Here is a 115,343-nt window from a genome sequence, read left to right as displayed (position 1 = left end):
CACGGCGCGTCATCGCAATGCAGGCAGGATTTGGGGAAATGCACGATCTGCGCTGGTGCCCCCTCGGGGGTGACTTCGAAAGTGTGGATCCGGTTCAGCCAGGCGCCGGACACATCAGCGCCATAGGCGTCGACATCGGACAGCGGCGAGGCTCCGGCGCTGGTGTTCCATTCCTTGCAACTGACCGCGCAGGCGTGACAGCCGACGCAGGTGTCGAGATCGATGACAAGGCCGAGCCGCTTTTCGGTGGTCGCGGGAAGACGGGTCATTCAGCGGCCTCCGGTCCGAAACTGACATTCCTCGGCGCCGGCCCGACCGGGCTTGCCTGGGAGGCGGCATGCGGCAGGCTGATACCCGTGGTTTGATCGGCATCCTTGCGGATCGCCACCCGCAGATCGAACCACGCCGCCTGACCGGTGATCGGATCGGAATTGGCCCAGCGTCGGCCATCGCCTTTCGGCGGCAGCAATTCATCGATCAGATGGTTGAGCAGGAACCCGCGGGTTGCTTCCGGTGCGTCGGCATCAAGCGCCCAGGCGCCGGAGCGCTTGCCGATGGCGTTCCAGGTCCACAGCGTCGCGCCGTTGACCGCGTCCATGCGCGCAATCCTGACCCGGATCTCGCCCGATTGCGAGGACACCAGCGCCCAGTCGCCGGTCTCCAGTCCGTGGCTGTCGCAGACATCACCCGGCACATAGAGCGCGTTTTCGCCGTGGATCTGCCGCAGCCAGGCATTCTGCGAGCCCCAGGAATGATACATCGCCGCCGGCCGCTGGGTGATGGCGTGCAGCGGATAGGCCTCCTCGCTCAGCCCGTCATCGGCAAACGGCGGATACCAGGTTGGCAGCGGATCGAAACAGGATCTGATCCGCTCCCGATGATGTTCCGGCGGCACCGGCTTGATCTTGCCTTCGGCGGCGAGCTGGAACTTGCGCAAGGGTTCGAGATAGAGCTGGAAGATGTTTTCCACCGGGCCGTCCTGCAGGCCTTTTTCGATCGCCCAGTCGCTCCAGGCCCGGTTGGCGTGTTTGAAGTAATGCGCTTCCATGGGCACATGCACCTGTGAAAATCCGCCATTCTCGATATAGCGCTCGAGCTGGTTCGGATTGGGCTTGCCGCGCCCGGTCTTGTCGCCGTCCTCGCCGCGCCAGCCTGACAGCGGCCCGATGCCGGGTTTGCGCTGGTGATTGACGATGTAGTCGGCATAGTCTTTGTAGGCCGGTGATCCATCCTCAGTGACCATGCCCGGAAGCTTCAGCCGCGCGCCGAGATCAAGCAGCACGCTCTGGAAGCCGCGTACGTCGCGATCGGGTTCGACCACCGGCCAGCGGATCGAATCGCACAGCGCTTCGGGTTCGCTGATCGGCCGGTCGAGAAGCGAAATGCAGTCGTGCCGTTCGAGATAGGTGGTGTCGGGCAGGATCAGATCGGCAAACGCCACCATTTCTGACGAATAGGCGTCGGAATAGATGATCTTCGGGATCACATAATCGCCCTTCTCATCCTTGTCGGTGAGCATATCCATCACCGACGAGGAGTTCATCGACGAATTCCATGCCATGTTGGCCATGTACATGAACAAGACATCAATGCCATAGGGATCGCGCGCATGGGCATTGGAAATCACCATATGCATCATGCCGTGCGCCGACAGCGGCGCATCCCACGAGAACGCCTTGTCGATGCGCTGCGCCGTCGCGCCGTCGGCTTCGAGCAATAAATCTTCCGGCCCGCGCGGATAGCCCAGATGCGGGCCCGCCAGCGCGGTGTCGGCGCAGGCGCCGCCATGCGGCCGTGGCTGGCCGGCAACGGGGCGCGGATAGGGTGGCTTGAACCGGAAACCGCCGGGGCAATCAATGGAGCCGACCAGGATCTGCAGCAGATGCAGCGCCCGGCAGGTCTGAAATCCGTTGGAATGGGCCGAGATGCCGCGCATGGCGTGAAACGCCACCGGCCTGCCGATCATCCGCTCGTGGCGTTCGCCTTTCATGTCGGTCCAGGGCTGCTCGATGATGAGTTCGCGCTCGAACGCCGCCTCGGCAATCTCGCCGGCAATGCGGATGATGGTGTCAGCCGCAATTCCGGTGCGTTCGGCAACCTCGGCAGGGGCATATTGCGGATCAAGATATTTTTGCGCCAGCAGTTCGAACACCGGAATGGCGAAGCGACCGTCGGGCAAGTCGAACCGGCCTTTCAGGGCGGGCTTGATCCCTGGGGTGGACGACGGCAGTGCCTTGCCGCTTGTCCGCTCGGCCACCAGCGGCGTACCCTCTTCGTCACGCACAAACAGGCCGTGGTCAGCGCTGTCGGGGTCGTCAATCACCAGCCAGGGCGCATTGGTGTAACGGATCAGGTAATCGACATCGATCTTGCCGGCGCGCATCAGTTCGTGCACCAGCGCCAGGATCAGCAGCCCGTCGGTGCCCGGCGTGATGCCGAGCCATTCGTCGGCAATGGCATTGTAGCCGGTGCGCACCGGGTTGACGCCGATCACCTTGACGCCGCGTTCTTTCAGTTTGCCCAGCCCCATCTTGATCGGGTTGGAATCATGATCCTCGGCGACGCCGAAAATCATGAACAGCTCGGTCTTTTCCCAGTCCGGCGCGCCGAATTCCCAGAAGGCGCCGCCCATCGTGTAGATGCCGGCAGCGGCCATGTTGACCGAGCAGAAACCGCCATGGGCGGCATAATTCGGCGTGCCGAATGCTTGCGCCCACCAGCCGGTCATGGACTGGCTCTGGTCGCGGCCGGTGAAAAACGCCAGCTTGCGCGGATCGCTGCGCCGCACGTCGCCGAGCCAGTCGGTGGCCAGCGCCAAAGCCTCGTCCCATTCGATTTCCTTGAATTGCCCCGCGCCGCGTTCACCGGTTCTGAGCAGCGGCTTCTTCAGCCGGGCCGGCGAATAATGCTGCATGATCCCGGCCGATCCCTTGGCGCACAGCACGCCCTTGTTGATCGGATGGTCGCGATTGCCTTCGATATAGCGGACCTTGCCGTCGGCGATGTGAACATCAATGCCACAGCGGCAGGCGCACATGTAACAGGTGGTCTTGCGAATCTCGGTTGTGCCGTCAGCCGTGCTGGGAGCCCTGCTGGTCTGGTTCATTCGCCCTCCCGAAGACGCGCTGCCCCAGGGTGCTGCGCGTTCCATTGTTGCCGTACGGCAATCCGATGCGGGCGCCCTCCGCGACCGCAGCGCAAACGGACCGTGCAGCCGTGGAAATGTCAAGGGCGGCGGGTAAAGCCAGGTTGACTTCCTTTAAGGCCAGATTGGCGTGCACGGGCGGGGTGATTGTCCAAGGGCAACAGGGTGGGGCATCGCAAATGGCCGGGCTAGCCGCTGACCTCCGCGGGCTCCGCGCAGTAGAGCCGGTGCAGAACTTCCAGCACAGCCGCCACTTCCTTGCCTTTCAGCGAATAGTAAATCGTCTGGGCATCACGCTTGGTCTCGACCAGATCCGCGTCGCGCAGCTTGCGCAAATGGTGCGACATGGCGGGCTGCGACAGGCCGACCATCGCCGCCAGCCTGAGCACACTGTGTTCTCCGTCCAGCAGGATGCAAAGAATGCGCAGGCGCACCGGCTGCGACAGCATTTCCATCAGCTTCGCCGCCTCACCAATCCGCGGTTCCATTTCAAGCATGTCGTGTGCGTCAAGCATGGTCGGCGTTCCGATATTTAAACATTCAAGATCATTTATATAAGAAATTTCTCTCGAATATTCAACCGGCAAGTTGCCGTGTGCTGTCCCGCACGATCAGTTCGACTTCCAGTATCGTCGTTTCTATCGCCGGGCTGGTGTTGGTCTGGACATGGTCAATCAGCATTTTGGCTGCGTACAGCCCCAGCTTCTTGCGGGGCTGGCAAACGGTGGTCAGCGCCGGAATGAAGCGGCGGGCGATATCGATGTCGTCAAACCCGACCACTGACACATCGCCGGGAACCGCGACATCGTTGCGCGCCAGTTCCGAGATGAAGCCGAAAGCCATCTGGTCGGATTGGCAAAAGACAGCGCTGGGGCGATGATCGAGTCGAAGCCATGCCTGAGCCGCGCGCGCGCCGGATTCGAGGCTGAAGTCGCCGAAAAAGAGGTGTGACGGGTCCAGAGCCAGGCCGCTGTTCACCATCTCCGTTTCCGCGCCCGCACTTCGGCTGCGGGTCAGCACGTTTTCCGGCGGCCCCGCCAGCATTCCGATCTGGCGATGCCCCAGCCCGACAAGATGTGCAATCGCCAACCCGGCGCCGGCGCTGTTGTTGGCGCGAACCGAGAAAAATGCGTCCTTCGGGGGCCACTCACAGGCAAAGATAATGGGTGGGGCGCCGGTTCCCGCACTCGCCACCGAAAGGATTTCGTCAGGCAAGGAGCCATCCAGCGCAATGATTCCGTCGGCCCGGGATGCGTGCAGATACTCCAGCACCAGCTGCGGCTTTGTATGGGCCTGCCTTGTGTCGACAACCAGCATGTTGATGTCGGCGTCCGACAGGGCCACCTCGATGCCGGCGAGTATCTCCGAGAAAAACGGATTGCCCAGATTCGGGACCAGCACGACGATGGCGCCGGTGCGCTGACGCCGCAGATTGCGGGCCGAAAGATTGACCCGGTAGCCGCTTTTCTCCGCGGCGGCAAGCACCGCATTACGTGTTGATTCCGCTACTGTTTCCGGTTTGCTCAGCGCCCGGCTGACGGTCGCCGTCGAGACCCCGGCAAGCCGTGCAACATCGGTAATTCTCGGCGCTTTGGTTTCCATGATGAGTCGTATTCCCGGTTCTGCGAGACGGACTTGAGGTACGTAACGCAAATATCACTTGACTCCAAAAGTCATCACGGTCAACCTTTATGTAATCGATTGCAGCGCATCAGAGTACAGATCGATGTAATCGATTGAAAGCGGTGTGAGGACACCGGTGGGCCCGGGCAGTTGCTGGGAGCGACGAGACCGGGAGGAGGAACAATCCTGGGAGGGAACTCGATGAACACATTCAAGCTTTTTTTGACTGGCGCGTCCGCGCTGGCACTGTCGACATCCGTTAATGCAACAGATCTGGAAGTCACCCATTGGTGGACATCCGGTGGCGAGGCCGCGGCTGTGGCCGAATTTGCCAAGGCGTTTGACGCCACCGGCAACAAATGGGTCGACGGCGCCATCGCCGGCGGTGGCGGCACGGCCCGCCCGGTCATGATTTCCCGCATCACCGGTGGTGATCCGATGGCGGCGACCCAGTTCAACCACGGTCGCCAGGCCGAAGAGCTGATTGAAGCCGGCCTGATGCTCGACCTGACCGAGCTCGCCGAAAAGGAAGGCTGGAAAGACATCGTCAATCCGTCAAACCTGCTCGACAGCTGCACCCTGGATGGCCGCATCTATTGCGTTCCCGTCAATATCCATTCACCGCAGTGGCTGTGGCTGTCGCATGCCGCCTTCGAAAAGGCCGGCGTGGATGTTCCCAGCAACTGGGACGAATATGTTGCTGCAGCCCCGAAGCTGCGCGAAGCCGGCATTCAGCCGCTCGCCCTTGGTCAGCAGCCCTGGCAGTCGAACCTGCTCTTCGGCGCCGTTCAGATCGGTGTCGGCGGTCTGGACCTGTGGAAGCAGGTCAATATCGGCAAGGATGTCGATGCAGCCGGCGGTCCGGACATGGCCAAGGTCTTCGAGGCCATGGGCGATGCTCGCGATATGGCTGACGGCTCCAATGTTCAGGACTGGAACCAGGCCACCAACATGGTCATCACCGGCACCGCCGGCGGCCAGATCATGGGTGACTGGGCGCAGGGTGAATTCCAGGTTGCCGAGCAGACAGCCGGCAAGGACTACACCTGTCTTCCGGGTCTCGGGGTTCACGAATATCTCTCGACCGGTGGCGACGCCTTCTATTTCCCCAAGCTCGATGATGCGGAAAAGACCGCAGCCCAGCTCGAACTGGCGTCTGTGATGATTTCCAAGCAAACCCAGGTCGCCTTCAACCTGAAGAAAGGTTCGCTGCCAATCCGCGGTGACATCGATCTTTCGGCGGCCAATGACTGCATGAAGAAGGGTCTGGAAATCCTCGCAACCGGCAACCTGCTGCCATCCGGCGACATGGTTTTCTCGGCTGACACCCAGACCCAGTTCAACGATCTCATGGTCGAGTTCATGAACGACAAGTCGATCACGCCGGAAGACGCCCACAAGCGCTACGTCGCCATCGTGGAAGACGCTGACTGATCAAGTCCTTGATCGCACCGCCGGCCCGTTCCTGAGTTAGGGCCGGCGGTCATCAGTCACCTGGAGAGCGTCGATGATCACGACCAGCACGCCCGCGGCCACGCAGCGTCCGATACGCCTGTTTCGCAACAAGGCAGCCAAGATTGCCGCCATTCCGATGATTCTGACAGCCGTCGTGGTGTTCATGGGCGGGACCATCTGGACGATCGTCTTCTCGTTCACCAAGTCGAAATTGCTGCCCAAGGCCAACTTCATCGGTCTTGATCAGTACGACCGTCTCTGGTCGAGCTCCAAGTGGGGGATCGCGATCGAAAACCTGCTGATCTACGGAATATGCTCGCTGATATTCTCGCTGGTGATCGGCTTCGTTCTCGCAGCCCTGCTCGATCAGAAGATCCGCTTCGAAAACACATTCCGATCCATCATGCTCTATCCCTTCGCCCTGTCATTCATTGTCACGGGCCTGGTCTGGCAGTGGATCCTCAACCCCGATTTCGGCATCCAGAAAGTGGTCCGCTCGATGGGATGGGAGAGCTTTTCCTTCGATCCGCTCAACAACCAGGAAATTGTCATCTACGGCATTCTCATCGCCGGCCTCTGGCAGGGCACTGGCCTGATCATGTGCCTGATGCTGGCGGGCCTGCGCGGCATCGACGAGGATATCTGGAAGGCCGCCCGCGTCGACGGCATTCCGGCCTGGAAAACCTATATCTTCATTGTCATTCCGATGATGCGAGCGGTCTTCGTCACCACCCTGGTGATCATCGCCTCGGGCATCGTCAAGCTTTACGATCTCGTCGTCGCACAGACCTCCGGCGGACCCGGCATCGCCTCGGAAGTTCCGGCCAAATATGTCTATGACGCGATGTTCCTGTCGCAGAACCTCGGTCAGGGCTTTGCCGGCTCGACGATGATGTTGCTGGCGGTTCTCATCGTGCTCATCCCCTGGGCCTACATGGAATTCGGAGGACGCCAGCGTGACTGACGCAACCACTCTCGCCACACGGCCCGTTGCATCCACGGGTCTGGTGGACGGCCCGCGCGGCGGCAAGCCCAAACGCGCCATCTCGCCGCGCAATGTCTTCATCTACGGCACCTTGCTGCTGGTCTCGATCTACTACCTGCTGCCGCTTTATGTGATGATTGTCACATCGCTCAAGGGCATGCCGGAAATCCGCCTCGGCAATATCTTTGCCCCGCCGGTGGAAATCACCTTCGAGCCCTGGGTCAAGGCCTGGGCGACCGCTTGTACCGGCCTCAATTGCGAGGGCCTGTCGCGCGGGTTCTGGAATTCGGTGCGGATCACTATCCCGTCGGTGGTGCTGTCGATCGCCATCGCCTCGGTGAATGGTTACGCGCTGGCCAACTGGCGCTTCAAGGGGGCCGACGTCTTCTTCACCATCCTGATCTTCGGCGCCTTCATCCCCTACCAGGTGATGCTCTACCCGATCGTCATCCTGCTGCGGGAGCTTGGAATCTACGGCACCCTCTGGGGCCTCAGTCTGGTCCACACCATCTTCGGCATGCCGATCCTGACGCTGCTGTTCCGCAATTATTTCACGACAGTACCCGAGGAGTTGTTCAAGGCCGCGCGCGTTGACGGCGCCGGTTTCTGGGGCATCTATTTCAAGATCATGTTGCCGATGAGCCTGCCGATCTTCGTCGTCGCCATCATCATCCAGATCACCGGCATCTGGAACGACTTCCTGTTCGGCGTGGTCTACACCAAGCCCGATGTCTACCCGATGACCGTGCAGCTCAACAACATCGTCAACTCGGTTCAGGGCGTCAAAGAGTACAATGTGAACATGGCCGCAACCATCATCACCGGGCTTGTTCCCTTGTTCATCTATTTCGTTTCCGGGAAACTTTTCGTGCGCGGCATCGCCGCCGGTGCGGTGAAAGGGTAACAATCGTGACCAGTGTATCGATCCGTGATCTGACTTTGAAATTCGGATCTCTTGAAGTCCTCAAATCGCTCAATATCGATATTGACGAAGGCGAGTTCCTGGTTCTTCTCGGACCCTCTGGCTGCGGCAAGTCGACCTTGCTCAACTGCATTGCAGGTTTGCTGGACATCTCCGATGGCCAGATCTTCATCGGTGGCAACAATGTCACCTGGACCGAACCGAGTGAACGCGGCATCGGCATGGTGTTCCAGTCCTATGCGCTTTATCCGCAGATGTCGGTCGAGGGAAATCTGGCATTCGGCCTGAAAAACGCCCGCATGCCGAAGCACGAAATTGCCAGCCGGATCGCCCGCGCAGCCGAAGTGTTGCAGATCGAGCCGCTTCTGCAGCGCAAGCCGGCGCAGCTGTCGGGCGGCCAGCGCCAGCGTGTCGCCATCGGCCGGGCGCTGGTGCGCGATGTCGATGTGTTCCTGTTTGATGAGCCGCTGTCCAATCTCGACGCCAAGCTGCGCGCCGAGCTGCGGGTTGAAATCAAGCGCCTGCATCACCGGCTCAAGAACACCATGGTGTATGTTACCCACGACCAGATCGAGGCACTGACACTGGCTGACCGGATCGCCATCATGCGCAACGGCATCATCCAGCAGCTCGACACCCCCCACGAAATCTACAACCGGCCGGTCAACCTTTATGTTGCCGGCTTCATGGGCTCGCCGGGCATGAATTTCATCGAGGGTGAAATCTCCGGAGCCGGTGATTCGGATTTCAATTTCGCGTCGACGCAGATCCCGCTGGCGCGCTATCCTTTTGCGCAGGCCGACAGGCCAAACCACGCCATATTCGGGATCAGGCCGGAACACGTCAGCTGCGGCACTGCTGCATCGGATGAACCCTTCAGCACCGACGTCGAAATCGAGGTTGTCGAGCCGATGGGCGCTGATACGCTGGTCTGGGCGGTGCTGGACGGCAAGGAATTCCGCTTCCGGGTCGATGGCCAAAGCCCGCTGCATGCCGGTCAGTCCATTCGCATCGGTTTCGATCCGGCCAAGGCCTCCATTTTCGATGCGCGGAGCGAGCTGCGGCTCTGAGGCCGCTTAACCTCTACTCTCCACGCTTTTCTCATTCGCATGCCCATCCTCACCGCCGCATAAGACCAAACAAAGCCACTGCAAAAACAGGAAAGTTCAAACCGATGAATTTCTCATTCCAGCTTTACAGCGCCCGGAATTTTCAGCCCTGGTCCGATGTTCTGGCGATGCTCGCCAGCGCGGGCTACAGGAATGTCGAAGGATTTGGCGGTGTCTATGAAGACGCCTCCGGCTTTCGCAAGCTGATGGACCAGAATGGCCTGGCCATGCCGTCGGGGCATTTCTCGCTTGATGCACTGGAGGGTGACATCAAGGCGGTTTTCGAAACCGCCTCGGCCCTCGGCATCCAGCGCATCTACTGTCCGAACATTGCAGCCGATCTGCGCCCGGCCGACAAGACCGGGTGGCAGGCATTTGCCGCACGGCTGAGTGCCGTCGGCGAGAAAGTTCGGGCAGCCGGCTTCGGGTTCGGCTGGCACAACCACGATTTCGAATTCGTGCCGCTCGGCGATGGGTCCGTGCCGATGCAGATCCTGCTTGAAACGGCTCCCGAACTCGAATGGGAAGCCGACATTGCCTGGGTTATCCGCGGTGGCGCCGATGCGGCGGACTGGATCGACCGCTTCGGCAGCAGGATCACCGCGGTGCACGTCAAGGATATCGCCCCTGCAGGGGAAGCCGCTGACGAGGACGGATGGGCCGATGTCAGTTATGGCACCGTTGACTGGGCAGCCATGTTTGCCCAGCTCAAGGCCGGCACGCCGGCGACACTTTTCATCATGGAACATGACAATCCCTCGGACGTCGGCCGGTTCGCCTCGCGATCACTGGACTGGTGCCGCGGCGGCACGGAGTAATGGATATGACGAAGGTTCTGGGCGTCGGCATCATCGGCTGTGGCAACATTTCCACCACCTATCTCGGGCTGGCGCCTCTGTTCAGGGGCATCGAGATTCGCGCCTGCGCTGACATCAATGCCGACGCCGCCAAGGCCCGCGCCGCCGAATACGGCATCCGCGCGCAAAGCGTGGAAGAGTTGCTGGCTGCCGCCGATATCGACCTGGTCGTCAACCTCACGGTACCTGCCGTGCATTATGCCGTTTCGGCTGCGGTGCTCGACGCGGGCAAGCATGTCTTTTCGGAAAAGCCCTTCGTGCTCTCGGTTGAAGAGGGCCGCGATCTTGCCGAACGGGCCGCGCGCAAGGGGCTCCGCATCGGATCTGCCCCCGATACCTTCCTCGGGGGGGCGCATCAGCTGGCGCGGCATCTGGTTGCAAGTGGCGCTGCCGGGCGCATCACCGGCGGCACCTGCCATGTGCTGAGCCCCGGCATGGAGCACTGGCATCCCAATCCGGATTTCTTCTTCAAGCCGGGCGGCGGGCCGATCCTCGATCTCGGGCCCTATTACATTTCCAATCTGGTGCAACTGATCGGACCGGTGACCCGCGTTGCCGCCATGTGCTCGATCCCCAGCCCGGAGCGGATGATCACCTCCCAGCCGCGCCATGGCGAGATGATCACGGTCGAGACCCCGACCACCGTGCAGGCCATCCTTGAATTTGCCAATGGCGCGGTCGCCACCCTTGGCGCCAGTTGGGATGTGAAAGCCCACGGCCACCGCCCGATGGAGCTTTACGGCACCGAGGCCAGCCTGGTGGTGCCGGATCCGAATTTCTTTGGCGGCGCGGTTGAACTGATCGGTTCAGATGGAGAGAAGGCAGATTTGCCTGCATGGGATCACCCGCTCGGGGTGCCCAATCAACAGCACAATCAGGGCATGATGGCCAACTACCGGACCGCCGGTCTGGCCGACATGGCCAATGCCATTCTTGACGGGCGGCAGCACCGCTGTTCACTCGAATTTGCCCTGCACGTGGTGGACGTCATGACCGCCATCCTTCATTCTGGGCAAACCGGCGAATTCGTTCGGCCCACCACCAGTTGCGAGCAGCCAGCCCCGCTTGGAATCGAGCAAGCGGCGGCACTCCTGAAATAGAAGGTAAGCGAACATGTGGACACCTGCACCAGACCGTTATGACACCATGAGCTATCGCCGCACCGGCCGCTCAGGGCTCAAGCTGCCGGCCATCTCGCTCGGCCTGTGGCACAATTTTGGCGGCGACACGCCGCACGAGCTCAAGCGTGAACTGTGCCGAACCGCGTTTGATCTGGGCATCACCCATTTCGATCTGGCCAACAATTACGGCCCGCCTCCCGGCTCGGCCGAAACCGCCTTCGGCGAAATCCTCAAGACCGATTTCCACGGTCTGCGCGACGAGATGATCATTTCGTCCAAGGCCGGTTACGGCATGTGGCCCGGGCCTTACGGCGAATGGGGCAGCCGCAAATATCTGGTTTCAAGCTGTGACCAGAGCCTCAAGCGCATGGGTCTCGACTACGTCGATATCTTCTATTCGCACCGTTATGATCCCGATACGCCGCTGGAAGAAACCATGATGGCGCTCGATCACATCGTCCGGTCGGGCCGGGCGCTTTATGCCGGGATTTCCAGCTACAATTCCAAGCGCACCAAGGAGGCCGCAGCGATTCTCAAGCAGCTCGGCACCCCGTGCCTGATCCATCAGCCAAGCTATTCGATGATCAACCGCTGGGTCGAGGATGACGGCCTGCTCGACACGCTTGAACAGGAGGGCATCGGTTCGATCGTGTTCTCGCCGCTGGCGCAGGGCATGCTGACCACCAAGTATCTCAATGGTATCCCCGAAGACAGCCGCGCGGCGCAGGAAAAGTCGCTCAATGCTGGCTTCCTCAATGAGCGCAACCTCGACAACATCCGCGCGCTCAACGAGATTGCCAAGCGCCGCGGCCAGACGCTGGCGCAGATGGCGTTGGCCTGGGTGCTGCGCGGTGGCCGGGTGACGACAGCCCTGATCGGCGCCAGCAAGCCGCAGCAGATCATCGATTGCGTCGGCGCGCTCGACAATCAGGACTTCACCGAGGCCGAACTGGCTGAGATCGACACCTATGCCCGTGACGCCGACATCAACCTGTGGGCGGCATCCGCCGAGAGGAAGGGGCCCTCGAGAAAATGAAAGCCGCCGCAATGCGCATAACGGGCGGTTGCCTGTGCGGACAAACCCGCTATGAGGCGAGTGGCCCGGTGCTGTTCAGTCTGTTGTGCTATTGCGTGGATTGCCAGAAGGCCTCCGGGACCGGCCACGTTCCGATCATGGGCGTGGCCAGGTCGGGCTTCACGGTGGATGGCCCGACGGTCATGTCGACAGTCACCGGCGGCAGCGGCTTGAGGGCGATCCGGAACTTCTGCGCCAATTGCCACAGCCTGCTGTTCGGAACGCCGGAGGCCGCGCCGGATTTTGTCACGATCTATGCCGGCAGCCTCGATGACCGGCATTTGTTCACGCCCCAAAAGGCCCAGTTCACGCGGACACGCCAGGCCTGGGACTCAGTGCCTGCCGGGCTGCCCGCCTATCAGGAGGCTGCGCCATGAGCCAGATCATCAATCCGATTCTGCCCGGTTTCAATCCGGACCCTTCGATCTGCCGGGCAGGCCCGGACTATTACATCGCCACCTCGACCTTCGAGTGGTATCCCGGCGTCCAGATCCATCACTCGACGGATCTGGTCAACTGGCGGCTGGTGAGCCGCCCGCTTACCCGCGCCAGCCAGCTCGACATGCGCGGCAACCCCGATTCCTGCGGCATCTGGGCGCCGTGCCTGTCTCATGCCGACGGATTGTTCTGGCTGGTCTACACCGACGTCAAGCGGCTCGACGGCAACTTCAAGGACGCCCACAACTACATCGTCACCGCGCCCGACATCACGGGCCCCTGGTCCGATCCGGTCTATGTCAATTCTTCCGGCTTCGACCCGTCGCTGTTTCATGATGATGACGGCCGCAAATGGTTCCTCAACATGGTCTGGAACCACCGCACGGATTCTGTCGGCGGAAGCCCGAAGCATCCGGCCTTCGCAGGCATTCTGGCGCAGGAATATGATGCTGCGGCCGGCAAGCTGGTGGGCGAACCGGTCAACATCTTTGCCGGCAGTTCTCACGGCCTGGTCGAAGGCGCACACCTGTTCCGGCGCGACGGCTGGTACTACATCACCGTGGCCGAAGGCGGCACCGGTTACGATCATGCCGTCACCATGGCCCGTTCGCGCGATTTGACCGGGCCCTATGAATTGCACCCCGACACCTTCCTGATGACCTCGAAGGACGCGCCTGACGCCGTGTTGCAACGCGCCGGCCATGGCCAGATGGTCGAGACCCCGGAGGGCGAAGTCTATCACACCCATCTGTGCTCGCGGCCCCTGCCGGGCGTTCGCCGCTCGCCGCTCGGGCGCGAAACGTCAATTCAGAAATGCGTCTGGGGCGAGGATGGCTGGCTGCGGTTGGCGCAGGGTGGCCGGGTCCCCGATGTCGCGGTGCCTGCACCCGATCCGGCGAGCCGCAAGCTGCCGGACGAGGCCATCCACCGCGATTTCACCGGCGACACCTTGCCCGAGGAATTCCAGTGGCTCCGCACGCCGCAACCGGAACGGATTTTCTCGCTGACCGGGTCGGCGCTCAGGCTGCATGCGCGCGAATCCATCGGCAGCTGGTTCGAGCAGGCGCTGGTGGCGCGGCGGCAGGAGCATCTGGGATTCCGCGCCGAGACAAGCGTCAGCTTTGCGCCGTGCAATTTCCAGCAGGCCGCCGGGCTGGTGCATTATTACAACCGTTACAAATTCCACTATCTGGCGCTGACCTGGCATGAAGACATGGGACGGGTGCTGACCATCCTGAGCTGCCCCGGTGACTGGCCGGATGGCAAGCTTCAGTTCCCGCTCGAACAGCCTGTTGCCTTGCCAGAAGACGGCGCGGTCGAGCTGGCAATGAATATCGATGGCGCGGCGCTGCAGTTCTTCCACAGACTGCCGGCCCAGGAGTGGCGACCCGTCGGTCCGGTGCTCGATGCCAGCGTCATTTCCGATGAGGGAGGCCGAAGCGAGCACGCCTCCTTCACCGGCGCGTTCACCGGAATGGCCGCCTTCGACACCTCGGGCGGCGCGATAGAGGCGGATTTTGACCGCTTCGCCTACATCCCGATCGAGGCCTGATGCGCAGTCAGCTTTGTACCTATGCGCTTGCCACCGGCGCGGTGCAGGAGGTTTTGGCCACCCCGCGCCTCATCGAAGCACCAAACTGGACGCCGGACAACGCATCGCTGATCGTCAATGGCGATGGCCGCATGTTCCGGGTTCCGCTTGATGCGCCGGAGCTGGCACCGATCGACACCGGCCATGCAGTTGACTGCAACAATGATCATGGCATTTCGCCCGATGGCAGCCGGCTGGTGATCAGTGGTTCCACTGACACCGGGGCCTCTTGCATCTGGGTTCTGCCGGTCACCGGCGGTACGCCGCGCCAAGTCACCCGGCAGGTTCCTTCCTGGTGGCATGGCTGGTCGCCTGACGGCAAGACGCTCGCCTATGTCGGCCGCCGCGACGGTGGGTTCGGCATCTACACGATCGGTGTCGATGCTGGCGACGAACAGCATCTGATCAGCAGGGGCGGCCACTATGACGGACCCGACTATTCACCAGATGGCGCCTGGATCTGGTTCAATTCGGACCGCGGCGGCAGCATGGAACTGTGGCGAATACCGGCAGGCGGCGGCGCGCCGGAGCAGATGACCGATGACCACCGGGTCAACTGGTTTCCCCACCCGGGTCCCGACGGCCATTCGGTGCTTTACCTCAGCTACGACCCCGGAACCGAAGGTCATCCGCGCGACCGTAATGTCGAATTGCGGCTCCTGGATCTGGCTGACGGCTCGGTTCGCACATTGCTGGCGTTGTTTGGCGGCCAGGGCACCATCAACGTGCCCTGCTGGTCACCCGATGGCAGCCGGTTTGCTTTCGTCCGGTATCACCAAGGCAACCGCTGAGCGCGCGCCGGACGCGGCTTGCCGTCAGCCTACCAGTGCGGCGGCGGCTGGTTGGCCGGCGGGCTCTCGGCGGTGTCTTCCATGTCCTGAAACCGGTCACTGAGCCGTGCGAGTTCGGCGCGCAGCTTCTCGGATTGCTTCCAGCTCTCGGTCAGCTGCCGGGACAATTCCTCGATCGCCGCCTGCTGGTGCGCCACCAGTTCCTCAAGCCGCACCATGCGGGCCTCGGTTTCCATGCGCGTCTCGTCATTCAGGTTCATTGCGTGATCTTCCCGAGTGTCGCCCGCCATTGCTCCGGCAGCGTTACCGGCCGCCGGGTGGCGCGATTGATATAGACATGGACAAACCGGCCATCGGCAAAGGCCGTCTCCTCACCATTGCGAAACAGTCCGATTGCGTAGGTCACTGACGATCCGCCGAGCCGGACCACCGAAATCCCGGCGGTGATGCGGTCGGGAAAGCCGGCTTCGGCGTGGTAGCGGCATCCCGTCTCCACAACCAGTCCGATCACGGCGCCGGTCAGCGGGTCCAGCAGGCCTGTCTCGATCAGCCACTGATTGATGGCGGTATCGAACAGCTGATAGTGCACCACATTGTTCATGTGGCCATAGACATCGTTGTCGGCCCAGCGGGTTTGAAGCTCGCGGAAAATCTTGAAGTCGGTGCGGATTGGCGGTGGTGTGCGTGTCATTGCAGTGCTTTCACCATGCCCGGCGGCGGTTCGCAAGACTTTGTCAACTGCTTTGCCGTTTATGAATGCGGAGGCTCGGAGGGAGTGAGTGCAAATTGCCATACGCGTGTTTGGCCAAATGATTCTGGACTTTGCAGAAAGAACTGTCGAAACTAAGCCAAAGGTCGCGGCCGCAAGAAGGGCGGTAATGACGAACCTGGGGAAAAAACGAGGGGCCATGAACGACATTGCCATTGAGCTGAAGGGGATCGACAAGAAGTTCGGCCTCATTCATGCCAACAAGAATATAAATCTGACCGTCCGCAAGGGCACGATTCACGGGATTGTCGGCGAAAACGGCGCCGGCAAGTCCACCATGATGTCGATTCTCTATGGCTTCTACCAGGCCGACGATGGCGACATTTTTGTGGATGGCAAAAAAACCGAGATCAGGGACCCCAATGCGGCGATTGCCGTCGGAATTGGCATGGTGCATCAGCACTTCATGCTGGTTGAGAATTTTACCGTGCTTGAAAACATCATGCTCGGCGCGGAGGAAAGCCAGATCCTCAATGCCGGCATCACCAAGGCGCGTCAGGAACTCAAGCGGCTTGAGGATGAGTACGAGCTCGAGGTGGATCCCGATGCGGTCATCGAAGAGCTTCCGGTTGGCATCCAGCAGCGTGTCGAAATCCTCAAGGCGCTCTATCGCGGCGCCGAAATCCTGATTCTCGACGAGCCGACCGGGGTGCTCACCCCGGCTGAGGCCGATCACCTGTTCCGCATTCTTGAGCAGCTCAAATCGCAGGGCAAGACCATCCTGCTGATCACCCACAAGCTGCGCGAGATCATGGCGGTGACCGACGAGGTGTCGGTTATGCGGCGGGGCGAGATGGTGGCAACGCGCGCAACTGCGGAAACCTCGGTCGAAGAACTGGCCGAACTGATGGTGGGACGCCGTGTGCTGCTACAGGTCGACAAGGGCCCGGCATCGCCCGGCAAAGTGCTCATGTCCGTGGAAAACCTGACGGTGCGCGACAGCCGCGGCGTCGATATGGTCAAGGATGTCTCCTTTACCGTTCGCGCCGGTGAGATTGTCGGGATTGCCGGGATTGCGGGCAACGGCCAGTCCGAATTGCTGCAGGCGATTTCCGGCATTCGCCGCGCCGTCAGGGGCAAGGTTGAGCTGCAAGGTCAGCCGGTTCACGTGACTGGAAAGACCGATGCCGCCGAATTGCGACGTCGGGGCCTGGCCCATGTCCCCGAAGACCGTCAGCACATGGGCCTGGTGCTGAAATTCGATCAGAGCGAGAACACCATCCTCGGCTATCACGACGATCCGAAATATCTCAACGGAGTTTTTCTCAACATCGACGCAATCCGCAAGGATGCGGCCGACAAGATCGAGAAATATGACATTCGACCGCCCAACCCACTGCTGAAAACGGCAAATTTTTCCGGCGGCAATCAGCAGAAAATTGTGCTGGCGCGTGAAATGGAGCGGGATCCGGCGGTTCTCGTGATTGGTCAGCCAACCCGCGGAGTCGATGTCGGCGCCATCGAATTTATTCACAAGCGCATTATTGAAATGCGCGATGCCGGCAAGGCAGTTCTGCTGGTTTCGGTCGAGCTCGACGAGATTCGTGCGTTGTCGGACCGGATTCTGGTCATGTTCGACGGTCGCATCGTCGGCGAACGCGCGCCGGACGCCGGGGAGGCGGAACTCGGACTGCTGATGGCGGGCGTCGAAGATACCAGGGAGGCAGCGGAATGAGCGTGCCCTATGCAAAGCTGCCCGCCTGGGTGGATTATGGACTGATCCCGCTGGTCAATCTGGCGGTTGCCTTTCTGGTGGCGGGTCTGGTCGTTCTGGCGGTTGGTCAGAGCCCGCTGCGCGCTGCCACTCTGCTGATCGAAGGCGCGTTCGGCTATGGCGAGGGAATCGGGTATACGCTCTATTATGCGACAAACTTCATCTTCACCGGGCTGGCTGTCGCTGTCGCTTTTCATTGCGGATTGTTCAATATCGGCGGCGAAGGCCAGGCCTATGTCGCCGGCCTCGGTGTGGCGCTGCCCTGCCTCTGGCTCGACCAGTTTGCGCCCTGGTATGTCGTCTTTCCGGTCGCAATCCTGGGCGCCGCACTGGTCGGTGCCTTCTGGGCGATGATACCGGGCTGGCTGCAGGCCAAACGCGGCAGCCATGTGGTGATCACCACCATCATGTTCAATTTCATCGCGTCGAGTTTGATGGTCTATGTGCTGGTCGATGTGCTCAAGCCGACCGGCTCCATGGCGCCGCAAACCCGCACCTTTGCCGACGGCGGGCAACTGCCCCGTCTCGACTGGTTGCTGGCGTCCGTCGGGCTGGATATTGGCGGCGCGCCGTTCAATTTGTCCTTCCTGCTGGCACTGGTCGCTGCGATTGTGGTCTGGATTGTGATCTGGCGCACAAAACTGGGCTACGAGATCCGCACCATGGGCCACAGCCCCTCGGCGGCAAGCTATGCCGGTATTCGCCAAAGCCGCATCATCATCATCACCATGATGATGTCGGGCGCCTTGGCCGGCATGATGGCGCTGAACCCGATCATGGGCGATCAGCACTCGATGCAGCTCGATTTCGTGGCAGGCGCCGGCTTTGTCGGCATTGCCGTGGCGCTGATGGGCCGGTCCCATCCGGTCGGCATCGTCCCGGCGGCGATCCTGTTCGGTGTGCTGTATCAGGGCGGCGCGGAGATTTCCTTTGAAATGCCGGAGATCTCGCGCGACATGATCACCATTATCCAGGGCCTCGTCATCCTGTTTGCCGGTGCATTGGAAAACATGTTCCGGCCGGCAATCACCACGTTCTTTGCCACACTGGGTTCCGCCCGCGCCGACAAACCCCTGCCAGCGGCGGAGTGAGATCATGGAATATTTCGACACCCTCATCGTTATTCTGCAATCCACCATCCGGGTTTCGGTGCCGTTGATCCTGGCGGCGCTTGCAGGTCTCTACTCCGAGCGCGCCGGTATTTTCGACATCGGGCTTGAAGGCAAAATGCTCGCCGCGGCCTTCGCCGGCGGTGCCGCAGCGTCGGTGTTCGGTTCGGCATTCATCGGACTTTGCGCTGCGGTGTTTGTCTCGGTCTGCCTGGCGATTGTGCATGGCTTTGCGTCCATCACCCAGCGAGGAAATCAGATCGTTTCCGGCGTTGCGATCAATTTCATTGCGCTCGGAGCCACAGTCATTCTCGGCCAGGCCTGGTTCCGGCAGGGCGGGCGGACCCCGCAATTGCGCGACGGCGAACGGTTTACCACCGTCGAACTGCCCTTTGCCGCCGAACTCGCCGACATACCGGTGCTTGGGTCGATCTATTCAAACCTGCTGTCAGGCCATTTCCTGCTGACTTATCTGGCGTTCGCGCTGGTTCCGTTTACCTGGTGGGTGCTTTACCGGACCCGGTTCGGGCTGCGTCTGCGCGCGGTCGGCGAAAATCCCGGTGCGGTTGATACGGCCGGAATCTCCGTGACCTGGATGCGCTACCGGGCGGTGATCTGCTGCGGGATTCTCTGCGGTGTCGCCGGCGCCTATCTGTCGATGGCCATGACGGCCGGCTTCGTCAAGGGCATGACCGCGGGCAAGGGCTTCATCGCGCTGGCGGCATTGATCTTTGCCAAATGGAAGCCGGTCAACGTCATGTTCGCCTGTTTGTTGTTCGGCTTTCTCGACGCCATGTCGATCCGCATGCAGGGCAATCCGCTTCCCTTCATCGGCATGGTGCCGGTTCAGTTCATGCAGGCGCTGCCTTATCTGCTGACCGTCATCCTGCTGGCAGGTTTTATCGGCAAGGCCATTCCGCCGCGTGCCGGCGGCGTGCCCTATGTCAAGGAACGATGACATGTCCCGTGATCTGTTTGAGGCCGCCCGGACCGCCATGGCCAGATGCCATGCGCCCTATTCCAAGTTTCCCGTTGGCGCCGCCATCCGCGATGCGGACGGCCGGATCCATGCCGGCGCCAATATCGAGGTGATCTCTTTTCCCGAAGGCTGGTGTGCCGAGACCACGGCAATCAGTCACATGATTATGGCTGGCGGACACCGCATCCGCGAAGTTGCGGTGGTGGCCGAAAAGCTGGAACTGTGTCCGCCCTGCGGCGGTTGCCGGCAAAGATTGGCCGAGTTTGCCGATGCAGATACGCTGGTGCATCTGTGTGATGCTGAAGGCGTCAGACAGACAATGCGGATGGATGAATTGCTGCCCTTTGCATTTGAAACCGAGGTGATCGGATGAACGCGGCGATCGATGTCCTCACCGACAGGCTGCATGGTCTGGAACCGCGCCATGCCATTGTCCTGGGCTCGGGCCTCGGCTCCCTGGTCGAAACGGTCGCCGACCCGGTGCGCATCCCCTACAGCGATCTGCCGGGCTTTCCTGAAAGTGGTGTTTCCGGCCATGCGGGAGAACTTGTCGCCGGCCATATCGGCAAAACCCCGGTGATCATGCTGTCGGGCCGGTCGCATTATTACGAACACGGCAGAGCTGACGCGATGCGCGCATCGCTGGTGGCGTTGCAGGGCTTTGGCGTCACCAATCTGATCCTGACCAATTCTGCCGGATCCTTGCGTCAGGAGATGCCGCCGGGCTCGGTGATGCGGATTTCCGATCACATCAATTTTTCAGGCACCAATCCGCTGTTTGGCGAACCCAGCGACCGGCGTTTTGTCGGCATGACAAATGCCTATGATGCAGACCTCGCTGCACGCATGAAAGCGGCGGCTCAAGCCACGGGCACCGAGTTGCACGAAGGCGTCTACATGTGGCTCTCGGGTCCGAGTTTCGAAACCCCGGCGGAAATCCGCATGGCGCGCATCTTGGGCGCGGATGCTGTCGGAATGTCGACGGTCCCTGAAGTCATTCTTGCCCGGTTTCTCGGAATGAAAGTTACTGCCGCCTCGGTCATTACCAATTATGCTGCCGGAATGACGGGCGGCGAACTCAGCCATCAGGAAACCAAGGACATGGCTCCGGTTGGCGGCAAACGATTGTCCGCCATCCTCACGCACCTCATCGGAGATTTGGCATGAGTCCAGGAAATGCCCCAACACCGGGTGTTGCGCGCGAGACAACGGGCTCGCAGCTCGTCTCGCTTGCGCCGGTCCACAAACGCAATACCGGCACCGCTTTCCTTCCGGCAATGTTCGAGAACATGTCGGTCAATCTGTCCGCGACCGAGCGCCGCGTTGCGACGCTTGCGACCCGGCGGACCGTCAAGAAGGCCTGGCAGGCAGCCTGGCTCATTCGGGCAATCGAATGCATCGACCTGACGACACTGGCAGGAGACGACACGCCCGGAAAGGTCGAACGGCTCTGCGCCAAGGCCCGCAATCCGCTGCGGGCGGATCTGCGCAAGGCTTTGGGGCTGGAAGATTACGATCTGAAGACCGGCGCCGTCTGTGTCTATCCGATGATGGTCGCAACCGCGGTCAAGGCGCTTGAAGGCTCGGGCGTTCCGGTGGCGTCGGTCGCGACCGGTTTTCCTGCCGGATTGACGCCGCTGAAAGACCGGCTGGCGGAAATCCGCTATGCCGTCGGGGAAGGCGCTGCCGAGATCGATATTGTCATTTCCCGCCGTCACGTGCTGACTGGCAACTGGTCGGACCTTTATGACGAAGTGCGCGCGATGCGTGAAGCCTGCGGTGAGGCTCACATGAAGGCAATTCTGGCCACTGGCGAGCTCAAGACCCTTTCAAATGTCTACAAGGCGTCGATGGTCTCGATGATGGCCGGCGCCGATTTCGTCAAGACCTCGACCGGCATGGAAGCGGTCAATGCGACGCTGCCGGTAAGTCTGACAATGGTGAGGTCGGTTCGCGACTATCTGGAATTGACCGGACAGATCTGCGGTTTCAAGCCCGCCGGCGGCATCCGCAGCACCAAGGAAGCCATCTCCTGGCTGATCCTGATGAAGGAAGAGCTTGGAAACGACTGGTTGAAACCGGATCTCTTCCGGTTCGGCGCAAGTTCGCTGTTGGGCGATATCGAGCGGCAGATCGAACATAATGTGAGCGGCCGCTATTCCTCGGCCCATCGTCACGGACTGGCGTGAGGAGCGCTCCATGAACAAGATCAGAGATATTTTGAACACCATGGAATATGGCCCGGCTCCCGAAGACGACAAGGATGTCCGCGCATGGCTTGAAAGCCACAAGGCAGGATTTGGACACTTTGTCGGCGGCAGGTTCACGCAAGCCAAAGGCAAGACATTTGCCGTTACCAATCCGGCGAACGGTGAAAAACTGGCCGATGTCGCGATAGCCGATTCCGCCGATGTCGACAGCGCGGTCCATGAAGCCGCCAAGGCGCTCAAAAAATGGCAGGCGCTATCGGGCAATCAGCGTGCGCGTCATCTCTATGCCGTGGCCCGCCATGTTCAGAAACACGCCCGTTTTCTCGCGGTGCTGGAAACGCTGGACAACGGCAAGACCATTCGTGAAACCCGCGATATCGACATTCCGCTGGTGGTCCGGCATTTCTACCACCACGCCGGCTGGGCCGAGCTTTGCGACACCGCCTTTCCCGGATACGAGGCTGCAGGTGTCTGCGGGCAGATCATCCCGTGGAATTTCCCGCTGCTGATGCTGTCCTGGAAAGTGGCGCCGGCGCTTGCCGCGGGCTGCACGGTTGTTCTCAAATCAGCTGAACACACCCCGCTGACTGCCCTCGCTTTTGCCGAAATCTGCGCGGAAGCCGGCCTTCCGGACGGGGTGTTCAATCTCGTCAACGGCGCCGGCGAGACCGGCGCCCTGCTTGCCGGCCATGACGGCATCGCCAAGCTCGCCTTCACCGGGTCGACCGAAGTCGGACGGCTGCTGCGGCGTCAGACCGCCGGATCGGGCAAGAAGCTGTCGCTGGAGCTTGGCGGCAAATCCCCCTTCATCGTCTTCGACAATGCCGATCTGGATGCCGCGGTTGAAGGTGTGGTCGACGCAATCTGGTTCAACCAGGGCGAAGTCTGCTGCGCCGGATCGCGTGCCATTGTCCAGGAAGGCATCGCAGACCGCTTCCATGACAAGCTGCGCGCCCGCATGGAGAAACTGCGCGTCGGCAATCCGCTCGACAAGTCCATGGATATGGGCGCCGTCGTTGCGCCGGTCCAGATCCGGGAAATCACCGCCCGGGTGGAGGCGGGACTCGCTGACGGCGCGCAGATGTGGCAGCCGAGCTGGGCGCAGGCGGTCACAAGTGCCGACGGCTGCTACTTCCCGCCGACCCTGTTTACAAATGTTGCCCCGTCCTCGGCCCTGGCGCAGGAAGAGATTTTCGGCCCGGTGCTTGCTTCGATGAGTTTCCGCACACCTGCCGAAGCCGTGCAACTGGCCAACAATTCCCGCTATGGCCTGGCTGCCTCGGTCTGGTCGCAGAACCTCGATGAGGCATTTGACGCGGCGCGGACGCTGAAATCAGGCATTGTCTGGATCAACTCGACCAACCTGTTTGACGCCTCTGCCGGCTTTGGCGGCTACAAGGAGAGCGGCTTTGGACGCGAGGGAGGCCGCGAAGGCATGCTCGAGTATCTGGTGCCGTCCTGGCAGAAAAAGGCGAAAGCGCTTGCCGAAAGCGAGCCGCTTCCCGCGCCGGTGCCGACTCCCGGTGGTGACACCGCTGGGCTGGACCGCACGGTGAAAATGTACATCGGCGGCAAGCAGGCCCGCCCGGATTCGGGCTACTCCTACCCGGTCACCGGCAAGAACGGCAAACACCTGGCGGAAGTCGGGCTCGGCAACCGCAAGGACATACGCAACGCGGTCGAGGCGGCACACAAGGCAAGCGGCTGGAGCGGGATGACCGGTCATGCCCGGGCGCAGGTGCTCTATTTCCTGGCGGAAAACCTCGAACTGCGGGCGGCCGAATTCGCCGGGCGGCTGGCTGACGCGGGTGCGTCTTCCTCTGTGGCAAGGCGCGAGGTCGAGGCCTCGGTTGCAAGGATCATGCATTACGCAGCATGGGCCGACAAATATGACGGCGCGGTGCGCGCACCCGACAAGCGGCTGTTGACGCTCGCGCTCAACGAACCTTGGGATGTGATGGGCATTTCCTGCCCCGATGAAGCGCCGTTGCTGGGCTTCGTCTCGTTGGTCATGCCGGCAATTGCCATGGGCAACCGGGTGGTGGTGACGCCGTCGCAGCGGCAGCCGCTTGCCGCCTGCGACCTCTACCAGGTCTTTGACACGTCCGATCTGCCGGGGGGAGTTGTGAACATCGTTACCGGTGACCGGGACAGTCTTGCCGACACGATCGCCAAACATGACGATGTCGCCGCGCACTGGTATTTCGGCAGTGCGGGGGGGACCGAACTCGTCGAGCGGGAATCGGCGGGAAACCTGAAAGCCGTCTGGGCCAACAATGGCAAGGCGCGTGATTGGTTTGACTCCTCACAGGGCCAGGGCGAAGAGTTTCTTTTCCGCGCGGTCCGCATCAAGACGGTTTGGACGCCATTTGGCGTGTAAGGGGTAGACCATGCTGACCCAGGAGATCATCCGCACCAAGCGCGATGGCGGCGAGCTCGATCCCGCCGACATTGCCAGATTTGTCCAGGGGCTGACTGATTCAAGCGTGACCGAGGGCCAGGTCGCGGCATTGGCGATGGCGGTGTATTTTCAGGGCATGAACCGCGCTGAAGCCGTGGCGCTGACACTGGCGATGCGCGATTCCGGCGAGGTTTTGTCCTGGCCGGAGCTTGACCGGCCGGTTGTCGACAAACACTCGACCGGCGGTGTTGGCGACAATGTGTCGTTGATGCTGGCCCCGATCGCGGCGGCTTGCGGCCTGGCGGTTCCGATGATTTCCGGCCGTGGTCTTGGCCATACCGGCGGGACGCTCGACAAGATGGAATCGATTCCCGGTTACAATGCGGTGCCCGACAATGCCCTGTTTCGCAAGGTGATTGCCTCCGCCGGGTGTGCGATCATCGGTCAGACCGGCAATCTCGCACCCGCCGACAAACGGTTCTATGGAATACGCGACGTCACGGCCACTGTCGAATCGGTACCGCTGATCACCGCGTCGATTCTGTCCAAGAAGCTCGCCGAAGGCCTCGGCGCCCTGGTGCTGGACGTCAAGTGTGGCAATGGTGCCTTCATGGACAATCCCGACAGGGCCAATGAGCTGGCTGGCTCGCTGGTGGAAGTTGCGACTGGCGCCGGGATGCCGACCACCGCGCTGATTACCGACATGAACCAGCCGCTGGCAAGTGCCGCCGGCAATGCGGTTGAAGTGGCTAATGCCGCCGACTTTCTCACCGGAAAGGCGCGTGATGGTCGCTTGCTCGACGTCACCCTCGCCCTGGTAGCGGAAATGCTGGTGTCAGGCGGACTGGCAACCGATGCGGACGAGGGCAGGACCCGCGCACTTGCAGCGCTTGAAGACGGCAAAGCCGCCGAACAGTTCAACCGCATGATTGCCGAGCTCGGTGGGCCATCGGACTTCCTCCGCGATCCCGGTCGCCATCTGGTGAGAGCGCCGCTGATATCAGCCTTGAGCGCAGGGCGGGAAGGCTATGTTTCGGGCTACGACGCGCGCGGCATCGGCATGAGCGTCGTTGCGCTCGGCGGTGGCCGCACCCGGCCCGGTGATCCCGTCGATCATGCTGTCGGTCTGACCGGCTTGCTCCCTGTCGGCGCGCGGGTGGAGAAAGACACGCCGCTCGCCCTTGTTCACGCAAGGAACGAGGATCAGGTGGCGATGGTGCAACGCCAATTGCGTGCTGCCGTGCAGGTAAGCGAAACCCCACCCGACCGCTCGCCGGTAATTCTTGGCCGAAAAGGGTGAAGGATGGTGCGCGGGATGGATGGCTTGAAACTGCAACGGCCAGCAAGACCGGTGCCGCCGCCACACCGGCTGAAGCGGTCTAATTGATCAGTTCGAGATTGTTGTTCTTGACCCGGTAGGACTGGAGCCGCGACATGAAACTCATGCCGATCAGGGTTGCGGTGAGCGCTTTGTCATCAAGCACAAAAGCTTCGACATTGCTGACCGAAATGGAACCGACGTTCATGCGATCCAGCACGACCAGGGCCGACCTGGCCAGGCCATTGGCGGTCTGAACCTGGTGTTTGAAGTCGGCATTGGTCAATCCCAGCCCAAGCCGGCGGGCGGTTGAGGTGTTGATCGCCACATACGTTGCGCCGGTATCGATCATTCCCAGCACATAGCGTCCATTTATCTGGAAATCCGCCGAGAAATGACCCATCTTGTTTTGCGGGATAAACGCCGAGCGGACACCGGTCGCATAATGCGCCAATGCCTGTTGCGGGGCTTTTGCCACCGCGGCGGAAATCTGCTTGTCATCGGCTGTTTCCAGGCCGACATCCTGGGAAATGAACCCCGAGATATCCTGCGCATAATAGGGCAGGCCGGAAACTGCGAGCACGGCACAGCAGACAAGAAACAGATTTTTGAACATGCCGGTACTCCCGATAATACCAGCCCATTGAACAGGTTTGAGACTAACGGTCGATGAAACGCCGCGCCAATGGCTGGAAAATCCGAAAGTTTGGTTAAAAGGGTCCAAACGCGGCGGCCGGGTCCTACTTTGTCCCATACATGCGGTCACCGGCGTCACCGAGGCCGGGAATGATGTAGCCCTGTTCATTCAAATGGCTGTCGATGGAAGCCGTGTAGATCGGCACATCGGGATGCGCAGTCTGGAACGTGCGGATGCCTTCCGGTGCGGCCAGCAGGCAAAGAAAGCGGATATTGCGGGCGCCGCGCTCCTTGAGCTTTTCAACTGCGGCGATGGAGGAATTGCCTGTCGCAAGCATTGGATCAACCACAATGATCAGACGGCTGCTCACATCTTCCGGCGCCTTGAAGTAATACTCGATCGCTTCCAGCGTATCGTGATCCCGGTACAGGCCTATATGGGCGACGCGCGCCGAGGGGACGAGATCGAGCATGCCTTCCAGCAGACCGTTGCCGGCGCGCAGGATGGAGGCAAAAACCAGCTTCTTGCCTTCAAGAACCGGTGCCTCGATCTCCATCATCGGAGTTTCGATGTGCTCCATGGTCAGTTCGAGGTCGCGGGTGACCTCATAGCAAAGCAATGTGGAGATTTCTCGGAGCAAGCGGCGGAAGCCGGCCGTGGAAGTTCCCTTCTTACGCATGATGGTGAGCTTGTGTTGCACCAGAGGATGGTTGATGACTGTAACGCCGTCCATGTTTTTCTGCCTTGAATCTGTGTCAGATGCCCCGCTGCTTGTCGAACTTGATGCGGAAAACGCCTGCGCGGTAGAATGTCTGCGCCGGCTCCACCGTGGGAAACCTCCGGGAGCGCGGCATGAACCATGCCTGATTTAGACACTTATTCCCGGGTTCCAGCAACCGCCAGATTGGATTTCAGTCAAGCTGTCCCAAGAGATTTGACCGCGTTTGCTCGTCGACGAATGCGGCCTTGATTGCAGTTCGGGTGATGCTGGTAAGATCAGCGGTATCATAGCCCCATGCATCCGCCGCCATCTGGTATTCCCGGCCCACCGACGATCGGAAATGTGGCGGATCATCCGAACTCAGCGTCACCTTGACGCCCGCGCGGCGCAACTGGTCGAACGGATGTTTGCCAATGTCCGGATACAGGCCAAGCGCCAGGTTGGATCCCGGGCACACTTCCAGAACCACGCCGGCCTCGGCAATCCGTCTGGTCAGCGCACCATCTTCGGAAGCCCGCACGCCATGGCCGATCCGGGCCGGGCGAACATGGTCCAGCGCGTCACGCACGCTCTCGGGTCCGGCGAGTTCCCCGGCATGAATGGTGATACCAAGTCCGGCATCGCGGGCAATGTCGAAAGCACGTGCGAAATCGGCAACCTTGCCGAAACGTTCTTCTCCGGCCATGCCGAACCCGGTGATCAGGGGGTGAGGCCGCGTACTGGCGAGCCTGGCTGCCGCCTCCACCTTTTCCGGCCCCAGATGCCTGATGCCGACGATGATCATCCGGCATTCGATCCCGGAAGATGCCTTGGCCTGGGCAATGCCCTCGGCCAGGCCTTCGAAATAGGCTTCAGACGACAGGCCGGCAGCGGCCGCGTGATCGGGGGAAACAAAGATTTCCGCATAAATGGCGTTTTCAGCCGCAATCGATTGAAGATAGGTCCGCGCCAGCAGCGCGTAGTCTTCGGCACTCCGAAACAGGGCGGCGGCGCCATCATAGGCTGCGAGAAATTCGGTGAAACTGGACCAGACATATTGCTGCTCCGAGATGAAACCGGAAATGTCGCTGTTGTATTTTTCCGCCTGAGCCAGCACCAGCGCCGCAGATGCGGCGCCTTCGATATGGCAATGCAGTTCGGCTTTCTTGACGGCGTGTGTCACAAAAAGCTCTTTCCATTGTCGCCGCGTGGCAGCCCCAGATGCCCCGCCAGTGTTGCGCCGACATCGGAGAATGATGTGCGCACGCCGATGTCGCGGCTTGCGACTCCAGGTCCGAAACCCAGAATCGGCACACATTCGCGGGTGTGCTGCGTACCGCGCCAGGTTGGGTCGCATCCGTGATCCGCCGTCATGATCACCAGATCTCCCGGTTTCAACATCTTGGCAAAACGCGGCAGCATGGCGTCAAACTGTTCCAGTGCCGCGGCATAGCCTGCGACATCGCGGCGATGTCCGTACAGCATGTCGAAATCGACGAAATTGGTGAACACCAGATCGCCGTCCCCGGCATCCTGTGTTGCCTTCAGTGTGGCGTCAAAAAGCGCGGCATTGCCGCTGGCCTTGCGCAGATCGGTCACACCCTGGTGTGCGAAAATATCGCTGATCTTGCCGACGGCAAACACCCGGTGGCCGCTCTCGCTGACCGCGTCAAGCAAGGTCGGCCCCGGTGGCGGCACCGAAAAATCGCGGCGGTTGCCGGTCCGGTCAAAACCCGCTTCAGCCGAGCCGACGAAAGGCCGGGCAATGACACGGCCAATGTTGAGTGGATCGACAAGCTTGCGCACGATCTGGCACAGATCGATCAGGTTCTGCAGCCCGAAGCTCTGTTCGTGTGCGGCAATCTGGAATACGGAATCGGCCGAGGTATAGCAGATCGGCTTGCCGGATTTCATGTGCTCGACACCAAGCCGGGCGATGATTTCCGTACCCGAGGCGTGGCAGTTTCCCAAAATGCCCGGCAGCTCCGCCTCCGACACGATCTTGGCCACCAGCTCGTCGCTGAAAGCGGGGCCGACATCGGGGAAATAGCCCCAGTCGAACATCACCGGCTGGCCGGCGATCTCCCAGTGCCCCGATGGTGTGTCCTTGCCCTTCGATGTTTCGGCCGCAGCGCCATGCAGGCCGCGGGGGCGGGCGGCGCGCACCCAGCCGGCCGGAAGGTTGCCCGATGCCGCGATCGCTGCTTCAGCCAGGCCGAGCGATTGCATATGCGGCAGCGACAGACGGCCCTTGCGCACGCCGGGACGGTCGGCAAGCCCGGCGGCGCATTGTTCGGCAATGTGACCCAGCGTGTCGGCGCCCAGATCGCCATAGGCTTCCGCGTCAGGGGCTCCGCCAATGCCAAAAGAATCCAGAACAAACAGAAATGCGCGCGCCATGCGAAATGTCTCCAACTGACCGGCAAGTTAGCCGGTTTGTGTCGTGATCGAAAGACCGGATCTCTCTGTCCTGGTAACCTTGTTGTAACCATGAAAGTGCATTTATCCGTCAGAGTGGTATAGATCGGTCATGACAGAGACCAGGCCCAGTGTCAGAATTGCCGGACTTGCCAGATCGCGCGCCAAGGCTGGCGGCTGGATGCTTGGTGGATCAATGGTGGCGCTGGCGATGATGATGACGAGCGTGGCGCGCGCAGATTACCGGGAATCTCTCTCTGTGCTTCGCCTGGGTGTGGTTGAAAGCTATGTTGCCGCTGCCAATCCGCTCAAGCTTGAAGCGGTGCAGTCTGCCTTCGCCACCGCTCTTGGCATACCGGTCGAGATCATCAAGCTGGGCAGCTATGCGGCGTTGATTGACGCGCACGCCAGTGGCCGCGTCGGTTATGCTATCCATTCGGCAAGATCATATGCGGCTGCGGATGCTGCCTGCGGATGCGTCCGGGCTTTCCGGTCTCCAGTCGCTGCAGATGGATCCACTGGTTTCCGGGCGGTGCTTGTGGTCCGCGACAGCGTCAACGCACCGGTTTCCGCTTTGACAGTGGGGTATTCGCACGAAGGCTCTGTCTCCGGCTGGCAGTTACCCGATCAGGCAATCAAGGCGGGCAGTCTGGAACGGCCACAGATGGTCCGAGCTGGCAGCGTTGCCTCGGTGGTTGAGCTCTATCAGACCGGTGAAATTGACGGCTTCTTTGCCTGGCTGCCCGATATCCCCGGCAACGCAGGATCGGACCTGGGGCAATTGTTTGGCGGCTGGAACCAGACGTCGATCAGCGCTGCCGACCCGCTCCGGGTGGTCTGGTCTTCCCAGAAAATCCCCTACGGACCGCATGCGGTTCACCGCTCCCTGCCTGACGATCTGGTTGCGGTGCTCGGAACATTTCTCGATGACATGGCGTCGTCCGCTCCGGGATTGCTGGATGCGTTCGAGCCTGTTTATGGCGGTGGTTACGTCACGCCCGGTCCTGAAGACTACCGCAATGTCCGCGGGCTTGTGGAAGCATTGCCCGACGAAACCTCCGCAGGCAGCCTTCGCTGACATTTCCGCAGCGGTCTTGCGTCCTGGTATACTCGGCTATCTGGCTTTTTCCGGGCGGCGCTAACAGTTGGAACAGGTCACCTTTTCGCCCACCCGTTGGCGCAGATGGTAGGTCTTTTTCATTTCGAGCGTCTTGAAATCGACGTCCTGGATGCCCGACAGGACCAGCAGCAGTTCGTAATCCAGTTCGACTTCGGTCCGAACCAGAAAGGTATTCGGAACGGCCAGTTCTTTGGGAAGGGATTGGATTGATCCGACGGAGTAAGGCCGTGTCTCGTCTTGCTGCCACGACCAATTGGCTTTGCCCACACCGGTGCTGTCCACGGCTATGCCGGTGATCTTGACCTTCATCCCGTCTGTACGGAATGGCATCATCACGCTTTCCGCCACGTTCACCATGGACTTCAGGGTGGCCTTGTTGACGTCCTCTTCCTGGGTCACGAGGTCTGCCACGGTGCTGGACGCACGTGCCAGCTTCTTGTTGACGGACATGGCGACCGAAATTTCCAGCGCGCCCATGTAGAGCACGATCAGAACCGGCGCGATCAAGGCAAATTCGACGGCTCCGACCCCGGAGCTGTCGCCGCGAAGTTTCCGAGCGCTTTGGTTCAGTCTTGCCAGCATGCCCGTCATGATCGTGGTTCCTTTTGGTTTCCGCCTTTGAAGCTCACCGCAATGCCGCTCATGGATAATTCTCGTTGCGGAAAGCCGCGGTTGCGACCATCAGATAATCGCGCGGCATTTCGCCTTCCTTGCGGATATTGGTGATGAACGGGCGCACCAGGTCGGTCATCACTTCCCAGCGGTAATAGGCCCGGACGATATTGATGCTCTGCGGTCCGCCGGGATTATACTCAAAATCGCTGGGGTCCAGCTCCGAGTAGAGCGTGTTGTCAACCTTGGGAATGTAGTTGGGAATGGCGGCGAAAGACGCGAATTGCCGGACATCGAGATAGAGCTTCCTGTCCTTCGGGTCTTCCTTTTCAGCGCAGGTGATCATCAGGCTGACTTCAGCGCAGAATTTGGTGCGGAACTGCTCGGCGGACAGATTCTTGATTTGCCCGGTACGGACTTGCCGCGCCATGGTATCAACGGCGTTTGACAGCACTTGCTCCCCGGCAAAGGCGATAAACGCTTCGATCGTGGCGAAGATCAGCAGGAAAAACGGAAACGCGAGCAGGGCAAATTCAATCGCAGCGGTACCATCCTGCGACTTGCGGAAGCGGGAATATATCCGGCGTTTCTGCTGTGGCGGCTTTCCAGTTTGAACTGCTAGTTCTGTGACATCCATCATCGGACTCCCGGACAGTCGTTTCCTGGATCGATGCTAGGACATACTGGTTGAATATTCGTAACCCACACTTCGGGAGATTGCGGGGCTGGTTAAGCAAATCTTAAGATCGGCGCCGGTCGTGGCTCAGGGCTGCGCACCGGAGGTGGGCGTATGTTCTTCACACGCCGGTGAACAGGAATAGACAGACCGGGAGGTTTGTTTGAAGACGCGAAGCGTATTGGCTTCGTCAACTGACACCAGAATGCGCTCGTCGACGATAGCCTCGCCGTTCTGGTCGAGAATGACCAGATTGGTGGTGCCATAGGATTTTCCGGTCAGCACGATTGTTTGCGGATCGGAAACGGTCACGTCCGCGACATTGGCGTTGCCGATGATGACCTTGCTGACGTTGCGGTCGAGTTTGAGGATGCGGGCATGATCCATGAAGACGCGTATCACATCCTCGACGGCCTGGGCCGGGAAGGAAGACATCGCGACAAGGGCCAGACTGCTGATGGCAACGGCAAGTCTGCGATGTAGCGGGAAGGGATGGGTCATGCCGTTTCCTCGGGTTAGCGTCTGCTCCATAAAATCGCGCGGATTGGTGAATGAACACTTAAGGCGGAGCCAACAGGGACAAATCTTCCAGATTGAGATGGTTTATGGCTGGCGCCGGAGCTCATCTGGCGGACCGGGCTTGCTTCGACACACTCTATAATGGGAAGTAGACATCGGACTGTGAGACGCTGGGCAGGCCGGCGCGTCCGTCTCTAGGCGGATGTGGGCGCTCGGTTCTTAGCGGGCTGTTTACCATGCAGACCTTATTGCGAGTGAAAGAATCCGCTAACCTTGTTCGTTAAGCGGTTTGAAAACCCCCTCTCCTATGATCGTCAAATCCGACCAGCCAAAGCAGCTGGCGGAGTGCTGAAAAACATCTAGTGGATGAAGGAACAGACCCATGAAGAACCTTTTTAATCGTTTTGTTGAAGACGAATCCGGTGCAACAGCAATCGAATACGGCCTGATCGCCGCTTTGATCTCGGTCGCTCTGATCACCGGCGCCACCACACTCGGCGACACGCTGAGCAACCAGTTCAATTCTCTGTCGACCCATATGAACACTGCCAGCGGCAAGCACTAAGCTCAGATCCAGAGCCAGGCGAACAGACCAAAGCCGCCTTTCGGGGCGGCTTTTTGTGTCCGTGTTGCTGTTTCTTAATGTCTTCCATTTACGATCGGGCTTTACCTGGGAGTAAGCAGATGCTTGAGGCCGCCATTTTCGTCATCCTGCCGCTGTGCCTGGCGATGGCCGCCTTTTTCGACATCCTGACCATGAAAATTCCCAACCGGGTTTCGGTTGTCCTGGCGCTGTCGTTCTTTGCTGTGGCGCCGTTCAGCGGCATGGATCTGGCCACTTTCGGATGGTCGATCCTCGCCGGAGCTGCCGTGTTTACAGGTTGCTTCGCGCTGTTCGCTCTGAATGTGATGGGCGGTGGCGATGCCAAGATCTTGAGTGCAACGGCACTTTGGTACGGCCTGAACGCCGATCTGGTCGCGTTCCTGGTCTACACCGGCATTTTTGGCGGTGGGTTGGCGCTTATCGTTCTTGTCGTGCGCGCCAACCAGAATATCCTGCTGGTTTCGCCAATCCCCATTCCGATGCACTTTTTCAAGGACCGTGCGGGGATTCCCTATGGCGTCGCTATAGGCGCCGCGGCGCTTGTCACCTATCCAGAAACCTCGATTTTTCTCAACGCGCTCAGCCGTCCTTATTAAGAGCTGCTGCGACTGATCCATAGCCTGGGCCTTGGAATCCATAGCCCAGACTGGGCTCTGATTTCCGCATCCCTTTGCCAGGTCCCGATCCACCGGTGCTGCCGTTGCACGATCCAGTACCGGCCGCTCACGCCGGCTTCTTACCCCATGCCGCGCGCAAGTTTTATCGGCGGCAATGTTGCGTTAACCGTGTTTGGTATCGCCGTATTAACCATAATTACACGATTACAACTGCATGCTGTTTCGAGCGTACCCAACATTCGTTTGAGGAAACAGCATGAAAACCGCCCGCGTCGTCATCATGTCAGTGGCAGTCCTGGCCGCAGGATTGGCAGGGTACTTGGCCATGAACCTGTCTTCCCCGACCGTTCACATCAACGAAATCTCCTCAACCCCGGTAATCGAGAAGATGCCGACCATCGACGTTCTGGTCACGTCCTCCAACCTTCCCGTCGGGAGTCGGCTGAATGAGGACAGTCTGGAGTGGAAAGGCTGGCCGGAAGACGGGGTGGTCGAAGGGCTGATTCGCCGCGATGCCCGGCCCGACGCGATCACCGAACTCACCGGTGTTGTCGTCAGGCTGCCATTGTTTGCGGGCGAGCCGCTTCGATCCGAGAAAATTGTCGATTCATCTTCCCGCATCATGTCTTCGCTGTTGCCCGCCGGAAAGCGCGCTGTCGCGACAGAGATCTCGGTGGCGACCAGCGCCGGCGGCTTCATCCTGCCCAATGATCGGGTGGATGTCATCATGGTGCGCCGGAAAACATCGGAAGAAGGGTTTCTCACAGAGGTAATCCTGTCCAACATCCGGATTCTGGCTATCGATCAGCGGATCGAAGAGGACGCCGAAGGAAATCGTACCGCCGTTGGGACCACGGCAACCCTCGAGCTGACGCCAGACCAGACAAAAATAATTACCGTTGCCCAACAGATGGCCGACCGGCTGACCCTTGCCTTGCGCAGCGTCGCTGATGTTCGGGAACCAGACAGCGACGGCGCAAAATATCTACTGAGCGGCGGAGACGGCGTTCCGGCCATCCAGCTGATCCGCTCCGGCACTATTTCCAAAATCGGTGCCACCAACCAAAGCGGGGAATGAACGTGCGTCATACAGCAAGAAAGCTTCTGTCCTCCATCGCCAGTATTGCACTGGTGGGCACGACCATGATCGCCGGTGTCAGCATCGATGTGTCCAGCGGGCATTTCCTGTCTGCCGCAGCTGCGGCCGAAAGCGTCATCAAGATCAAACGAACCGGACCCGGCGTCAACAAGCGGGTCAAATTGGGTTTGAACAAGGCCTTGGTGATTGATCTTCCGACCGATGCGCACGACATCCTCGTTGCCGATCCGAGCCTTGCCGACGCGGTCACTCGCACCTCCCGCAGGCTGTATCTTTTCGGCAAGACGGTTGGCCAGACCAACATCTTCATCTTCGGTCCGAATGGCGAAGAAATCGTCGCCATCGATTTGGAAATCGAGCGCGATGTATCGGGGCTTCAAGCCCACCTGGCGCGCTTTCTTCCCGATTCCGACATCCATGTGGAAATCATCTCCGACAACATTGTGCTGACCGGCTCGGTGCGCACGCCGCAAGACGCCGCCCAGGCCGCCAGGCTGGCGGAAATCTTCCTGACCGGTGGTGAGGCCACGACCCGCGTGACAACAGCAACCAGTGAAGGTGGCGACGCCGCGATCAATGCCGAAGACCGGCAGAAATCCAAGATCGTCAATCTTCTCAAGATCGACGGCGAGGACCAGGTGACCCTCAAGGTCACCATCGCCGAGGTCAGCCGGCAGGTGCTCAAGCAGCTTGGTTTCAACTCGTCGATCAGCGGCGGTTCGGGAACCTTCGTCAATTCCAACCCCGCCAATCTGGGAACATTGTCGACGGGCCTCAACTTTGCCCAGATCGCCAGTGGTTCCCTTAACGGCCGTTCCATTTCAAGTTATGTCAATGCCATGGAACAGGCGGGTGTCATGCGCACCCTGGCTGAGCCGAGTCTCACAGCGATTTCAGGTGAAAGCGCCAGATTCTATGTCGGCGGCGAATTTCAACTCCGCGACGGGGTCAGCTACGATGAAGCGACCGGTGCCGCCACCTATACCGACCGTGAAGTCGAATATGGCATTCGCCTCAACTTCACGCCGGTGGTGCTGTCACCTGGACGGATCTCGTTAAAGGTTCATACCGAAGTATCAGAGCCGACGTTCGAAGGCTCCACCTCGCTTCAGGGGTCCACGGGCCGGCCCGGGATGACCAGGCTCTCGATCAAGCGGCGTGAGGCGGAAACCGCTGTCGAACTGCCCTCCGGCGGATCCATTGTGCTTGCAGGTCTCGTCAAGGACGATATTCGCCAGGCAATGTCGGGCTATCCCGGACTGTCCAAGTTGCCGGTACTCGGAACGCTCTTCCGCAGCCGTGATTTTGTCCGCAACGAGACCGAACTCGTCATCATCGCCACGCCCTATATCGTCAAGCCGGTGGCCCGCAACGAACTTGCCCGTCCGGACGACAACTTCAATGCCGCCGGCGACGGCGCCGGGTTTTTCCTTGGCCGCGTCAACCGGGTTTACGGTCGCATGGAAACCAAATTGCCGCCAGGCCGCTACCACGGCGTCGTCGGCTTTATCTACAAGTGATCAGGAACCTCACCATGTCGAGCAAGATTTCAGTTCCCGCAAATCCTGATCTACACAAGGTCCGGTTCGCAGTCATCCCGATGCTGTTTGCTGCATCGCTATTGAGCGGCTGTGCCGGTTGGGGCGGCAAGAGCATTACCGTCGGCGCGGTTCCCGATGATTACCGCACCAACCATCCCATCATCGTCTCCGAGCAGGAGCGCACGGTGGATCTTGCTGTCGCCTCGGGCGATCGCAAACTGACTGTCTCAATGCGCGAAACCGTGCGCGGGGCGGCGCAGAATTACAAGTCAAGTGCGACCGGCGCAGTCCGCATCATGGTTCCTGTCGGTTCTGCCAATGCCGATGCCGCCTCAGTGCTGTCGGAGCAGGTCGCCTCAGTCCTGCGCAGCGAAGGCGTGCCGGGGGACCGCATCGTCTCCTCGCCCTACCACGTTTCGTCTCCCGATGATGCGGCGCCTATTCGCATCGCCTTTCTGGCCATCACCGCGTCGACCGGCGAGTGCGGACGCTGGCCCGAAGACATGCTTGCCAATTCCACGGAGAACAAGACCTGGGCCAATTTCGGTTGTGCATCTCAAAACAATCTCGCAGCCCAGATCGCCAACCCGGGAGATCTGATCGCGCCGCGTGGCATGACACCGATTGACGCTGAGCGTCGATCGAAAGTGATCGAAACCTATCGAACAGGCGGCGCCGGACTGGTTACCGAATGAGCAGGCTCAACCGCAACGCGCTCTTTGAAGCAGGACAAAGTTCATGACCAACCTTGATTATGCGCTCGTGCAGGAGTCCGGGCCGGAGCTCGACGACACGACATCCTGGCGCAGCGATTTCGAACGGGTAAGACCGTTGCCGCGGATCTCTGTGCACGCCTTCTTTGAAACGGAAGGCGTGGCCAACACTATGGAGCGGTGTTCTCAGGACCGCCGCATGGCCAAGGTTAACCTTCGCATCAATTCCGGCGGCGTCTCCGCTGCAGCCAACATGTTTGCAGGCTCTCCCACACCCAATCTCCTGATTCTGGAGACCCGGGCCGACGGGCAGACTTTGATCGAAGAACTCGGCGAGCTTGCTGCAGTCTGCGATCCCGATACGCGAGTGGTGATCGTTGGACATGTCAATGATGTGGCTCTGTACCGTGAACTGATGCGCAACGGCGTGTCCGAGTACATCGTAGCGCCGGTTTCGATGGCTGACGTGATCGGCGTCATGTCCGCGATTTTTGTCGATCCGGACGCCGCACCACTCGGCCGGTCCATCGCCTTCGTCGGCGCCAAGGGCGGCATTGGTTCTTCCACCATCGCCCACAATTGCGCCTGGAGCATTTCCAACCTGTTTTCCAGCGAGGTCATACTGGCCGACCTGGATCTGGCATTTGGCACCGCAAATCTCAATTTCGACACCGATCCCACCCAGGGCATTGCCGAGGCAATCAACTCGCCGGATCGGCTTGATGAGGTGTTTCTGGACCGGTTGCTCGCCAAATGCTCGGAACATTTGTCAATGCTGGCAGCACCTTCCATGCTGGACCGGACCTATGACTTTTCTGCAGAAGCCTTTCTTCCCATCCTCGACATCATGCAGCGCAATGCCCCGGTTTCCGTGCTTGATGTTCCGCATGTTTGGAACGAATGGACAAAGAAGGTGCTTTGCGCGGCGGACGAGATTGTCATCACCGCCACCCCTGATCTGGCCAATTTGCGCAACACCAAGAACCTGTTTGATACCCTGCGGAAATTGCGTCCCAACGATCATGCGCCGTTTCTGATCCTCAACCAGGTCGGTATGGCCAAGCGGCCCGAAATCGCCCCCGATGTGTTCTGCGATCCGCTGCAAGTTGAGCCTCTGGCGATTATCCCCTTCGATGCGGCGCTGTTCGGTGAAGCAGCCAATTCGGGTCTGATGATTGCTGAATCCTCTGCCAAATCGCCGACCGCGGAAGCGATTTCGCAAATAGCTCACGTGGTCACAGGGCGGGCTGAAGTGAAGAAGCGCAGGAAACAGGGATTGTCGTCTCTGATCGGTCTTTTGAGCCGCAAGTAACTGTAAGTCTGGAGTGAACTGAATATGTTCGGCAAACGCAGCAATGTTGGCCCGGCCAAGCCGCCGCAGGCCCCGGCGCCCAAGCCGTTGGTTCAAGCCGATATCCCGGCGACGCCGGCGCCTGAAGCCGTGGCCACAGCTCAGCCCGAGACCCCGGCCGCACCAACGCCTGCGCCGCAGCCTGTTGTGCCGCGCCGGGAGGAGCCGGTTGCCAAGCGCAAACCGGCCCGCAATGAAGCCTATTATGATACCAAGAGTCAGGTGTTTTCCGCTCTGATCGATACGATTGACCTGTCGCAACTGGCCAAGCTCGATGCGGAAAGCGCGCGTGAGGAAATTCGTGATATTGTCAATGATATCATCACGATCAAGAACTTCGCGCTGTCTATCGCGGAGCAGGAAGAGCTGCTCGACGACATCTGCAATGATATTCTGGGCTACGGCCCGCTGGAACCGCTGCTCGCACGTGACGATATCGCCGACATCATGGTCAATGGGGCCGGCATCACCTATATCGAAGTCGCCGGCAAGGTTCTGGAAACAGATGTCCGTTTTCGCGACAACAGCCAGCTCCTGTCGATTTGCCAGCGCATCGTCAGCCAGGTGGGCCGCCGGGTCGACGAATCAAGCCCGATTTGCGACGCCCGTCTGCCTGACGGTTCCCGCGTCAACGTGATCGCGCCGCCGCTGGCGATTGACGGAACGGCGCTGACCATCCGCAAGTTCAAGAAAGACAAGCTGACCCTGGATCAACTGGTCAAGTTCGGCGCGATCACGCCGGAAGGTGCAGCGGTTCTGCAGATTATCGGCCGGGTTCGCTGCAATGTGGTGATTTCCGGCGGTACCGGTTCCGGCAAGACGACGCTGCTCAACTGTCTGACAGCTTATATTGATGCCGACGAACGTATCATCACCTGCGAAGATTCGGCGGAACTCCAGCTCCAGCAGCCGCACGTGGTTCGGCTTGAAACCCGCCCGCCCAACATTGAGGGCGAGGGCGAAATCACCATGCGTGATCTGGTCAAGAACTGCCTACGCATGCGGCCCGAGCGGATCATTGTCGGCGAAGTGCGTGGCCCGGAGGTATTTGACCTTCTGCAGGCCATGAACACAGGCCACGACGGGTCGATGGGAACGATCCACGCCAACAGTCCGCGCGAATGTCTGAGCCGTATGGAATCGATGATCGCCATGGGCGGTTTTACCCTGCCCGCCAAAACCGTCCGCGAAATCATTGCCGGATCTGTCGATGTGGTGATTCAGGCCACCCGTCTGCGTGACGGCTCGCGCCGCATCACCCACATCACCGAGGTCATCGGCATGGAAGGCGATGTGATCATCACCCAGGATCTGATGAAATACGAGATGCTGGGCGAGGACGCCAACGGCAAGATCATCGGTCAGCACCGGTCCACAGGGATAGGTCGTCCCAACTTCTGGGATCGCGCCCGGTACTATGGTGAAGACAAACGCCTCGCCGCGTCTCTCGACGCCATGGAAAAGATGACATCTTAAGGAGACGCGCGCGTGTTTGGTCTGGATACAATCGTGGTCGCCATCATTGGCCTGGCAGCGCTGTCCGCGGCGGCCTTGGGCTACGGCGTGCTCTACAGCCGGATCGAAGGCGAACGCAGGGCGGAGAGCCGCGTCAAGCGTGTCAAGGCTGCTGAGACCGACAGAACCAAGGCCACCGCAGCGCGCGACCGGCTCAATGAAGCCAACAAGCGGCGCAAATCGGTTCAGGATTCGCTCAAGTCTCTGGAAGAGAAGAACAAGGAAAATGACCGGCGCACTTCGCCCGCGCTGAAGGATCGAATTACTCAGGCGGGCCTGACCATCTCGATCCGAAAGTTCTATGCCCTGTCTGTCGCTCTCGGCTTGCTTGCTGGCTTCATGGCCTTTGTGTTCCAGGGCAATCTCTTTGTTGCTCTCGGCGTAATGCTCATTTTCGGTGCGGGCATGCCGCGCTGGATCGTTGGCTTTCTGCGCAACCGCCGGATGAAGGCTTTTCTTGCTGAGTTCCCCAACGCTCTTGACGTCATGGTGCGCTCGATCAAGTCCGGCCTTCCACTCAACGATGCCATCCGCATGATCTCGGCAGAGGGCCAGGAGCCGGTTCGCACGGAATTCAAGCGAATTGTCGAGGCACAGCAGATGGGTATGAACATACCTGAAGCGTGTGCGCGCCTTTATGCCCGCATGCCTTTGTCGGAAGCAAATTTTTTCGCAATCGTGATTGCCATTCAGGCCCAGGCGGGCGGCAATCTGTCCGAGGCTCTGGGCAACCTCTCGCGCGTGCTGCGTGACCGCAAGAAGATGAAAGCCAAGATCAACGCAATGTCGATGGAAGCCAAGGCTTCGGCCGCAATCATCGGCGCCTTGCCGTTCATTGTGGCCACATTGGTTTATCTCACATCGCCGGAATACATCATGATTCTATTCACGGACACCCGTGGGCACGTCATTCTGGGCGCCTCCGCCGTCTGGATGTCGATCGGCATAATGGTGATGCGCAACATGATCAATTTTGACATCTAGGGGCCAAGAACCATGATAGCAGATTTCGCTCTGTCCCTGACTGACCCGGCAGTGTTGTTTCCAGTCATGATATCCATTGCGGTCCTGGCCACTCTGTACAGTGTCCTGGCGCCCTATTTTGAGCGCGGCGATCTCGAAGCACGCATGAAGTCGGCGGCCCTCGAACGGGACGAAATACGAGCCAGGGAACGTGCCCGCCTCAATGCCGAACAGGCGCGTGGCGGTGCAAAAAGTGCCGGTCTGCGGTCCCGCGACAACGCCAATGTGCGCGGAATTGTTGAACAGTTGAATCTGAAGAGCGCGCTGGCCGATGATGCGACCGTGGCCAAGCTCCGTGCCGCCGGTTATCGCACCCAGAACGCTCTCAACATGTTCCTGTTGGCGCGCTTCGTGCTGCCGTTCATTTTTCTGGTTGGGACAATCGTCTATGTCTTTGTGCTCGAGAATTTGGTCGACAAGCCAACGACTGTTCGAATTCTGGCTTGTATCGTCGGGGCTTATGTCGGTTTCTACACGCCGAACATGTTCGTCTCCAATCAGGCCAAGAAACGCCAGAGTTCCATCAAGCTTGCCTGGCCGGATGCGCTTGACCTGATGCTCATCTGTGTCGAATCAGGTGTATCCATCGAGGCCGCGATGAAGCGGGTGGCGGAGGAGATCGCCGTTCAGTCGACAGCTCTTGCTGAGGAGTTCGTGCTTACGACGGCCGAATTGTCCTATCTTCAGGAACGGCGGGTGGCTTTTGAGAATCTCGGCAATCGGACAGGTCTCGACACCGTAAAGTCCGTGACCCAGGCGCTGATCCAGTCCGAGCGATACGGAACACCGATGGCCCAGGCCCTGCGGGTTCTGGCTCAGGAAAGCCGGGACCAGCGCATGAACGAGGCGGAGAAGAAGGCTGCAGCCCTGCCGCCCAAGCTGACGGTGCCGATGATCCTGTTCTTCCTGCCGGTGCTGATCGGCGTGATTCTCGGACCTGCGGCGATCCAGGTGATGGACAATTTCGGCGGCGGGTGAAACCGCACTCGGCCCGCATTGGCCGGCTGAAGTGAAAAAGCAATCATGCCCCAACCAATCAAGCGGGTGGCGGCCCCGTCCGCTGCACCTGGCCCAGGATGTCTCCCGAGCATTGATTCAATCCGATTACCGCCCGAAAAACTGTCATGGTAGAATGGGTTGCCAAGTCATGAGAGTGGCTCATGGGTTGGATGGAGGCAATTCTGCTTTCTCGGTTGAGGGGACGATCCGCGCCGAAAGTGGCCGGAGCCGAGGTCGTGCATTCATTTCCCAAGCCGCATGACAAAGGCGGCTCAAGTGGAAGCCCAAAGAGCGGGGTTCAGTTGGTGTTGTTCTTGTCCGAATCCTTGAGCTTGTTCCAGGCATTTTGCTGGGACAGCATGGCCCGCAGATAGGTCACATTTGCGCTTGCCTGCTCGGCGGAAAGTTCTGAACTGGCGATGGCTTCCGCTTCCTTGAACCGGCCCTGAAGCCCGACAACGAGCGCCAGGTTCTGGCGAACGCGGCTGTCGGCGCCTGGCTGCCGAACTGCGGACGCAAGATAGGTTTCGGCCGTTCTGAGGTCTCCCTGCAGCACATAGGACATGCCAAGGTTTGACAGCACCGAGGGTTCGTTGGGCTTTATGTCGAGCGCCTTGCGGTAGCGTGCGCGCGCAGTAGCCGGGTCTCCGAGCTGGTCGTGGATGGCGCCTTCCGCGGACAGCAATTGCCAGTCCGGTCGGTCCGGTGTCTGCGCGCGCTGGATGGCATCGAGCGCCTTGTCCAGATGACCGGCGCCGGCCAACGCCTTGCCATAGGCGGCAAGCACAGTCCGGTCGGTGGGATTATGAATCGCCACCTGTTGCATGACCGCCAACGCCTGTTCGGCACGACCACCCATTGTCAGCACCGAGGCATATCTCATCCCCACCGCTGCATCCTTCGGATTGCGGTCATAGGTCCTGCCGATGCCTTCGGCGGCCGAATGCAGTTCGGTCGCATTCATGGTTTCGAGCGGCTTGTTCAATGACGGAATCGATCCGGTCGTCAGTCGTCCCTTTGACGCGCATCCCGCCAGCGCGACGCTGAGCGTCACGATACAGACCGCGCTGAAAAGCCGGTGTGGGAGGTTGGAGCGTATATGGGTCGCTGACATTGGCCTGATCCCGGAAATCGAGTGTCGCGGCGGTCCTTGGTCAAGGTGCCACAGTCTTCGCTCCAGCAATAATCTGTTAACCCTAATCAAGAGTTAACGACTGATTCTCTGCACAGAGCGTCTGGAGAGCACGAGGAGCAACCATGCCGCCCTTCACCCACATAGATCGCCCTTCACCTTTTGCACCGACGTCCGGGGAAACCTTGCCTGTCTGGGCTGTATCGCGCGCCGATATTGAACGGGGCCATTTCGACAAGACGGCGCTGGCCTGGGCGCAAGCTGCGGGATTTACGGCAAGTGAGGGGTCTGTGCTTCTGGCGCCGACCAGGCATGGCAAGCTTGCCGGTGCCCTTTTCGGCCTGGGCGATGAGGCAGAATGTCATCCGTTCATTGGCGGCAAACTGGCCCGCTCGCTGCCCAAGGGAGACTGGCATATCGAGACGTCGCCGATCTCGGGTGCGACCATGGCGCTGGCCTTCGGCTTGGGTGCCTACCGTTTCGAACCCTACCGCAAACCGGCCGCAGACGGCCCCCGGCTGGTCATTCCGGCTGATGCCGATGCAAAAAAGATTCGGCGAACCGTTGCGGCTGTCGGTCTTGCCCGCGATCTGGTCAACACCCCCGCCAATGACATGGGGCCGGACGCGCTGGAAGCTGCGTTTCGCCGCTTGGCCAAACACTACAGCGCCGATGTCACTGTCGTGGCCGGAGATGATCTTGTCACCAAGGGCTTTCCGATGATCCATGCGGTCGGCCGCGCCGCGGATCAGGCGCCGCGGCTGCTCGAATTGCGCTGGGGACAGCCCGGTGCCCGCAAGGTGACGCTGGTCGGCAAGGGTGTCTGCTTTGATACCGGAGGCCTCGACATCAAGCCTGCCGCTTCGATGCTCAACATGAAGAAGGACATGGGCGGGGCCGCCAACGTCATGGCGCTGGCCATGATGATCATGGACGCCGGGTTGCCGGTCGACCTTCGGGTGCTCATTCCAGCGGTCGAAAATTCGATCTCGGCAGCGGCGTTCCGGCCAGGCGATGTTTTGATGAGCCGCAAGGGACTGACGGTTCAGATCGACAACACCGACGCCGAAGGACGGCTGGTGCTTGCCGATGCGCTGACCTTTGCCTGCGAGGAGACGCCGTCCCTGCTCATTGACATGGCGACCCTGACAGGTGCCGCGCGTGTGGCGCTGGGGCCGGATCTGCCGCCTTTCTATACCGATGACGAAGTCCTGGCAGGCGAGATCGCGACCGCGTCCGCCGCGACAGTCGATCCGCTCTGGCGCCTGCCGCTGTTCAAGCCCTACGAGGCCGACGTCAAAGCCAAGATCGCCGACCTGACCAATGCGCCCGCAGGTGGGTTTGCCGGCTCGATCACCGCCGCCCTGTTCCTCAAGCGGTTTGTTGCGCCGGATGTAAGCTGGGCCCATTTCGACATCTTCGCCTGGTCACCGAAAGACAAGCCGCATGCGCCGACGGGTGGTGAAGCCCAAGGTATCCGGGCTTTGTTTGAGGTGATCGGTCAGCACCATTCCGCTTGACCCGCATCGGCTGACTTGCGTGTCTTCCTCGTTTCGGCCAATGTAAACCGGTACCGAAATGATGCAGGCTCGTCTCCATGCCACTTGACCTCCGGGCTTCCGATGCACTCGGCCTTTGGCACGCGGCCACACTTGAACATGTGCGCCTCATCGGGCCGGATCTGACGATCAGGCAACTGGCCATTCTGTTGCACATCTACCTGGCGCCGCCGCCGCACACGGTGCGCGGTCTGGCTGCCATGCTGGGCGTGACCAAACCGGTGATTACCCGTGCACTTGACACCATGGGGCACATGGGTCTGGTTCGACGGGTGCGTGATGACCGCGACAGGCGCAATGTGATCATCAAGCGAACGGTGGAAGGCGCGCTTTTTGTCGAGAAGCTGGGCGACATCATCATCGCCGAAGGGCGCAGACTGTCTTTGGCCGAGGGATCAAACACATGAACGAAAATCTTGACCGCCGGTTGAACGCCTATCGGGCGGATCTGGCCGACATTCGTCTTGAGGGTCAGGTCAAGGCTGAGCGCTACACCGGCGGGGTTCCGGCTCAGGTTGCTGTGCCGATTGCCGATCTGCGTCCCAGACCCGACCAGGATTGCGGCATCGACACCCAGGCGCTGTATGGCGAGGCATTGACGGTCTTCGACCGGGCCGGCGGCTGGGCCTGGGTCCAACTGGCCGCCGACGGCTATGTCGGTTATGTGCGCGAAGACAGTATCCGTGACGGCGAGGCTCAGGCCACACACGTGGTGTCGGTTCCGCGCAGCTTTGTCTATCCGGGTCCGGATCTGCGCTTTCCCCATCGCCACTGTCTGTCCATGGGCAGCCGTGTCAGGGTGACAGGCGCTGCGGAAACCAGGGCCACACCCTACGCGCTGCTCGATGATGGTTCGGCCATGATTGCCACGCATTTGCGGCCGGTCGGTGACATCGCGCCAGACGATGCGGTGTCGATCGCAGCCCGGTTTCTGGAGACGCCATATCTCTGGGGCGGGCGCTCCGGGTTTGGTATTGACTGCTCTGGACTGGTGCAGATGGCGCTGGCCATGACCGGCAAGCCGGCGCCACGCGATTCCGATCAGCAGGCAACACAGTTGGGCGTTGCCATCGATCCGGAGCGCGACCGCCTGCAACGCGGCGATCTGGTGTTCTGGAAAGGCCATGTCGGGTTTCTCGAAGACGCGCAGACGCTGCTCCACGCCTCCGGAGGGACCATGTCCGTCACCCGTGAACCCTTGCAGCAAGCAATCGACCGTATTGGCAAACTCTATGCGCTGCCGACAGGCTATCGCAGGCCTTGAGCCGGCTCAGTATCCAGCCTTGCGGTCGACGAGGTGCATCAGCGCTTCGCCCCGCTCGAGCGCGTCCATCTGCTTCACAATCGGCGCGATCAGTGAAGAGGGAACCGAGGCGGCGGCGGCATGCGGCGTAAGCGTGACTTTCGGATGGCTCCAGAGCCGGCTTTCGGCAGCAAGCGGTTCCTGCTCGAAAACATCAAGCGTGACCGCTGAAAGCAGCCCCTCATCCAGGGCCGAGAGGATATCGGCTTCGCTTTGCAGCCCGCCGCGTCCGGCATTGATCAACACCGGTGCGCCCAGCGGTCCGCGCCTGGTCATCCGCTTGAACAGGTCGTGGTTGAGAATGCCCCGCGTGTCCGGCGTCAGCGGCAGCAGCACCACCACGATATCGGCCGATGCCAGGAAGGGACCGAGTCCCGTCTCGCCGGCATGACAGGCAACACCGTCAACCTGTTTTTCAGTCCGTGACCAGCCGCTCAGCTGAAATCCGAGGACCCGCAGCTTGGCGGCAGCGTCGCGACCCAGTTCGCCCAGACCCATGATGCCGACCGTCAGCGCGCTGGCTGCCGTCTGCTCCCGGTGCTCATACCAGACCCGGTCTGCCTGCTGGGCCCGGTAAAGCGGTCCGCGACGATGATGGTCGAGCACCTGCCAGACCACATATTCGCTCATCCGTGTGGTCAGGTCCGGTGACACGACGCGCACGATCGGCACATCAGGCAGGCTGGTGTCGGCGAAGATGTGGTCCACTCCGGCGCCAAGCGAAAAAATGGCCTTGAGATTGGGCAGGTTCGAAAGCAACCCCGGACGCTGCTTCCAGACCACCGCGTAATCGATGGTCGGATCCGCCTCGCCCTCCGGCTCAAGAGTGACCGCGCGGTCGGGCGCGGCCTTGCCGAGCTCGTCAATCCAGATCTCCGATTGCCATCCTGTCAGCGCAAGCAGAATGCGCCCGTTGGTGTGTCTGTCTGCCATGAGTGAACCTATTCGCTGACGACGCCGCCGGCCGCGGCCTCGAGATTGAACGCTGCCGCCATCAGCGCTTTGGTGTAGGCGGTTTCGGGTTGATCGAAGATCTGGTCGGCGGTGCCCTGCTCGACGACCTTGCCTGAGCGCATGACGATCACGTCATTGGCCAGCGCCCGAACCACCTTCAGATCATGGCTGATGAACAGATAGGCGAGATCGTGCCGTCGCTGCAGATCCCGCAGCAGATCCACGACTTGCGCCTGGACGCTCATGTCGAGCGCCGAGGTGGGCTCATCGAGCATGATGAAACGGGGCTTGAGCACCAGGGCCCGGGCGATCGCGATGCGCTGGCGCTGACCGCCGGAGAATTCATGCGGATAGCGCCACCGGGTGGAGGCGTCGAGCCCGACCTCTTCCAGGGCTTCCGCAACCAGCCTGTCGCGGCCGCCTGCGGAAAGATCACGGGAATGGATGGCGAGGCCTTCGCCGACAATATTGGCAATCGACATGCGCGGGCTCAGCGAGCCGAATGGATCCTGAAACACCACCTGCATGGCGCTTCTGAGCGGCTTCATCTGCTTGAACGATCGGGCGTGCAGCGGCTCGCCTTCAAAGAAAATCTCGCCTTCGCTGCGGATCAACCGCATCAGCGCCAGCCCCAGCGTCGTCTTTCCTGATCCGGATTCGCCGACGACGCCAAGCGTCTGGCCGGACTTGAGCGACAGCGACAGCCCGTCCACGGCCTTGATATGATCGACCGTGCGGCGCAGGAACCCCTGCTTCACGGGGAACCAGACCTTGATATTGTCTGCCTGCATCACAGCGTGGGCGGCAGGATTGCGCCGGGGTGGCTCGCCGCTTGGTTCCGCGGCAAGCAGATGCTTGGTGTAGGGATGCTGTGGATTGCCGAAAATCTCGGCGGTCGGGCCGGTTTCGACAATCTTGCCATTGGTCATGACACAGACCCGGTCGGCAAATTTGCGCACGATGCCCAGATCATGGGTGATGAACAGCATCGACATGCCGTGCTGGGTCTTGAGGTCGCGCAGCAGTTCGAGAATCTGCGCCTGCACGGTGACGTCCAGCGCGGTGGTCGGTTCATCGGCGATCAGCAATTCCGGCCGGTTGGCGAGTGCCATGGCAATCATCACCCGCTGGCGCTGGCCGCCCGAAAGCTGATGCGGGTAGGACGCCAACCGCTTTTCCGGCTCACGAATGCCAACCTGATCGAGCAGGGCGAGCACCTGCCGGCGCGCCTCTTCGGGGCGGACCTGCCGGTGCAGATGCAGAATTTCCGAAATCTGCAATTCCACGGTCTGCAGCGGGTTGAGCGAGGTCATCGGCTCCTGGAAGATCATGGTGATGTCGTTGCCGCGAACGGCCCTGATCTCCGGTTCCGAAGCCGTAAGCAGATCCTTGCCCTTGAACCGGATCTCGCCGGAAGGGTGGCTCGCGCCCGGATAGGGCAGCAGCCGCAACACCGACAATGCCGAGACGGATTTGCCCGAACCCGATTCGCCCACCAGCGCCACTGTCTCGCCCCGGTGAATGTCAAACGAGACATGATCCACGGCTGTCTGGCTTTCACCGCCCTGATGGAAGGCCACCGACAGATCGCGAACCGACAGCAGGGCTTCGCCCTGGCCGTCTGCTTTGGCGTCACGCACGGGGCCACTCATCGGAATGTCTTTCTCGGATCGAAGGCGTCACGCGTGGCTTCGCCGATGAAGATCAGCAGTGACAGCATGATCGAGATGGAGAAAAACGCCGTCAAACCCAGCCATGGCGCCTGCAGATTGCGCTTGCCCTGCGCGATCAGCTCGCCCAGCGAGGCCGACCCCGGCGGAAGCCCGAAGCCGAGGAAATCAAGCGAAGTCAATGTGGTAATTGAACCCGAAAGGATGAACGGCAGGAAGGTCAGTGTGGCCACCATGGCGTTGGGCAGGAGATGACGAAACATGATGGTGCCATTGCCGACGCCGAGCGCGCGGGCGGCGTTGACGTATTCGAAATTGCGGGCGCGCAGGAATTCGGCTCGCACGATGCCGACGAATGCGACCCAGGAAAACAGCAGCATGATCCCGAGCAGGATCCAGAAACCCGGCGGAAGCACCGCGGCGATGATGAGCAGGATGTAAAGCACCGGCATGGAAGACCAGATCTCGATGAAGCGCTGCATCAAGAGGTCGGTCCAGCCGCCGAAATAGCCTTGAACGGCGCCCGCGGCGATGCCGATCACGGCCGAGAAAATGGTCAGGGTCAGCCCGAACAGCACCGAGATCCGGAAACCGTAGATCATCCGGGCGGTCACGTCGCGGGTCTGGTCGTCGGTGCCCAGCCAGTTCATGTTGCCAAGGGTGCACCCGGGATCCTCTGCCTTGAGCGGATAGGCCTGGCAGCGGGTCTCCTTGTCCATCATCCAGAATGGCGGGGTTGGCGCCGAGTGCGGGATGTAGGAGTTGGCGGTGGTGTAGGAATAGCGGATCGGCGGCCATATCATCCAGCCGTTCGCCTCGATTTCATCCTGAATGAACGGGTCGCGGTAATCGGTCCGTGCCAGGAAGCCGCCAAACTTCTCCTCCGGATAGTCGATCAGCACCGGATAGAGGATTTCGCCCTTGTAGGACGCCAGGATCGGCCGGTCGTTGGCGATGAGTTCCCCCAGAAGACTGGCGATGAACAGAATCAGAAAAATCCACAGCGACCAGTACCCGCGGCGGTTGGCCTTGAAATTGGCCCAGCGCCGCTTGTTTGTCGGCGACAGCCAGCCTTTGGGCCGTCCGTCCGCTTTAAACAGCTGCGCGTTCGTCGAGGCGGGCGCGCTCATCCGACGTCCCTCTTTTCAAAGTCGATGCGCGGATCGACCCATGTGTAGACCAGATCCGAAATCAGCCCCACCACCAGTCCCATCAGCGAAAAGATGAACAGCGTTGCAAACACCACCGGATAGTCGCGCTTGATGATGGATTCGAAGCCAAGCCGGCCGAGGCCGTCGAGCGAAAAGATGGTCTCGATCAGCAGCGAGCCGGAAAAGAAGGCCGAGATGAAGGCGCCGGGGAAGCCGGCAATGATGATCAGCATGGCATTGCGAAACACATGCCGGTACAAGACCTGGCTTTCGGTCAGTCCCTTGGCCCGGGCCGTGGTGACATATTGCTTGCGGATTTCATCGATGAACGAGTTCTTGGTCAAGAGCGTCGTGGTGGCAAAGGCCGCCAGCGACAAAGCGATCAGCGGCAGCGCCAGATGCCAGAAATAGTCGATGATCTTGCCCGGCAGGCTCAGTTCGGCGAAATTGTCCGAGGTCAGGCCGCGCAAGGGAAACCAGTCGAAAAACGACCCCCCGGCAAACATCACGATCAGCAGGATGCCAACCAGAAACCCCGGCACCGCATAGGCGATGATGATCAGCCCGGACGTCCAGACATCGAACCGCGATCCGTCAGTGACCGCCTTCTTGATTCCCAGCGGAATCGAGATGACGTAGGACAGCAGCAGGATCCACACCCCCAGCGAGATCGATACCGGCAGTTTTTCGGCAATCAGATCGATCACATCGATACTGCGGAAATAGCTCTCGCCGAAATCGAAGCGGATGTAATCCCACATCATCAGGCCGAACCGCTCAAGTGGCGGTTTGTCGAAACCGAACTGGGCTTCCAGCTTGGCGATGAACTCCGGATCAAGCCCCTGGGCGCCACGGTATTGCGACGAGACCGAATCGCCGAAATCCTGCTGGGCGCTGCCAACGGTATCGCCGCCGCCGGCAATCCGGTCGATGGCCGAATCGCCCTGTCCGGTGAGTTCGGCGATCACCTGCTCAACCGGACCGCCGGGAGCGAACTGGATCACCGCGAAGGAAATCGCCATGATGCCGACAACCGTTGGAATCATCAAAAGCAGACGGCGGAGAATATAGCTACCCATCAGGCGCCGCTCTCCGGTGTCGTGGCGATTTCATCGCTCCTGTCCGCTTGAGGTCTGATCAATCTCGCATCCTTCCAGCCACGACCTGTCGTCCTTGGCTGATTCGTGGTGTGTTCATACAGAATCGAATGTCGATTGAGGCGCAAGGCTGAATGCATCTCAGTTTGCCTCGCTGCTCCACCAAACTTCCGGGAAGCCGAGCCCGTAATAGGGCAGTTCTTCCGGATGGACCAGTGTCTTGCGGTAGGCCACCTTGACCGCATTGCTGTAAAACAGCGGCACCACGAAATGGTGGGCGAGAAGCACCCGGTCGAGAGCATGCACAGCGGCGATCTGCTCGTCGCGGTTTGGCGCGAAAATGACCATCTTGATCAGCGCGTCGATGGCAGGGTCGGAAATGCCGGCGTAGTTTCGCGAACCTTCGCGTTCAAGCGAATCCGATCCCCAGTAACCGGACTGCTCGTTGCCCGGATTGAGCGACTGCGCCCACAGGCCCCAGATCATGTCATAGTCGAAGCTTCTGACCCGGTTGGTGTATTGCGAGGCATCGACCGTGCGAATCCGGGCGTTGACCCCGATCTTCTTCAGATTGCTGACATAGGGCAGGACTGAACGCTCGAAGGAAGGGCTGGACAGCAGGATCTCGATCTCGAACGGGGCTCCCGTCCGGGCGTCAACGAGTTGCTGGTTCTCGAGCTTGTAGCCGGCGTCGCGGAACAGGGTCAGAGCCTGGCGCAGATTGGCGCGGGACTTTGCCGGGTCGCCGCTGACCGGGTTGGTGTAGACCGTTGTGAACACCTCTGGTGGCACCTTGTCGCCCAGGCTTTCGAGGATTTGTTTTTCCCGGCCTTCGGGCAGGCCGGAGGAGGCCAGTTCCGTGCCCCAGAAATAACTGTCGATCCGCTCGAAGGCGTCAAACGCCAGGTTTCGGTTCAGGTCCTCGAAATCGAAGGCAAAATTGAGCGCCTTGCGAACCCGGATATCCTTGAATTTGTCGCGGCGCATGTTCGGCACCATGGCCTGCATGATGCCGACGGCCCGAAGCGGATTTTCGATCTCCTCAAGGACGACATCGCCGGTGTCGATTGCGGGAAAATCATAGGCTGTGGCCCAGCGGCTGGCCGAATTCTCCTGCCGGAAATCGATGGCGCCGCCGCGGAACGCCTCGAACTCGACGTTGCGGTCGGTGAAGTAACCATACTCGATCGTCCCGAAATTGTGGTGCCCGACATTGACGTTGAGATCCCTGGCCCAGTAATCGTCGCGCAGCTCGTAGCGGATTGTCGACCCGGCGGTAAAGCCGGCGATCCGGTAGGGACCCGAGCCCATCACCGGCTCGAGCGTTGTGCGGCCGATGTCACGCTGGTTTCCGTCCTTGTCCTTTCCCTGCCACCAATGTTGCGGCAGAATCAGAAGCTGACCCAGAATTTGCGGCAGTTCGCTGTTGTTGATCTCATCGAACCGGAAGGTGACATCGCGGGCGCCGGATTTTTCGGCGGAGACGACATGGCCATAATAATTGGCTTGCAGCGGGTTGTGTTCCTTGGCCTTGGTGAAGCTGAAGATGACATCTTCCGGTGTGATCGGCTCGCCGTCTGGCCATCTGGCTTCGGCGCGAATCCGGAAGGTGGCCTCGGAAATGTCGTCGGGAAACGAAATGCTCTCGGCGATCAGGCCGTAGGAGGCTGAAATCTCGTCGTCAGCCGATCTCATCAGCGGATCGAACACCAGCGCCAGGCCTGCTGCCTGTTCACCCTTGGCCAGAACGGGATTGAAACTGTCGAATGTGCCTTCTTCCGAAAGCCGCAGCATCCCACCCTTTGGCGCATCCGGATTGGCGTAGTCAAAGCGCGGAAAATTCTCTGGATATTTCGGCTCGCCAAGCATCGCCGTGGCATGATGCCAGGTTTGTTCCTGAGCCGGTGCGACCGATGCAAACAGAAGCGATGCGGCGAGCGCCAGGGTGATGGAGGCAATAGGATTGGTCATTCTGGCCGGGTCTCCGATGACGACAGGTCTTCAGCGAGAGAATAGGCGACTTTTGCTGCGCTTGCAGATCTTGTTTGAAAAAATTGTGTGATTTCATCAAAAAGCCGGGCATCGCGCGCCCGGCTTTTACAAATTCGATCAGACGATCAGCCTATTCCGCCGGCAGCGGTGCCGGCGAATCGCCCAGGGTGCGCAGATAGGCGATCAGGTCGGCACGCTCATCGATTTTCTTGATGCCGGCGAAGCCCATTGCGGTGCCCTTGATGTACTTCTTGGGAGCAGCCAGAAAACCGCTGAGGTGCTCGTAATCCCAGACGACAGATCCGCCTTCGGAAAATTCGGTCATGGCCGAGGAATATTTGAAGTCGGCGTGGCCTGCGATTGGACGGTTGACGATATTCCACAGCCCCGGACCAATCTTGTTGCCATTGCCGGCATCATTGGTGTGGCAGGCAGCACATTTCTTGAACACGGCTTCACCCTTGGCCGGATCGGCGCTTGCCAGCAGCGGCGCGATCAATTCCGGCGCAGCCTCTTCAGCCGGTGCGCTTGCGTCACCGCCGCCCTCGGCCACTTCGATCAGGAAGCCTTCGGTTTCCGGTTTCGGTGAATCATAAATCCCTTCCGAAACAATGGAAAGGGTCATGACGACAAACATGATGCCCAGAAAAGCACCCGCCGCCGTGTTGAAATATGAGGAGTTCATGTTCCGTCGCTCCGTTTCGATTCGGTTTCCCGCCCAGTTTCCCGCAATATCCGAACCAGCCTTGAAATCGCGCGGAACCTATGTCTTTTGCAAGATCGTTGCAACACCGTTTGTAACACCGGCAGTGAGACTTTTTGACACTTGCGCGGCATAACAGGGGAATTGGTCCGCTATGGCAAAAGATTCAGGGCACACGCTCGTCATTATTCCGGCCAGAATGGCGTCTGCACGGCTGCCCAACAAACCGCTTGCCGATATAGGCGGAGAGCCGATGGTGGTCCGCGTTGCGCGCCAGGCCATGCTGGCCGATATCGGCCGGGTGGCGGTGGCGACTGATTCGCGCGACATCGCCGATGTTGTCGAAGCCGCCGGCTTCGAGGCGGTCATGACGAGGAATGATCACCAGTCCGGATCAGACCGTGTGTTCGAGGCGGCCATGATCATGGACCCCCAGGCGCAGGCCCAGATAATTCTGAATGTCCAGGGTGACATTCCTGCCATCGAGCCGGAAACCATTCGCCGTTCTGTCCTGCCGCTGACCGGATCGGCGGCCGACCTTGCCACGCTCGCGGTGGAAATTTCCGATGAAACGGAAAAAACCAATCCGAGCATCGTCAAGGTGATCGGCACGCCCATTGGCGAGCGTCTATTGCGCGCGCTTTATTTCACCCGCGCCACTGCACCCTATGGCGACGGTCCGCTCTACCATCACATCGGGCTTTATGCCTGGCGGCGCGCGGCACTCGAACGCTTTGTTTCGCTGAAGCCTTCGACCCTCGAAACGCGTGAATCGCTCGAACAATTGCGGGCTCTGGAGAACGGCATGCGCATTGATGTGGCCATCGTTGACTCGGTGCCTCTCGGTGTCGATACTCCCGCCGATCTTGAACGGGCCCGCCAAATTCTGGCGCCGCAAGAGGCGCGTTTTCCTCGCAACGGACAGACATCATGACCGCTTCCACCAACCGCATCGCCTTTCAGGGCGAGTTTGGCGCAAATTCCGACATGGCTTGCCGCGACATGTTTCCCGGTATGGAGCCCTTGCCGAGCGCCACGTTCGAGGATGCCTTCAATGCACTGGCGCAGGGCGACGCCGATCTGGCCATGATCCCGATTGAAAACACCATCGCCGGCCGGGTCGCCGACATCCATCATCTGCTGCCCGAATCGCAGATGCACATCGTCGGTGAATACTTCATGCCGATTCACTTCCAGCTGATGGCCCTGCCTGGGGTCGAGCGATCGGAAATCCGCACCGTGCACAGTCATGTCCACGCGGTTGGCCAGTGCCGCAAGGTGGTGCGGGACAATGGCTGGAAAGCAGTTGTTGCCGGCGATACCGCCGGAGCCGCCCGGATGGTTTCGCAGAGCAATGACCGGACGATGGCGGCGTTGGCGCCGCGTCTGGCCGCCGACCTGTACGGGCTCGATATCCTCGAGGAAAATGTTGAGGACACCGACACCAATGTCACCCGCTTTGTGGTGCTCTCGCGCGAGGCCAGGCTCCCACCGCCTCCGGTGGCCGACGAGGTGGTTGTCACCACCTTCGTTTTCCGTGTGCGCAACATTCCGGCCGCGCTCTACAAGGCCATGGGCGGCTTTGCCACCAACGGCGTCAACATGACCAAGCTGGAAAGCTATCAGATTGGCGGCAAGTTTTTCGCCACCCAGTTCTACGCCGATATCCAGGGCCACCCGGACGAAGCGCCGGTGGCGCGCGCCATGGAGGAGCTGGCTTACTTTTCCAGGGAACTGCGGATTCTGGGTGTCTATCCGGCCCATCCGTTCCGGCTGGCGCAGAATGGAACGCTTGCGCAAGAGGAAGAGGGCTGACGCGGGTCTCTACCGCGACCAGTCCAGCCAGTCACGCATCAGCCGGTGAGCGATGGCGCCGGGCGGCGGTGCCGAGGCATCCGCCTGACCCAGGGCCGTCGAGAGCATGGCCTCGGTCTCGGTCCGGCTGAACCAGCGGCAATCTTCAAGTTCGACGGTGTCACGGGCAATGTCGAGGCTTTTGGCTTCGGCGTAGACGCCGATCATCAACGTATGCGGCATCGGCCATGGCTGGCTGGCATGGTAGCGCACCCGGTCAATCCTGATGCCGGATTCTTCTCGTGTTTCCCGCCGCACCGCGTCCTCGATGGTCTCGCCAGGCTCGATGAATCCGGCCAGGCAGGAATACATTCCCGGGGCAAAATGTGGGCTGCGGCCCAGCAGGCATCGGTCGTTGGCCTCATCCACGATGAGCATGATCGCAACCGGGTCGGTGCGCGGAAACACATTGTGCCCACAGGCCTGGCAGCTCCGCCGGTAGCCACCCGCTTTCGGCGTCATGGCGCAGCCGCAGGTGCCGCAAAACCGGTTGGTCAGCGCCCAGCTCACAAGGCTCGTGCCTTGTGCGTAGGCGCCGAGTTTTTCCTCGGTCAGCAGCGCCTGTCGGTAGACCGACCGCGTGTCGATGGCCTTGTACATCTCCGGCAGGTCGTCGGCCTCAATCGCCACCGGCATGGCAATGAAGGCGACGTTGTCCCGGTCCCAGCCGATCAGCACGGCGTCGGCGTTTTGCGGCTGCATGGCGGCGAGGTCGGGCGCAGCAAGCAAGCCTTCCGGAGCCACACCATCCACGCGCATCACCAGCTTGCCCTGGGCAATGGCAAAATACCGCGTTGTCGGCTCCTTGAGCGCGTCATCAAGTTCGGTTTCGGTCCGGTATTCAGAGCGGCTGTCAAGAATATTGCTGGAAAAAGCGACCATACGGCTTGCCTCGCCATGAGGTGCGTTATGGTCGAACAGGGAAAATGTCATGAATCAGAGGGCCTCGAGAAGTCTTTCGGTAAATGCAGTCCGGGCGCTACGGGACCAGGGGACCGGCGCGCCATGACCCCAGACAGGTCCGGGCCAGGCATCATCGCCCTCATTGCGCGCGATGATGTGCAGATGGAACTGGCGGACCTGATTGCCAAGTGCGCCGACATTGATCTTGCGACAGCCGGTTGCTTGCTTGACCGCCTTGGCGGCGATTGCGGTTTCGAACGTCAGCATGGTCTGGTCGAGCGGGGTCATTTCGAAGATTTCGCAGATGCCCGGGCGCTGCGGGACCAGCAGTACCCAGGGCCAGCGTGAATCGTCCATCAACCTGAGTTGACACAAGCCCAGTCTCATCACCGGTGTGCTGTCGCGCTCTAGGCGAGGATCAAGAACGAAATTGGTCATGAATAAGTCCGTCAGACAGGGCCGCGGTACAACTCTATCAGTTTTTTTGGGCTCTGGCTTGCATTTGCTTGTTCGATTGACGATATGTGGCCTTGGGAGGTTGGTGGTGGACGAGCCACTCGCCAACCGGGTCAGGTCCGGAAGGAAGCAGCCCTAACGAGCCCGGCACGGGTCACCGTGCCAGCCTCCCACCCTTTCGCCCGCGCAGGCCGAGGCAGACCGTCATTGACGCGACCCGGCCGGGGTGCAAACATTCATCTTGAATGGCCATCGAGCCAGCGCGAGGGCGGCACTGCAATCATGGATGAAGCAACCGGTACCAATACAGCGTCACACGCGGTTGCCGCTGAAGGGCAGGTGCCCTACCGGGTTCTTGCCCGCAAATACCGTCCCAAGGATTTCACCGACCTGATCGGCCAGGCGCCGATGGTCCGCACCCTGACCAACGCGTTTTCCACCGGACGGATTGCCCAGGCCTGGATGCTGACTGGCGTCCGCGGCGTCGGCAAGACCACGACCGCCCGAATTCTGGCACGGGCGCTCAATTACCAGACTGCCGAGATCGATCGGCCGACGATCGATCTGACCGTTTCAGGGGAGCATTGTCAGGCGATCATGGAAGGCCGCCATGTCGATGTCATCGAGATGGACGCGGCGTCCCATACCGGCATTGACGACATTCGCGAGATCATTGAGCAGGTGCGTTACCGGCCGGTGGCGGCGCGCTACAAGGTCTACATCATCGACGAAGTGCACATGCTCTCCAATCAGGCCTTCAACGGCCTGTTGAAGACGCTGGAAGAGCCGCCAGCGCATGTGAAGTTCATTTTCGCCACAACCGAAATCCGCAAGGTTCCCATCACGGTGCTGTCGCGATGCCAGCGGTTTGATCTGCGCCGCATCGATTCCGCTCTGCTGGTGGCCCATTTCAAGAGCATTGCCGATCAGGAAGGCATTGTCATCGACGAGGAGTCGCTGGCCATGATCGCCCGCGCCGCCGAAGGCTCGGTGCGCGATGGCCTGTCGCTGCTCGACCAGGCGATTGCCCATGGTGGCGGCGGCGTCGACGCCGGGGCCGTGCGCTCGATGCTGGGTTTGGCTGACCGGTCCCGCATCGTCGAACTGTTCGGCGCGCTGATGACCGGCGATGTCGCTGCGGCTCTGGCAAATTTTCGCGACCAGTATGATTCGGGCGCCAGCCCATCTGTGGTCCTGACTGATCTGGCCGATTTCACCCATCTGGTGACGCGGCTCAAATTCGTGCCCGAGGCCGGCGAAGATCCGTCCCTGACCCAGACCGAACGCGAAAGTGGCGCCGATTATGCGGCGAAACTGTCGACCGTTGTTCTGTCGCGGGTCTGGCAGATGCTGCTCAAGGGCATTACCGAGACCGACACCTCGAGCCGTCAGGCGGCGGCCGCGGAAATGACCTTGATCCGGATTGCCCATGCCGCAAATCTCCCGTCGCCAGAGGATGCGGTGAAAGCGCTCCAGACTTCCGGCGGCGCATCGGCGGGCGCCGGTGGGCAGCCGGCCGGCAACGGACCGTCCGGCGGCGGTGCCATGGCCCGGGCCGTGGGGGACCGCAGCATGCCGCAAGGCGGCGGCGGACAGCCTTCGATGCGGCTGGCCCATTCCGCCGAACCCTCGGTTGTCAGCCCCGCGGTTGCCGAGCCGGTCGAGGAAATCGTCATCGGCTCGCTCGAGGACATGGTGGCGCTGGCCGAGAAGTTTCGCGATATCGCCATGAAGGTGCAGATCCGCACCGGTGTCCGGCTGGTCCGGATCGAACCCGGTCGCCTCGAGATCAATCTTGCGCCGGATGCCAGCCCCAGCCTTCCCGGCGAGTTGATCAAGAAGCTGGGTGACTGGACCGGCGCCAAATGGACTGTGGCGCTCAGCCGGGAAGAAGGTGCGCCGACGCTGGCCGAACGCGAGACCGCCAAGCGCGAGGCGCTTGTCAGTGACGCGCGCCAGGACCCAGACATTGCGGCAATTCTTGCCCGCTTTCCCGGTGCCCGCATCACCGATGTGCGCATTGCAGCCACCGAGGAGATCCTGGCTGGCGATGTTCTGTCGCCGTCCGATGAAGGCGATATTCTACCAGACGATATCGAACCCGGCGACGAGACCGACTAGAGCAGCCGTCCCGGGCCCGGATCCGGCCTTTGGCCGGCATAGTGCACTCGAAAAGGAGATCCAGATGAAAGACATCATGGGTATGATGGGCAAGATCAAGGACATGCAGGCCAAGATGGAGCGCATGCAGGAAGAACTTGCCGAGCTTGAATGTGAAGGCGTTGCCGGTGGCGGAATGGTCAGCGTGCGGCTCACCGGCAAGGGGCTGATGAAAGGCCTTTCCATCGATCCGTCCATGTTCAAGGAAGACGATGTCGAGATTCTCGAGGATCTGATTGTCGCCGCCCACAATGATGCCAAGGGCAAGGTTGAGGCGATGATGGCCGAACGGACCAAGGAGCTGACCGCCGGCCTGCCGATTCCTCCCGGCATGAAGCTGCCTTTCTAAGCCACGCCCATGTTTGGTCATGACGGGAGTATGAAATGCAGAAGCGTGTAACCGGGCCGGAGATCGAGCGGCTGATCCAGTTGCTCGCCCGCGTCCCCGGGCTCGGGCCGCGGTCGGCGCGCCGCGCCGCGCTTCATTTGATCAAGAAAAAAGATCAGTTGATGGGCCCGCTGGCATCGGCGATGAACGAGGCTTTTGACAAGGTCCGCATCTGTTCGACCTGCGGCAATGCCGACACGTCTGACCCCTGCACGGTGTGCACCGACCCGACCCGCGACCAGAGTGTCATCATTGTGGTCGAGGACGTCGCGGATCTCTGGGCGCTCGAGCGCGCCGCGGCGATGAATGCCGGCTATCATGTGCTTGGCGGTACCCTGTCGCCGCTTGATGGCGTCGGCCCTGATGATCTGTCGATCGCAGGTCTCGTCGATCGCGTTGCCAGGGGCGACGTCCGGGAAATTCTGATTGCCGTCAACGCCACGGTCGAAGGCCAGACCACGGCCCATTACATTACCGAGCAATTGTCCGGCTTCGAGATCAAGATCACCCGGCTGGCGCACGGCGTGCCGGTGGGGGGTGAGCTGGATTATCTTGATGAGGGCACATTGGCAGCCGCCATCCGCGCCCGCACTGCATTTTAGAAGGTCCGTACTGCTTTTTTTGAGGAATGACAGATGCCGCGTTTCTTCAACCCCGACAGCATGGCAAAGCCGGCTTCCAATTATGTCCAGGCCGTTGAGATGGTTTCTCCCGGCCGCCGTCTGCTCATCTCGGGCCAGATCGGGGTCACGCCGGACGGGCAGATGCGGGACGGCTACCGCGCCCAGGCCGAGCAGGCCTGGCGCAACGGGCTTGCCGCGGTGGCTGCCTGCAACATGAAACCCAGCGATATCGTTGCGATCAGAGTCTATGATGTGGCGCCGGGTGATGTCACCGCCTACCGGGAAATCCGCGATCAAGTCCTCGAAGGCCATGCGCCGGCGTCAACTTATGTGATTGTCGCCGGCCTTGCCCATCCCGATCTGCTGACCGAAATCGAGATCGAGGCGTTTTCGCAGTCCTGAGATTCGGCAATCAAAACGCGCCATTTTCCTGACAGGCTGCTCAGGCTAAGCTGGCGCGATGATTCGCACACTGCTTCTGTCCGCCCTGTTCACTCTCATCGCCGCCGTTGCGGTGACGTCGGCGTCGCTTGCTGCCACCAGAGCCGGTGTGGACAAGCAATTTAGCCAGTGGCTGGAGACGGATCTATGGCCCGAGGCCAAACGTGGCGGCGTTTCCAGGCAGGTCTTCGATCGCGCCTTTTCTGGCGTCACGCTTGACTGGGATCTGCCGGATCTGGCGCCTCCCGGCTTCCCCAAGCCCAGGCAACGTGCCCAGAGCCAGGCCGAATTTCGCAGCCCCGGCGCCTATTTCAACGAGAAAAGCCTTCAGGGACTGGCGGCATCAGGCCGCGCGTTGATGAAACAACACGCCCATGTCCTGGGCAAGCTGGAGACGCGGTATGGTGTGCCGGCTTCCATCATTGTGGCGATCTGGGGCCGTGAGTCTGGGTTTGGCCGGGCAAAAATTCCCCATTCTGCGGTGCGGGTGCTTGCCACCAAGGCCTTCATGTCGACCCGGCCCGCGCTGTTCCGCCGGGAAATTCTGGCGGCGCTCGAGATCCTGCAGCGCGGCGATGTATCAAGCGCTGAAATGAAAGGCTCCTGGGCAGGCGCCATGGGCCAGCCGCAATTCCTGCCGTCGAGCTATCTCGACCATGCGGTGGATTTTGATGGCGACGGCAAGCGCGATATCTGGAATTCAACCGCCGATTCGCTGGCCTCGATTGCCAATTATCTGGCTCGGTCGGGCTGGGTGCGGGGACGCGACTGGGGTTTTGAAGCCGTCATCCCTGAAAGCGTCACCTGCGCGCTTGAAGGCCCCGACCGGGCCCGGCCGATCAGCGCGCTGGCCGATATGGGCATCATCCGGATTTCAGGCCGTGCCTTTCCCGATCACGAACGCCGCGCGCCCGGCATGGTTCTGGTCCCGGCAGGAACCTACGGGCCGGAATTTGTCGTCACGCCGAATTTCTATGTGATCAAGGAATACAACAATTCCGATCTGTATGCGCTGTTCATCGGCAATCTTGCCGACCGCATCGCCCAAGGCGGCAGCGCATTCGTGACGCCGTGGGGCAGCACCGGAAAAATGTTGCGATCCGACATCGCCAGGCTGCAATCCTCTCTGGAAAAACAGGGCTACGATGTTGGCGGCGCCGACGGACTGCCCGGCTACAAGACACGGCGGTCGATCGGCGAATGGCAGGCGCGCAACAGACAAAAGCCCACCTGTTTCCCGTCTGCCGCGCTCCTCAAGTCTGTGCGCTGATCCAGGCCGGGTGGCTATGTTGGAAAACCGCAAGGGTACCGGGCGCAAGCCCCTGTCATCGGTGTGACAGGGTCAGAAAATATCTCAACAAGCAGAAACAGGCACTTCCGCTGGCTCGGCATGCGATGAAGCGCCGAATCGAGGTTGCCTTTGACTGCCTTCCACCCCTAGAGATTTGACCTGAGACGCTTTCGTCCCCATCTGCACGAATGAGACAAGTTTGGAGAATGACATGATTGAGAAGCGCGAATTTTACATCAACGGGGAGTGGGTTTCGCCGAGCAAGGCCCGAGATTGCGAAGTTATCGATCCTTCGACCGAAGAAGCCTGCGCGGTGATCTCGCTGGGCTCGACCAAGGACACCGACAAGGCCGTTGCCGCAGCCAAGGCAGCTTTCGAGTCATGGTCGCAAACCGACCCGGAAACCCGGCTCGACTACGTCAAGAAGATCCGCGATATCTATATCGACCGCGCCGAAGACATGGCCCAGGCGATCAGCCTCGAAATGGGCGCTCCGATCACGATGTCGCGCTCAAGCCAGGTCACCTCCGGCACATGGCACATCGACAATTTCATCACCGCCTTCAAGGAAGTCGAATTCCTCCGCCCCCTCGGTCCGCATGCGCCCAATGATCGTATCGCCATGGAGCCGATCGGCGTCGTCGGACTGATCACGCCGTGGAACTGGCCGATGAACCAGGTGACGCTCAAGGTGATTCCGGCACTTTTGGCTGGCTGCACCATGGTGCTCAAGCCGTCCGAAATTGCACCGCTTTCCTCCATCGTGTTTGCGGAAATCGTTCATGCTGCCGGTGTCCCGGCGGGTGTGTTCAACCTGGTCAATGGCGATGGCGTTGGTGTCGGCACCGACCTGTCGACCCATGCCGATGTCGACATGATCAGCTTCACCGGCTCAGCGCGCGCAGGGACCGCCATTTCCAAGGCCGCTGCCGACACCTTCAAGCGGGTCTGTCTGGAGCTCGGCGGCAAGGGCGCCAATGTCATTTTTGCTGATGCCGATGCCAAGGCGGTCGAGCGCGGCGTGCGCCATTGCTTCAACAACACCGGCCAGAGCTGCAATGCGCCGACCCGGATGCTGGTCGAACGCCCGGCCTATGATCAGGCGGTCGAGAAGGCCATCGAAGTTGCCGCGACGGTCAAGGTCGGGTCGTCCCATGACGAAGGCAAGCATATCGGCCCTGTGGTTTCGGCTGCCCAGTACGACAAGATCCAGGGTCTGATCCAGAAGGGCATCGACGAAGGCGCACGGCTGGTAGCCGGCGGTGTTGGCCGCCCCGAAGGCTTCAATCGCGGCTATTTCGTTCGTCCGACCGTGTTTGCCGACGTGACCAATGACATGACCATTGCCCGCGAGGAAATCTTCGGGCCGGTTTTGTCGATCATCCCGTTCGACAACGAAGAACATGCCGTCGAGATCGCCAACGACACCATCTATGGCCTGACCAACTATGTGCAGAGTGAGGATGGCGCCAAACGCAACCGCATGGCCCGCAGGCTTCGCTCTGGCATGGTGGAAATGAACGGCAAGTCGCGCGGCGCCGGGGCACCGTTTGGCGGCGTCAAGGCATCGGGCCGGGCCCGCGAAGGCGGCGTCTGGGGCATCGAGGAGTTCCTTGAGGCCAAGGCGATCTCCGGCTGGGACAGCGACGTCGCCTAGCCGCCGACAATGATCAACCGGCACAAGATGTGCCGGTTGATCACGGCCTGACAGCGGCCGGAACAGTGTGATTCTTTGCTGGTCTCAGTGAATGCCGTTGGCACGCTGCAGCTCACGAACATACAGGACAATCAGATCAAGTTCGGGATCGGTGATGCCCTCGACCGGCGGCATGTGTCCAAACTGCCAATGGTGAGCCCTGACGCCATTTTTGGCGGCCAGGTGGAACGCGGCGTCGCCATGATGGCTGGGCTCGTAGATCTTGTGAACCAGTGGTGGCGCGATCCCGTCCTGTCCGGCAGCATCGATGCCGTGGCAGGAGGCGCAGGACCGGTTGAACAGGATTTCACCGTCCCGGGCCTGAGCCGACAAGTCCGGCACCACAACATTCGCCAGCGCGGCGCCGGACGGCGCGGTTTCGGGCGTTTGAAGGCTGCGGAAGATGAAGACGGCGCCACCAAGCAGAATAAGGCCGATCAGCAGGTTGCGCCGGATCATGCGAGCACCCCCTTGGCAATCTCGTCGATGATCGGGCAGTCGGGCCGATCATCGCCGTGGCAGTGGTCAGCCAGCGTCTTCAGTGTGGTGCGCAGGGATTTCAGTTCCTTCAGCTTGCGGTCGATCTCGGTGATCTTTTCCAGCGCCAGCGCCTTCACATCCGCACTGGCGCGATCCTTGTCTTCATACAGCGACAAGAGCGATCTGCACTCTTCGATGGTGAACCCGAGTCCTCTCGACCGCTGAATGAAGGCCAGCCGATGAACGTCCTTGCCGTCATAGTCGCGATAGCTGTTTGCAGCGCGCGCCGGTTTGATCAGACCGATATCCTCATAGTAGCGGATCGTCTTGGCCGGCAGGCCGGTTGCGTCAGATGCCTGGCCGATATTCATCGTCTGCCTCCTTGGATTCCAGACCGCTTGCTGCGGCGCTCTTGCTTAAGCCGGCAATCCCGCGGGCTGGGGCTATTCATATCGAACGAAACCGTAGAGCTTCCACCGGCCGGAAGGTCAAGCGTCGAGCTTGACCGACCGGAGGCGCAGCGCATTGGTGATCACCGACACCGATGACAGGCTCATCGCTGCCGCCGCAATCATTGGCGACAGCAGGGTTCCGGTCATCGGATAGAGCACCCCGGCAGCGATCGGAACACCGATGGTGTTGTAGGCGAAGGCAAAGAACAGATTCTGCTTGATGTTGCGCAGCGTCGCTTCCGAGAGCCTGCGCGCCCGCACGATACCGCCCAGATCACCCCTCAACAGGGTAATGCCCGCGCTTTCGACCGCCACATCGGCGCCGGTGCCCATGGCGACACCGACCTCGGCTGCAGCCAAAGCTGGCGCGTCGTTGACGCCGTCTCCGGCCATCGCAACCTTGTGGCCTGCTTTGTGCAGTTCCTCCACCAGCGCCTTCTTGTCTTCGGGCAGAACGCCGGCGCGGACTTCGTCGATGCCCAGCTGATCGGCCACGGCGCGGGCGGTGGTTTCATTGTCGCCGGTCGCCATGATGATCTTGAGGCCGGCCCGGTGAAGGGCGGCAATGGCCTCCGCAGTCGTCGCCTTGATTGGATCGGCGACCGCAATCAGACCTGCAAGTTCGCCATCGATGGCGACATACATCGCTGTCTTGCCCTGCGAGCGCAGCGCATGAGCCTGCGCATCGGCAGCTTTGGTGTCGGCTCCGACGGTTGCCATCATCGCCGCATTGCCCAGAGCAATATGCTGATCGCCTGATTTGCCGGACACACCTTTGCCCGTCGTCGCCTCGAAATCGGCCACCGGTGCAGCCGCGATATCGCGCGCCGCAATGCCGTCAACAATGGCCTCCGCCAGGGGATGCTCGGATCCGGCTTCGAGGCCGCGCACCAGCGCCAGCATATCGTTTTCGGCAAGTGGGCCGATGCTGACCACATCGGTCAGTCTGGGTTTGCCTTCGGTCAGGGTGCCGGTCTTGTCGACCACCAGCACATCGACTTTCGCCATCCGCTCGAGCGCTTCGGCATCCTTGATCAGAACGCCGGCCTGTGCGCCTCGCCCGGACGCCGTCATGATCGACATCGGCGTGGCCAGCCCCAGCGCGCAGGGACAGGCAATGATCAGCACCGAAACCGCCGACACGATGGCGAACACAAAGGCGGGATCGGGCCCGATCAGCAACCATATTGCAAAGGCCAGGACAGCCACGACAACGACTGCCGGGACAAAATACGAAGCCACCCGGTCGGCCAGCCCCTGAATCGGTGCGCGCGAGCGCTGTGCGGAGGAGACCATCGCCACAATCCGCGCCAGCATGGTGTCCTCGCCGACCTTTGCCGCCTCGATGACCAGGCTGCCCTGCTTGTTCAGCGTGCCGCCGGTGACGGTGTCGCCCTCTGTCTTCTCCACCGCGAGCGGCTCGCCGGTGAGCATGCTTTCATCAACATAGGTGCGGCCCTCGAGCACGATCGAATCGACAGGAATAGCGTCTCCCGGACGAACCCGAAGCCGGTCGCCGGCAATAATGTTTTCGAGCGGCGCATCATATTCGTCGCCATCGGGCGTGATCCGGCGGGCGGTTTTCGGCGCCAGATCCAGCAGCGCACGAATGGCGTCACCGGTCCGTTCGCGCGCCCTGAGTTCCAAGACCTGGCCGACAAACACCAGCGCGATGATCACCACGGCCGCTTCGTAATAGACCGGCATATGGCCGCCTTCCATTTGAAGGTCGGGCGGGAACAGATCGGCAAAGAATGTCGCGACAACCGAATACAGGTAGGCCGCACCGACACCGATCATGATCAGCGTCCACATGTTCAGGTTCCAGGTCTTGATCGAGGCCCAGCCGCGATGGAAAAACGGTCGCGCGGCCCACAGGACCACCGGCGTTGCCAGCGCGAACTCCAGATAGAGCGCCAGGGTTTCGCCCATCCACTCACGAACCGGCAGCCCGAGCATCGGGGCCATTGACACAACAAGCAGTGGAATGGCGGCCGCGACGCTGATCCAGAACCGGCGGGTAAAATCGATCAGCTCATGGTTGGGACCCTCGGCGATGCCGTCCATCGGCTCAAGCGCCATGCCGCAGATCGGACAGGTGCCCGGTCCCTCTTGCACGATTTCCGGATCCATCGGGCAGGTGTACATGGCATTCTTCTGCGCGGGCTGCTTCTTCCGCGCCTTGTTGCCCGACAGATAGAAGTACGGATCGCGCTCGAACTTGCCGTGGCAACCGGCTGAGCAGAAATGAAACGCGTCGCCCTTGTAGGTCAGCGTCGGCTTGCCCTTGTCGACCGCCACATCCATACCGCACACCAGATCCTTGACCTTGCCGTCAACCGGGACTGTCGCAGCCTTGAAAAGCGCATGCGTATCGACAGCAGCGTCCTCATGTTGATGATCACAATTTTCGTGGTCATGGGTGTGGTTCGACTGTTCCATATCGCCAATCCTTACTAAACTGCAACGACTGTAATCCTTCCAGTGAATGGAAGGTCAAGCGGCAAATATTGTTCCCTTTTCGGGATGACGACTCCAGCCATCGAAACCCTGCTGCCAGGAGGATCGCGTGCACAACGGAGGTAAAAACTGCGGTTCAATCAACCGGTGCTGACACGCTCGCCAAACGCAAGACGCGTCTTCGAACCGGCGAGATCGGTGTTTCCGCCGGGTGAGCGTGGTCAGGCATACAGGATTGAGTCATACCCGTATGTTTCGCTCAGCGCCTGGCCGAGGATGTGCTTGTGCTTGTGCTCAAAGGTGAGGAACTCGCTGAGCGTCGTCGAGCTTTCACGTGGCCACAGCAATTGCAATCGTCTGAGTTTCGTCGGGACCCTGATCCCTGCTGTTTCCGCCCGTACGATGATGTCGGAGATGTCATCCCAGGTTTTCTGCATTTCATGGGCGGCGGCAAACTCGATGATGGCCGCTTTCTTCTTCTCGTCGGTCGGGGTGTTCATAGAGGCATTGTCGAGCTCGACCTGCGCCATTTTGCGCATGTTGACCGCGTTAGGCAAAAGCCAGGCCTCGACGTTTTGCATGTTCTCGGCCACGCTGTCGACCAGCTTCTCGTCGAAATTGCGCATGTCGAAATTGCAGCCGGACTCGGTGAGAAGGCCGCGCAGGAACTCCATCAGTTTCTTGCTGTCATTGGGCAGCAGGTCCGGATAGTTTTTGTAGATGTCCGCGGCGATACGGCTGCGGTAATAGGCGTTGCGGCCAAACCGGCCGAGCAGGGCCTCATATTGCTGGCCGGCGAACTTGTCTCTGGCGAGATCGGACTCCGTCAGGGAGGCGATCAGGTTTTCCAGCGCGTCATCGCTCACACCCTGCGGCTGCCAGCGGACGCCTTCTGCCACCACTTGCTTTGGTCGCTTGGCCGATTCGCCCAGCGCGCCGTGGAAGGCGTCGAACACCTCCGCAGCATGCCGCAACTCTTCGGACAATTGCTTCAGGGCGCCGCGATCAATCGGCTTTGACGTTCCGTTTGGTTCGCAGAGCATCTCATGCATCTGCGGTTGGCTGTAAGACAGCCACTCCCGGAACTCTCCATTGCTGAGGCGTTCATCGATCCCGTTGACCATCTCCGCCAGCGTCGGCAGGTCGTCATTGGCGGGGCTGATACCGTTTATCCGGTAAATGCAACTGTGCAGTACCGGGGTTCTGGCCAGGCGCATGACCAGGAATGCGGCGACGAGCTGGTCTTCCAGTTGCGGCAGCGCCACGAACGCTTCCTCGCGGCCAAGCAGGCTCAGAGCCCGGACCAGAATGTTTCCCTCGCGCACCGCACGGAAGTCCGCCTGGCTGATCCAGAAATTCGGATTGATGGAATCGGCCAGAAACCACGCTGCCGGATCCCTGATGAACGTCTCCCAGGCAAACGCGCCCTCGGCATTGCCCAGGCCGTTGTAAAGCGCGGAATGGACTTTCAAGGGGGTGAAATCGAACGGAGAATGCGGGGCTCCAACCCAATCATGGTTGGCACTTAGCGCAGCAGGCAACGATTCGAATTTTCCCGCGTCCGACTGGGACGAGCGTTTGGCCGGCCGGTGCGCATCGATTTCCGCGATCTTCTTGTGGCTTGTCGTGTAGATGCCACGCAGCAATTGCAGGCCGGTCGTGTTGGCCTTGAAGGCGAGAATACTGTCGGAACTCAGATGCTGCCCGGCGCGCAGCTTGCGGCCCATTGTGTCATAAAACACCAGATGGTCGCCGGCGGAAATCTCGTAGGCCGAGAGCTTTACCTTTTCGCCTGTCTCATTGGGGACAACATCGACGAAATAATCCGGCGAGGAGAGCTCGAACCAGCGATGCTCCTGGGTGAGAAGCTCGATCAGATTCTGCCCTGCATTGCCGACTTCCGCATCGTCCCAATCGCCGGTTCCGGAGAGCAATTGCCGGTAGGCGTCAACGAGGTTGTCGCTGATCGACTGGAAAGTACCGGGATCAATGTCAATGATTTCGCTCCATTCATTGGCCCGTTGCCTGTGCGCCGACACATGCAGGAAATACAGCCCCTGCAGGAGTGGCCGGCTTCCCTCAATGGTCAGGACCGCATTCTGAACCCGGTCATTTTCTACCGATGCCCGCATGATCGCGGTCGCAGTGTCGTCTCTGGCGGCGAACTCCGCTTCGGTAATGTCATAGCCAACCGGAAAAATCTGCAATGCATCTTCCAGATGCGGAACCTCAAGCCGGAAGCTGGAGACGGCCACGACGTTGCCGGTGCTGTCCCCTTCATGGATCGGCCAGGATGTAAAATATCCGGCCCATCCGATATGGGCATTCGGCTTTTTGACGTGATGGATACGTTTGTCGGACCATACGAAGCGAGCATCGGGCTCGTCGCCCTCATCTTCGGGCAAGGCGATCACGACGTTTCCGTACCTGGCCTCGGGAAGTATTCCGTCCGTCTCGCGCGCCAGTTCGAAGGCCTTGAGCGGCCGGGCCGCCTGTCCGTCATCGATCAACAGCTCGACGGAGTGCGTGTCGCGCGGCAGTCGAAGCGTCCTGAGAAAATTTTCACCCGGCCCGATCGAAAACACATCAACGACAATGCCGGAGCGGTTGCCTTCGCGATAGGCGGCAGGCTTTAGATGGCACAGTACGATGGCGCCTTTGCGGTGCTTGATCAGCTCCTCGCCTTTGGAACAGAAATAACCAAGAACTGCCTGATCTTCGCCATCCCAGGCCAACCAGATATTCTCGCAACCTCCATCCCGATAAGCCATTCGACTCTTTCCTGTACTATACAAATGGTTTATTGCTATTAAGACTTATAACGAAATTCAGCAAAAGGGAACGCTGAATTGCCATCGAGTGAAACCAGCGAGATTCATGTCGGTCTGACCGGGCCGGTCAGATCAGGCAAGACGAATCTTTTTGTCGACTTTGCGAAATGTGTGGAACTGAACTTTCACGGATTTCGCCAACTGCATGACATCAAGATAGAGACTGACCGGATCAACCGGCGGTTACTTCGAAGTTACTATCGAAACCTTCCCGAGGCGACCGAAAGCGTAACCGACATCCGGTTTGATCTCGAAGTCGATCTGCCGGCCCCGGAGGGCGCGGCGCCCGGCAATGGATTGCAGAACCGACAATTCACCATCCATGTTCGGGATGCTCCCGGCGAGGCGGCTTTTCCGAACACTGAATTGTCTGGGACGGCCAACCCGCATGTGGAGAAAACCAGGGAACTGGACGAGTGGTTTTCCAAGGCCAAGGGGATTGTCCTGGTCATTTCCGTGCTGAATGCCGGCACGGATGCCGGATTTGAAGCTCTGATCGACAAGGTCGAGGATTTTTTCGAACGGGCGGGAAAGCCCGAATTCCAGAATCTCGAACGTGTGGCGATCGCCATCAGCATGTTCGACCTGCTGCTTCTGCGCTTCGGCAATCGCTCGCGCGACATCGCCACCGAACCCGAAGCAGTGCTCGCCATCCTGCATGCCCACATGCGGCCGGCCTTCGACATGATCAAGGATTTCAGGCCGTTCCCGTCTCAGGAACGCGACATCGATCTGCGCTTCATCGCCACCTCAAGCTACGGCTTCCACCCGCAACTGGGCTGCGCCAACATTGATGCGACTGCGGAAATCCTCGATCCCGGCAATTCACGGTTTCCGGTGCCGTTGACCCCGGACAATGTCCGCTACCCCTACATGACAGCTGATCCGTTCATCTTCGCAGCCCTAGGTCTTGATAGTCCGTTCCTCTTCACCCGGGACGAAATCTTGAGCGGTATCCTGAAGGAGCGAAGTTTGGCCGAAACCACAGACGCGGTGGCGAGCTCGATGGCTGCCCCTGTAGAGACGGCGAACCGGAACCCCGGCTAGGCCTGCTGACGCCCCAAGGGGCGCGCCAACTCCGCCCTATTTCTCTCAATCCATGCATGCGAATCGCGTTCAAACGCCGCCATATGAACGCGGCTTGGCGTAAAGCGCGTCGCATCAAACCGGTTCCGGATGACGCACTTCAGGCTCATTGTTTATGCATGTCGTTGTCGCAAAACCGCTGCACACCTTTGCGCAGATTGCCTTAGATCTCACGCCTGAAATTTGGCCTGACAACCACAGGCCTGCGGCGTCGGGGGCGGTGCGACGGATCGACTGCGTCTTCCTCCAGCAATTCACGGGCTGCAGCGTCCGGGTTGTCCCGGGACGCAGCGGCCTTTGCGGCAATCTTGTCATCCCCGCCCTTGCTGAGGGGTTTCTGGCTGGGCTCCGCTGCCGCATGCCGGTCCTCGGTGGCATGGTGCCGTTCCGTGCCACTGCTTGCAGCGGAGGCGGCGGAATCCTCGGTTTCAGCCGCTTCATAATGCCGGCGGATCCGGCGCCCGACCTCGGCCACACCCTGCTCTGAAATCAAGGTTCCGCGGCTGGTCTTGCGCGCAAGCTGTTTGCGGATCAGGTTGTCGATAATCAGACGCATCTGGCTGCGCATGTCGTGGGAATATTCCTCGTCGAAAAACAGCGGCAACAGATAGCCTTGCTTGTCGAACACACCATTGAGAATGACATTCTTGGCCGCCAGCACCGATTCCGGATCATCCGGTCGGGCATCGAGATCGAGATCGGAGATGTCGAGATCGTCCTTGCGCCTTGACCTCTTGGTCATGGCATTTGCATCCCAGAACAGTTTCGACAGCAAGAGCGACAGTTCCTGCAGCAAGGCGAGCAGGGCGGGGAAATAATCGCGGGCCGAGGCCGTGCCGTTGAAAAGCGCCTCAACCTTGCCTATCGCCTTGCTGATCGGGTCCTGTGACGGGTTGATGCGATCATAAAGACTGGCCAGATCCTCACGGTAGGGCCCGGTGGCCAGACCCCTCTGTTCGGCAGCGACGACGCAGGTTTCCAGCACGTCCGCGCGCATCTGATCATAGGCGCGTGTGATCGGAACAAGCCGGTCCGGACCGGACACATCAAGCATCTGGGTGCGCAATGTGTCGATGATGGCTTTGCGGCGCTCGGCTTCAGCACAGGACAGATTGAAAGACGCCTGGTCTGCATCGAGTGTCTCGATCTGGCGAAACAACGCCATCAGCGGCTGCGGTTCGCAGGCAGGCAGGTCAGACACGGATTTGAGATCCGACAGCACCTCGGTCACCACCAGGCAGTAATTGGCCGTTTGCTTGAAACTCGTCTGGGAAGGGGTGTTGATGAAGGCATTGACGCTTTGCAGAAATCCGTCCGCATCAAGCGTATAGCCCGACGCCAGGCCTTCACTGGCCTGAAGTTTCGCCGCACCAAGGTCTGCCACCACCTGCTGCAGGTCCGACTGCAACTTCGCCTGAGTGTCGCGCGCTTTTTGCAGGTCGGCACGTGCGGATTGATAGATCTTGGCGGTATCGGCCTTGAGCTTTCGTGTTTCGGCCAGCTTTTCGCCAATAGCGTGATAGCAGGTTCCCGGCAGGTCGCCGCCGGTGCCGGCCCGGCGTCTGCGGTTGCAGGCAGGATCATCGACGAGTTGGCTGGCAAGACCATCACTCAGAAGAACCGATTTTCTTTCGGGCGAGACGCCGGGCTCGCCCTCTTCTTCTACCAGAGCAGCCTCAAGCCTGCCGACCAACGCCTCGGCGGCCACCGATTGGGCCTGTCTGGACTTGACTTGAGCTTCGAGGGTTTCGATTTGCGCGTTCAGCTTGAGCGACTCGCGCTCAAGGTCTTCCTGCCGTGTCGCCAGCTGGCCCTGCCGGTTTCGCAGCTCGACCTTCTTGAGCTCAATCAGCGCCTGCAGTTCCGAGGCGATTTCCTTTTTCTTGTCCCGGTCGCGCAGCTCGTCTGTCAGCGCGCTCATTCTGGCCGAGTACTGCTTGAGTGCCTCGTCCTGAAGCAGTTCGATTTTCCTGTCCTGATAACGGTCATTCATGACCTGGCTGATGTCGTGCGCGTAAAGCCCCATCTGCCGCAAATTCGTTTCGGCATTGGCAAGATCGGATCGCCCCACACTAAGGAATTGCTGGTGATAGGAGGCAAAGGAGGAAATCCAGCAGATCGCCACGGCAACAAGATAGAAGGGCATCACCAGAGCGATCTGGGTGATCCTGCTCGAGGATATCCCGTCGCCCAGGACGAGAGAGGTGAAGGCGAGGAAACCCACCGCGAGTGCGGTTATACCAATCCAGGCATAGGTCTCGTTCAGAAAGATTCGAGCTCCACCGCTTGTGGCATAAGCAGTCATCAAGAATGCGACCGCGGCAAAAGCAATGATAAAGGCCTGCTTCAAGCGCGTGGTACTTAAAACTTCATTCCCATCTGTAGTTTTCTTTTCCATTTCAACGCCTGCCTCTCAACTTACACTCAACAAGTAACTAACCACGGCGTCTTGGCGGCACACGAATTGTTAACACGGGTGCTTTCATCCCTGCAAGACGAGTCGCAACGAGGAGCACCAGCGCTGCCGGGATTGCCATGAAAAGGTGATGACTGGTGCCGGCTGACAGCCATGTCATCGGCTGCCCCATGACGGGCAGCAGTCCGAACGCATTCGACCAGGCCAGGATCCATTGCATCAGAAACAGCATGCCTGATCCGAGCGCGATACAGGCAAGCGCCTGATCCGCTCCGGTCTCGACCGGATCCCTTGAGCGCTTGGACTGAAGCTTGAGATAGAGTCCGATAACGAAGAAGATGAAACAGGCCTGAAGCGCGATCAGCAGCGTGGCGGCGGCATTGCCGTGCCTGGTGGCAATATAGGTCGCGGCAAAATCGCTCTGGACGACCGGGACGCAATGCGGCCGCACCGGGCCCTTCAAGGTGGAGGGCGTGCATCGCAAGGTTTCGGCTTGCCGCGCCTCTTGAGGGCAGGAAATGCCCAGGCCTTTGGAAATGCCGGTGCCGATCCACTCCACGGCGTAGCCGATGTTGAAGGGGGCTGCCTTGAGTTCGTCGCTCAAGCCGCAAGGCGCGTTGGCCAGCGTGGCGCGCGATCTGAGAACGTGGAAGTTCATGTCGCGCAGAACCAGCTGGCGGGGTTCGGTGTATTTGCCATCGCGGCCGAACCGGAGATCAGCCCAACTCATCAGCCTCTCGACCGGCAGGCGGCGGCCCTCGCCAAGCACTTTTTCCAGCTCCGTGATCTGCTTGTCGGGCTTGTCGAACCAGGACCAGTCCTGCACGCCGAGCCCTGCCTTCGCCGGCACGTCCCTCAAGGCCACCGCCATCACCAGTGCGATCAGCGGCGCAGCGATGGCGACGCGCGCCAGAGTCCAGTTGACACGATTGCGCCATGCCACCGCAAACGCCATCGTGACGAGACCGCCGACAGAGAGAGCGAGAATGAAGATTTCCTGACGCCAGAGCGCCCAGGTTCCAAGAAGCGCCAGCGGCAATCCCAGCAGCCCGATGAACAGGGCGCGCGGGATGACCAGCGTCCGGATGAGCATGATGGTAACGGCGATCAGGCCCACAACCGCCGCAAGCGAGTACGCCACCGACTGTTGCAGCAGCTCAAGCCCCTGGATCAGGAGGTCCAGCGACACCAGCGGTGAAAGGATGATGGCGGCAAACAGCAACAGCAGCAGACAGAACTGCGCAACACTCAAGCGAATATCCTGTATCGAGGGCACGTAAGACAAGGGAATCCGCTTGATGTCCCTGAGGTCGTCATACTCCTCCTCGCGGATCCGCCAGCCGATGGCCATGAAGCCCACTATCCCGGTGATTGCGGTTGCCGAGCCAATGATGATCAGCGGCGAGTAATCCGATTTCACTGCGGGGACGAAAAGCAGGGCGATCAGGAACAGGGTGGAGAGAATGACGGCGATCAGCGTGATGCCGAACCATGCCTGCGCCAGAAGACGGGCGCGGATCAGCCACTGTGCGAGTGAGGCCCCCAGAAGCACGACAATGGCGAATTTTCCCGCCTCGACCGGCTGGATGGAGCCACCAAGACCAGTCTGGTTGCCAAGAAAGAACCAGGCTGCAAACAAGGTGAAGACAATGGCCAGAAGCCACAGAGTCGGCGAGACGAGGGACGGCCTGCCGGCAAAATCGTTGCCGATCCGGAGCTTCAGGGCGGTTGGCGAGACGATGGTCAGCGCCATGACGAAGACCGGCAGAACATCCAGAACCACCAGTTTATGCTTGATGAAGAACCGCTCCCAGTCGGTATTCGGGCCTTCCGCACTCAGGCTGAACATGGAAATCGAACTCAGCGCGATGATCGCTGTCAACAAAAACCACAAGGCAGTGAGACTGGCGCCGCCGGACCGGTCGAGCATGACGACGATGGTCGCGCAGACCCATGAGGCACCAAGGCCATAAAACATGTATCTGGAGGCATCGGGTATGGCGGTCAGCTGTCTGCCAATGGCGACAAGATCGGGAAGCAGGGCCAGCCCCAGCACCACGCAGCCCGCAAGAGTGAGAAGCGCTGCCCGGAACACACTGCCGTTTGCGCGCCAGATTGTGGCACCGGGAACGGCCAGGACAATCAGCAGCGACAGTCCGATGGCGGAACTTCTTGCCAGGATTTCGGCACTCACCAGGCCATCCGGGCTGCCGACAAACAGCCGATCAAGGGTGGAGGGAAGCTGGTGCTTGATCACCTCGATGCGGGCGCCCTCGGGGAGGGAATTGGGCGAGCTGTCGAGAGGCGGCGGGCAATCTTCCACCGAGGCGGTTTCCGTGTCCGCCTCAAGCGGCTGCGCACAGACGCTGTCATCAAACAGGGCAATGCGGCGATCTGGCTGGATGTGAACATCCCAGCCGCCCTCCGTATTGCTATCGGCATCGATTGAATAGCGCGTCTTGCCTGCGGTAAAATGGGTAACGGGCGGATACGCGAGCGGCGATGTGGCGGCCAGCGGCACTTCAATGCCGGTGCGCCCGTAATGCTGACCTATCCGTTCTCCATCCAGCCAGGTTTCGAAGCTGACGGGCACCAGCTGTGCTTCCCGGTAGATCGATACAAACAGCCGGCCATCGGACAAATTCCTGCGAATGGCGAATTCAAGCTCGGGGTTGGCGCGTGGCATGGCCACAAGGGCATGGCTGTGCATCGTGCAAGTGAGGTCGCCGCCCAGGACAGCAACCGTCGGCTTTCCCTTTCGCTGCAAGAGGTCAGCAAGACCGAAGGGTCCGAGATAAGCGGCGAGGCGGTCGGACACCTCGCCGCTCAGTCTGTTGGCCTTGGAGGCGACCCAGCCGGTCAGCCCCTGATCATAGCATTCGTCCGCCGGCTCACCATTGATCAGCAGCTCGGCGCCGTCGCGATGGATCAGGGCCGTTGTGGCGTTTCCGGTCCAGTCTTCAATGGAAAATTCGAGCGCATCATCATCGCGAACGCTGATCCTGACGAATTGCGCGCCGGCTGAAACCAGCGTGACAGCGCCTTTCCGTCTCGAAATCTCGTAGCGCTCGCTCGACCCCTCCTCGGTTTTGCCGCCAAATTCGACATTGAGATCTCTGAGTTCGGCCACGCGGCTGATCAGGATCTGCCCATCTTCTGTGGCGCGAAGCCGGACATGCTGCAGTTCCGCCGACCGTGCGCCTGCCGGCTGAAGCAGTTCGGCCCGCCCCAGCACGACCTCGCTGCCTTGCGGGATTGTCAGTTTCAGTTCCTTCAGGGCGCTGAAGAGCGGCGCATGGCCGGCGGCCGTGTGGAGCGCAAACATCCACCAGAAAATCACCGCCATCGTGGCCAGCCCGAAGCCGAGGCGCATCAGGATGCCGATCAGAGTGCTGATGGAGCGCGCCAGTTTCATTTTTCGCCCTCATACAGGGCCATGAGGAAATCGCGGACCACAGGCCCGCAGGCGGATCCTCCATAGGTGGGCGAAAACGCCACCCGGCAGGCGAAAGCAATTCTCTGGTCAATACCCGGCAGGGCCCCGTCGGGTTCGACATAACCGATAAGCCAGGCGGCATAGCGTCCGTCCTCGGGAGCAGTGCCGTGGGTAAAGACCGGAGCAGTGCCGGTCTTGGCATACACGGCATTGCGCAGTTCGGCCGGAATCTTTGCGAAGGCGCTGCGCGACGTGCCGCCCTTGTTTCTCACGACCGCCGCCATGCCGCTGCGGATTTCCGTGAGCAGCCGCTCGACCAGCGTCTGTTTGTCGGACGGTGCGGTCAGAACCGGCTCACCCTCGAGCGGATCGTCGGTGTCACCCCGCTGGAATTTCGGAACCAGGTGCGGGCGGACGATCTTTCCGGTGGCGACGGAGGCTGCAACCGAGGCCATGGCCAGAGGGCTTGCACTGACGCTCAATCCGATACCGCCGCGTGCCAGTCGCAAACGACGCGGTTCGCCAGGAGGCACCGGCAGCCCGGCCTCCACGATCAGTGGGCTCGAGCGCCCGCGCCCGGTCGCGGGGTAGTTGACATCCAGAAGATCCAGCGCTGTCTTGCGCGCCACCGCATCGGAATTTCGCGCGCCCGGAAACAGCCGGTCCGCGGTTTTCGCCAACAGCAGATCTGAAACCAGGTTGGTGTGTTCAAAACCGCTCTCGCTGTCCATCAACCTGTCCGCATCAAGATACAGGGCGATGCCGGCAAAGTAGAGATTTGATGATTTCTTGATGGCCTCGCACAGGCCCGCTCGAGGAGCGCGCGCTTCTCCGCAGCCGCTGTCCCCGCCAAGCTCGAGGATATGGCTTATGCCGCTGCGAATCCCTGCAGACGAGGCCGAGTTGCCCATGCAGAAAGCGATGCCGCCTCTTGCGCCGGGAATGGGCAGGGCATTGAGCTTTTCGGGGTCACGCTCGTCGTAGTTGGGCTTGCACCGCCCATTGAAGGAGGGGCGGGTTGCGACAATGCCGAACAGGTCGGCAATTTGCAGCGGGCTGGCATTGCCCAGAAGCACGTCCTCAAGCGTCTTGTCGCCGCTGTCGAGAACGTACTGGCTGGCAGCCAAAGCGGTGACCAGCTTGAAGGCCGAACCGGGCGTTCCGCGCAGGTCGTAGTTGCGCCAGCCATAGGCGGCGAGGGGGCTCTTGGAAGGGGCGGTGAGTTCGAGGGTTTCGATATCCCAGGAAGACAGGCCCGTGCGTGGTTGCGGCAAGCTGGCAATGGCAAGCACATTGCCAGCATCCTCGCCCTCAGCATCAAGAATGACCAGATCGGCACGCCGGGCGCACCGGTCCTGATCTTTCGGGCACTTGTAATTCAGCGCGAGCGCTGCAATCGCCTTTCGCTGATAATCGGGCAGAATGGTCAGCGACGGGTTTTCGCCGTCCTCGGTGAGTGTCAGCGCTGCAGCGACCGAGCCGGAATCGCCGGTGCCCAGTCCCAGCAATCCGCCAAGACCCAGCTCAAAGGCTTTCTGGGTCAAGGCGCCTTGCGAATCGAGCACCGGGAGCCCGTGAAGGCTCAGATTGGTCAGCGGCTCGGCCTGGCTCTCGATTTTCTGGTTGTCGGGAACGTTCCAGCTCAAGTCGCAACCGGTATCGAAACGTCCGGTTGCCGCGGCTCCGATTTCAAACCGGGACAGCTGGCATCCAACGCGGATCCGTCCGAACCCGAGGGAGACAGTCCCGTCCCCCGCCTTCGTCGTGTTCTTTTCGGTGTTTGTCAGGTAGCGCCTAAGCTCGCGGGCGACCCGGATTGATGGCTCGATGACCATTTCAACCTCGACGGTCCTGCCTGTGGGCTGGGACAGGGACAGGAGCGACCCGGTCGGCCTGCCGCGCGGGCTTTCTCCCTCGCATCGCTGCCGGCGCCCGGTGCCCGCCGCATCATCGGCGCAATAGATGGCAAGCGACGCAGCCTGCTTCTGTCCGGCAACCGCGCGGACGTCGTCCGGGGTGGTTGCGGGATCTATCGCCAGTCGCACACCATTCACCGCAATCGAACGCACGGCGCCAATGGTGCGAATGCTCACCGGCATGTCGCCAAACGTCATCGACGTCCGGAACCGGTACTGGCCTGCCTCTCCGGTCTGGGTGTCGATCACCGGGGTGATGACTTTCCAGTCACCGAAAAAGCTTTCGGTTTCGCTGGCAAGAAACGCGTAGTCGAACTGGGAGATGGCCGCGGTGGTGATCGACTGAACAGCCCGCCCGTCTGCGGCAATGGTGGCTTCCCACTTGTTGGGCAGGCAGCGGGGGGGAACGAACAGTTTGGCCGTGCTGACGCCATCGGCACAGGCAACACCTTCGGCGGAGTTGAGCGCATCGTCGGCCTGCCGGTTGTCGGAGACTGAGACGATCCGGTAACTCTGGTTGAAATTCGCGACTTCCTCGCGAATGCGTTCACCTTGCGGCGATTCACAGAGTTCGCGGACATATTTGCGGCCGGCCTCGCCAGCGGCCCCCGTAACCAGGTTGACGGTTTCCGGCGCCCGCAAAGCCAGCGTGTTGCAGGGCGCATGTCCGAGCGCGACCGACACGCCGTCACGAATGGGCCAGATCGCCCCCCCTTCGACCAGGAAATCGAATGTTGTGGCATCGAACGCCACAGCGCTGGGAATTTCGACACGGTCCATCCAGATGCGGTTGACCCTGAAAGTATCGACGAAAAAATACGCGCCGAGATAGAGAATGCCGGCCAGCAGTGACAGCACACCAGCCCGAAATCCAAGAGCGCCGAGAAACCTCGCTTTCATGGATCAGAGCCCTCCCTGTAGGGAGTCAGAACCAGAGGGCCGATGATCTTTCGTGTCTCGCCGGGTTCGAAGGCCGAAACCGGCATGCCTGAGCATTTTTCCGCATAGGCCTCGCCAAGCGACAGCACCGTGTCGCCAAACGATATCCGGCCGCACTGATCAAGCCAGTCGAGATGGTAGCCGCCAAATGACTGGAAGGCGTCGGAGAATATGGCCTTTTCGGGCGAATCCGGAAGTTCCAGATAACCAAATGGCTCCCCGTCGGCACGCCCAACCTCGATGATGCCGGCCTCGATGGTCCGGCATTTGAGGCCGACGCTTCCCAGCGTCTTGAACGGGGCCCCTGTCTGACCCCATTCATAGACATACTGCTCTTCGTTTTCACAGTCCCAGACCAGTGACACCCGGGCGACCTGCAGGGCGTAGGCGGTCAGGACATTGTCCCGATCGAGATCGACCCAGAGCCGCTCGACGTCGCGCTGCGAGAAATCCCTCAGGTCAAACAGAAGCGAGTTGATTGCCGCATTGCAGCGGCCTGACGGTTTCCAGTGCAGCCGTGACCTGCGCGAATCTACACACAGTTCCAGCCGTCCCGGAGCTTGGGCAGTTGCCACAAAATCGATCTTCCAGGCAATGTCGCACTGATCGTCAACACTTGCCACGCGGCTCGGGACCGGTTCATTTCCGTGGCCGTGGCAGAAGGAGAGGCGGGCATCGACACCCTGATTCCGGTCATCATTGCCGGTGGGCGCCAGAACCGCGTCCTTGTTGATGAACAGATAGGAGGATTGAACCTCCTCGCCTGAACCAAGATCGATTTCGGCATGCAGCAGCCCCTCGCCGATGCCGATCACCAGGCCGCCCTGGCCCTTGTAGAGCCCGGCCGGGCGGCCGTCGAGCAATTGCGGCTCGGTGTAGTGGTCACGCCGGGAATGATCGGGATAATAGCGGATCCAGCCGATCGGCCGTTCACCGCGTCTGGGCACGAAAATGCCCTGCCCCAGATACATGTTGAGCTGATTGGCCGGCAGGGCCGGATTGACCATGCAGTCCACCCGGACACCGATTGTCGGGTCGAAATAGCCTTTCAGGGTGGAACTCAGGCTTTCGGAAATCCGCTCCTCAAGACCTCTTTCCGAGGCCGTATCACAGACCCCGCCGGGTCCGGAAATGAAGGTGAGGTGCTGGAACGCAACCTCGACGACCTCGCTGCCGTTGGCGGTCCCGATAACCAGCTGGTTGGTGAGGGTGTAGAGCACCTCGTCGACCGATCCCCGCGAAACCCGGAATATGTCTGCGCGCCCGTTGGGATGCGGATTGCCACCGACGATCCACGGAAAATCCCGGGAGCGCTTGTTGCGGCGATTGAACAACCAGCCAAAAAAGCCGGTCTTCGGGATGGAGAACACCTTGCGGCGCCAGAACGCCTGATTGTCGCGCAAATCGATCTTCACCGGAATCATGATGACGGGGCGGTCTGACTCACCACTGAACCGGACTGGATTACCGAGGGTCATGGCAAGGTCCGCGTGTTACCATGATCGATCGAGGATCAGGATTCGTGGACTCCTGTGCCCGTTTGGACCACTCCATCCAGGCCGCTCACAATCAATGACGAGTTCCTCTCCTCCCTGGGGGTTGGTAAAGCGGGAACTGGCCGCCAGGGCCGCCGTCCGGATGCGCGAAATATCCCTCAACTTCTCCACATCATCTGTGGTGAAGACGCAATTCTTGGTGTTTTCCACCGAGAGCGGCCGGGGTGCCGTGACCACGACTTGCTTGCGTTTGAGCAGATCGAGCACCGCATAGGCGGCGAGCCCGTAGGCATCGGTTTCGGCCCGATCAGGAAAATATACCTCTAGGCGGCGCCACAGACACAGCAACCGGTCCAGATCCCCGTTTGCGAGGGCAGGCAGGGGGTCAATCCGCTCATGTGCCAGGCCTTCGATCAGGTCGACAATACGCTTGTGAGACCGGCCCACCTGTTCGGCGCTGTCCTTTGAGGCGAAATGGGGAGGCTCGACCAAGAGCAGCGCATGATGCGCCGCCAGCAGGATGCGTTCGCCGGGCTGTTCGGAATCGCCATGCGGCGCTGTCCCAACGGCTGCGGCCTTGTCATTGCGCAGTCGCTCCTGCCAATCGTCGGGCAGGCGGCCATTGGTGGTCCAGCCAGTGATATTGGCGATTTCATTGCGAAGCTTGCCGTTTTCCCGGCGAATCGAGCCCAGCGCCGCTTCGCTCCGGCGCAACCGCCGCAACAGCCAGACTCCCAGGACCATGATGACGACAAGCAACGCTGTAAACAGAACCTGGGCAAATCCGGATGTGAACTCGATACCAATCACCGCCATCTCGCGACCTCTACGTTCCCGCCAAGCGACTTCGGGGCTGCCGAACGATGACATCACCGACCGTGAATTCGACATCGGAGTTCCTGCGCTTCCAGGAAATCTCGACATGCTGATCCTGCCCGCCGGCGAGCCCGCCGGGTTTGACCTGTGACTGATCCACGACCACCTTCTGTCCGAAAACGCCAAACAAACGGACGATCTCGTCGCGGCTGATATCCATGTCGCTGCCGACGTCATCGAGTCCGGGCAACACACGGCTGAGCCAGCGGTTGGGTAGAAAACGGACGCTTTTGTTGCCTTCCGAGCGGGAGCGGGTGTCAAGATATTCGATTTCGGAAACCACGCCGCGTCCGTCATCGTGCAGCACCAGGGCGTAGGAGTGATCCGCGCCGTCGGTGATCTCCAGTCCGGATGTGGCAAGCCGCGCTGCGCCGTAAACAGTGGCGTTTTTCATGTCATCGGCAGCGAAGGGCCGCATCGGGGCCGCATCACTGCTCTGTCCCAACAATTGTGTCGTGCGGCCGATCCCAGTGAAGACCGATGGCCACAGGCTCGCCCGTCCGGTGATGACCCACTGCGGATCGCCCAGGTTCAAGCGCCGTGCCTCCCTGATCAGCATGGCCGGGACTGCATAGCCCAGTGTGCGGGCAACGGTTTGCGGATTGCTGCGGGTCGGGTTTGAAATCGGCTGGTCGGCATCGAGCAAGTCTGGAGCAATCTCCAGCGAGATTGCTTGCCCGCCGGTTGAGGTCGTTCTGACGCGCAGCCATACCTTGTCCTGTGACCCGGGGAAGGCAGTGTCACGCTCGCTCAGCGGCAGTCCCGGTGTTGCGCTGCGAAGGATGTCGTTCAATTCGACCACGAAACAGCTGCCGTCCCCTTCCAAGGCCCAACCGAATTCCTTGTCCGAGCTGGCCTGGCGCAGGAGCGTGTCCGACAGTGCACGCTTTGCCTGTTGAATCCGCGGCAACAGTGCTGCCTTGAGCGCCTCGTCGCGCAAAAACCTGTGATCGAGCTCCAGATCTTCGAACACCGGCTCGGTTGAGGTAAACAGTTCCCGCAAATTCTGGATCAGCATCGCCAGCAGCGCCTCATCCAGGTTGGCACCGCCTATGGTGGCTCCGAAATGCGCGAACACCTTCCAGCTCTCGATGCTGTCATGGCGCATTTTGACTTCGATCAAGCTTGCGTCGACAGTGCTGGCGCCAATGTCGAGACACGCAAATATCTCGGTTCCGTCGCGGCGGCCGGCCGAGCGGGAAATGCCGAAATAGGCGGCAGCCAGGGCTTCGGGAATGAGTTTCGGCTCGCGCGCTGCGCGGTTGTCCTGCGTTCCCGTCAGCCCTTGTGCAAAGGCCCGTGCAGCGTTCTTGTAGAGCTCCCGCTTGTGATGGGCGATGCCGCTTGGATGGGTCACCACGACCTGAACGTCGCTGTCAGCGCATTCCAGCCACTGATCGAAGCGTTCATCGCCGAATTCGCTGACAATCGGGCCATCGAGTTGGTCGTGCGCATGAAACAGCGAATTGGGGATCATATAGGATCCGAGCTCGTGGAAGGCATCGCGGGTCAAGGCTGCCAGGTTGATTTCCCTGGTCGACTGCAGCCCATTGGTGGTGCGCTCGATGACCGACTGCTTGATGCGATACTTGAACTCCGGTTCGGCATTCATCAGCATCCGCTTGAGGTCGGGAATCACGATGGTCTGAAGCTCGAGAAAAGCCGAAGATTCGCCATCGGCGAGAAAGTCCCTATCCACCGGAATCGAGACATCATAGGTCCGGCCAAACAGCGCCATCCGCTTTTCGGCCGCCTGCAGCTTGGTGCCGACGAAGGACAGGTTGCCATAGGACAATGGCGCCTTGCGCGAGCGCACGTGCCGGGTCGGGTTCAAGCCGATGGTGGATGGGATCAGAACATTCTGCCACCGCTTCTTGTTCGGATCATATTCCGCATGCGCACCGGCAAGGCTGTAGGCAAACGATCCCAGCGGAATCAATTGCCGGGCCAGGTTTCGCTCCACCCTGCCAAACCAGGCCGCAATCGCCGACGCGCCAAAATCCAGGCAGATCAGGAATTTCGGGTCGCGCTGGCGCAAGACGATGTCGATCGCAACCATTCCGTATTTGTGTTCGAACAGATCGTCTTCGGCGACAAGCGACATTCCCGCCCGGATTTTCAGCCGCCGGGCCTCGAACCGGATGAAAAGCTGATAGCGATCGGTATCGCTGGTCTCGTCCAGCGTTGTGTCATGAAAGGGGATCTGGATCTTGCCGCCAGTGGCCTGGTCGACCTCGATGTCGCGCACCAGCTTGAAATCATCACGGCCGGTCAGCGCCATTTTCTCGCCTTCAGGCAGGATGTGGGCATGGGCCACGACATCCCAGCTGTCGTCCAGGCTGACCACGTCGAACTCGATCGTGTCGCCGACTTCGAATTGCACTCCGCCCCCCGAAACCGGCACCGAAAATTCAAGCGGAAACCGCTCGGCGAAGGCTGCTTGACTGCGCGTCATGTTGGGTACCGCCGACGCATCGCGATACTTCAGGGCCAGGATTTCCCCCTGCCTCAGCTGCAGTCCGAAATCATAAACGCCCGAAAGCGGGGTCTGGCTTTCATCGCTGAAAATACAGTTCCACTCGAACTGCATCTGCAGACTGTCCGCGCTCTCGGCCACTTCGAAGATCTCGTTGATGGACACGATGCAGGCGATGGAAACCTCGTGTCCCGCGCGCAATTCGCAGGCCACGCCCGAGGTCGAACGGGCCACAACCGTATCCAGGCTCAACTCGGCCGACACCACCCGGATTTCGTCATCCACAAGGCAGCTCAAGCGTCCGGAAACGAGCGCATTGACGGGGTCGCCGCCAAACTCGAGACGGGCCACCGGTTGCTTGACGTTGATGTTGAACAGATCAACCTCGTCGTGATCCTGCTTTTCGACCCGGCTGATCTCCGGGATTGCGGCCTGCCGCGGCTGAATCAGCGGCGGCTGCCATATCAACGTCTGCAGCCGCAAACCGGCAAGTTCGACCCTGAGATTCTGTGACTGGCCGTCACCGCGCTTGGACTGCAGCGTTATCGACAGCGCGAACAGATCGCGGGATGCCTCTGCAATCTCGTCATCGGTTGGCTCCCGGGCACATTCCAGCACCAGGTCAATGTTTTTCGTATGGCCGATCTCGCATTGAAGTATCGTCTCGCCGGTTTCCGAGTCCCAGAGGGACGCGTTGAGCCAGGGTGCCTCCTCTATGTATCCGGCAACCGATATTTTTAGGTTGTCGCCGTCAACCGAAGACGACTGGTACAGCGTTGCTACAGATGAGAACTTTCCCAGATCACAGATCACGGTACTATTCTCAACTCTTAGTTGAGTTTTCTTTGGGTTACTAAGATCCCAATCTACCATTAAAGACCCAACGCTAGTACTGATACGAGGCAGAACGTTATCGTTTATAAATCCTTAGCGCAACAGTTGGAAAGCAGTTGAATTTGACTAAAGTAAATGATTAAAATGCAACATAATTGTTTGATATGATTATGAAAGCCATCTCAAGGGAATCGGTTCACTTCCAATCCTGCGATCTAGACTGTCGGAGAACCCGGAACTGCGCTTTTCGCTTGCTTCAGCCGGTCGATTGTCCTTGCTGGAGATGATGGCAACCCTGAGCGCGTGCAGGTCCGGCGCCTCGATGGCGCTGCCGCGATGCCCCGGGAAGTAGCTTACCGCGCCAGGGGTCAATTCCGGATCAAGTCCGAGATTGAGGATGAACTGGTCGGCCTTGCCGTTGCGCAGAGAAAATTTGCGCGGCAGCGAGGCGATAACATCGAGATCAGCCGCGATCAGCGCCGCGGGCCTTTGCTTTTCCTCCTCGGCAACCAGTCTGGAGACCGTCCAGCCTACCCGCCGGGTTATCGCCTGGAATGCGGATCCCAACTGGATCTGGCGGCGCTGGCTCAACTCGTCGAACCAGTTCACGTCCCGCGCCTGAAAAAACGGCACCTCTATCTGCTGGACTGATGGTGCACTTGACTGATCGAACACAAAGGGTTGCGCATTCAAACGCTGTTCGCACCACGAAAACAGCCCTGGAGGGATCTCGTGCCAATGGCTCACCCCGGCAAGCACCAGTGTGCGCGAAAGAAGGAACTGCCGCCCGCTTTCGCCCTCACCGGCTTCCGCCCGATAGCGCATCCGCATGAATGCCAGCCCTTCGTCGACAGCCTTGACGATAAGCGCTCCCTGTCCGGCATATTCGGGATCGATCATGTTGGACGTGAGGTTTGCATGGCCAAGAAAATTGGCCGGGATGAAGCGCAGCGGATTATCGATGCCTGGCGTTACCGAATTGACGCCGTAAAGGGCACTCTCGTGCAACGGACCACTGTGTGTGCGGACGGGTTTGCCGTAGCACACTTGTTCAAATCTCAAAGTTCTTGCTTCGCCGGAAGTCGTTTCCACAAGATGCTCCCCTCGCCAATCGCTTCAACCTGAAAAACGATCTCTGGCAGCCGGTTTGTTTGGAAGACTGTATCGATATACTTGCGAAAATCAACGGCACGGCCCGATTCGCCCACGCGCGGAGCCTTGATCATCCATGCCGCGAGCCTTTTTAGTGAAGAGCCGCAATTCCTGGTGCGGCCTTCGACTTGGTAGGACGCGCAACCGGACTGCTCAGCGGCGGCTCCGCGATCAAGGCTGATCAACCATTCCCGAAACCGTGCGCAACTCTGTCGCAGTTGCAGCCGGAAAGCCAAAAAACTCCAGATAGGCGGGAATTTGCTCAAAGAGCATGTCGATGCCGACCTGAGTCACGCACCCGCGCTGGCGTGCCGCCGCAATGAAAGGCGTTGTGGTCTGCTTCATCACCACCTCGCCGACAAAGGCGGACGGATCGATGCGGCTGACATCGACCGGCATCGGATCGCCCTGGTTCATGCCCAGCGGCGTGGCATTGACCACCGTGGCCCATCCGGCGGGGTTGGTGGAGCCCTGGCTGAGGCTGAGTTGCGGATAATGTCGCCGCAGACGTCCGGCGAGCGCTTCGGCCACCTGCGGACGCGTGTCATAGAGCCCCAGTTCGGCGACACCTGCCGCTGCCAGCGCGGCGGCGATGGCTGACCCGACGCCACCGCATCCGACAATCAGCGCCGTGGAGCCCGCTATGATGCGACCCTTGTGCCGCATCGCCCGCACAAACCCTTCGCCATCAAACATGTCGCCAACCAGCCGCCCGGCACGGTCGCGTCTGACCGCATTGCAGGCGCCCGAGATCCGGACCGCCGGAGACATCTCGTCCAGCAGCCCGACTGTCGCCACCTTGTGCGGCATCGTCACCAGCGCTCCGCGAATATTGCGGAGCCGGAAGAGAAGCGGCAGCAAGGCCGCGTAATCCTCTGCTTCACACCCCATCGGAAACACCCGCGCGTCAATGGCATTGGCTTCAAACCAGGGATTGTAGATCAGCGGCGCACGAAATGACCCTGTCGGCACACCCAGATGGGCAATCAGTTCTGTTGTCCCTGAAATCATTTGGCGTGCTCCGAGGCGGAAATCATCCTGCACTCTTGCAAGGTTTGCTGAGGCCGCGCGATCGCACCATCATCGCCTCGCCGGAAACGGCCGCACGCTGCACGGCGTCTATTCCCTGGAGGGTCTTGAGGCGGAGTGCGAATGGGATGATGCTCAAAAACATGGTGGGGTCTCCAGCCTTGGCAGGATCAGTTCCGACAAGTCCGGGTATGCAATTGCGCCATTTTTGGAATGGCCTATATTACGATATATGTCCTATATTCACTTCTGCAGTCAAGTTGAACACCCGGAGGGCGGATTGTGATTGATGCGGCAAATGACGGCACGATCGGCGACAACGCCTATCGAACCATCCGGAGAGATATCATATTCGGACAATTGCGGCCGAGCGAAAAGCTGCGTCTGGAACCGTTGCGAAAGCGCTACCATGTCAGCGTCACGACGCTCCGGGAGATCCTTAATCGCCTTACTTCCGATGGTCTTGTGGTGGCCGAGGGGCAAAAGGGTTTTGAAGTTGCCAGTGTTTCGGAGGCCGATCTCCGGGAGGTTGCGGAGCTGCGATTGCTGGTCGAAGGCCACGCCGTCACCCGGTCCTTTGAAAACGGAGATCTCGACTGGGAATCACAAGTTGTGGCGGCGCATCACAAACTGCGCCGGTTCGAAGACAGGATGATTGCGGGTGACAGGTCGGCGCGGGACGACTGGAAACGGGCGGATTGGGGCTTTCATCGCGCGCTGATCGCCGGCTGCGATTCCAGAACCTTGCTCGATCTGCATGGCCAGATTTTTGATAAATATATTCGCTATCAGATACTCACCTCGGCATTCCGCGGAGAGCGGGGCGCCCGCGAACATGCGGAATTGCTGGAAGTCGCGTTTGCGCGCGACGCGAACAAGGCCAGGGAGATCCTCAGCGTCCATATTCTCGGCGGCGTCGAATTTATCATCAAGGCTCGCAACGATGCAGGGTCGGTGCCATGGGTCAACCAATACTCCGAGGTCTGAAATAACCTACAAAATACGATTCGTATGTTGAAAATGCCCCTGCACTGTGACAGGATTTTGCCAGATCCGACAGGGCCGGGAGCCGCCGGATTATCAATGGGAGGAGAAACTCATGACTGGTTTTACCCGCCGCATGCTGCTTGCATGTGCCGTTTCTGCCGGCATGGCCGGATTCGTTTCGACCGGCTTTGCCGAGGACAAGGTTACATTGCGCATGTCGACGCCTGCGTCGGACAGTGATCAGCGCTCGGTTGCGCTTGCCACCGTCTTCGCACCGCAAGTGGCCGAATTTGCCGCCTATCAGCCGCATTACAACGGTACGCTGATCGCTCAGGGCAGTGAACTGGAAGCCATTGCCTCGGGTGACCTGGAAATGTCGATCGCCTCGGCCCAGGAGCTGGCGACCTTTTTCCCCGAATTCTCGATCTTCGCCACCGGTTACGTGCACCAGGACGCCGCCCATCAGGTCGCAGTGTTCAATGACCCGCTGATGGAGCCATTCAAGCAGAAGGTGGAGGATGAACTCGGCGTGAAGTTGCTGGCGGTGATGTATCTGGGCCGCCGCAATGTCAATTTGCGCCAGAGCAAGGAAGAGCTGACGGTCATGAAGCCGGAAGATCTGGCAGGCGTCAATCTGCGCATGCCGGGGTCCGATGCCTGGCAGTTCCTCGGCAAGGCGCTCGGCGCCAACCCGACGCCGATGTCGTTTACGGAGATTTACACAGCACTCTCGACCGGTTCCGTCGACGGTCAGGACAATCCGCTGCCAACCGTGGTTGACGCCAAGTTCTACGAAGTCACCAAACAGGTTGTGCTGACGTCGCATCTTGTGGATCTGAACTATGTCGCCTTCTCGAAGGCGGTTTGGGACAAGCTCACACCTGAGCAGCAGGCAACCGTGCAGAAGGCTGCAGTCGATGCGGCAGAAAGCGGGCGCCAGGCACAGCTGAAGAAGGAAGAGGATCTGGTCTCGTTCCTGCGCGAAAAGGGCATGGAGATTTATGAGCCGGACCTGAACGCCTTCCGCACCCATGTTCAGGCGCAGTATGTCGGCTCGGATTTTGCCGCCAGCTGGCCCGAAGGGGTTCTCGACAAGATCAACGCCCTGGGCAATTGATCTTCTCAAACTGATGAAGCCGCGGTGGACCTGACATGAAGACACTCGTCAACTGGTTCCTGCGCGGTGCGGAATTTGTGGCGGCCATGCTGATGGCCGCCATGTTTTTGACCTTCATCTTGCAGATCGGCATCCGCTATTCGGCAAAGCTCGACTGGCTGGGCAAGACCTTCCCGATATTGGAGCCAAGCCAGTATGGCTGGACGCTGGAGTTTTGTCTGGCGCTGTGGGTATGGATCGTATTCTGGGGAGCGGCTTTTGTCGTGCGTGAACGCGATCACGTGACCTTCGATATCGTCTATGGCCATGTCAGCCCGAAAGCACGCCGCTGGTTCGCGATCATCGGCGGCGTCGCAGTCTGCGCCGGGCTGCTCTGGTCGGTGGAGCCAACCCTGTCGAAATTCTACATTCTGCGGCTGAAGAAGACGGCAACGCTGAGCCATCTGCTCGGAGACTGGGTGCGGATGCGCGACATCTATTCGATCTACATCCTGTTCCTGGTCGCTGTTGCCTTGCGCTACGGCTGGCGCGCGATCAGCGCCTTCCGTCATGGCGCCGACATCGACCAGCCAGGCACAGGCGGGATCGTGGAAAAATGACGGTCGAATTCGCGCTGTGCCTGCTTACACTGTTCTTTCTGGCTGGCATCGGCTTGCCGGTTGCCTATGCGATCCTGATTTCCGCCTTTGTCTATCTCGGTGTAAACGGCCAGGGTGTCGGCATCGCCGGCAAGGTTTTGATGGACGGGCTCTACCAGAGCTTCATCCTGCTTGCCGTGCCGCTGTTCATTGTCGCCGCCAACATCATGAATGCCGGCACGATCTCCGAACGGCTGCTGCAATTCTGCGTCGCGGCGGTCGGCCGCTTTCGCGGGGGGCTCGGCCACGTCAACATCGTCGCTTCGCTGATATTTTCCGGCATGTCAGGCTCTGCGGTCGCCGATGCCGCCGGGATCGGCAAGATCATTATCGGCATGATGACCAGGAGCGGCCACTACACCCGCGGCTATGCGGCCGCGATCACCGCTGCGTCGGCGACCATCGGGCCGATCATTCCGCCATCGATCCCGATGGTGCTCTATGCGCTGGTGTCCAACACATCGATCGGCTTCCTGTTTCTGGGCGGCATCGTCCCCGGGCTGTTCATGGGGGCGGTGCTGATGCTGATGAACACCATCCTTTCCACCCGGCGCGATTTTGCCATCGAGCAGCCGGTTCCGCTCCGAGACCTGCCGCGCCATACCGCCAACGCCTTTCCGGCACTGCTGATGCCGGCCATCCTGCTCTATGGCATCTATGGCGGTGTCACCACACCGACCGAAGCTGCGGCGGTGGCAGCCGCCTACGCATTGCTGCTGGCGAGTCTGTTCTACCGCGCTCTGTCGCTGCGCGCGCTCTATGGCATTCTGGTCGAAAGCGCCCGGTCTTCGGCGGCGGTCGGGCTGGTCATTGGCGGCGCCCTGATCCTCAACTATGTGGTCGCGTCGGAAAACATCCCCAACATCGTGGCTGAGGCCCTGGTCGGGCTCGACGTGTCGCCGCTGATCTTTCTGCTTGGCGTCAATGTGCTGTTTCTGCTGCTTGGCTGCGTGCTCGACGCCACCACCATCATTCTGGTGATCATCCCGCTGTTTCTGCCGGCCTGCCGCGAACTCGGGATCGATCTGGTGCATTTCGGCGTGGTTGCGGTGGTCAATTGCATGATCGGCCTGATCACCCCGCCCTACGGCATCCTGCTGTTTGTCATCAACGCGGTGACGCAGATCCCGCTGCGCGAGATCATTGGTGAAATCTGGCCGTTTCTCGGGGTTCTGGTTCTGGCACTTGCCGGCCTGATCCTGTTGCCCGATATCGTGTTGTGGCTGCCGCGGATGTTCGGCTATCCGGGATAATGCGCCCTTCGGGAGACCGGGAGCGCTGTGTCAGATGCCGCTCACCAGCCTGATCCGCTCGGCTGTCCGGGCAATCAGACCATACGCCAGTTCTTCGCTCGCCGCCTCGCTGTACACGCGCATTTCCGGCGCATTGCCCGAAGGCCGCAGATGCACGATCTCGCCATTCTCGAAGGTCACCCGCAGGCCATCGGTGAGATCAACGTTCGATGCTTGCCCAAGCGGCTCGAAGAACTCGCTGCGCGCCGCCTCATCGGACGTTAGCTGCGCAATCAGGGCCTTGCTGGTCTCAGTCGGAAAATTCTCGATCCGGTCACTGGCTGCAACCTGCAAGCCGAGACCGGCCACATAGGCCGACAGCGATTGCCCCGCCGCCCTTGCTGCGGCAAAGGCGCAGAGAATCGGCAGCACGCTATCGCGCGTCGGCAAGGCGGCAAGGATTGCAGCTCCTGCCGCAATGGAATTGCCGGTGAGCACGCCGCCATTGGCTTCGAACCCGATGACGCAGCTTCTGCCACTGGCGAGCGCTTTGGCCATCCCGGCGATGACCGGAGGGGAGCCGACTTTGGTGCGGCTGACAGCAGCCTGACATCGGCTTTCGATGCCCGAATTCGACGTCACCGGCGTGACGACCGCATCGGCGCCAAGGTAACGGGCGGCAATCAGGCCGAGCGCATCGCCGCGGAGCACCCGGCCGGTCTCGTCGACCACCAGCGGCCGGTCGCCGTCACCATCGGCAGAGACCAGCCCATCCAGTGTTTCCGAACCGATCCATCCGCCAACCAGTGCTCTGGTTTCTTCGGAGACGGCTTCCGTATCGACCGGAACAAAGACCTCGGACCTGCCGAGCCGGACCACATCGACGCCGGCCTCTTCAAGGATCGACGCCAGGGCCCCGCTGGCGGCGGAGCTGTGCTCGTAAAGGCCGATGCGCAGTCCGCGCAGCAGACCATCGGGGACGAAGCCACGATAGCGGCTGATGAAACCTGCCATCGCCTCCGCCGAACGGTCGACCAGCAGGCTGGGGGCGAGCAGCTTCTGCGCCAATCCGGCCGGCGCCAGAGCCGAGATCGCCAGCTCGTCCTGCTTGTCGATCTCGCCATCCGGCCGGTAGAACTTGATGCCGTTGCGGTCGTCAGGGATGTGCGAGCCGGTGATCATCAGCGCCGCCGCACCTTGCCCCATCGCGTAGAGTGCCAGCGCCGGTGTCGGCAACACGCCGCAGTCCACAGGCTCCAGACCCTCGGCAATCAGCGCCGAGGCACATTGGGCGACGATCTCCGGGCTTGAGGCACGCAGGTCCTGGCCGAGAAAAACCGGCGCGCCGATGGTAACCATTCCGGTTCCCAGGAGATGCCGGGCGAAAGCAACGGCGTGGGCGCCTGCTGTGCCGTCGGTCAGGTCGCCAACAAGGCCGCGCAGCCCGCTTGTGCCGAATTTCGCCGCCATGTCGATGTCTCTCCCGTTCCGTAAACTGTCTGCGCTGCCCTGATCCGGTCAGGGAAGCATCTCCTCATGCCGGAGATACTCGACCAGCGCGCAAAACACATGGTAGAACGTGCTTGTCGGCATGTCCTTCGAGATGACCCGGCCGTGCGGGTCGATCTGATCATACCATCCGCCAGGTGCGGGTGCTGTCAGATAGCGGTTGAAGATGACGTCGAGCATGCGGATGAACAGTGTCTCGTCACCCGGCAGGCCTTCGGCGCGTGCCAGCAGACCCGCCTTGAGTGCCTCGGTCTGGCACCAGAGCCGGGCCGTGCCGACCATTTGCGAACCATCCGGCGCCATCGAATCGCACACCGCATCGGTGCCCCGGGCGTGGCCGAAAGCGTGGCTCGTCGCATAAAGCTTGCGGCAATATTCCTTGAGCTGCGGCTGATCGGCAAACCGCGCCTGGCGCAGCAGCAGCCAGACCCATTCGTAGTGATGACCGGGCTCGATGCGGGGCGGCTTGTCTTTGCGCACCGACCAGTCGCGCTCGAAATGCTCGGTGACACTCCAGCTTTCCGGATCGAAAAAAACCGATGTGAACAGATCAACCGCGGTCTGGGCGCGGTCGAGAAAGACACGCTCGCCGGTGACCTCGAACCAGGCCTGCATGGCCTCGAGATAATGCATGTGCGGGTTGGCGCGGCGGTAATCAAGTCTGAGGCTCGATTCGTAAAACCCGCCATTGGCGCGATCGACAAGATGATCGTCCATATAGGCAATGGTGCGTTCGGCCCAGATCCGCGCTTCGGGCCATTTGGTGGCGCGCCACAGCCAGGCCAGCGCAAGCAGAACGAAACAATGATCATAGGTATCGCGCTGCGGGTCCTTGACCGTACCGTCCGAATTCCACAGATGGATCCAGCCGCCATCGGGATGCCAGCCGGTTGTGGTCAGCGTGGCGAAGCAATGCTCAAGCGTTGCCCGCGCATCGCCCTCCCAGCCGAGCAGTTCGGCATGGGCAAAGCAGTAGATCTGCCGCGCCAGAACCCGGAGCCGCTTGAAACCGAGATCGGCCGGGCTGCCGTCATGATTGAGCGCCTCGTAGACACCGCCATGCACCCGGTCGACGCCGGCGCCCGCCCACAGCGGCAATGCCGTGTCAAACAGCCATTTGCGGATCACCCTTGGCGACGGCACCGGACGGCCCGAATGCGCAACCGCCAGCGGTGGCCATTCTCCGGTTTTCTTGACCTGGCCGGCGATGTCCTTGACCAGATGCGACTTGTCGCGATGCACGATCAGCAGCGCATCGGGCTGCGACACCACGATGATGTTGTCGAGACCGGCAACGGCCAGAAAGCGGTCTTCAGACCGGAGGTAGCTGTTTTGGACATCGAGCGTCAGCACATCGCCGAAGCGGGCATTGCCATGTTCATCAAGCACCGATCCATCATGCAGCTGGTTCCACGACCCGAGGTCATTCCAGTCAAAACTGGCGGCAACCACGCCGATGCGGGACGCATTTTCCATCACGGCATAATCGATCGATATCTTGGGGCAGGCGGCAAAGGCGTCTGCACCGAGGCGGTAGCACTTGCCCTCAATCTCGGCGCGCTCGACAGCCAGCTTTGCCTGGGTCCAGACCTGAGGTTGCTGGCGGGCCAGTTCAGCGCCCATCTCCCCGGCGCGGAACATGAAAATGCCGCCATTCCAGAAAAAGCGACCGGACCGGAGAAAGGTCTCGGCTGTTTCCAGATCCGGTTTTTCACGAAACCGCGACACATCGTAGACTGGTCCATCGCCATCGCCGCGTTCGATATAGCCATATTGGGTTTCGGGCCGCGTCGGGGTGATGCCGATGGTCATGATGCCGCCGCGGTCGGCAAGCGCCTGGGCACCGGTGCGGATTACATCGAAGAAAGCCGCCACATCGGAAATCTGGTGATCCGAGGGCAGCACCAGCACCATTCTGTCGGGATCGGTGTCAGCCAGATCGGCAATCGCGGCGGCAATCGCCGCAGCGGTGTCGCGGATCAACGGTTCGAGCACATAGCGTTCAACCTCGACGCTGCTGGTTTCACCCTGTTCGGTCAGCAGCGATTCGAAGGCGATCCCGCCGACGATCCGCGTCGGCAGATAGCGCAGACCCTCACCTTTGAAGTCAACGCGCTCAAGCGTGTTGGTGAGAAGGGTCTTGTCGTTGACCAGACGGTGGAACTGCTTGGGCTTTGAATCCCGTGACATGGGCCAGAGCCGTGATCCGGCGCCGCCGCACAGGATAACAGGCGTGATTGTGTGGCTTGAGCTCATGCAATGCTCCGATTCGTGCGACCGCTCGTTCGTCTTACCGGTTTGGCCCATTAGACCGGGAAAAAATGAAAATTGTTTTCATGCAGATGCCCGCCGGCGTCAAAATGCAAAGCCTCGCTCACGGCATGTCCCTGCTAGTGGTGGGAATTTCCGGCTTGATCGGCCGCGACATCAGCGCGACGCGGGCCTCCTCGGCTGACATCCTGCCCGCCAGCACCAATCCGGCCGTGTGCATGACCGGACAGGAGATCTGGTGGCGGGCGGCGAGGTCATTGGCAATCGACACCGTATAGACCCCCTCGGCCAGTTTGAGGCCCGAAACATCGCGTCCGCTGCCAACGGCAATGCCATAGGAGAAATTGCGCGACAGCTCCGACGAGCAGGTCAGCACCAGATCCCCCAGACCCGACAGTCCCATCAGGGTTTCGGCGCGCGCGCCCATGGCCACGCCCAGCCGCACCAGTTCCGCATATCCGCGCGTGATCAACGCAGCTTCGGCGCTTGCCCCCATGCCGCCGCCGCGGCAGATCCCGACGGCAATCGCCATGACATTCTTCAGCGATCCGCCGATTTGCACCCCGACAATGTCGTCGGATGCATAGAGCCGGATCGCGTCGCCGGAGAGCGATTGGGCCATGGCCTGCGCCGCGTCCTTGTCCGGCATGGCCAGCGTGAGAGCTGTCGGCAGGCCGCCAACCACATCGGCGGCAAAGCTGGGCCCCGACAGCACACCCACCGCATGGCCGGGCAACTGCCCGGCAATCACTTCACTTTGGGTTTGGCCGCTGCGGTTGTCTATGCCTTTGGCACAGGCGATTACCAGTGCGCGGTCAGGCAGATGCGCGGCTGCCTGCCGGGCGACATCGCCGGTCGATTGCGCCGGCACCACGAACAGCACGATCTCCGCGCGATCCAGCGCAAGGGCCATGTCCGTGGTCGCGACAAGACCTTCGGGAAGGCGCGCGCTGCCAAGATAGGCCTTGTTGGAATGCTGGCGCGATATCTCGTCACAGGTGGCGGGGTTGCGGCCCCACATCAGCGCATCATGGCCTTGTCTGATCAAAGCTGCGGCCAGCGCGGTGCCCCAGGCACCGGTGCCGAGAATGCAGATGCGGGCCATGGGTTGTGCTCCTTCGCTCAATGGCGGCGTTTGCCGCTCCGTCACTCAGGCCACTCAAATACGGGGCCGTCGCCGTGCTGGCAAGCCGGAAGCAGCCGGTCAGGCGGTGGCGGTGCGTATGCCGGGGAGGCAGCTGGCGTTCAGCTTGCCGGCGGTCCGGCGCCAGAAATCCGATATCAGAGCCGGATCACGCATGGCTTCCATGTCTTTCCATTGTGGGAACGAGGCTGCAAACATCTCTGGCGACATTCGCTGGTCCTTGTACGGATTGAGCCCACCCCCCGCCGCCAGAACAATCTCGTCGAGCGCATCAAGCATCCGCAAGGTGCGGTTTCCGGTATTGGCAAAATCCAGCGTCAGCGTGAATCCTGGCCGCGGAAACGACATCAGCCCCGGAGATGTGGAAGCGCCAAAACGTTTAAGGACGGTCAGGAACGATGCCGCACCATGATTCTGGGCGCACTCGATCAGCGCAATGGTGGTTTCCCGTCCGGTTGCGGAGGGAAAGACACTTTGGTGCTGAAACAGGCCACGCGGCCCGTAAAGCCGGTTCCAGCCGGAGATTGCATCCAGCGGATGGAAATAGGAGGACCAGGCAACAATCCTGGTTTCAGGCTGCTGCGGGGCCCGGCCGTAATACAGACCATTGAAGGCCTTGAGGGTCAGGCGATTGAGCAGATTGACCGGCGGCGAGAGCGGAACCGCCAGTTTCGGCGCCGATGGCGGCTTTGCCGCTCCGCCGTCTTCCGCGTGATTGCCGGCCATCAGCACACCACGCCCGAGTTTGCCGCCGCGCGCCAGTTGATCGATCCAGGCGACGGAATATTCATGCGCCGCATCGATTTGCTCGATTGTATCGAAATAGCCATCGATGGCGGCAAACCGAAACGCGGTCTGGCGCACATTGGCGGACGCGACCTGCATCAGCCGGATGGTGGCCGATTCAATGATGCCGGTCAGCCCCATTCCGCCGATGGTGGCCGCAAACAGGGCAGAATTGCGTGTCGGCGAACAGGTGCGACGATGCCCGTCGCTGCCAAGCAGGGTGAAGCTTTGCACCGAATTGCCGAACGTGCCGCGCCGATGATGGTTCTTGCCATGAACATCATTGGCAATGGCGCCGCCAAGCGTGACCTGCGCCGTGCCCGGGGTTACTTCCAGAAAAAATCTATACGGCATGACAAGCGCGAGAATATCAGACAGCAGGACACCTGCGTCCGCAGTCAGAATGCCGGTATCGGGATCAAAGGCGCTGATCGCCGCGCCGGGTCGCATGGTGAGCAGGCAGCCCTGGTCATTGTGGCAGCTGTCGCCGTAGGAACGGCCATTGCCGTAAGGCAGGAATCCGCCTTGGGCAGTCGGGTTCAGGTCCTCCAGGGGCGCGCTCAGGCGCGGTCGCCGGTCGACCCTGCCCCAACTGTCAAACCTGTCACGCCGCGCGGTCACAGCTGCACTGTCGCGAGCAGCACAAGTCCCGCGCCGGCAATGGTGGTGGCCTGACTGCGCCAGTCACGCATGATGAACACCACCGGGTCGTCATGCATCTGGGAACGGCGCGCCAGAACCCAGATTCTGAGCAGCATGTACAGAATCAGCGGACACAATGGCCAGAGCAGGGCCGGTTGGGGATACATTGACGCCACTTCCTTGCTGTCGACATAGAGCGCCAGAACCATCGCCGCGGAGAACGCCGATGCGATCCCCGCCTGGCCGATCATGTCCTTGTCGCTCCCGACATAGCTGCGCCCCTCGAGCCGGGTGTCGGATTGCTCGGCAAGCTCGTCGAGCTCGACATAGCGCTTGACCAGCGCCAGGCTGAGAAAGAAGAAGATCGAAAACGCCAGCAGCCAGAAGGACAGCTCCACTCCGGTGGCCGCCGCACCGGCGATGATGCGCACGGTGTACAGCCCTGCCAATGTGAAAACATCGACCAGAAGCTTGCGCTTGAGAACAAAGGTGTAGGCCGTGGTCACCACCGCATACAGACCCAGTACCGCCCAGAAAAGAGGCGGCAACAGGCTTGCCAGCCCGATGGACGCCAGCAGCAACGTCGCGGCAGTGAAACTGATCGCCGGGATCGAGACCGCACCGCTGGCCAGCGGACGCAGGCGTTTGCGCGGATGCTGGCGGTCATTGGCCAGATCGGCAATGTCATTGACGATGTAGACCGCGGACGCCAGGAAGCTGAACGAAAAGAATGCAGCCACGGCGGCGAGAACGAGACCGATCTCGGCGTATTCATGGTTGAGAACCAGCGGAACCGCGATCAGCACGTTCTTGAGCCACTGATGTACCCGGATGGATTTGAAGATCGCCAAGCGCGACACTGCCGCGATCGGAAGGGTTTCCGCCGCATTCTGCTTTGCCCAGCGCTTGGCCGCGCGATCGGGTGCAACAATGATGGCGCGGCGCGCGGCATCGAAAACCACCCGATCGTCCCGGCTGTTGCCGGCATAATCAAAGCCACCGTCGCCGCACAAGGCGACAAGGCACTCGCGTTTGCGGTGGGAGGTGAGGTTCTCGGTATCGCTCGAGTGCAGGACGCGATCGAATAGGCCCAGGTGCCCGGCAATCGTGGTGGCTGTGGATTGGGCCGCACCTGTGACCAGCCAGACCGGCTGTCCGGCATTGCGGGCCTGTTTGATTCGCGCGATCAGCTCCGGCCGGTAAGGCCAGTCTCTGCCCTTGTTCTGGTAACGGGCGGCGACCTCGCGTTTGAGAACGGCCTTGCCGGAGAGCGCCCAGGCGATGGCGGCGAAAAACAGCCAGGGCCTGCGAATCAACACCGCGACCAGCCCCTCCCACAAGGTGTCAGTGGCGACCAACGTGCCGTCCAGGTCAATACAAAGCGGCACGTGCCGGTTGTCGCTCGCAGCATCCATGATTGTGTCCCTGCCTCAATCCAGGCAGACAATCGCCGAAAAACACTTCATTTCCGCTAAAAAACCGCGCCAAACCGCGATTCGGCCAATGCAAAGCGGGAATTTCCCTCTGTGTGGTTAGCAAAACCTTGCGCGGCGCAGGGCGCTCGACAAAGCCACAGGTTGCGCGACGGCGCATTGCCCGAGGTCAGCAGCGGCGTGCGGGCACCGGAAAGGCAAAAAGTGTCACTGTTGGAAAAATGGTGGAGCCAAGCGGGATCGAACCGCTGACCTCCTGCATGCCATGCAGGCGCTCTCCCAGCTGAGCTATGGCCCCGGGACGCAAGAGATTGATCAAAAAATACAATCCCTGCGAGATGCCGCCGCCCCGATTGAGGCGGGCATGTGCGGCTTCATACTTCTGCAGCCGCACAAGATCAAGATGAAAATTCAATCCTTTTGCAGTTTCGAAAACATCACTGAATTCAAAAGTGCGGATGAATTCGCTTTATTGATCGTCGTCCTCGTCATTGACGCCGATGATGTCGCTGACATCGTCGTCGTCATCATCGTCATCGGCCAGAAACGCATCCTCGTCGTCGTCTTCATCGATCTCGACATCGTCGTCGATGTCGGGAAGGTCCTCGGACTTGCTTTTCTTGCTCGACTTTTCATCGTCCGCCTCTTCAAGCGATACGATTTCCACGTCGGCCGAATCTGCCTCGACTTCGGCGACTTCATCGTCGTCCTCGTCCTCGTCGTCGGCCACCTTCTCTTTCACCTTCTCGGACACAGCAATAGGCGCCGGGACCTCAAAAAACGAAATCGGGTAGGTTTTGCCCGTATAAGGGGACTCGATTGGATCTTTGTTCAGATCGTAGAATTTGCGCCCGGTTTCGGGGCAAATGCGTTTTGTTCCAAGTTCCGGTTTTGCCACTGTCGAAGCCTCATAAACTGGCAGGAAGACCCAGGCTGGAGCGCCAGGCTTCCCGTTTCGGCGGGTCCGGACCCCATAATGATGTTGAGCGCGGCTGTCAAAGCCATTCTCATCAAAAATCGAGCGAAGTCAGATGACGCACCCCTCAGGGCTGTGGTAGGGAGCCCCTGCGCATCAGCCGGGCTGCCGGCTTTACCCGACCAAATCAGCCGGAAATTACCAAATGGGCCACGTTACTGCACATCTTCGTCCTGCCAAAGCCTCAAAAAGCCGGGGGCTTAAAGGCGACATCCGCATTCCCGGAGACAAATCCATTTCCCACAGGTCGTTCATGTTCGGCGGCCTTGCCCGGGGCGAAACCCGGATCACGGGTCTGCTCGAGGGTGAGGACGTGATCAACACCGGCAAGGCGATGCAGGCCATGGGTGCCTCCATCCGCAAACAGGGCGATACATGGATCATCAACGGCGTCGGCAACGGGTGCCTGCTGGCGCCGGAGACCGCGCTCGATTTCGGCAATGCCGGCACCGGCTGCCGGCTGGCCATGGGGCTGATGGGACCTTATGATTTCGACACCACATTCATCGGCGATGCATCCCTGTCGAGCCGCCCGATGGGCCGCGTGCTCGATCCGTTGCGGCTGATGGGGGTTCAGGTGCAAGCGCAGGCCGGCGACCGCTTGCCGGTGACAGTGCGCGGCCCCCGCGCACCTGCGCCCATCAGTTACCGGGTGCCGATGGCATCGGCCCAGGTCAAATCGGCTGTTCTTTTGGCCGGGCTCAACATTCCCGGTACCACCACGGTGATTGAACCGGTGATGACGCGCGATCACACCGAGAAAATGCTTCAGGGCTTTGGCGCCACGCTCGAGGTCGAGACCGATGCCGAGGGCGTGCGCACCATCAGGCTCGAAGGCCGCGGCGAGCTTGTCGGCCAGACGATCGATGTGCCGGGCGATCCCTCCTCGACCGCGTTTCCGCTGGTGGCGGCGCTGATCGTTCCGGGATCGGACGTCACGATTCGCAATGTGCTGATGAACCCGACCCGCACCGGGCTGATTCAGACCCTGCAGGAGATGGGGGCGGATATCGAAGTGCTCGACCCGCGCCAGGCCGGCGGCGAGGATGTGGCAGACCTGCGGGTCCGGTCCTCGGACCTCAAGGGTGTCACGGTTCCCGCCGAGCGGGCGCCGTCGATGATTGATGAGTACCCGGTGCTGGCGATTGCCGCCTGTTTTGCCCAGGGTGAAACCATGATGCCGGGACTTGAGGAGTTGCGGGTGAAGGAGAGCGACCGGCTGGCTGCGATGGCGCGCGGCCTGGAGCTTAACGGCGTCGATTGCACCGAGGGCAAGGACTGGCTGTCGGTGCGCGGCCGGCCCGACGGCAAGGGTCTGGGCAATCTGTCGAAGGAGGCCGTTGTCGCCACGTGGCTCGATCACCGCATCGCCATGAGCTTTCTGGTCATGGGCCTTGCCAGCGAGCATCCGGTGCAGGTGGATGACTGCTCGATCATCGCCACCAGCTTTCCCGAATTCATGGAAATGATGACCGGCATGGGTGCGGAGATTGCCGAGATATGACGCCGCGGACGATCGAGTTTCATTACGATCTGATCTCGCCTTTTGCCCATGTGGCGCTGAAGCGGCTCGAGGAATTGCCCGCCGGCGTGACTGTGAGGCCGGTTCCGGTGCTTCTGGGGGCCATCCTCAGCCATTGGGGGCAGCTCGGTCCGGCGGAGATTTCGGCAAAACGGCTGCACACCTACCGGCTGTCGGTATTTCTGGGCAAAAAGCACGGGCTTGCGATGCGGTTTCCGCCGCGCCATCCGTTCAATCCGCTCAAGCCGTTGCGGCTGCTGGCCGGCGCCGATGCCGGACTGGCGACTGTGCGCCGCGCCTTTGACTTCGTCTTCGAGCAGGGCCGGGCGCCCGATACCGACGACGAGCTTGCAGCCTTTGCCGAACATGTCGCCATTCCGTTGACGCTTGCCACCGATGATGCTGCCAAGGCCGCATTGAGAGCCAACACCGATCTGGCAATCGGCCGCGGCGTCTTCGGGGTTCCCAGCTTCATGTCCCGGTCGAAGGCAGGCCACCAGGTTTTCTGGGGGGTTGATGCGTTTGACATGCTTTTGGCATGGCTTGACGATGATGCCCTGTTTGAGCATGAGCCCTACCGGCATCTCGATGACGTCAGTGTGGGGATCACGCGCAAGTAAGGCGCCGCGGCGAGTCCGCTGGCGGCCGTGTTGAGCAGATCGGATAGACTGAAGCGCCGGGACGGAAGGAGCCGCCATGTACCTGCCAGCGCAGTTTGAGGAAAAGGACGAGACGGTGATGCGGGCGCTGATTGCCGCGCATCCGTTGGGCCTGCTGATCTCGGCATCACCAACCGATCTGCAGGTCAATCCGGTGCCGTTTCTGGTGTCGGTCGACAAGGGCGTCACCACACTTCGCACCCATGTCTCCAGGGCCAATGCGCAATGGAAGCAGATTCGCGATGGTGCTGCTGTGGTGGTGGTGTTTCAGGGCGCGGACACTTACGTCACGCCATCCTGGTATGCTTCCAAGGCGCAACACGGCAAGGTCGTGCCGACCTGGAACTATGCGATGGTGCAGGCGCGCGGCGCCGCCGAAGTTCACGAAGAGGCCGCATGGCTTGGTCAGCAGGTGACCGACCTCACCGACCGGCATGAGGCAAGCCGTTCGGAACCATGGAAGGTCGGTGATGCACCGGCGGCGTTTGTGGCGGCGCAATTGCGGGCAATTGTCGGCATCGAGATCACCGTCAGTCGGATGAGCGGCAAATGGAAAGTCAGCCAGAACCGGCCTGAAGCAGACCGGTGCGGGGTTCTTGCCGGCCTGATACAGGACGGTGACGGCGAAATGGCTGGCCTGGTAGGACTCTATGGCCGCCTTGCAGATCGGGGCACACCGGAATGAGCGAGACAGCATCACCCATCGTGATAGCAGTCGACGGCCCGGCGGCTGCCGGCAAGGGCACCCTGGCGCGGCGGCTCGCCGCGCGTTACGGCCTCCGTCATCTTGATACCGGCCTCAGCTACCGCGCCACCGCCAAGGCGCTGCTCGACGCCGGCCTTGCGCTTGATGACGAAGCGGTGGCTGCCCGCATGGCCCGCGCGCTTGATTTGTCCAACCTCGACCGCGTGGTGCTGTCAGCCCATGATATCGGGGAAGCCGCCTCGAAAGTCGCGGTGATGCCCGATGTGCGCAGGGCGCTGGTGGAGGCGCAGCGGGATTTTGCCGCAATCGCACCTGGTGCGGTGCTCGACGGCCGCGATATCGGCACGGTGGTCTGCCCCGATGCATTGATCAAGTTTTATGTCACCGCCAGCCCGGCGGTGCGGGCCCGGCGGCGTCATGACGAAATACGCGGCAAAGGCGGGCAGGCCGATATGGCCGGAATCCTGGCCGATATAGAAAGACGTGACGCGCGCGACATGGAAAGGACCGACTCGCCGCTTCGTCCCGCCGCCAATGCGCACTTGCTAGATACAACCGAAATGGGTATAGAAACCGCGTTCGAAACCGCCCGTGTCCTTGTCGATGCTGCGCTTGAACGCTGAACTGACGCCAGCGAGCCTGTCCCGCGCCGAACTTGTCCTCCCCTCCATGAAGGTTAAGGACAGACGGGCATCGCCGGTCCGACCAACACCAACCAGGCGCATCCGATCGCACCATGATTACGCGGTCGCCAGGAGAATTTATGTCTAACACTGAAACGATGACAGAGGATTTCGCATCCCTGTTCGCCGAATCCATTGCTACGCAGGATCTCGCCGAAGGCTATGTCGCCAAGGGCATCGTCATGGCCATCGAGAAGGACGTCGCCATCATCGACGTCGGCCTCAAGGTCGAGGGCCGCGTCCCGCTCAAGGAATTCGGCGCCAAGGCCAAGGACGGCACGCTGAAAGTCGGCGATGAAGTCGAAGTCTATGTCGAACGTATCGAAAACGCTCTGGGCGAGGCCATGCTGTCGCGCGAGAAGGCTCGCCGCGAGGAAAGCTGGATCCGTCTCGAAGAGAAGTTCAATGGGCAGGAGCGCGTTGAAGGTGTCATCTTCAACCAGGTCAAGGGCGGCTTTACCGTTGATCTGGACGGCGCCGTGGCCTTCCTGCCGCGCAGCCAGGTCGACATTCGCCCGATCCGCGATGTCACCCCGCTGATGCACATCACGCAGCCCTTCGAAATCCTGAAAATGGACAAGCGCCGCGGCAACATTGTTGTCTCGCGCCGCACCGTGCTTGAGGAAAGCCGTGCCGAACAGCGTTCGGAAATCGTGCAGAACCTCGAAGAAGGCCAGACCGTTGAAGGCATGGTCAAGAACATCACCGATTACGGTGCGTTCGTTGATCTTGGCGGCATCGATGGCCTGCTGCACGTGACCGACATGGCCTGGCGCCGCGTCAACCATCCGTCCGAAATCCTGTCGATCGGTCAGACCGTCAAGGTCCAGATCATCCGCATCAACCAGGAAACACACCGCATCTCGCTGGGCATGAAGCAGCTGGAAAGCGATCCGTGGGATGGCATCGGCGTCAAGTACCCGGCGGGCAAGCGCATCACCGGTACCGTGACCAACATCACCGATTACGGCGCGTTCGTCGAACTGGAGCCGGGCATCGAAGGTCTGATCCACGTGTCGGAAATGTCCTGGACCAAGAAGAACGTGCATCCCGGCAAGATCCTGTCGACGACACAGGAAGTTGACGTGGTCGTTCTTGAAGTCGACCCCAACAAGCGCCGCATCTCGCTCGGCCTCAAGCAGACGCTCGAGAATCCGTGGGAAGTGTTCGCACAGAGCCACCCTGCCGGCACCGAAGTCGAAGGCGAAGTCAAGAACAAGACCGAATTCGGCCTGTTCATCGGCCTCGAAGGCGATGTCGACGGCATGGTTCACCTCTCCGACCTCGACTGGAACCGTCCAGGCGAACAGGTCATCGAGGAGTTCAACAAGGGCGACATGGTCAAGGCCGTCGTGCTCGATGTCGATGTTGACAAGGAGCGCATCTCGCTGGGCATCAAGCAGCTTGGCAAGGACTCGATCGGCGACGCTGCCGCTTCGGGCGAGCTGCGCAAGAACGCCATCGTCTCGGCCAAGGTGACTGCGATCACCGACGGCGGTCTCGAAGTGGTGCTGGTTGATCACGAAGACCTGTCTTCGTTCATCCGCCGCTCGGATCTGTCGCGTGACCGTGACGAGCAGCGCCCTGAGCGGTTCTCGGTCGGCCAGACAGTCGACGCTCGCGTCACCAGCTTTTCGAAGAAGGACCGCAAGGTCGGTCTGTCGATCAAGGCGCTGGAAATCGCCGAAGAGAAGCAGGCAGTTGCACAGTTCGGTTCGTCCGACTCGGGCGCTTCGCTCGGCGACATTCTCGGCGCTGCCCTGAAGAAGCAGAACAGCGACGACTGATCCTTTCCGGATCTGACGTTAGGACCACGAAACCCGCCGGAGCGATCCGGCGGGTTTTTTTCATACGATTTTTGTCCAGACCGGATTGCGCATGTCCCTTTTCGTCACCGGCCGGAGAACCCGCGATGGGTGGGCGTGCCGGGGACTTGTTTTCCGGTGGGGCCGGAGCTGCGACTCGCACCGGAACAACGGCTATGATCTTGTCTATCGGGCGCAGAAAATGGGCCAATGGATTGAGATCAATGCGGCCTGGTGTCAGGCATTCCCGATCAGCAGACCCGCAGCGAACACCAGCGCGCCGCCAAGGACGACCTGGAAAATGGCTCGGCTCCACGGTGTATCCATCCAGTGGTTCTGAATCCAGGCGATGGCCCAGAGCTCGACGAACACCACTGCGATCGCGACCGTGGTGGCGATGGTGAAATCCGGGATCAGATAGGGAAGCGCGTGACCAAGACCGCCGATCGCCGTCATGATGCCTGACGCCAGGCCGCGCTTGACCGGCGAACCGCGGCCGGAAATGACCCCGTCATCATGGGCAGCCTCGGTAAAGCCCATCGAAATGCCGGCCCCGACGGATGCTGACAAACCGACCAGAAAGGTTGTCCAGGTGTCGCCGGTTGCGAACGCCGTGGCAAATATCGGGGCCAGCGTTGACACCGAACCATCCATCAGGCCGGCCAAGCCTGGCTGGACGTAGGTCAGAATGAATTTGCGGCGGTTGGTTTCGGCCTCTTCGGCCTTGACGTCATCCGGCGTATGCTTGAGCCCCAGGCGCCGGGCCAGCGATTCATGGGCTTTTTCGGCCAGCGCCAGATCGCCGAGCAGTTTTCTGGTGTCTGCATCCTGGCTGCGCTGTGCCGCGGCAAGATAGAAGGCGTGCGCTTGAGCTTCCATGTCCTCGGCAGTCTGCCGGATCAGGTCGACAGACTGGTTCTTGACCAGCCAATCCGGCTTCCGTTCGTAATATCCGCGCACATGTTCGCGCCGAATCAGCGGTATGCGATCTCCGAACCGTGCCTTGTGGCGTTCAATCAGCAGGGCACGGTGCTCGCCCTCCTCAGCCGCCATTTCCTCAAAAACCTTCGCCGATTGCGGATAATCATCGCGCAAATGATCTGCGTAGGCGAGGTAAATGCGCCCGTCATCCTCTTCCGACGAAATCGCGAGCGCAAGTATCTCCTGTTCGCTCAGGGAATCAAAGGACCTGCGGTTGAAGCCGGTGAGACGAGACAGCATGAGGAATCCCTTGGATTAGAATTGTTCTAAACTAATTGGGGCGAAGTCACTTTTCAAGCCGGAAAACGCAAAGTTGAAACATCGTGGCTTGATCCGGCGCCGCTCACAGGCCAACTGTTGCCTCATGACTGAAGTAAGGGAAATGACCGACACGCTGCTCGACCGCCTGGGACGATTCCTGGCGCGCAGATTGCACTCAGCCAATTCCGGGTACGAACCCTACACTCCCTCAGACCCGGAGACGCTGTCACGCGCCCTTCGTCCGGGCGACATTCTTCTGGTTGAGGGCAACCAGAAGATATCGGCGGCGATCAAGTACCTCACCCAGTCGACCTGGTCTCATGCCGCACTTTATGTCGGGACAGCGCTCAAGCCGGAGATCGACGACGGGGAAGATTTTCCGCAGCTCATAGAAGTCAACCTGGGTGAAGGCTGCGTTGCCGTACCCTTGGCCAAATACACCCGTTTCAACACCCGGATCTGCCGGCCGGCCGGCCTCACTCCGGAGGATCGGACCGCAGTTGTCACCTATATGATCGACAGGCTCGGCGTTCGCTACGATCTCAAGAACATCTTCGACATGTTGCGCTACTTCTTTCCCACGCCGCCGGTTCCGGTGCGCTGGCGCCGGCGCCTGATTGCCTTCGGGGCTGGCGATCCGACCCGGGCCATCTGCTCGTCGATGATTGCCCAGGCGTTCCACTCCATCGATTATCCGATTCTGCCCGAGGTGACGCGGTCGCCAGGACGGCAATGCGCTGAATCCGACTATTCCCGCCGGGAAATTCTGCACATTCGCCATCATTCGCTGTTCGCACCACGGGATTTCGACCTGTCGCCCTATTTCCGCATCGTCAAGCCGACCCTTGAATACGGATTCGACTACAAGCGGCTCGAATGGAGTCACAAACAACTGCCCGGCACGGACGAAAAACCGCAGAGTGTCTCGCCCGACACCTGAGATCCGGCAACGAGCTTAGATACGAATGCGATCGGATTGTGGAGAAGCGGCATGAATTTGGCAGAGTGGCTCATCCGCACAGCGAGAAGACAGCCTGATGCACCAGCCCTGATGTCAGGTGAAAACCTGATCTCGACCTATGCCGGTTTTGCCGATCGCGCCTCCCGCACCGCGTCAACGCTTGTCAGCCGGTACCGGATTGGTCCCGGCGACCGTGTCGCAATCTTCATGAAGAACTGCCCCGCCTATCTCGAACTGCTGTATGGCATCTGGTTTTGCGGTGGCGTTGCGGTTCCCATCAATGCCAAGCTCCATGCCCGCGAGGCGGCCTATATCATCGAGGATTCGGGCAGCCGGCTGGTGTTCGTTTCGGGCGCGGGTGCGGGCGAGTTGCAGGCCTTGCTGCCGGCTGACTGCTCTCTGCACGATCTTGAAACCCGGCCGGTGGTCGCGCCTGACAGTCACGGGCTCACCGCACCCCTTCCCCGTGCGGCCGATGACCTGGCGTGGTTGTTTTACACATCGGGCACCACCGGCAAGCCGAAAGGCGTGATGCTGAGCATCGCCAATCTGCACGCCATGACCTATGCCTATTTCGTTGATGTGGACGACGTGCTGGCCGAGGATGCGGCGGTTTATGCGGCGCCTTTGTCCCATGGTGCGGGGCTTTACAATTTCATGCATGTGCTGCGTGGCAGCCGTCATGTCATCCCTGCGTCCGGCGGCTTTGATCCGGAGGAGCTGTCGACGCTGGCTCCCAAACTCGGCAGCGTCACCCTGTTTGCGGCTCCGACCATGATCAACCGCTGGGTGGCTGCCGCCCGGCAAAGCGGCTATTCCGGCGAAGGCGTGCGCACCATTGTTTATGGCGGCGGGCCGATGTATCTTGCTGACATCGAGGCTGCAACCGCGCAATTTGGCGCCCGGTTCGTTCAGATCTACGGCCAGGGCGAATGTCCGATGGCGTTGACCTCTCTGACCCGGGGCGATATCATCGACAGGCAGCATCCCCGCTGGCACGAGCGTCTGGCCTCGGTCGGCACCCCACAATCTTGTGTGCAGATCCGCGTTGTCGGTCCGGACGGAAAGGACAGGCAGCCGGGTGAGATTGGCGAAATCATAGCTGCCGGTCCACCCGTCATGAGAGGGTACTGGAACGATCCTGCAGCCACCGCTGAGAGCCTGAAGCACGGCTGGCTGTGGACCGGCGATATGGGCTCGCTCGATCAGGATGGCTATCTGACGTTGCGCGACCGGTCCAAGGACGTCATCATCTCGGGCGGCAGCAACATCTATCCGCGCGAAGTCGAGGAAGCGCTGTTGAGCCATCCGTCTGTGGCCGAAGTCTCGGTCATTGGCCGACCGAGTGCGGACTGGGGCGAGGAGGTTGTGGCTTTCGTCGTCCCGGCCGGACAGCACCCCCCGGCTTCACCGGAACTCGATGGCCACTGTCGCAGCCAGATCGCTGGCTTCAAATGTCCCAAGGCCTATTTCTTTGCCTTGGAATTGCCGAAAAACAATTACGGCAAGGTGCTCAAGACGACACTAAGGAGCCGTCTCTTGAGTCAGTGACAGGCTGAATCCTGGACGTTGTCGAGACGTTCGAGACGTTCGGGATGGTCGGATGCATCGATTAAGAGGTGGATGCGGTCTGAGGAAAGCCGGCAGGCAGAGTTGAGCGGTCAGAGCCGATTTCAGGCGCAGCATCGCAACGACACCTGGGGCCTGTCAGCGGCAATGCAGATTGCCGGGTTTGCAAGGAGGAAAACCAGGGAGGGTGGCGGGGTCGTCGCGGTTGAGCCAAAGCGGCGATGCCCACGCCTGCAGCATTCCTTGTGCATCCGGTTGGATGTGCAAGGGACGCTGTATCTCTTTGAATCAATGCTTGTCGCGTTCAAATCAATCCATTTGAACGCGACAAGCACTGGGGATGAGTACACCGTCAGCTTCAATACGAGCCAGCTAGTCTGCGGAACGTATAGTGTGCTGGCACGTTAGTCATGTCTAAACAATCGAAATGGCAGCCATGTCCGAATTTCCAAACTTGAGATCCCCGAATTCTTCGCCAAATTCAACTCCTCCCGATCTCGATCATAAAGTGGCTGACCGGGCGCGCAGCCATGCCATCAGAGCCGATTTCCTGGCGGCGGAAGAGCTTGAGGCGCTAGGAGAACGGCTCCATGCCCAGTCTCACTGGGACCTGCCGACGTGGGAGCTCTTCGCGTTTCCTGAGCGCACCAAGTATTTTCCCGATCGGATCAAGGACAATGCGTCCGCGCTTCTGACAAACTTCCGCTCCATCTCCAAGGCTGCCCAACAGCGCCTGCTGATTACGCCGGCGGCCGAATGGCTGCTCGACAACCATCATCTTGTCGATGAGAATGTCAGGCAGGTTGTGCGGGATCTGCCGAAGAAATTTTATCACCGGCTGCCAAAAGTTCCCGTGGAAGGCGGCGGAGAAGTTCCCCGCACGTTGGCCATCTCATGGCTCTATATTGCCCACACAAATTCTTGTTTCGAGCCGGAATGGCTGACCAGTCTGATCACGGGATTTCAGAAGCATCAAGTGCTGACCATCGGCGAGATATGGGCAATTCCGGCCATATTGCGAATGGTTCTGCTCGAAAACCTCAGACGGATTTCCGACCGGGTGGAGGCATCTCGCAAGACGCGCGCGCTGGCCAACCGGTTCGCCGACGCCGTTGCCTCTTCCAGCAGCGGCCCGATAGATTCCGGACTTTTAAACTCGGGCGCCGATGCAACAGCCGATGACACCTATGCGGCGCAATTGCTCTACCGTTTGCGCGACGGCACTCAGGGATCGTCCGACGCGCTCTCATGGCTGGAGAGCCTGCTCGAGCAGCGGGGAACCCACGCCGAGGAGGTGATCATTGCCGAGCACACCCGGCTATCGATGGACAACCTCACGGTTGGAAACATTATTCGCAGCCTGCGGCAGATCGACGAGACAGACTGGACCAAATGGTTTGAATCCGTTTCCCGGGCCGACTGCGTGCTGCGCGCCCGAAGCAATTTTGCGCTTCTGGATGCCCGCACCAGAAACAGCTACCGCGATGTTATCGAGCACATCGCCCGCCGCTCCGAATTCAGCGAGAAGGATGTCGCTTTGGCGGCGCTGGAGCTGGCCGAGCAGGCGCGCGCGAATCCGCAAATAACCGCCGCGAGGGAAAAAAACCTCGGCTATTACTTCGTTGCCGAAGGCGTGAGCCAGCTACAAAAAAAGACAGGCTACCGCCCGACATTGCGTGAGAAAGTGGGCCGAACCTATCGCAGTCTGGGGGTATTCGGGATTGCCGTTCCGGTGGCATTGCTGGCGTTGAGCTTTGTCTGGATGGCCGCGCAGGTATTGGCCGGTAACGGCGTTCCGGTCGTCTGGCTGGTGATACTGTCGACGCTTTTCGCCGTGCCGGCGTGGGATGCGGCTTCCGGGCTCTTTCAGTATACTGCTTTCGCATTCTTCCGCCCCGACCATCTTCCGGGATATGCGTTCAAGGAAGGTGTGCCCTCAGATGCACGTACTCTGATCGTCATTCCCTGCCTGATTGATAGCCTTGATAGCGTGGACGAACTGCTTCGTAACCTCGAAGTGCACCACCTCTCCAATCCCGACAAGGAATTCTTTTTTGCGTTGGCCACCGACTGGACCGACAGCGATGAAGAGAAGTCCGATCACGACCTCGAGGTCCTGGCATATGCGGAGGCTCAGACGAACCGGCTTGCCGAAAAATATGCCGACACCGGCAGCCGCCGCTTTTTCCTGCTTCACCGCGCCCGTCTCTGGAACGAAGCTGAAGGTGTATGGATGGGGTGGGAGCGCAAACGTGGAAAGCTTCATGAGCTCAACCTGTTGTTGCGTGGCGACCCTGACACGACATTCCTGACGCCGAGCAGCGAGCTGCCGGAAGACATCCGCTATGTCTTGACCCTTGATTCCGATACTCGCCTGCCGCGCGATCAGGTGCGGGCGCTGGTCGGCAAGCTGGCCCATCCCCTCAATGCTCCCCATTGGGATGCGGCGGAGGGCAAGATCACCGCCGGATATTCCATCTTGCAGCCCCGGGTTACCTCGTCGCTGACCGCTGGCTCGGAAGCATCGGCATTCCAGCGGACTTTCTCGGTCGACCGGGGGCTTGATCCCTATGTCTTCACGGTTTCAGACATCTATCAGGACTTGTTGGGTGAAGGCAGCTTCACGGGCAAAGGCCTCTACCATGTCGAGGCGTTTGAGGCTGGCATGGCGGGTCGGATAGCCGAGAATTCGGTTCTCAGTCATGACCTTCTTGAAGGGTCTATCGCGCGCGCCGCGTTGGTGACCGACGTGGAGTTCGTTGAGGATTTTCCTGTCCGCTATGATGTCGACGCCTCGCGGCAGCACCGGTGGGCGCGGGGCGACTGGCAGTTGCTCCCGCTGATTTTTTCCAGTTCCAGCGGCCTGAACTTGCTTGGGCGGTACAAGATGCTGGACAATTTGCGGCGATCAGTGACACCCATAGCCTGGCTCGCCGGGTCCATTCTTGCGTGGTCCGTGCTCCCGCTGGAAACGGCAGCGGTGTGGCAGGTGATCCTGATTATAAGTCTGTTTATCGCGCCGACATTGTCGTTGTTCTCTGCGTTCTTTCCCTCCGGGACCGAAGGCCTGTCAATCGGCGGACACATCCGTATCCTGGCGTCCGAAATCTTCAATGCGACGGCGCAGGTGGCCTTGCGGATCGTCTTCATCGCCCATACCGCCTGGGTCATGGGCGATGCCATAGTCCGCTCACTCTATCGGGTGTTTGTCAGCCGGCGGCACCTGCTGGAATGGAAAACCGCAGACCAGGTCAGCGCGGCGGCCGGCAACACGGTTGCATCCTTTTATGCCTTGATGTGGCAATCGCCGTTCATAGCTTTGTCGGCATTCTTGCTGGCTCTGGCGTTCGAACCGCAAACAGCGGTGATCGCCGGCGGATTTTGCGCCCTGTGGGTGGCGGCTCCCGCCATTGCCTGGTTTGTCAGCAGGCCGGCCTTGACCGAAGATTCGCTGAAACTCGATACCGAGACCGAAACGCAGCTGCGTCTTGTTGCACGGCGCACGTGGCGCTATTTCGAGCGCTTCGTCAACGAAGACAACCATTACCTTCCACCGGACAATTTCCAGGAAGATCCGGAGCCGGTGGTCGCCGAGCGCACGTCGCCAACCAACATAGGCATGTATCTGCTGTCGACGGTGGCAGCCCGGGATTTCGGCTGGATATCGCTGTCTGAAACTCTCGATCGCATCGACAAGACGCTCGATACGGTCGAAAAACTGCCGCACCACCGCGGGCATTTGTTCAACTGGTACAACACACGCACGCTCGAGGTCTTGCAGCCGAGTTATGTCTCAAGCGTGGACAGCGGCAACATGGCGGGCCACCTGGTCGCGGTCAGTTCGGCGTTGCGGTCCTGGTCTGAAGCACCCGCGGTGCATCTGCTTGGCGACATGAAGGGGGTTGGCGACGTCGCCTACATCCTCGAACAATCGTTGAGCAAAATCGCCGATGACCGCCGCAAGACACGGCCGTTGAGGCGCAGGCTCGAAGAACGGTTGGCGGGCTTCCTGCAGACCTTCGAGCGGCACATGCAGGAACCACATATAGCACCGTTGCGCGCCATCAAGCTGTCGGTGATAGCAGCGGAGGTGACAGCCCTGGCCGTGGATCTCAACAGTGAGATCAAATCCACGCAAACCGCCAGTGTCGTCGCCTGGGCGAGAAGCCTGCACGCGACGTGCGAGGCCCATTTTGCCGACGCAACTTTCGATCGCACCAAGCTCGAGCAGTTACAGGAACACCTGCAGATCACCTCGGAAAGAGCCCGGAAAATAGCCTTCGATATGGATTTCTCGTTTCTGCTTGATGAAACGCGGGGGCTTTTGTCGATCGGCTACCGGCCCGAAGATGGAGAACTCGATGCGTCCTGTTACGACCTTCTCGCGTCCGAAGCACGCCTGACCAGCCTGTTTGCCATTGCCAAGGGCGATGTTCCGAGCAGTCACTGGTTTCGCCTGGGACGTCCCATCGTGGACGTGAACTGGCAGGCGACGCTTGCCTCGTGGTCCGGATCGATGTTCGAGTATCTGATGCCGCCGCTGGTCATGCACGAGCGGCGCGGCGGGCTGCTGAGCCAGACAAACCGCATGGCGATCGCGCGGCACAAGAGCTACGGACAGTCGCACGGAGTTCCTTGGGGGATCTCCGAATCGGCATACAATGCGCGGGATCGGGAGCTGAATTACCAGTACCGGAATTTCGGCGTGCCCTCGCTCGGCCTCAAGCGCAATCTGATCAACGATCTGGTGATCGCGCCCTATGCGACAGCGCTGGCAAGCCAGTATGTGCCAGCCGATGCGCTCGCGAATTTCGACCAGTTGCAGCAGTATGATGCGCTTGGCGACTACGGTTATTATGATGCGATCGATTTCACCCCCTCGCGGCTGCCGGAGGGGGAAAGCTGCGCCATCGTCCGCAATTACATGGCGCATCACCAGGGCATGAGCATCGTGGCGATTGCCAACGCTGTCCATGATGGCCTGATGCGGGATCGTTTTCATGCCGATCCGGTGATCGAGGCGGCAGAACTGCTGCTCCAGGAGAAGCCGCCGAGTGACCTTGTGCCGCTGCGGCGGGCGGACGAATCCACGCAAGCCGGTGACGGGCTGACGCAACTGCAGGAGCGTGAGTTCCGCATTGTCACCGACCCTGCGCGAAGTCGCCGCGAAGTCCTTCTTCTGTCCAACGGTCACTATTCCGTCATGCTGACCGCCGGCGGTTCCGGTTATGCGCGCTGGAACGGCCTTGCGGTGACAAGATGGCGCCCCGATCCCACCTTTGATGACTGGGGCAACTTCATCTTCCTGCGCGATCTTGAGGATGGGCATTGGTGGTCGGCCACGTCGGGGCCCGGGTCCTCTCCCGGGGAACCGGCAAGGACCATTTTTTCAGACGAGAAGGCTGAATTCTTCAAGACCCGCGGCACACTGAACTCCCGCCTCGAATGCCTTGTCGCCTCGAGCTTCGATGCTGAAGGCCGCCGGGTTGTTCTGACCAACAGGGGCGAGCGTGAGAGAACCATCGAACTGACCTCCTATTGCGAGCCGGTCCTCTCCGCCGATGCTGCCGATTCCGCGCATCCGGCGTTTTCGAAAATGTTCGTGCGGACCCATATCGGCGAACATGGCAACGTCATCTACGCGGAACGCAACCGGCGGTCGCCGAGCGATCCCGACATCTGCGTGGCGCATCTTATTTCCGACGCCCGCGGTGGCCGTGCAATCCAGGCGGAGACTGATCGCCGCCGGTTCATCGGCCGCGGGCGCAGCCTGACGGACGCCATCGCCTTTGAGCCTGGCGCCAGGCTGAGCGGCAGCGACGGCTATACGCTCGATCCCTGCATGGCGCTGCGCCGCATTGTGCGGATTCCTCCGGGCAAGGAAATCGAAGTGGTGTTCTGGACAATTGCCGCGCCTCGCCGCGAGGATATCGAGGCCGCAGTTTCACACTTCCATCATGCCGAGAGCTTTTCGCAGGAGCTTCATCTCGCCTGGACACGGTCTCAGGTGCAGATGCGCCATACGGATATCACGCTGCAGGAAGCGGCCCTGTTCCAGAAATTTGCCGGCTATCTCGTGTACCCTGATCTGTCGCTGTCATCCGACAGCGCCAGCGTCGCGTCCGGAGAATACCAGCAGTCCGCATTGTGGCCGATGGGCATCTCCGGAGACTTCCCGATCTTCGTGCTCCGGCTGGACAATGATGGCGATTTGCCAATCGTGCAGAAAGCCTTCCGCATGCAGGAGTATCTCAGATCGCGCGGCCTGATTTCTGATCTGGTCATCATCAACGAGCGCGCCGCTTCCTACGGTCAGGATGTTCAAAATGCCCTGGACGCCTACTGCCAGAACGCCGCCCGACGCGGACTGGCGTCAGGACCGGGACAGCATATTTTCGCGGTTCGCCGTGATCTGATGACAGCCAGTGCCTATTCCGCGCTTCTGGCTGCGGC

92 protein-coding genes, 1 tRNA gene, 1 other RNA gene and 1 pseudogene (2 of these 95 running past the window's edge) are annotated in these 115,343 nt (G+C 60.5%); 53 read left to right on the top strand and 42 right to left on the bottom strand.

Annotated elements, in window-relative coordinates; all coding sequences use genetic code 11:
• The 4 genes from PZ897_RS19625 to PZ897_RS19610 all read right to left on the bottom strand — a co-directional run.
• Positions 1–269, bottom strand: the beginning of a protein-coding gene (locus tag PZ897_RS19625; RefSeq protein WP_275754444.1) for a 4Fe-4S dicluster domain-containing protein. It extends 478 nt beyond the left edge of the window; 269 of the gene's 747 nt are visible here — the first part of the coding sequence; it begins with the start codon at positions 267–269; its stop codon lies off the left edge, out of view.
• Entirely contained in the window at positions 266–3,106 is a 2,841-nt protein-coding gene (locus PZ897_RS19620; protein ID WP_275754443.1) for a molybdopterin oxidoreductase family protein, read from the bottom strand. Before PZ897_RS19620 ends, PZ897_RS19625 begins: the two co-directional genes overlap by 4 nt.
• Positions 3,107–3,333: 227 nt before the next feature.
• A complete protein-coding gene (locus tag PZ897_RS19615) occupies positions 3,334–3,660 on the bottom strand; it encodes a metalloregulator ArsR/SmtB family transcription factor (protein WP_275754442.1) in 327 nt (108 codons plus the stop codon).
• Between the two features lie 61 nt (positions 3,661–3,721).
• A complete protein-coding gene (locus PZ897_RS19610) occupies positions 3,722–4,747 on the bottom strand; it encodes a LacI family DNA-binding transcriptional regulator (RefSeq protein WP_275754441.1) in 1,026 nt (341 codons plus the stop codon).
• Between the two features lie 222 nt (positions 4,748–4,969).
• Between PZ897_RS19610 and PZ897_RS19605 the strand changes: the two genes are divergently transcribed.
• The 10 genes from PZ897_RS19605 (at position 4,970) to PZ897_RS19560 (ending at position 15,112) form a co-directional block, all read left to right on the top strand.
• Positions 4,970–6,202 (top strand): ABC transporter substrate-binding protein, encoded by a 1,233-nt coding sequence (locus PZ897_RS19605; protein ID WP_275754440.1) that lies wholly within the window; start codon positions 4,970–4,972, stop codon positions 6,200–6,202.
• Between the two features lie 73 nt (positions 6,203–6,275).
• The gene (locus tag PZ897_RS19600; RefSeq protein WP_275754439.1) at positions 6,276–7,187 is read left to right on the top strand and encodes a sugar ABC transporter permease; all 912 of its coding nucleotides are present in this window, start codon (positions 6,276–6,278) and stop codon (positions 7,185–7,187) included.
• A gap of 43 nt (positions 7,188–7,230) precedes the next feature.
• Positions 7,231–8,112, top strand: a complete 882-nt coding sequence (locus tag PZ897_RS19595) for a carbohydrate ABC transporter permease (RefSeq protein ID WP_275754589.1) — start codon at positions 7,231–7,233, stop codon at positions 8,110–8,112.
• 5 nt (positions 8,113–8,117) lie between these two features.
• Positions 8,118–9,200 (top strand): ABC transporter ATP-binding protein, encoded by a 1,083-nt coding sequence (locus PZ897_RS19590; RefSeq protein ID WP_275754438.1) that lies wholly within the window; start codon positions 8,118–8,120, stop codon positions 9,198–9,200.
• Positions 9,201–9,304: 104 nt separating this feature from the next.
• Positions 9,305–10,057, top strand: a complete 753-nt coding sequence (locus PZ897_RS19585) for a sugar phosphate isomerase/epimerase (RefSeq protein WP_275754437.1) — start codon at positions 9,305–9,307, stop codon at positions 10,055–10,057.
• A 5-nt stretch (positions 10,058–10,062) separates the two neighbouring features.
• Positions 10,063–11,196 (top strand): Gfo/Idh/MocA family oxidoreductase, encoded by a 1,134-nt coding sequence (locus tag PZ897_RS19580; RefSeq protein ID WP_275754436.1) that lies wholly within the window; start codon positions 10,063–10,065, stop codon positions 11,194–11,196.
• Between the two features lie 13 nt (positions 11,197–11,209).
• The gene (gene mgrA / locus PZ897_RS19575) at positions 11,210–12,253 is read left to right on the top strand and encodes an L-glyceraldehyde 3-phosphate reductase (protein WP_275754435.1); all 1,044 of its coding nucleotides are present in this window, start codon (positions 11,210–11,212) and stop codon (positions 12,251–12,253) included.
• Positions 12,250–12,669 (top strand): GFA family protein, encoded by a 420-nt coding sequence (locus PZ897_RS19570; RefSeq protein WP_275754434.1) that lies wholly within the window; start codon positions 12,250–12,252, stop codon positions 12,667–12,669. The genes mgrA and PZ897_RS19570 overlap by 4 nt, the downstream gene beginning before the upstream one ends.
• The gene (locus PZ897_RS19565) at positions 12,666–14,282 is read left to right on the top strand and encodes a glycoside hydrolase family 43 protein (RefSeq protein WP_275754433.1); all 1,617 of its coding nucleotides are present in this window, start codon (positions 12,666–12,668) and stop codon (positions 14,280–14,282) included. The genes PZ897_RS19570 and PZ897_RS19565 overlap by 4 nt, the downstream gene beginning before the upstream one ends.
• Positions 14,282–15,112 (top strand): hypothetical protein, encoded by an 831-nt coding sequence (locus tag PZ897_RS19560; RefSeq protein ID WP_275754432.1) that lies wholly within the window; start codon positions 14,282–14,284, stop codon positions 15,110–15,112. Before PZ897_RS19565 ends, PZ897_RS19560 begins: the two co-directional genes overlap by 1 nt.
• 29 nt (positions 15,113–15,141) lie before the next feature.
• Here PZ897_RS19560 and PZ897_RS19555 read toward each other — a convergent pair whose 3' ends face one another.
• Positions 15,142–15,372, bottom strand: a complete 231-nt coding sequence (locus PZ897_RS19555) for a SlyX family protein (RefSeq protein ID WP_275754431.1) — start codon at positions 15,370–15,372, stop codon at positions 15,142–15,144.
• Positions 15,369–15,803 (bottom strand): thioesterase family protein, encoded by a 435-nt coding sequence (locus tag PZ897_RS19550; RefSeq protein WP_275754430.1) that lies wholly within the window; start codon positions 15,801–15,803, stop codon positions 15,369–15,371. Before PZ897_RS19550 ends, PZ897_RS19555 begins: the two co-directional genes overlap by 4 nt.
• Positions 15,804–16,020: 217 nt before the next feature.
• Here PZ897_RS19550 and PZ897_RS19545 point away from each other — a divergent pair, with 217 nt between their 5' ends.
• From PZ897_RS19545 to deoA, 8 genes are all read left to right on the top strand, one after another.
• Positions 16,021–17,556: an ABC transporter ATP-binding protein gene (locus PZ897_RS19545; protein WP_275754429.1), complete on the top strand. Its 1,536-nt coding sequence runs from the start codon at positions 16,021–16,023 to the stop codon at positions 17,554–17,556.
• Positions 17,553–18,686, top strand: a complete 1,134-nt coding sequence (locus PZ897_RS19540) for an ABC transporter permease (protein WP_275754428.1) — start codon at positions 17,553–17,555, stop codon at positions 18,684–18,686. Before PZ897_RS19545 ends, PZ897_RS19540 begins: the two co-directional genes overlap by 4 nt.
• A 4-nt stretch (positions 18,687–18,690) precedes the next feature.
• Complete coding sequence (locus PZ897_RS19535) at positions 18,691–19,662, top strand: ABC transporter permease (protein WP_275754427.1); 972 nt, start codon at positions 18,691–18,693, stop codon at positions 19,660–19,662.
• Position 19,663: 1 nt separating this feature from the next.
• The gene (locus tag PZ897_RS19530; RefSeq protein ID WP_275754426.1) at positions 19,664–20,056 is read left to right on the top strand and encodes a cytidine deaminase; all 393 of its coding nucleotides are present in this window, start codon (positions 19,664–19,666) and stop codon (positions 20,054–20,056) included.
• Positions 20,053–20,850 carry a purine-nucleoside phosphorylase gene (locus PZ897_RS19525; RefSeq protein WP_275754425.1) on the top strand — a complete coding sequence of 266 codons (798 nt, stop codon included), beginning with the start codon at positions 20,053–20,055 and terminating at the stop codon, positions 20,848–20,850. The genes PZ897_RS19530 and PZ897_RS19525 overlap by 4 nt, the downstream gene beginning before the upstream one ends.
• Before the next feature lie 110 nt (positions 20,851–20,960).
• Positions 20,961–21,872, top strand: coding sequence for a deoxyribose-phosphate aldolase (gene deoC / locus PZ897_RS19520; RefSeq protein ID WP_275754588.1), 912 nt, complete (start codon positions 20,961–20,963; stop codon positions 21,870–21,872).
• 10 nt (positions 21,873–21,882) lie between these two features.
• Entirely contained in the window at positions 21,883–24,273 is a 2,391-nt protein-coding gene (locus tag PZ897_RS19515; protein ID WP_275754424.1) for an aldehyde dehydrogenase family protein, read from the top strand.
• A gap of 10 nt (positions 24,274–24,283) precedes the next feature.
• Complete coding sequence (gene deoA, locus PZ897_RS19510; protein ID WP_275754423.1) at positions 24,284–25,594, top strand: thymidine phosphorylase; 1,311 nt, start codon at positions 24,284–24,286, stop codon at positions 25,592–25,594.
• 79 nt (positions 25,595–25,673) lie between these two features.
• On the opposite strand, the gene PZ897_RS19505 is transcribed toward deoA, so the two are convergent.
• From PZ897_RS19505 to PZ897_RS19490, 4 genes are all read right to left on the bottom strand, one after another.
• Positions 25,674–26,228: a TIGR02281 family clan AA aspartic protease gene (locus tag PZ897_RS19505; RefSeq protein WP_275754422.1), complete on the bottom strand. Its 555-nt coding sequence runs from the start codon at positions 26,226–26,228 to the stop codon at positions 25,674–25,676.
• 124 nt (positions 26,229–26,352) lie between these two features.
• On the bottom strand, positions 26,353–26,982 hold the full coding sequence (upp, locus tag PZ897_RS19500; protein ID WP_275754421.1) for a uracil phosphoribosyltransferase: 630 nt from the start codon (positions 26,980–26,982) through the stop codon (positions 26,353–26,355).
• 178 nt (positions 26,983–27,160) lie between these two features.
• The gene (locus PZ897_RS19495) at positions 27,161–28,132 is read right to left on the bottom strand and encodes an adenosine deaminase (RefSeq protein WP_275754420.1); all 972 of its coding nucleotides are present in this window, start codon (positions 28,130–28,132) and stop codon (positions 27,161–27,163) included.
• On the bottom strand, positions 28,129–29,349 hold the full coding sequence (locus tag PZ897_RS19490) for a phosphopentomutase (RefSeq protein ID WP_275754419.1): 1,221 nt from the start codon (positions 29,347–29,349) through the stop codon (positions 28,129–28,131). Before PZ897_RS19490 ends, PZ897_RS19495 begins: the two co-directional genes overlap by 4 nt.
• A gap of 130 nt (positions 29,350–29,479) precedes the next feature.
• On the opposite strand from PZ897_RS19490, the gene PZ897_RS19485 reads away from it, so the two are divergent.
• Positions 29,480–30,445 carry a PhnD/SsuA/transferrin family substrate-binding protein gene (locus PZ897_RS19485; protein WP_275754418.1) on the top strand — a complete coding sequence of 322 codons (966 nt, stop codon included), beginning with the start codon at positions 29,480–29,482 and terminating at the stop codon, positions 30,443–30,445.
• Positions 30,446–30,505: 60 nt separating this feature from the next.
• Here the strand turns inward: PZ897_RS19485 and PZ897_RS19480 are convergent, their stop codons facing one another.
• The 3 genes from PZ897_RS19480 to PZ897_RS19470 all read right to left on the bottom strand — a co-directional run bounded on the left by PZ897_RS19480 (position 30,506) and on the right by PZ897_RS19470 (position 32,210).
• The gene (locus PZ897_RS19480; RefSeq protein WP_275754417.1) at positions 30,506–31,078 is read right to left on the bottom strand and encodes a TadE/TadG family type IV pilus assembly protein; all 573 of its coding nucleotides are present in this window, start codon (positions 31,076–31,078) and stop codon (positions 30,506–30,508) included.
• A gap of 49 nt (positions 31,079–31,127) precedes the next feature.
• Complete coding sequence (locus PZ897_RS19475) at positions 31,128–31,739, bottom strand: TadE/TadG family type IV pilus assembly protein (RefSeq protein WP_343217475.1); 612 nt, start codon at positions 31,737–31,739, stop codon at positions 31,128–31,130.
• A gap of 123 nt (positions 31,740–31,862) precedes the next feature.
• A complete protein-coding gene (locus PZ897_RS19470; protein WP_275754586.1) occupies positions 31,863–32,210 on the bottom strand; it encodes a pilus assembly protein N-terminal domain-containing protein in 348 nt (115 codons plus the stop codon).
• Positions 32,211–32,676: 466 nt separating this feature from the next.
• On the opposite strand from PZ897_RS19470, the gene PZ897_RS19465 reads away from it, so the two are divergent.
• The 9 genes from PZ897_RS19465 (at position 32,677) to PZ897_RS19425 (ending at position 41,735) form a co-directional block, all read left to right on the top strand.
• Positions 32,677–32,859, top strand: coding sequence for a Flp family type IVb pilin (locus tag PZ897_RS19465; RefSeq protein WP_275754416.1), 183 nt, complete (start codon positions 32,677–32,679; stop codon positions 32,857–32,859).
• A gap of 119 nt (positions 32,860–32,978) precedes the next feature.
• Positions 32,979–33,494 carry a prepilin peptidase gene (locus tag PZ897_RS19460; RefSeq protein WP_275754415.1) on the top strand — a complete coding sequence of 172 codons (516 nt, stop codon included), beginning with the start codon at positions 32,979–32,981 and terminating at the stop codon, positions 33,492–33,494.
• 277 nt (positions 33,495–33,771) lie between these two features.
• The gene (gene cpaB, locus PZ897_RS19455) at positions 33,772–34,593 is read left to right on the top strand and encodes a Flp pilus assembly protein CpaB (RefSeq protein WP_275754414.1); all 822 of its coding nucleotides are present in this window, start codon (positions 33,772–33,774) and stop codon (positions 34,591–34,593) included.
• A 65-nt stretch (positions 34,594–34,658) separates the two neighbouring features.
• On the top strand, positions 34,659–36,134 hold the full coding sequence (locus PZ897_RS19450) for a type II and III secretion system protein family protein (protein ID WP_275754585.1): 1,476 nt from the start codon (positions 34,659–34,661) through the stop codon (positions 36,132–36,134).
• Between the two features lie 14 nt (positions 36,135–36,148).
• A complete protein-coding gene (locus tag PZ897_RS19445; protein ID WP_275754413.1) occupies positions 36,149–36,850 on the top strand; it encodes a CpaD family pilus assembly lipoprotein in 702 nt (233 codons plus the stop codon).
• A gap of 43 nt (positions 36,851–36,893) precedes the next feature.
• Positions 36,894–38,180, top strand: a complete 1,287-nt coding sequence (locus tag PZ897_RS19440) for a CtpF protein (protein ID WP_275754412.1) — start codon at positions 36,894–36,896, stop codon at positions 38,178–38,180.
• Between the two features lie 24 nt (positions 38,181–38,204).
• The gene (locus PZ897_RS19435; protein ID WP_275754411.1) at positions 38,205–39,695 is read left to right on the top strand and encodes a CpaF family protein; all 1,491 of its coding nucleotides are present in this window, start codon (positions 38,205–38,207) and stop codon (positions 39,693–39,695) included.
• A 12-nt stretch (positions 39,696–39,707) separates the two neighbouring features.
• The gene (locus tag PZ897_RS19430) at positions 39,708–40,718 is read left to right on the top strand and encodes a type II secretion system F family protein (protein ID WP_275754410.1); all 1,011 of its coding nucleotides are present in this window, start codon (positions 39,708–39,710) and stop codon (positions 40,716–40,718) included.
• Between the two features lie 12 nt (positions 40,719–40,730).
• Positions 40,731–41,735 carry a type II secretion system F family protein gene (locus PZ897_RS19425; protein ID WP_275754409.1) on the top strand — a complete coding sequence of 335 codons (1,005 nt, stop codon included), beginning with the start codon at positions 40,731–40,733 and terminating at the stop codon, positions 41,733–41,735.
• A gap of 319 nt (positions 41,736–42,054) precedes the next feature.
• Here the strand turns inward: PZ897_RS19425 and PZ897_RS19420 are convergent, their stop codons facing one another.
• Positions 42,055–42,870 (bottom strand): tetratricopeptide repeat protein, encoded by an 816-nt coding sequence (locus PZ897_RS19420; protein WP_275754408.1) that lies wholly within the window; start codon positions 42,868–42,870, stop codon positions 42,055–42,057.
• A 143-nt stretch (positions 42,871–43,013) separates the two neighbouring features.
• Between PZ897_RS19420 and PZ897_RS19415 the strand changes: the two genes are divergently transcribed.
• The 3 genes from PZ897_RS19415 to PZ897_RS19405 all read left to right on the top strand — a co-directional run bounded on the left by PZ897_RS19415 (position 43,014) and on the right by PZ897_RS19405 (position 45,711).
• A complete protein-coding gene (locus PZ897_RS19415) occupies positions 43,014–44,408 on the top strand; it encodes a leucyl aminopeptidase family protein (protein WP_275754407.1) in 1,395 nt (464 codons plus the stop codon).
• A 77-nt stretch (positions 44,409–44,485) separates the two neighbouring features.
• Positions 44,486–44,854, top strand: coding sequence for a MarR family winged helix-turn-helix transcriptional regulator (locus tag PZ897_RS19410; protein WP_275754406.1), 369 nt, complete (start codon positions 44,486–44,488; stop codon positions 44,852–44,854).
• On the top strand, positions 44,851–45,711 hold the full coding sequence (locus tag PZ897_RS19405) for an NlpC/P60 family protein (RefSeq protein WP_275754405.1): 861 nt from the start codon (positions 44,851–44,853) through the stop codon (positions 45,709–45,711). Before PZ897_RS19410 ends, PZ897_RS19405 begins: the two co-directional genes overlap by 4 nt.
• Positions 45,712–45,717: 6 nt before the next feature.
• On the opposite strand, the gene PZ897_RS19400 is transcribed toward PZ897_RS19405, so the two are convergent.
• From PZ897_RS19400 to PZ897_RS19375, 6 genes and pseudogenes are all read right to left on the bottom strand, one after another.
• Complete coding sequence (locus PZ897_RS19400; protein WP_275754404.1) at positions 45,718–46,683, bottom strand: glyoxylate/hydroxypyruvate reductase A; 966 nt, start codon at positions 46,681–46,683, stop codon at positions 45,718–45,720.
• 8 nt (positions 46,684–46,691) lie between these two features.
• Positions 46,692–48,344 (bottom strand): ABC transporter ATP-binding protein, encoded by a 1,653-nt coding sequence (locus tag PZ897_RS19395; protein WP_275754403.1) that lies wholly within the window; start codon positions 48,342–48,344, stop codon positions 46,692–46,694.
• 8 nt (positions 48,345–48,352) lie between these two features.
• Positions 48,353–49,504, bottom strand: a complete 1,152-nt coding sequence (locus PZ897_RS19390) for an ABC transporter permease (protein WP_275754402.1) — start codon at positions 49,502–49,504, stop codon at positions 48,353–48,355.
• A complete protein-coding gene (locus PZ897_RS19385) occupies positions 49,501–50,604 on the bottom strand; it encodes a microcin C ABC transporter permease YejB (protein ID WP_275754401.1) in 1,104 nt (367 codons plus the stop codon). The genes PZ897_RS19390 and PZ897_RS19385 overlap by 4 nt, the downstream gene beginning before the upstream one ends.
• Before the next feature lie 159 nt (positions 50,605–50,763).
• The gene (locus tag PZ897_RS19380; protein WP_275754400.1) at positions 50,764–52,593 is read right to left on the bottom strand and encodes an extracellular solute-binding protein; all 1,830 of its coding nucleotides are present in this window, start codon (positions 52,591–52,593) and stop codon (positions 50,764–50,766) included.
• Between the two features lie 160 nt (positions 52,594–52,753).
• Positions 52,754–53,299: pseudogene (locus tag PZ897_RS19375) on the bottom strand (cytochrome c family protein); the annotation flags it as partial.
• Positions 53,300–53,471: 172 nt separating this feature from the next.
• Between PZ897_RS19375 and PZ897_RS19370 the strand changes: the two are divergent.
• Positions 53,472–54,251 (top strand): 3-deoxy-manno-octulosonate cytidylyltransferase, encoded by a 780-nt coding sequence (locus tag PZ897_RS19370; RefSeq protein ID WP_275754399.1) that lies wholly within the window; start codon positions 53,472–53,474, stop codon positions 54,249–54,251.
• Positions 54,248–55,132 (top strand): prephenate dehydratase, encoded by an 885-nt coding sequence (locus PZ897_RS19365; protein ID WP_275754398.1) that lies wholly within the window; start codon positions 54,248–54,250, stop codon positions 55,130–55,132. The genes PZ897_RS19370 and PZ897_RS19365 overlap by 4 nt, the downstream gene beginning before the upstream one ends.
• A gap of 9 nt (positions 55,133–55,141) precedes the next feature.
• Here the strand turns inward: PZ897_RS19365 and nudC are convergent, their stop codons facing one another.
• Both nudC and PZ897_RS19355 read right to left on the bottom strand, forming a co-directional pair.
• On the bottom strand, positions 55,142–56,104 hold the full coding sequence (gene nudC, locus PZ897_RS19360; RefSeq protein WP_275754397.1) for an NAD(+) diphosphatase: 963 nt from the start codon (positions 56,102–56,104) through the stop codon (positions 55,142–55,144).
• Between the two features lie 3 nt (positions 56,105–56,107).
• Positions 56,108–56,512, bottom strand: coding sequence for an HIT family protein (locus tag PZ897_RS19355; RefSeq protein WP_275754396.1), 405 nt, complete (start codon positions 56,510–56,512; stop codon positions 56,108–56,110).
• A gap of 95 nt (positions 56,513–56,607) precedes the next feature.
• Between PZ897_RS19355 and ffs the strand changes: the two genes are divergently transcribed.
• The 7 genes from ffs to PZ897_RS19320 all read left to right on the top strand — a co-directional run bounded on the left by ffs (position 56,608) and on the right by PZ897_RS19320 (position 63,090).
• An RNA gene (ffs, locus tag PZ897_RS19350) (signal recognition particle sRNA small type) lies at positions 56,608–56,704 on the top strand.
• A 108-nt stretch (positions 56,705–56,812) separates the two neighbouring features.
• Positions 56,813–58,651 (top strand): DNA polymerase III subunit gamma/tau, encoded by a 1,839-nt coding sequence (locus tag PZ897_RS19345; protein ID WP_275754395.1) that lies wholly within the window; start codon positions 56,813–56,815, stop codon positions 58,649–58,651.
• A 64-nt stretch (positions 58,652–58,715) separates the two neighbouring features.
• A complete protein-coding gene (locus tag PZ897_RS19340) occupies positions 58,716–59,039 on the top strand; it encodes a YbaB/EbfC family nucleoid-associated protein (RefSeq protein ID WP_275754394.1) in 324 nt (107 codons plus the stop codon).
• Between the two features lie 35 nt (positions 59,040–59,074).
• Positions 59,075–59,680 carry a recombination mediator RecR gene (recR, locus tag PZ897_RS19335; protein ID WP_275754393.1) on the top strand — a complete coding sequence of 202 codons (606 nt, stop codon included), beginning with the start codon at positions 59,075–59,077 and terminating at the stop codon, positions 59,678–59,680.
• 33 nt (positions 59,681–59,713) lie between these two features.
• Entirely contained in the window at positions 59,714–60,103 is a 390-nt protein-coding gene (locus PZ897_RS19330; protein ID WP_275754392.1) for a RidA family protein, read from the top strand.
• 58 nt (positions 60,104–60,161) lie between these two features.
• Complete coding sequence (locus PZ897_RS19325; protein WP_275754391.1) at positions 60,162–61,412, top strand: lytic murein transglycosylase; 1,251 nt, start codon at positions 60,162–60,164, stop codon at positions 61,410–61,412.
• Between the two features lie 232 nt (positions 61,413–61,644).
• Positions 61,645–63,090 (top strand): aldehyde dehydrogenase family protein, encoded by a 1,446-nt coding sequence (locus PZ897_RS19320; protein ID WP_275754390.1) that lies wholly within the window; start codon positions 61,645–61,647, stop codon positions 63,088–63,090.
• An 84-nt stretch (positions 63,091–63,174) separates the two neighbouring features.
• Here the strand turns inward: PZ897_RS19320 and PZ897_RS19315 are convergent, their stop codons facing one another.
• From PZ897_RS19315 to PZ897_RS19300, 4 genes are all read right to left on the bottom strand, one after another.
• Positions 63,175–63,588, bottom strand: coding sequence for a cytochrome c (locus tag PZ897_RS19315; protein ID WP_275754389.1), 414 nt, complete (start codon positions 63,586–63,588; stop codon positions 63,175–63,177).
• On the bottom strand, positions 63,585–63,980 hold the full coding sequence (gene cueR, locus PZ897_RS19310; RefSeq protein WP_275754388.1) for a Cu(I)-responsive transcriptional regulator: 396 nt from the start codon (positions 63,978–63,980) through the stop codon (positions 63,585–63,587). Before cueR ends, PZ897_RS19315 begins: the two co-directional genes overlap by 4 nt.
• A 117-nt stretch (positions 63,981–64,097) precedes the next feature.
• Positions 64,098–66,503, bottom strand: coding sequence for a heavy metal translocating P-type ATPase (locus tag PZ897_RS19305; protein WP_275754387.1), 2,406 nt, complete (start codon positions 66,501–66,503; stop codon positions 64,098–64,100).
• 239 nt (positions 66,504–66,742) lie between these two features.
• The gene (locus PZ897_RS19300) at positions 66,743–69,292 is read right to left on the bottom strand and encodes a hypothetical protein (protein ID WP_275754386.1); all 2,550 of its coding nucleotides are present in this window, start codon (positions 69,290–69,292) and stop codon (positions 66,743–66,745) included.
• 78 nt (positions 69,293–69,370) lie between these two features.
• Between PZ897_RS19300 and PZ897_RS19295 the strand changes: the two genes are divergently transcribed.
• Positions 69,371–70,399, top strand: a complete 1,029-nt coding sequence (locus PZ897_RS19295; protein WP_275754385.1) for a hypothetical protein — start codon at positions 69,371–69,373, stop codon at positions 70,397–70,399.
• A 202-nt stretch (positions 70,400–70,601) separates the two neighbouring features.
• Here PZ897_RS19295 and PZ897_RS19290 read toward each other — a convergent pair whose 3' ends face one another.
• The 8 genes from PZ897_RS19290 to PZ897_RS19255 all read right to left on the bottom strand — a co-directional run bounded on the left by PZ897_RS19290 (position 70,602) and on the right by PZ897_RS19255 (position 86,990).
• Entirely contained in the window at positions 70,602–72,746 is a 2,145-nt protein-coding gene (locus PZ897_RS19290) for a hypothetical protein (protein ID WP_275754384.1), read from the bottom strand.
• Positions 72,747–72,873: 127 nt separating this feature from the next.
• A complete protein-coding gene (locus tag PZ897_RS19285; RefSeq protein ID WP_275754383.1) occupies positions 72,874–76,269 on the bottom strand; it encodes an FtsW/RodA/SpoVE family cell cycle protein in 3,396 nt (1,131 codons plus the stop codon).
• On the bottom strand, positions 76,266–79,106 hold the full coding sequence (locus PZ897_RS19280) for a penicillin-binding transpeptidase domain-containing protein (protein WP_275754382.1): 2,841 nt from the start codon (positions 79,104–79,106) through the stop codon (positions 76,266–76,268). Before PZ897_RS19280 ends, PZ897_RS19285 begins: the two co-directional genes overlap by 4 nt.
• Positions 79,103–80,623 (bottom strand): hypothetical protein, encoded by a 1,521-nt coding sequence (locus PZ897_RS19275; RefSeq protein WP_275754381.1) that lies wholly within the window; start codon positions 80,621–80,623, stop codon positions 79,103–79,105. Before PZ897_RS19275 ends, PZ897_RS19280 begins: the two co-directional genes overlap by 4 nt.
• 15 nt (positions 80,624–80,638) lie before the next feature.
• Positions 80,639–81,532 (bottom strand): hypothetical protein, encoded by an 894-nt coding sequence (locus PZ897_RS19270; RefSeq protein WP_275754380.1) that lies wholly within the window; start codon positions 81,530–81,532, stop codon positions 80,639–80,641.
• A complete protein-coding gene (locus tag PZ897_RS19265; RefSeq protein WP_275754379.1) occupies positions 81,468–84,806 on the bottom strand; it encodes a hypothetical protein in 3,339 nt (1,112 codons plus the stop codon). The genes PZ897_RS19270 and PZ897_RS19265 overlap by 65 nt, the downstream gene beginning before the upstream one ends.
• 189 nt (positions 84,807–84,995) lie before the next feature.
• Positions 84,996–85,919 carry a hypothetical protein gene (locus PZ897_RS19260; protein WP_275754378.1) on the bottom strand — a complete coding sequence of 308 codons (924 nt, stop codon included), beginning with the start codon at positions 85,917–85,919 and terminating at the stop codon, positions 84,996–84,998.
• Between the two features lie 231 nt (positions 85,920–86,150).
• On the bottom strand, positions 86,151–86,990 hold the full coding sequence (locus tag PZ897_RS19255; protein ID WP_275754377.1) for a ThiF family adenylyltransferase: 840 nt from the start codon (positions 86,988–86,990) through the stop codon (positions 86,151–86,153).
• Between the two features lie 300 nt (positions 86,991–87,290).
• Between PZ897_RS19255 and PZ897_RS19250 the strand changes: the two genes are divergently transcribed.
• The 4 genes from PZ897_RS19250 (at position 87,291) to PZ897_RS19235 (ending at position 91,003) form a co-directional block, all read left to right on the top strand.
• A complete protein-coding gene (locus tag PZ897_RS19250) occupies positions 87,291–87,995 on the top strand; it encodes an FCD domain-containing protein (RefSeq protein WP_275754376.1) in 705 nt (234 codons plus the stop codon).
• A gap of 112 nt (positions 87,996–88,107) precedes the next feature.
• A complete protein-coding gene (gene dctP / locus PZ897_RS19245) occupies positions 88,108–89,112 on the top strand; it encodes a TRAP transporter substrate-binding protein DctP (protein WP_275754375.1) in 1,005 nt (334 codons plus the stop codon).
• A 35-nt stretch (positions 89,113–89,147) separates the two neighbouring features.
• A complete protein-coding gene (locus PZ897_RS19240) occupies positions 89,148–89,711 on the top strand; it encodes a TRAP transporter small permease subunit (protein ID WP_275754373.1) in 564 nt (187 codons plus the stop codon).
• Positions 89,708–91,003 (top strand): TRAP transporter large permease, encoded by a 1,296-nt coding sequence (locus PZ897_RS19235; RefSeq protein ID WP_275754372.1) that lies wholly within the window; start codon positions 89,708–89,710, stop codon positions 91,001–91,003. Before PZ897_RS19240 ends, PZ897_RS19235 begins: the two co-directional genes overlap by 4 nt.
• A 30-nt stretch (positions 91,004–91,033) precedes the next feature.
• On the opposite strand, the gene PZ897_RS19230 is transcribed toward PZ897_RS19235, so the two are convergent.
• The 7 genes from PZ897_RS19230 to PZ897_RS19200 form a co-directional block, all read right to left on the bottom strand.
• Entirely contained in the window at positions 91,034–92,452 is a 1,419-nt protein-coding gene (locus PZ897_RS19230) for a phosphomannomutase (protein WP_275754371.1), read from the bottom strand.
• Between the two features lie 48 nt (positions 92,453–92,500).
• Positions 92,501–94,747 (bottom strand): AGE family epimerase/isomerase, encoded by a 2,247-nt coding sequence (locus PZ897_RS19225; protein ID WP_275754370.1) that lies wholly within the window; start codon positions 94,745–94,747, stop codon positions 92,501–92,503.
• 118 nt (positions 94,748–94,865) lie between these two features.
• Positions 94,866–95,867, bottom strand: a complete 1,002-nt coding sequence (locus PZ897_RS19220; RefSeq protein WP_275754369.1) for an NAD(P)H-dependent glycerol-3-phosphate dehydrogenase — start codon at positions 95,865–95,867, stop codon at positions 94,866–94,868.
• 99 nt (positions 95,868–95,966) lie between these two features.
• On the bottom strand, positions 95,967–97,313 hold the full coding sequence (locus PZ897_RS19215; protein ID WP_275754368.1) for an FAD-binding oxidoreductase: 1,347 nt from the start codon (positions 97,311–97,313) through the stop codon (positions 95,967–95,969).
• A complete protein-coding gene (locus PZ897_RS19210; protein WP_275754367.1) occupies positions 97,310–98,749 on the bottom strand; it encodes a UbiA family prenyltransferase in 1,440 nt (479 codons plus the stop codon). The genes PZ897_RS19215 and PZ897_RS19210 overlap by 4 nt, the downstream gene beginning before the upstream one ends.
• Before the next feature lie 240 nt (positions 98,750–98,989).
• Positions 98,990–99,065: transfer RNA gene (locus PZ897_RS19205), tRNA-Ala, on the bottom strand.
• A 171-nt stretch (positions 99,066–99,236) separates the two neighbouring features.
• Positions 99,237–99,665, bottom strand: a complete 429-nt coding sequence (locus tag PZ897_RS19200; protein ID WP_275754366.1) for a TIGR02300 family protein — start codon at positions 99,663–99,665, stop codon at positions 99,237–99,239.
• Positions 99,666–99,888: 223 nt separating this feature from the next.
• Here PZ897_RS19200 and aroA point away from each other — a divergent pair, with 223 nt between their 5' ends.
• From aroA to rpsA, 5 genes are all read left to right on the top strand, one after another.
• Positions 99,889–101,247 carry a 3-phosphoshikimate 1-carboxyvinyltransferase gene (gene aroA / locus PZ897_RS19195; RefSeq protein WP_275754364.1) on the top strand — a complete coding sequence of 453 codons (1,359 nt, stop codon included), beginning with the start codon at positions 99,889–99,891 and terminating at the stop codon, positions 101,245–101,247.
• A complete protein-coding gene (locus PZ897_RS19190; RefSeq protein WP_275754363.1) occupies positions 101,244–101,885 on the top strand; it encodes a 2-hydroxychromene-2-carboxylate isomerase in 642 nt (213 codons plus the stop codon). Before aroA ends, PZ897_RS19190 begins: the two co-directional genes overlap by 4 nt.
• Before the next feature lie 76 nt (positions 101,886–101,961).
• Positions 101,962–102,609, top strand: coding sequence for an FMN-binding negative transcriptional regulator (locus tag PZ897_RS19185; RefSeq protein WP_275754361.1), 648 nt, complete (start codon positions 101,962–101,964; stop codon positions 102,607–102,609).
• Entirely contained in the window at positions 102,606–103,253 is a 648-nt protein-coding gene (gene cmk, locus PZ897_RS19180; RefSeq protein ID WP_275754360.1) for a (d)CMP kinase, read from the top strand. The genes PZ897_RS19185 and cmk overlap by 4 nt, the downstream gene beginning before the upstream one ends.
• 140 nt (positions 103,254–103,393) lie before the next feature.
• Positions 103,394–105,100, top strand: coding sequence for a 30S ribosomal protein S1 (gene rpsA / locus PZ897_RS19175; RefSeq protein WP_275754359.1), 1,707 nt, complete (start codon positions 103,394–103,396; stop codon positions 105,098–105,100).
• 255 nt (positions 105,101–105,355) lie between these two features.
• Here the strand turns inward: rpsA and mbfA are convergent, their stop codons facing one another.
• Positions 105,356–106,339, bottom strand: coding sequence for an iron exporter MbfA (mbfA, locus tag PZ897_RS19170; protein WP_275754358.1), 984 nt, complete (start codon positions 106,337–106,339; stop codon positions 105,356–105,358).
• 124 nt (positions 106,340–106,463) lie between these two features.
• Between mbfA and PZ897_RS19165 the strand changes: the two genes are divergently transcribed.
• The 3 genes from PZ897_RS19165 to PZ897_RS19155 form a co-directional block, all read left to right on the top strand.
• Positions 106,464–107,300, top strand: a complete 837-nt coding sequence (locus PZ897_RS19165; RefSeq protein WP_275754357.1) for a YiiX/YebB-like N1pC/P60 family cysteine hydrolase — start codon at positions 106,464–106,466, stop codon at positions 107,298–107,300.
• A gap of 51 nt (positions 107,301–107,351) precedes the next feature.
• Positions 107,352–108,872 (top strand): AMP-binding protein, encoded by a 1,521-nt coding sequence (locus PZ897_RS19160; RefSeq protein WP_275754356.1) that lies wholly within the window; start codon positions 107,352–107,354, stop codon positions 108,870–108,872.
• Positions 108,873–109,398: 526 nt separating this feature from the next.
• Positions 109,399–115,343: the 5' portion of a glucoamylase family protein gene (locus PZ897_RS19155; protein WP_275754355.1), read on the top strand. Its footprint extends 2,539 nt past the window's final position; only the first 5,945 of its 8,484 coding nucleotides appear in the window; it begins with the start codon at positions 109,399–109,401; the stop codon falls past the right edge of the window.

Origin of the sequence: Hoeflea sp. YIM 152468 (genome assembly GCF_029210485.1) — a bacterium.
GTDB lineage: Bacteria > Pseudomonadota > Alphaproteobacteria > Rhizobiales > Rhizobiaceae > Hoeflea.
Note: the sequence above shows the minus strand (reverse complement) of the source record. Positions and strands in the feature narration are given on the sequence as shown.

Bases quoted from the DNA above. Each gene is read 5' to 3' on its own strand.
- PZ897_RS19620 (WP_275754443.1), bottom strand. From the start codon at position 3,106: ATGAACCAGACCAGCAGGGCTCCCAGCACGGCTGACGGCACAACCGAG.
- PZ897_RS19615 (WP_275754442.1), bottom strand. From the start codon at position 3,660: ATGCTTGACGCACACGACATGCTTGAAATGGAACCGCGGATTGGTGAG.
- PZ897_RS19610 (WP_275754441.1), bottom strand. From the start codon at position 4,747: ATGGAAACCAAAGCGCCGAGAATTACCGATGTTGCACGGCTTGCCGGG.
- PZ897_RS19605 (WP_275754440.1), top strand. From the start codon at position 4,970: ATGAACACATTCAAGCTTTTTTTGACTGGCGCGTCCGCGCTGGCACTG.
- PZ897_RS19600 (WP_275754439.1), top strand. From the start codon at position 6,276: ATGATCACGACCAGCACGCCCGCGGCCACGCAGCGTCCGATACGCCTG.
- PZ897_RS19585 (WP_275754437.1), top strand. From the start codon at position 9,305: ATGAATTTCTCATTCCAGCTTTACAGCGCCCGGAATTTTCAGCCCTGG.
- PZ897_RS19580 (WP_275754436.1), top strand. From the start codon at position 10,063: ATGACGAAGGTTCTGGGCGTCGGCATCATCGGCTGTGGCAACATTTCC.
- mgrA (WP_275754435.1), top strand. From the start codon at position 11,210: ATGTGGACACCTGCACCAGACCGTTATGACACCATGAGCTATCGCCGC.
- PZ897_RS19570 (WP_275754434.1), top strand. From the start codon at position 12,250: ATGAAAGCCGCCGCAATGCGCATAACGGGCGGTTGCCTGTGCGGACAA.
- PZ897_RS19565 (WP_275754433.1), top strand. From the start codon at position 12,666: ATGAGCCAGATCATCAATCCGATTCTGCCCGGTTTCAATCCGGACCCT.
- PZ897_RS19560 (WP_275754432.1), top strand. From the start codon at position 14,282: ATGCGCAGTCAGCTTTGTACCTATGCGCTTGCCACCGGCGCGGTGCAG.
- PZ897_RS19555 (WP_275754431.1), bottom strand. From the start codon at position 15,372: ATGAACCTGAATGACGAGACGCGCATGGAAACCGAGGCCCGCATGGTG.
- PZ897_RS19550 (WP_275754430.1), bottom strand. From the start codon at position 15,803: ATGACACGCACACCACCGCCAATCCGCACCGACTTCAAGATTTTCCGC.
- PZ897_RS19545 (WP_275754429.1), top strand. From the start codon at position 16,021: ATGAACGACATTGCCATTGAGCTGAAGGGGATCGACAAGAAGTTCGGC.
- PZ897_RS19540 (WP_275754428.1), top strand. From the start codon at position 17,553: ATGAGCGTGCCCTATGCAAAGCTGCCCGCCTGGGTGGATTATGGACTG.
- PZ897_RS19535 (WP_275754427.1), top strand. From the start codon at position 18,691: ATGGAATATTTCGACACCCTCATCGTTATTCTGCAATCCACCATCCGG.
- PZ897_RS19530 (WP_275754426.1), top strand. From the start codon at position 19,664: ATGTCCCGTGATCTGTTTGAGGCCGCCCGGACCGCCATGGCCAGATGC.
- PZ897_RS19525 (WP_275754425.1), top strand. From the start codon at position 20,053: ATGAACGCGGCGATCGATGTCCTCACCGACAGGCTGCATGGTCTGGAA.
- deoC (WP_275754588.1), top strand. From the start codon at position 20,961: ATGTTCGAGAACATGTCGGTCAATCTGTCCGCGACCGAGCGCCGCGTT.
- PZ897_RS19515 (WP_275754424.1), top strand. From the start codon at position 21,883: ATGAACAAGATCAGAGATATTTTGAACACCATGGAATATGGCCCGGCT.
- deoA (WP_275754423.1), top strand. From the start codon at position 24,284: ATGCTGACCCAGGAGATCATCCGCACCAAGCGCGATGGCGGCGAGCTC.
- PZ897_RS19505 (WP_275754422.1), bottom strand. From the start codon at position 26,228: ATGTTCAAAAATCTGTTTCTTGTCTGCTGTGCCGTGCTCGCAGTTTCC.
- upp (WP_275754421.1), bottom strand. From the start codon at position 26,982: ATGGACGGCGTTACAGTCATCAACCATCCTCTGGTGCAACACAAGCTC.
- PZ897_RS19490 (WP_275754419.1), bottom strand. From the start codon at position 29,349: ATGGCGCGCGCATTTCTGTTTGTTCTGGATTCTTTTGGCATTGGCGGA.
- PZ897_RS19485 (WP_275754418.1), top strand. From the start codon at position 29,480: ATGACAGAGACCAGGCCCAGTGTCAGAATTGCCGGACTTGCCAGATCG.
- PZ897_RS19480 (WP_275754417.1), bottom strand. From the start codon at position 31,078: ATGACGGGCATGCTGGCAAGACTGAACCAAAGCGCTCGGAAACTTCGC.
- PZ897_RS19475 (WP_343217475.1), bottom strand. From the start codon at position 31,739: ATGATGGATGTCACAGAACTAGCAGTTCAAACTGGAAAGCCGCCACAG.
- PZ897_RS19470 (WP_275754586.1), bottom strand. From the start codon at position 32,210: ATGTCTTCCTTCCCGGCCCAGGCCGTCGAGGATGTGATACGCGTCTTC.
- PZ897_RS19465 (WP_275754416.1), top strand. From the start codon at position 32,677: ATGAAGAACCTTTTTAATCGTTTTGTTGAAGACGAATCCGGTGCAACA.
- PZ897_RS19460 (WP_275754415.1), top strand. From the start codon at position 32,979: ATGCTTGAGGCCGCCATTTTCGTCATCCTGCCGCTGTGCCTGGCGATG.
- cpaB (WP_275754414.1), top strand. From the start codon at position 33,772: ATGAAAACCGCCCGCGTCGTCATCATGTCAGTGGCAGTCCTGGCCGCA.
- PZ897_RS19450 (WP_275754585.1), top strand. From the start codon at position 34,659: ATGATCGCCGGTGTCAGCATCGATGTGTCCAGCGGGCATTTCCTGTCT.
- PZ897_RS19445 (WP_275754413.1), top strand. From the start codon at position 36,149: ATGTCGAGCAAGATTTCAGTTCCCGCAAATCCTGATCTACACAAGGTC.
- PZ897_RS19440 (WP_275754412.1), top strand. From the start codon at position 36,894: ATGACCAACCTTGATTATGCGCTCGTGCAGGAGTCCGGGCCGGAGCTC.
- PZ897_RS19435 (WP_275754411.1), top strand. From the start codon at position 38,205: ATGTTCGGCAAACGCAGCAATGTTGGCCCGGCCAAGCCGCCGCAGGCC.
- PZ897_RS19425 (WP_275754409.1), top strand. From the start codon at position 40,731: ATGATAGCAGATTTCGCTCTGTCCCTGACTGACCCGGCAGTGTTGTTT.
- PZ897_RS19420 (WP_275754408.1), bottom strand. From the start codon at position 42,870: ATGTCAGCGACCCATATACGCTCCAACCTCCCACACCGGCTTTTCAGC.
- PZ897_RS19415 (WP_275754407.1), top strand. From the start codon at position 43,014: ATGCCGCCCTTCACCCACATAGATCGCCCTTCACCTTTTGCACCGACG.
- PZ897_RS19410 (WP_275754406.1), top strand. From the start codon at position 44,486: ATGCCACTTGACCTCCGGGCTTCCGATGCACTCGGCCTTTGGCACGCG.
- PZ897_RS19405 (WP_275754405.1), top strand. From the start codon at position 44,851: ATGAACGAAAATCTTGACCGCCGGTTGAACGCCTATCGGGCGGATCTG.
- PZ897_RS19400 (WP_275754404.1), bottom strand. From the start codon at position 46,683: ATGGCAGACAGACACACCAACGGGCGCATTCTGCTTGCGCTGACAGGA.
- PZ897_RS19390 (WP_275754402.1), bottom strand. From the start codon at position 49,504: ATGAGCGCGCCCGCCTCGACGAACGCGCAGCTGTTTAAAGCGGACGGA.
- PZ897_RS19385 (WP_275754401.1), bottom strand. From the start codon at position 50,604: ATGGGTAGCTATATTCTCCGCCGTCTGCTTTTGATGATTCCAACGGTT.
- PZ897_RS19380 (WP_275754400.1), bottom strand. From the start codon at position 52,593: ATGACCAATCCTATTGCCTCCATCACCCTGGCGCTCGCCGCATCGCTT.
- PZ897_RS19370 (WP_275754399.1), top strand. From the start codon at position 53,472: ATGGCAAAAGATTCAGGGCACACGCTCGTCATTATTCCGGCCAGAATG.
- PZ897_RS19365 (WP_275754398.1), top strand. From the start codon at position 54,248: ATGACCGCTTCCACCAACCGCATCGCCTTTCAGGGCGAGTTTGGCGCA.
- nudC (WP_275754397.1), bottom strand. From the start codon at position 56,104: ATGACATTTTCCCTGTTCGACCATAACGCACCTCATGGCGAGGCAAGC.
- PZ897_RS19355 (WP_275754396.1), bottom strand. From the start codon at position 56,512: ATGACCAATTTCGTTCTTGATCCTCGCCTAGAGCGCGACAGCACACCG.
- PZ897_RS19345 (WP_275754395.1), top strand. From the start codon at position 56,813: ATGGATGAAGCAACCGGTACCAATACAGCGTCACACGCGGTTGCCGCT.
- PZ897_RS19340 (WP_275754394.1), top strand. From the start codon at position 58,716: ATGAAAGACATCATGGGTATGATGGGCAAGATCAAGGACATGCAGGCC.
- recR (WP_275754393.1), top strand. From the start codon at position 59,075: ATGCAGAAGCGTGTAACCGGGCCGGAGATCGAGCGGCTGATCCAGTTG.
- PZ897_RS19330 (WP_275754392.1), top strand. From the start codon at position 59,714: ATGCCGCGTTTCTTCAACCCCGACAGCATGGCAAAGCCGGCTTCCAAT.
- PZ897_RS19325 (WP_275754391.1), top strand. From the start codon at position 60,162: ATGATTCGCACACTGCTTCTGTCCGCCCTGTTCACTCTCATCGCCGCC.
- PZ897_RS19320 (WP_275754390.1), top strand. From the start codon at position 61,645: ATGATTGAGAAGCGCGAATTTTACATCAACGGGGAGTGGGTTTCGCCG.
- PZ897_RS19315 (WP_275754389.1), bottom strand. From the start codon at position 63,588: ATGATCCGGCGCAACCTGCTGATCGGCCTTATTCTGCTTGGTGGCGCC.
- cueR (WP_275754388.1), bottom strand. From the start codon at position 63,980: ATGAATATCGGCCAGGCATCTGACGCAACCGGCCTGCCGGCCAAGACG.
- PZ897_RS19305 (WP_275754387.1), bottom strand. From the start codon at position 66,503: ATGGAACAGTCGAACCACACCCATGACCACGAAAATTGTGATCATCAA.
- PZ897_RS19300 (WP_275754386.1), bottom strand. From the start codon at position 69,292: ATGGCTTATCGGGATGGAGGTTGCGAGAATATCTGGTTGGCCTGGGAT.
- PZ897_RS19285 (WP_275754383.1), bottom strand. From the start codon at position 76,269: ATGAAACTGGCGCGCTCCATCAGCACTCTGATCGGCATCCTGATGCGC.
- PZ897_RS19280 (WP_275754382.1), bottom strand. From the start codon at position 79,106: ATGAAAGCGAGGTTTCTCGGCGCTCTTGGATTTCGGGCTGGTGTGCTG.
- PZ897_RS19275 (WP_275754381.1), bottom strand. From the start codon at position 80,623: ATGACCCTCGGTAATCCAGTCCGGTTCAGTGGTGAGTCAGACCGCCCC.
- PZ897_RS19270 (WP_275754380.1), bottom strand. From the start codon at position 81,532: ATGTCGAATTCACGGTCGGTGATGTCATCGTTCGGCAGCCCCGAAGTC.
- PZ897_RS19255 (WP_275754377.1), bottom strand. From the start codon at position 86,990: ATGATTTCAGGGACAACAGAACTGATTGCCCATCTGGGTGTGCCGACA.
- dctP (WP_275754375.1), top strand. From the start codon at position 88,108: ATGACTGGTTTTACCCGCCGCATGCTGCTTGCATGTGCCGTTTCTGCC.
- PZ897_RS19240 (WP_275754373.1), top strand. From the start codon at position 89,148: ATGAAGACACTCGTCAACTGGTTCCTGCGCGGTGCGGAATTTGTGGCG.
- PZ897_RS19235 (WP_275754372.1), top strand. From the start codon at position 89,708: ATGACGGTCGAATTCGCGCTGTGCCTGCTTACACTGTTCTTTCTGGCT.
- PZ897_RS19230 (WP_275754371.1), bottom strand. From the start codon at position 92,452: ATGGCGGCGAAATTCGGCACAAGCGGGCTGCGCGGCCTTGTTGGCGAC.
- PZ897_RS19225 (WP_275754370.1), bottom strand. From the start codon at position 94,747: ATGAGCTCAAGCCACACAATCACGCCTGTTATCCTGTGCGGCGGCGCC.
- PZ897_RS19220 (WP_275754369.1), bottom strand. From the start codon at position 95,867: ATGGCCCGCATCTGCATTCTCGGCACCGGTGCCTGGGGCACCGCGCTG.
- PZ897_RS19210 (WP_275754367.1), bottom strand. From the start codon at position 98,749: ATGGATGCTGCGAGCGACAACCGGCACGTGCCGCTTTGTATTGACCTG.
- aroA (WP_275754364.1), top strand. From the start codon at position 99,889: ATGGGCCACGTTACTGCACATCTTCGTCCTGCCAAAGCCTCAAAAAGC.
- PZ897_RS19190 (WP_275754363.1), top strand. From the start codon at position 101,244: ATGACGCCGCGGACGATCGAGTTTCATTACGATCTGATCTCGCCTTTT.
- PZ897_RS19185 (WP_275754361.1), top strand. From the start codon at position 101,962: ATGTACCTGCCAGCGCAGTTTGAGGAAAAGGACGAGACGGTGATGCGG.
- cmk (WP_275754360.1), top strand. From the start codon at position 102,606: ATGAGCGAGACAGCATCACCCATCGTGATAGCAGTCGACGGCCCGGCG.
- rpsA (WP_275754359.1), top strand. From the start codon at position 103,394: ATGTCTAACACTGAAACGATGACAGAGGATTTCGCATCCCTGTTCGCC.
- mbfA (WP_275754358.1), bottom strand. From the start codon at position 106,339: ATGCTGTCTCGTCTCACCGGCTTCAACCGCAGGTCCTTTGATTCCCTG.
- PZ897_RS19165 (WP_275754357.1), top strand. From the start codon at position 106,464: ATGACTGAAGTAAGGGAAATGACCGACACGCTGCTCGACCGCCTGGGA.
- PZ897_RS19160 (WP_275754356.1), top strand. From the start codon at position 107,352: ATGAATTTGGCAGAGTGGCTCATCCGCACAGCGAGAAGACAGCCTGAT.